We start from the raw sequence: 94845 nt of genomic DNA, 5'->3' as shown, positions 1-94845 counted from the left end.
GAAAAAGATGACCAGTGGTATTTGATTAAACTATTTGCACCAACCATCATTTCAATTGCGTTATATGTGGGTGCCATACTGACGTATGCTGCCAAGCTGTATTTACGTAGACACGGAAAGAAATCTTTTAATGATAAAAAAGCGATGGTTGTTGCAGTTGTTCAGGCACTTGGAGTGGTAGTTTTCTCGATGCTTTTCAAAGTTAATCCTAATAATTTTGGACTATTTGCCTTTAATATCTTGTTTATTTCGCTAAGTTTTACGGTGATTGCCCTGATTTTAAATCGGATGATGGGAACCAACGGTTTAATTTTAATGGTGATTTTATTAGCGGTACAAGCATTGATTTCAAATAATATTGTGCCAACGAGTGCACTTGGTATTTTCAATAAAATTGCATGGCTATTGCCACTTACCTATGCTGTCAATGCGCTTAATGACGCAATTAATGCAGTTTATTTTGGAGCTGGTCAGTTGTTATCCTTAATTGGCCTAGGGATTTATCCAGTTATTTTGGGAGTAACCATGCTATTGTTGGAATTTAAGAAAAAAAGGAATCAATTAGCGACTGATTAGTGCTGGTTGTCGTTGTAAACAACCAGATTAATACGGGAGGAAATAACCAATGGATATTAATCGAGTTGAAAAAGAAATCTTTAAACGAGCCATCAAAACTGCTTTGCCGGCCGCGGTCCGAGTTAAATATCAAATCATTAAGAGTGAAAAGCAAATTAAAATTAATGAAGCTAGCGCTGAACGCAGTGCCAGTATCAAGGACATGGAATCAGCATTACAGCTCAAGCTGCAGGGGAAAGCGGGTCGTGCTGCTGAAAAAGCGTGCGCTAAGCTACAAAAAGGTCACTTTACCAAGGGTGCCGATAGTTTATAATTCTGATCCAAAGTTTAAAATTAAGAGATTGTGATAAAATTAGCAAAAAGTCTTGTAGTTTTTTAGAATTCAGCTAAACTGACAGTAATCAAAAGTTGATAAGGGAGAAGACTATGCCAAACTTAGATCCTAATTTAACGGAGGTTTTTAATCAGCATTTAACGCAGATTAAACCGTCGCAAATTCGCTCGTTTTCAAAAGAGATTAAAGATATTCCTGGTCTGATTAGTTTGAATGTTGGAGAACCTGGATTTAATACTCCTGAGCACATTAAAAAAGCCGCTATGGCCAGCATTGCAGAAAACAAATCCCATTATTCGCCACAAAATGGGTGGCTTGAGTTGCGCCAAACGATCAGTGATTTTCTTCAGCAGCGACTTCATTTGACCTATGACCCTGAACAAGAAGTAATTGTGACGGATGGTGCTACCGAGGCACTTTCTAGTACTTTTTTAGCCACGGTTAATCCCGGAGATCAGGTTTTGGTACCCCAACCAGCTTATCCAGCTTATGGTGCAATGATTGAACTGGCTGGGGCAAGTGTAATCCCATTGGATACATCTCCAAACCAATTTAAAATTGATCCACAAACATTAGATGAGCAACTAACGGCTTATCCAGAAGTCAAAGAAATTATTTTAAATTATCCAAACAATCCAACGGGAGTGGAATACACAGCCACGGAACTAGAGGCATTGGCAGCAGTGATTCAACGCCACCATTTGTTGGTAATTGCGGATGAAATTTATTCCGAATTAACCTATAGTTTACCGCATACTTCGATTGCCAACATTATTCCAAATAGTACCATTTTAATTAATGGAGTTTCAAAATCACATGCGATGACGGGTTATCGATTGGGGTATGTTGCTGGACCAGCTGCGGTAGTTGCAAATATCAATAAGGTGCATGGTTATTTAGTGACGTCTCCATCTAATCCGGCCCAATATGCTGCAATTGAGGCCCTCCAGCATGGTCGCCACGATACTGAACCCATGCTGGTTGAATACCAGCAACGTCGTGATTTAGTAACCGAGACTTTGCGTCCGTTAGGATTTGAAATTATTAATCCAGACGGAGCGTTTTATATCTTTGCTAAAATACCTAGTTGTTATCATGAAAGCTCACGTGAATTTTGTCTCAGACTGGCACAAGAAGCTCATGTGGGGGTTACTCCTGGCAGTGCTTTTGGAACTAGCGGGGAAGGGTATTTTCGGATTTCCTATGCTGCAAATCTTGCTCAAATCAAACAGGCGCTTACAAATATTAAGCACTTTGTAGCAGAGATGGCTACTCCTAAATCAGTTTAATTAAAAAAAGCATCCTAATTATTTCATTAGGATGCTTTTTTATAAATTCATCTTTAAAAATTTCAATAGGTTTGTGAGGTAGTTGCGGCGCTGTTTTTGCCATTTACCGGTATAATCGGTAAAATTAAAGCAATCGGCACAAAAACTAACGAGGTGAGTAAAATGGATGTTGGAATTGATCGGATGGGTTTTTATACGCCGTCTTATAAGGTAGCAATGGCTGATTTAGCACAAGCACGAGGGGAAGATCCCGCTAAATATCTAATCGGGATTGGTCAGACTAGCCAAGCAGTAATCCCTCCTTCACAAGATGCTGTCACGATGGCTGCTAATGCGGCGCTGCAGGTATTAGATGAAGAAAATCGATCAAAAATTTCATTGATTATTTTTGGAACGGAAAGCGGTGTCGATAATTCGAAGTCGGGAGCAATTTATTTACAAAAATTACTACACTTAAACAGTGCGGCACGTGCTTTTGAGATTAAACAGGCTTGTTATGGGGCAACCGCTGGTCTGCAAATGGCTCAAGATTTTGTACGGGCGCATCCAGAGCAACAGGCTTTGGTTGTTGGTTCAGATGTGGCACGGTACGGGCTATATACACCTGGTGAAGTGACCCAAGGTGCAGGAGCAGTAGCCATGATAGTTAAGGCTAATCCAACTATTTTAGCACTCAGCACGTGCAGTAGTGTTTATTCAGAGGATGTGATGGATTTTTGGCGTCCTTTGAATCGAACCGAAGCAATGGTTGATGGGCATTATTCAAATGATGTCTATCAACAGTTTTTTGTAAAAACAGTCCATGAATATTTACGACAAACAGGTTTATCGCTAAATGAATTGCAGGCGCTAGTTTTTCATTTGCCATATACAAAGATGGGGTTGAAGGCGCTTAAAAGGTTACTACCTGAAGTTAGTGAAGCCCAACAACAAAAATGGCTAGCAGCTTTTAATGCTAGCAGTCTAGCCAGCCGTGAAGTTGGAAACTTGTATACGGGATCATTATATTTGAGCTTGTTGTCATTGCTTGATCACTCGGATAGCTTACAGCCAGGTGCTCAGATTGGCTTATTTAGTTATGGTTCGGGAGCACAAGGTGAGTTTTATACCGGGACGTTGCAACCAGGATTTAGGAATCAGATGCGGTCTCAGTTAATCGAACAGATGTTGGAGCAACGCACTCAGTTATCGGTGCACCAGTATGAAATTATGTTTTCGCAATGGCCATCGGCGGGAACTGAAAATTTAGTTGTCGATACTCAACATGACCAGTCTGATTTTGTGTTTACTGGGATAGTTGATTATAAACGTCAGTATGTACAGCAGAGTGTTAGTTGACACTCCTTTGGAAAACGGGTAAGTTTGTAATAATTAATCTTGAAGCACGTCCAGAGAGACAGCAAGATTTTAGTTGCGAATACGGATGTTTAGCCAGCTAAAAATCACTGTCTCTGGATAGTGATTTTTTATTAGGAGGAGCTCCGTGACAAAAGAAAATGAGATTGTTTTGGACGTTAATGATCGTCCTGGTTGGTTAAGCTGGATCGGTTTATCGTTGCAGCATATGTTTTCTATGTTTGGAAGTACGGTCATTGTTCCGTTGTTGGTCGGATTAAGTCCAAGCATTGCATTGTTTGCTTCTGGGATTGGAACTTTGCTGCATATTCTAATTACCCGCGGGAAGATTCCAGCTTATATGGGTTCCAGTTTTGCATTTGTAACCCCCATGCTTGCTTTGATGAAAACGACAGGAATTGCTGGGGTTCAGCAAGGAGTAATTGCAGTTGGGTTGATGTATTTGATTGTCGCGCTGTTAGTGTGGCTTTTAGGAACCGCTTGGATTGACCAGCTCTTGCCACCAGTAGTTGTTGGACCAATCGTCATCGTGATTGGACTATCCTTAGCTGGAAGTGCAGCAACTGATGCGATGATGAAGCATGGCAGTTATAATCTAACTTATTTTTTAATTGCCCTCGCAACCCTTTTTCTAGCGATTTTCTTTAACATGATATTAAAGGGATTTTTAGGGATGATTCCAGTGTTGTTGGCAATTGTTTGCGGATATTTACTTTCAATTGGCTGTGGCTTAGTTGATCTGCATGCCATTGCGGTAGCCCCCTGGTTTAAAGTTCCACAATTTTCGTTTTTGGGAACCGAAACCGGTTTTCATTTCGAATGGAATGCCATCCTAGTAATGGCTCCGATTGCATTTGTAACTATGACAGAACATATGGGACATCTCTTGGTATTAGGTGAGCTAACTCATCGTAATTTTTTTAAGCATCCTGGATTAAATCGAACGCTTGCTGGTGATGGGGCCGCTTCGATTGCAGCTGGGTTAGTTGGGGGTCCAGCAGTGACTAGTTACGGCGAAAACATCGGCGTTATGGCGATCACCAAAATTTATAGTGTGTATGTGATTGTAGGAGCAGCGTTATTTGCAATTGCTTTTGCATTTATTAATAAGTTGAACGTCTTGATTATGCAAATGCCGTTACCGGTCATCGGGGGAATAAGTTTTCTCCTTTTTGGAACGATTGCGACTAGTGGGATTAAAGTGATGGTTGATGATCGGCTTGATTTAAATGAAAAACGAAATCTTATGATTGCATCTGTTATTTTAGTAATTGGAGTCGGCAATGCTTACCTTCAAATTGGCGCTTTCCAGTTCACGGGAGTAGCATTAGCAACCGTTATCGGGGTTGTTTTAAACTTGATTTTGCCACCGGCCTCAACCACTAAATAAAGATTAACTGCGACCGACTAGCCTCTATTAGCTAGTCGGTTTTAGTTATATATTTTTAGAGAAGTTTAGTAATCCTTGGAAAAAAAGTAAGTAATTATGTATAATGAAAAAGTCAAATTTTTTAAGATGAGGGATGGATTAATTATGAAGAAAAAATGGTCATTGTTGGTAATGACAGGATTAACAATTTTGGGATTGACTGCCTGTGGTAAGACTCAGACGGCCGAAACTAAGACACCTAAGACACTTACAGTTGGTCTTGAAGGAACCTATGCGCCCTATTCCTATCGTAAAGACGGTAAGTTAACTGGTTTTGAAGTGGAATTGGCCCAAAAGACCGCTCAACGAATGGGATTAAAGACTAAATTTGTAACAACCGGTTGGGACTCGTTGATTGCTGGGCTGAATACCAATAATTATGATGTGATTTTTAACAATATGGCTGAAAATCCCCAGCGAAAAAAACAGTTTCGGTTTGCTAGTCCATATGCCTATTCTAAGTCAGTGATTATTACTAAAAAAGATTCTAAGATTAAAGCTCCACAGGACTTAAAGGGTCAAAAAGTTGCGGAAGGAACCGGAACTGATAACTGGAATAATGCTAAAAAAATGGGAGCACAACCAGTAGCATCTCCTGATTTTCAAACCTCGATGGACATGATTGACCAAGGACGAGTGGTGGCGGCTGTTAATTCACGGGAAGCCTTTGAATACTGGAAGAAGAGCCACAAATCTACTGATTTGGTTTATAAAGAAGTTCCTAATGACGTAATTAAGGCCGATGTGATTGCACCAATGATGAATAAAAAATCTAGTGAGCTCAATCAGAAGATGAACAAAGTGCTTGCTGCTGAACGTCGTGATGGGACATTGAAGCAACTGTCAATTAAATATTTTGGAACTGATATTACTAATAAATAGGGGTTAATTAACATGTGGGAAATCTGGAGTTCATCGTTACCCAGTTTATTCGGGGCAATGCTTAAATTTACCATTCCACTGTCATTATTATCATTTGCAATTGGGTTAGTAATTGCAGTCGTGGTGGCTTTGATAAAATTTTTACCAGTGCAAGGTAATCGATTCATTAAACTGTTGTGGCAGGGAATTCGGCTCTTGGTTAGTTTTTATGTTTGGGCCTTTCGCTCAACTCCACTGTTAGTGCAATTGTTTATTATTTTCTTTGGACTACCATCGATTGGAATCAAATTAGCACCGTTTACAGCGGCAGTCATTGGCTTTTCCCTCAATACAGGTGCTTATGGTTCAGAAACGATTCGCTCCGCACTTTTAGCTGTTAATCAAGATCAATGGGATGCAGCCTATACTTTGGGATTTAGTACACCACAAACTTTATGGAGAATTATTATGCCACAAGCTTTGCGGATCGTGTTGCCACCATTATCAAATGAATTTATTGGTTTAGTAAAAGATACTTCATTAGCAAGTACGATTACAATTGCAGAGATGTTTCAAGTTAGCCAGCAGATTGCTGCACAAAATTTTCAACCACTGACAATGTATATAGAAGTCGCCTTTTTATATGCGATCTTATGTACAATTTTGAGTACGCTACAACATTATTTGGAACGTCGTTCGTCAAAATTTGTACAGGAGGTCAGTCACTAATGTTACAAATTTCAAAATTAACTAAGCAATTTGGTAGCCAACAAGTACTAAAGGGAATTAGTGCTCGGTTCCCCGAAAAACAAACCACGGTAATCGTTGGTCCATCTGGTTCGGGGAAAACAACACTCTTACGTTCTTTAGATTTACTAGTGCGTCCCGATTCCGGCGAATTAACGTTTGATGATTTAAAGCTTGATTTCAGCCAACCAATTAGTTCCAAGCAGCGTAATAAATTACGCAATAAAACTAGTATGGTGTTTCAAAATTGGAACCTTTTTCCTAATTTGACCATTCTGCAAAATATTACGAGTGCTCCAATTCATGTTCACAAAGTTGCAGTTGACCAAGCAGAGCACCAGGCCCACAAGTTATTGCAAGAAGTTGGTCTAGATGAATATGCGACGGCATATCCACATGAGTTGTCTGGCGGGCAGCAACAAAGAATTTCTATCTGTCGGGCTCTTGCGGTGCAGCCCCAGTATATTTTGTTAGATGAACCGACTAGTGCGCTTGACCCGGAAAGGGAAAATCAAATTTTACGTATGCTTGAACGGCTTTCTAATGAGGGTAACTCGTTGATTATGGTTACCCATAATATGCAATTTGCCAAAAATGTTGCTGATAAGATTTTATTTTTAGAAGATGGCGAACTTCAATTCGATGGTGATAAAGAAGCATTTTTCAGTGCTAAAACTGATCGGATTCAACAATTTTTACAAGGAGTCACGCTCAATTAAAAAACGTAGCCTTAGGCTACGTTTTTTAATTGAAAATAATAAGACTTAAACAAAGATATAATAAAAATCCTAGTATCCAACTTTCTCGATTAGTAAAAATCTGAAAGCCATAGCTACCGAGCAGGATTGCAATGGCAACGACTCCTTTATAAATTGGATAGTTAGCAAGTAATAGTCCGGCAAGCAGAATGATGGCTATTAAATTTGCTCTAGTTTCAAGGTGGTTTGTAAAATGTAGATTAAACGATATAAAATAGAGGGTTGCTAAAATGGCAGCGTTAAGAATGGTGTGTTGATCGAGGTATTGGTTGTTGAGATAGTTTAGAGCGGTGATTGGTAAGACCGCATTGACTAAGCAAAAACAAATGAGACCGTAGTAGTTATGCAATTGAAATTTAGGCATTAAAACAGCAATATTAACAACTGCAATCAATAAAAATGAACAGTCTAAAACGATTGGAAAACCGGAACTAATTGCTAAAATGACTGGAATTGGATTAAAGATTAACGAGAGACGTCCATCCAATTTTCCTAACACGATCCAGCCAGCGATTGCCCAGCAGAGCTGATTTATTAACATGACATGACCAGTTACGTTAGTGCTAAGTGCCCAATTACTACCGGCTGCTAAATTCCAAATTAAAAGATTAGCACCAACAAAGCTAATTCCTAAAATCCAATTGCTGATTTTATTTATAAAAATTGTTTTCATAGTAACAACCTCGATTACTATTATATTAATGTAATTTATTAGCAACGGCAACTTAAATTATGGTAACATTAAATAGTTATAAGCATGTTCCCGATGGGATTCACGTTTTGTGAAGCTGCCTTGTAACCAATTTTTAAGGGGGAAAATAAATTGACAGAAAAGCATTTATTCAGTTCAGAGTCTGTTTCAGAAGGGCATCCTGATAAGATTGCAGACCAAATTAGTGATGCGGTTTTAGATGCAATTTTAAAACAAGATAAACAGGCTCGAGTTGCTTGTGAAACATCAGTTACAACCGGGTTAGTCTTGGTATTTGGGGAGATCTCGACGACTGCTGATGTAAATATTCGTGAAATTGTGAAAAAAACTTTACGGCGGATTGGATATGATAATCCTGCGTATGGGTTTGATGCGTCGAATGTGGCGATTTTAGTATCACTAGATGAACAGTCGCCGGACATTGCAGTGGGCGTTGATGAGTCGGAAGAGACCAGAAGCGGAGCTAGTGATCCAATGGATCAATTAGGTGCTGGTGATCAGGGGATTATGTTTGGCTATGCTACAGATGAGACTCCCGAACTAATGCCATTGCCGATTTCTTTAGCGCATCAGTTGATGAAGCGAACTGCTTTGGTGAGAAAAACCGAACAATTGCCATATCTTCGTCCCGATGCAAAAGCCGAAGTGACAGTTGAGTACGATTCAAATGGACAGCCATTCCGAGTTGATACGGTAGTTTTGAGTACGCAACATGATCCAGAAATTAGCCAGCCACAGCTGCACCAGGATGTCATCGAACAAATTATTAAAGCGACGATTCCAAAACAATATCTAGATGCAGAGACTAAATACCTAATTAATCCAACTGGTAAATTCGTGATTGGCGGTCCTAATGGAGATGCAGGGCTAACCGGACGAAAGATTATTGTTGATACCTATGGTGGTTCTGCCCATCACGGTGGAGGGGCATTTTCTGGAAAAGATGCAACTAAGGTTGATCGTTCTGCCAGTTATGCTGCTCGGTATATTGCTAAAAATATGGTGGCAGCCGGACTCGCTCGTCGAATTGAGCTTCAGTTAGCGTACGCCATTGGCGTGGCCGAACCAGTTTCCATTGAGGTTAATACCTTTGGTACATCTCAGTATTCGGATGACGAGTTAATTCGTGCAATTCGTGCAATTTTTGATTTACGTCCGGCTGGGATTATTAAAATGCTTGACTTACAAAGACCGATCTATGAACAGACAGCTAGTTACGGTCATTTTGGTCGTACTGATATCGAATTGCCATGGGAACAAACGGACCAAATTGAAAAATTGCAACATTTTTTTAATTAATTTTTAATCGACTCTTTGGGAGTCGATTTTAGTTTGAAGGGAAATTTTAATGCAAGCGCGAACAAACATCAAAATTACTACGATTGCTTTATTTATTGCAACCTTTATGACAGCAGTCGAGGGGACGATTGTTTCAACAGCGATGCCAACCATTGTTGGTGATCTGCATGGAGTCTCCCTGATGAATTGGGTTTTTTCCATTTTTCTATTGACCAATGCAATTACCACGCCAATTTATGGTAAATTAGCTGATCAGTTAGGGCGAAAAAAGATTTTTCTTGCCGGAGTTGTTGTGTTTATCATTGGCTCGCTTTTTTCTGGTCTATCTAATGGTATGGAAACGCTGATTTTTTGGCGGGCTCTTCAAGGAATCGGGGCGGGAGTGATCATGCCGGTTTCCTTTACTATCGTGGCTGATATGTATCCATTTGAGAAACGAGCCCAAGTGATTGGAATCCTTGGATCAGCATGGGGAATTGCTTCAATCATCGGGCCGCTCTTAGGGGGATTCATCGTTGACAGTTTATCATGGCACTGGATTTTCTTCATTAATGTTCCAATTGGCTTGCTGACAATTGTTTTGCTTGCTTGTTTTTTCTATGAGCAGCCCCATAAAAAGACGCAGCCGCTCGACGTGGCGGGAATTATATGGCTGGGCATCTTTTTATTAGCACTAATGGTGGGTTTTCAGCAACTAAGCAACCAACCTATAAATTATCTAGTGTTAGGTAGCTTTTTATGTGTGACAATTTTGAGTGGGTTCGCTTTTTACTTGCAGGAGCGACACGCTAGTGATCCAATTATTCCCATTGATTTATTTCATAATCGCACTTTCGTAATCCAAAATTGTATTGCTGCTTTGATTAGTGGGTTTATCTTTGGCTACGAAGTATATTTGTCTGATTGGACACAGGGAATTATGGGATTGAAGGCCACATTTGCTGGATTTGCAGTCACTCCAACATCGATTCTTTGGATGGTAGGATCATTTTGGTCAGGGAAATTACTATTAAAGTGGCGACCACAGTTGGTAACCGGGCTTAGTTTAATTTTTATTGGCTTTGGAGCAGTGTCATTAGCATTGCTACCAATTACAACCCCGCTTGTAATCTTTTGGGTTCTGTCAACGATTATGGGGATTGGCTTTGGTATGTGCATCACGACCTCATCTGTAACTTCTCAAAATGAGGTTAGCAATGAACGAATTGGGGTGGCTTCTTCGTTTAATACTTTGAGCCGAACTTTGGGGCAGACGTTGATGATCTCAGTTTTTGGGATCGTTTTAAATCAAGGAATGGCCAACGGAATTAAGCAGCATTCCCAAGCGAGCCTTAAGTTGATGGATCAATTGATTAATCCACGTACCGCAACTACGTTACCAGCAAGTGTTTTGCCGACGTTACGTCAGATTTTATATGGCGCTTTACACAATGTTTTTTTAGTAGCGTTGTTGTTGGTAATAGCTGCAGTAATCGTTAATTTTTTTGATCGTAAGCAGATTAACTAGCGCTTTTCGATCGCAATCAACATTGGTGGGTGGTTAATTTGATTAATAAATTGATACTGCATTACGTGAAAGTCGGTTTGGGGAAGGCGGGTTACAAAATTTAAAACGGCTTGTTGTTCTTGTTGGCTTCCGTGATGACCGACGTAAACCACTAGGAGCAAGACACCATGGCGGCGTAAGTTTGCTAGCAATTTTTGCATGGCAATTACCGTGGTCTGAGCGGTAGTTGCCAGCTGATGGTCGGCGCCTGGTAAATAGCCAAGATTAAAAATTGCGGCGGCAAGCGGTTCTTTAACGTAGTGATCGGCATTCTCGTGTCCAGTATTTATGAGGCTAACTGGTGTTTCGACGTGATGATTTTCTAACAATGCTCGAGTAGCCTGGATGGCTTTTTTCTGAATATCAAAGCTATAGACATGACCATGATGACCGACTAACTGAGCTAAAAAAAGGGTATCATGCCCATTCCCAGCCGTTGCATCGACAACGGTATCACCAGGATGGACACTTTTAGCTAAAAGATCATGACTGGTTTGCAGTGCTGATTTTAAGTACATGGCAGGTTCCTTTCAGACTAGATAAAAAGACGTTTGAAACTTGTTTTTTGGCAATTGATTTGCTATCATTAATTTAATTATAGTTTAACTTAAATTGTTGAGATGAATTATTACGTTGAAGGTATTGGTCAGCGACTAGGTGGATGGTGTGAACCTAGCTTACCCTCTGCGGAACTTATCATTGAGAGTTAGCCGAATCGAGTAGGTTAATCGTTGTCCGCGTTAAGGAAACCAAGGGTCCCGGTTTTGCGGGGAATTTAGGTGGTACCGCGGTTTTTCGTCCTATAGAATGAAATGTTCTATGGGGCTTTTTTTATCGAGACAGGAGATGGATAAAGATGGTTTATGATCACAATAAAATCGAGGCAAAATGGCAGCATTACTGGGAACAAAATCAAACTTTTCAAACGGAAAATAGTCCCAAACCTGAGCAAGAGAAGTATTATGTCTTAGACATGTTTCCCTATCCATCTGGACAGGGCTTACATGTGGGTCATCCAGAGGGTTATACTGCAACTGATATTATGGCACGATTTAAACGGATGCAGGGAAAGAATGTTCTACATCCCATGGGTTGGGATGCTTTCGGCCTTCCAGCAGAGCAGTATGCTCTAAAAACTAAACATAACCCAGGAAGCTTTACTCAACAGAATATTGCTAACTTTAAGCGTCAAATTAAATCACTTGGCTTTTCTTATGATTGGAGTCGAGAGGTTAATACGACTGATGCAAGTTACTATAAGTGGACTCAGTGGATTTTTGAAAAGCTCTATGAAAAGGGCTTGGCGTATGAAGATGAAATTGAAGTTAACTGGGCTCCTGATTTGATGGGAGGAACGGTGGTTGCCAATGAAGAGGTCGTTAATGGAAAAACTGAGCGAGGTGGTTATCCGGTCTATCGTAAGCCGATGAAACAATGGGTTTTGAAAATCACGGCGTATGCAGATCGCTTACTTGATGACCTCGAAGATCTCGATTGGCCAGAAAGTATCAAACAGATGCAACGAAATTGGATTGGTCGTTCAACTGGAGCGCGGATCACTTTTCCAGTGGTTGATTGTCAAGACACCATCGACGTCTTTTCTACTAGGGCGGACACGTTGTTTGGGGCAACTTATTTAGTTCTTGCACCTGAAAATGAACTAGTTGACCGCCTGACTAGTTCTGAACAACAAGCAGCCGTAGCCGATTATAGAAAACAAATTGCCTCAAAATCTGATTTAGAACGAACTGATCTTAATAAAGACAAGACTGGTGTTTTTATTGGATCATATGCTACCAACCCCGTAAATGGTAAGCATTTACCCATTTGGATTAGTGATTATGTACTATCATCTTATGGAACGGGAGCGGTTATGGCTGTTCCAGCTCATGATCAGCGCGACTATGATTTTGCTAAAAAGTTTGCGCTACCGATCATCCCAGTGATTGCCGGTGGAAACGTTGAAAAGGAAGCTTATACTGGTGACGGTCAGCACATTAATTCTGGTTTTTTGAATGGATTGGACCGCCAAACTGGTTTAGATAAGATGATGGAGTGGTTACAGGACCATCATGCTGGTAAATCTCAGGTGAATTACAAATTACGTGATTGGATTTTTTCACGGCAACGCTATTGGGGTGAACCTATTCCAGTAATTCATTGGGATGATGGCACGACTAGCTTGGTTCCAGAGACGGAACTACCACTAAGGTTGCCACAAACGGATGATTTAAAACCATCTGGAACCGGACAGAGCCCCCTTGCAAATCTGACTGATTGGGTAAATGTAACCGACTCACAGGGACGCCATGGGGTTCGTGATACCAATACCATGCCACAATGGGCGGGTAGTTCTTGGTATTACCTACGTTATATTGATCCTCATAATGATCAAATGATTGCGGATCCAGCAAAGCTAAAGTACTGGCTACCAGTTGATTTGTATGTCGGCGGTGCCGAACATGCAGTGCTCCATCTTTTGTATGCTCGCTTCTGGCATAAGTTTTTATATGATCTGGGGGTTGTCCCAACCAAAGAGCCATTTCAAAAACTAGTTAATCAAGGGATGATTTTGGGTACAAATCACGAAAAGATGTCTAAATCAAAAGGAAACGTGGTTAATCCTGATGAAATTGTAGCGGAGTACGGAGCTGATACGTTGCGCCTATATGAAATGTTCATGGGTCCGCTCGTGGAGTCAAAACCATGGAGTACCGAAGGACTTGCCGGGGCAAATCGCTGGATCAAACGTTTTTGGCGCCTCTTTATTGATGATGATAATCAAATGAGCGAATTTTTAACGACTGAGAATGATGGCAATTTGACTAAAATTTATCATCAGACTGTGCAGAAAGTCACTAATGATTTGGAAAAAATGCGGTTTAATACTGCTATTTCACAATTAATGGTTTTTGTTAATGCGGTTTATAAGGAACAAAAACTGCCAACTGAATATGCGACCGGACTCGTTAAACTACTGTCACCAATTACTCCCCATCTCTGTGAAGAACTTTGGCAACGTCTAGGAAATAAGAATTCGATTGCCTATGCTGACTGGCCTAGCTATGATGAACAGCAAACGGTTGCTGATCAAATTGAAATTGTAGTTCAAGTCAATGGCAAAGTGCGGGCTCATCTACAGGTTGAGCCGAACATAAAAAATAGTGAACTACAAGAATTAGCACTTGCTAATCAGCATGTGAAAACAGCGGTCACAGGGAAAAAGATTCATAAAATAGTGGTAGTTCCTAGCAAAATTGTTAATATTGTAGCTAGTTAATAATCTGATTGCTTAGAATGTTGAAGGCGGGTTTGATTTTGAATAATGATTTTGATGAAGACGCAGTTCTAGCTGCCAAACAGGCGACGGCTTCGGAACACGGTCGTGCTCAAATGTTGAAGGGTTCAGCCTGGATGACAATTGGGAGTATTCTTTCAAGGATTCTTGGTGCGCTATATATCATTCCATGGCGCTTGATTTTTGGCGCTTCATTATTTCCAATTGCGAATTCACTATATACGCAAGGATATAACATCTATAGTTTTGTATTGATTGTTGCAATTGCAGGGATTCCATCTGCGATTGCAAAACAAGTTGCGCATTACAATGCTTTAAATGAGTATCAAATTGGAGTTAAGCTGTATCAGCGTGGACTCATGTTAGCAGTTGGTATGGGGATTATTAGCGCTTTGATTCTATGGCTAGGAGCTCCATTTTTAACTAACGGAGATGCTAATGTAATTCCTGTAATTCGGTCACTAGCATGGGCAGTTCTGATTATTCCAACCATGAGTTTGACCCGTGGATTTTTTCAAGGATATGAAGACATGGCACCCTCAGCTCTGTCGCAGTTTGTGGAACAGCTGGCTCGGGTTATCTATATGTTATTGTCTGCTTTCGTTATTTTACGGGTGTTCAATGGCAGTTGGGTTACCGCAGTGGCACAATCAACCTTTGCTGCTTTTATTGGTGCTATCTTTGGCTTGCTAGTACTCGGTTGGTATTATTGGCGACGGCATGATTATTATCAGCAATTAATAGCGCAGAGTAGCAACAAACTAAGTGTACCAACGCGTCAATTGTATCGCGAAATTATTATGCAAGCAGCTCCGTTTGTGATTTTAGGAGCAGGTGTAACCATTTTTTCTTTGATTGATCAATTTACCTTCTTCCCGATTATGCAAGCTACCACCAAGATCTCAATGCAAGCTTTGCAGGTGAATTATGCAATCTTTGCGGGCAATGCCAATAAACTGACTATGATTGTGATTTCGCTTGCGTCTTCGATTGCAATTACGATGGTTCCGATGTTATCGGCAGCCTTTACCCGCAAAAATGGTCAAGAAGTTCGTTATCAGTTTTCAAATGCATTAATTTTATTTGAATTTGTGATGCTCCCGGCGGCGCTGGGGATGGCTGCAGTTGCGGGTCCTCTAAACAGAACCTTCTATGGTACTTCTAATATGAATTTTAGTAGCAATATTCTATCATTTTCTGCTCTGCAAGCGATTCCAGTGGGGCTGTTTGTGGTAGCGGCTGCCTTAATGCAGGGGGTTTCCCAAAACAAAAAGGCAGTAAAATTTTTTGTGATTGGAACGGTTGTGAAACTGTTGACGCAGTACCCATTGGTAGTCTGGATGGGAGCTTTTGGAACCTTACTATCAACGATCTTGGGTTTTTCGCTAGCTAACTATTTAATCTTGCGAGTGTTAAGTCGACAGTTCGGGATTGAAACTGGTCGAGTTGTTCAAAAAACCGCTGAAATTTTATTATTTTCTTTGGTGATGTATGTCGTATCCTTAGTGGGTGTTTATGCTCTGAACTTCTTGATTGGTTTGGTAGGAAATCCGTTTGGCTCGCTAGCAAGCTTTTTTGTGACAGTGGTTGTTGCTTGCATGGGGGGCATGGTGTATATCTATCTAACTTTAAAAACACATGTTGCTGATGAAGTATTGGGTCAAAAAGTGCAACGTCTCCGTGATGGACTGCACATTAAAAGCTAATTTAAGTAAAAAACAGGGCAGAGATCGTTCAACGGTCTCTGCCCTGTTTAGTTTGATTTTAAAGTGATAGTTTCTGTTCGTGCTGTTTCATAAAGGTAGGTAATGCGGCTGAAATTTGATGTGGCAGGACAACATATTGGGTGGTGGCCAGTTGTTCAGCAATGGCACTGTGGGTATAGACAGCGCTAAGTAAGGCATTTTGGACATCAGTAAACTGGGCAAGGAAACCCGTAATGATGCCAACCAGAGTATCTCCCATTCCTCCAGTTGCCTGGGCTGGGGTCCCAACGGTGTTTTCATAGCAATCGGTAGGGGTATAGACACAAGTTCGATGGGACTTTAAAACGAGATAGCCAGATTGTGACCCTAAAATTTGTTGAAAGGCAATCCGATTTTTCGTGGTAGTTTGTTGGGAGACCTGCAAACCAGAAAGTCGTTCCCATTCGATTTGATGTGGTGTCAGGACGATTGTAGCGGTTGGCAGTGCTAACTGATGGTTTGCGATTAAGGTTAGTGCTGATCCATCTAGGATGAGGATTTGATCAGCAGTAATCATGGCTAAAATTGCTTTCAAGATATGTAGTGCTTGATCTGAGACCCCTAGTCCTGGACCAATGGCCACTACTTTTGCCGTCTTTATAAGTTGCGATTGTTGTTGCTGATAATCAGCCGTCATGGCTTCTGGCACCCAATTATGCACACTTGCAAAATTGATGGGATCAGTTAGGGTGGTAGTTAATCCGGTTCCGGCATACACGGCACCCAGAGTGGCCATGATGATAGCTCCGCCAAATTGCTGATTACCGCCTACCAATACTGCTTTTCCATAGGTTCCCTTAAAACTAGTATTCGGCCGAATCCGAATTGTTTGTGGTAAGATTGCTGATGTAATCTTTTGCATAATAGTTCACCTCTTGTTTAGTATAGCACGAGCTCTTGCATAAGAAATTAACACAGAAAAGGATGATTAAAATGGATTGGAAAGCAGCTGCAGCCGCCCTACAACCTGAATATTTGGCTGACTTAAAAAAATTAGTAGCAATTGATAGTTCTCGTGACGTAGAACATCAGACGGATGAATTTCCGCTTGGTCCGGGTCCTGCCCATGCGTTACAACAATTCTTAGCATTTGGGGAACGAGATGGGTTTGTTACTAAAAATATTGATAACATCGTTGGTTATATTGAGTACGGTAGTGGTTCTGAATATTTTGCGGTGTTGGGACATGCAGATACGGTTCCCGCTGGAAAGGGTTGGACGACTGATCCATTTAAACTTGAAGTTAGTGGTGATAACCTGATTGGGCGAGGTACTTCAGATGACAAGGGTCCGGCCCTTGCCGCTTACTATGCTTTGCGAATCTTAAAAGCTAATGGGATCCACCCTATGCGTAAAATTAGATTAGTTATTGGAACTGACGAAGAAACCAACTGGACTGGGATGAAACGTTATTTTGAAACTCAACCAGCTCCTTGCGGTGGTTTTTCTCCAGATGCTGAATTTCCATTGATAAATGGAGAAAAAGGTAACACAAGTTTTGAAATTAAATTCCCTCAAACCCAAGATAGCGTTGTGCCCCAATTAAAATCTTTTCAAGCCGGGTTGAAAGAAAATATGGTTCCTCGGGATGCCACTGCGGTGTTGACTAGTGATGAACCGCAAACAGTGGTGAAGGCTTTTAATGATTTCTTACAAACAGTTCCGGTCACTGGAAGTAGCGAAACAGAATCTAATCTGATTCGGTTAGCAATTGTAGGAAAGGCAGCCCACGGAATGGAGCCTAAAAAAGGTTTGAATGCTGGAACATATTTAAGCTCGTTTTTGGCTTCGCAGTCATTAGATCCGGTCGGACAGAAGTTTGTTACTTTCATTGCCCAAAAGCTGCATGATGATTCTCGAGCGGTAAAATTAGGCTTGAATTTCACTGATGAAGTCATGGGGGATCTAACCATGAACGTTGGTCAGATGCAATATACAAATGATACTGGCGGTCTGATTAACACTAACTTTCGTTATCCGCAAGGGGTTGATCCAAATCGAATTGCACAGCAGCTTCAGGCAGCAACTGCTACAGCAACCGTACGACAAATCAGTAATATGCAACCTCATTTTGTAGCAATCGATGATCCGTTGGTTGAATCATTAATGGAAGTTTACCGAAAACAGACTGGTCGTTACCATGATCAACCAGAAGTAGTTGGTGGTGGAACTTATGCACGTCTAATGGAACATGGAGTTGCTTTTGGGGCATTGTTGCCAACGACAACTGATACGATGCATCAAGCAAATGAATTTCAGCCACAGTCGGACTTATTGCTAGCAATGTCAATTTACGCTGAAGCACTGGCAACAGTTACTGATAAATAATCATTGACAAATGATCGCGTTCAGATTATATTCATTGTCAAACGAATAAAGATAAACGGAACAGCAGAGTATAAAACAGGTTAATCTCAGAGAGTTTCTGGTTAGTGCGAAGAAATGATAACGGTTTTAGAAGATGGGCTGGGAGTTATTCTTACTAGTTATGGTAGGAACGGGATGGATGCCGATATTAAATCCGGTGAGATCCAGTTTGATGCTGGGAACTAAGGTGGTAACGCGAGAGCACTCGTCCTTTATGGATGGGTGTTTTTTCTTTTTAAACTTTTTAGGAGAATGAAGATGCGACTAAAAAAACATTGGATTTGGGGCGGAGTTTTGCTGATGATTTTTGTTTTGGGCTACTTTAGCTTTGGAAACAATCGTTCTCAGCAAAAAAATACCATTCGGGTTGGCATTATGGCAGGGTCACAATCTGAACAAGAAATTTGGAATACAGTAGCTGCGACAGCAAAAAAAAGGTATGGGTTAAATGTCCAGTTTCAGACCTTTACTGATTACAGTCAACCGAATGCAGCCTTGAGCAGCCATAATATTGATGTTAATGCATTTCAAAACTATCCGTTTTTAAAGCTTTGGAATCAAAAACACCACACCAACATTACAGCGGTTGGCGATACTATTATTGAACCAATGCGAATATATTCTTACCAAGCTAAGCGGCTTAATGATCTGCCAACGAAAGCTACAATTACGATACCTAATGATACCAATAATGAATCGCGGGCACTATTTTTATTGCAGAGTGCGGGATTAATAACACTGAAACCACACGTTAAAATCGCTACTTTACAATCAATTCAGTCTAATCTCAAGCAGCTCAAAATTAAGGAAGTTGATGCTAGTCAGACGGCCCGTTCATTATCTGATGTGTCAGCGGCAGTGGTTAATGGAAACTATGCCCAAACTGCCAACTTAAATCCGCAGCGAGCTATTTTTTCAGAACCATTGCAAAAAAATGCGCACCAATGGATTAATTTTATTGCGGCTAACCAGGCTGATCGTAACAACCCCAAAATTCAAAAATTAGTAAAGGCATACCAATCTGAGCCAACCGCTCGTAAGATCAAACAGGTTTCTGGAACTAATCAAATTCCCGCTTGGAAATTAAATTTAAAGGAGTAATTAGCGATGGAACGTGCACAAAAAATTCAAATTCTGCAAAATATTATTAAAATAAAATCAGTTAACGGTAATGAAAAAGCGGTGTTGCGTTACTTATCGTCCGAGTTACGTAATTTTGGCATTGAGAGTACGCTACTCCCATTTGCTAATGAACCGGAGCGAGCCAATTTATTGGTAGAAATTGGGCAAGGCAAAGATCCCCGAGTATTAGGTCTGACGGGTCATGCTGATACAGTGGCAGTTACCAATGATGATGATTGGAAATTTCCACCATTTTCCGCCACCATTTTGGATGACAAGCTGTATGGACGAGGTGCGGCAGACATGAAAAGTGGGTTGGCGGCTGAAGTGATTGCTTTGATTGAACTAGTTGAAAAGCAGCAAGAACCAGCAGGGATCGTGCGCTTATTGCTCACTGCAGGAGAAGAATTTGGAGCACCAGGAGCCTATCAATTTTTGCCAGAAAAAATCAAAGATTTATCGGCGCTGATAGTTGGGGAAGCAACTGATGGGAATGTTACATTTGCGCACTCCGGCAGTATTAACTATCGGATTACTAGTCAGGGGAAACCAGCGCATAGTTCAACCCCAGAGCTTGGAATTAATGCGATTACGGGACTTGCTAAGTTTTTAGCGGTAGAGGCACACTTGTTTGACAAAGCTCCTCACGACGAAGTTTTGGGTGAAGTTCAGCATAGTGTCACTGTAATCGAAGGAGGGAATCAGGTTAATACAATTCCAGCACGAGCCACCCTCTTAGGAAATGTACGACCAACTACTAGTTTTGATAATCAGGCAGTGATTAGCACGATTCAAGCAGCTCTAGATAGAATTAATCAAGAATCTAGCTACAAATTGAAGTTTGAACTATTACATGATTTTTATCCAATTGAAACGGAAGCAAACCATGCTTTTGTGCAACTAGCTTTGAAAATTAGTCAAATGAACTATCAAGATCGGAAACCAAAATTAATTGTTAATAATGGGGCGAGTGATGCCAGCGTATTTGTACAAACTAATCCAAAAATGCCAGTAATTCTGCTTGGGCCTGATAAAGATCAGTCATCTCATCAAATTGATGAACACACGACCATTTCAAGTTATCTAACCACGATTGCCATCTACGAACAGTTAATCACTGACTATTTTCGCGAATCATCGGCGGACTGATCTAGCTAATCTATTGTACGATTAAAGTCAGGTGTTGACGATAAAATTAAAAACAGCCGTGGGATATAACGAGATGCACGGCTGTTTTTAATAGACTTTTAGGGTTTTCAAACTGAGAATTTTTAATTAGATGGACGCTAGTTTTTGATCGATTTTTTTCAGGACAATTTCGGTATTTTTAGCATCACTTAAATCATATTTTTGTAGATTAAGCATCATTTTTGGACCAAGATCATATTCTTGATACCATGTTTGGTAAGCTAACCACATTTTGTAATAATATTTTTCTAATTCGGGATTTCCCTCAAACTGTTCATAGTCCCGCCCGCGTTTTTTGATACGGGCAAGAATAGTAGGAAAATCTGTTGCTGCATAAACTAGTAAGTCGGGATGCTTTTTTGGTAACTCGTTCAATTCTGACATCATGTTGTCGAGCAGTTTGAGATAAACGCTTAACTCAATGTCAGAAATATTGCCAGCTGCATTATTTTCACGAGTAAAAAGTGCATCTTCATAAATTGAACGGTCTAAGACATTATTATCATCGTTGAGCGCTTGTTTTATCATAGCAAAACGCTTGTTTAAAAAATATATTTGTAATAAAAATCCATATTGTTGTGGATTTTGATAGTACAATGGAAGCACCGGATTATCACCAACGGGCTCAAAAAAAGGTTTGGTTCCTAAGTGGTTTGCGATTAGACTAGTTAGTGTAGTTTTACCGACACCGATCATTCCTGCTGTAATTATCACCATAATAGCTCCTTTTTACTGATGATCTTAGTATAGCATGCTCTATTTTTGGCGGTAAATAGCTGTGAAATAAAGTTTACTAATATGATATTCTAGGAGTGATTAGTTTTGATCAAGATAGTGGTTGCACAAGTATTACAGAAATCTAATAGTTTTTTGCTATTTGGTCTTAGTAACAATGTCATTGGATTTTTTTCTGGTAAAAGCTGGAAGTTACTAATGCTACTTGTCATGATTGCAGTAGTAATTCGAATGGTTTTAACTCCGATAGTGATGCTGATTTTTCAAAAGCTGGATAAGCAGCGCTCCGATGACGTAGCCAATAAAAAGCAGGGGGAACAGGATGAAAAATAGATCACTACTCTGGCAGTATATAATGAGAACCCTGATTTTAGTAGTTTTAATTACAATGGTTTTATTTGTTTCTTCGCCAGTCATCTATCTAGCAAACCATTCGACTAGTATGGCAATACAAATTGTCACTGGAATTGTTTACATAGCCGGATTTTTGATTGCGATTGCGATAGCTTGGCAAGCTTATCAGTCAGTCTGGAAGCAGTCCACGCACCGCCTAACAATCACAGACGTTGGGTTAGTGATAAAAACTTGGATTTTATTTTATGTAATTGAAGTTTTGATGCAGATTTTAAATGAATTGGTTTTTCATCAAGTCGGAACTAAAAATGACCAAGCAATTTCTCATTTGTTACGATCAAATCCGACAGTTCTCTTGTTATTGAGTTTCTCCGTGATTTTTTTGTCTCCGGTTTTAGAAGAACTGGTGTTTCGGGGGTATTTAATTCGCGGTGTTTTTGATAGATTTCCAAAGTGGCTCTCATTAGTTGCCAGTGGCTTGATTTTTTCTAGCGGACATTTAAGTTCTAATATTATTAGTTTTTTTATCTATGCTTTTTTGGGAATGTTATTAGCTTATGTATATTTTAAATCTGAAAAGATCGAAGTAGCAATTATGGTTCATTTTCTAAATAATCTGTTGGCAACGATCCTAATGATTATCTCCTTATACAAAGTGAAAGGATGATTTGGAATGGATATTAGTGAATTTAACTACTATAACAATTTAAAAAATCGACTTGCAAAGGTTGCTTTAGAAATAAAAATCACAGAGCAAGAATATTTGCAAAATATGAAAAATCTCCCGCAGTTACTCAATGACAATGATGTAGCAACGGTTTCTGATCTAGCTCTGGTATATCATCAGGGGAACGATGATCAAGTTGCCGAGGAAATTAAGATGGCACTCGAACATCATGATCGCAACTACCTCTTGAAACACGTAACGTGGTTTTCGGATCCAACCGCAACAAACCTTGCTGCATTGACATCAGAGCAAAAACAGGTTGAAGCGGAGTTAGCTGATGCAGTTTCTTTTTACAAATCATTTGTGCTACCCATCATTCAGAAAATGAAAAAGAACCGCCTTATTCGGATTGATGAGATTAAATCAGACGGTGGTAGCTGTGATACAATCATAAAAATCGATTATTTTTCAACGATTGATGATTTTCGTGAAGACTTTCAGGGAGCTGATTTTGTCACTAGTGTGATTGAAGATTTGTTAGAACGCCATGCATCATTGCATATTCTAATCACTAATAATCAAAACCCGAACCCGTATGATGTAACCGTTACCCCAAAAACAGATGTCAGATAGGAGAAGACCATGGTTGATAAGCGAGACTATAAATATCCGGATACCCAAGCGTATAATTTTGTGATAAAAACTTTAAATGACAACGGGGTCACTGTTCGGGATATTGCCCAAGTGACCTATAATTTACAAAAATCCTATATAAAAATTCCAAGCATGGAGTATGTCGATAAGATCGTAATCGATGTTTTGCACAAACGTGAAGTTTTAAATAATGCGATGGTGGGTTTAGAAATTGACCGCTTAGCAACGCAACATAAATTAGAAGAGCCATTACAGAGTATTGTTGAACATGATTTGGGTGTTTTCGGAGTCGATGAAACCCTTGCGCTCGGCATAGCAAACATTTATGGCACCATCGGAATTACAAATTATTGTGGTCTAGATACAAATAAGCAGGGAATCGTAAAAAAGCTTGATCAAGCGCAAGATCGAGTAACTACTTTTATTGATGATTTGGTTGGTTCGGTGGCTGGAGCCGCCTCGGCTAAAATCGCTCACGAAAATTCATAGTTGCTTAATCAATCTGATCACGGTATAGACCGACCACTTTTCCAAGGATGGTACATTCAGTTAGGATGATGGGTGTCATGCTGTCATTTTCTGGTTGGAGTCGAAAATGGTCGCTTTCTTTATAAAACCGCTTACACGTAGCTTCACCTTCATCATTCATAGCAATTACAATCTCACCATTTTCTGCATTGGGAGTTCGCTCTACAATGACTTGGTCGCCGTCTAGGATGCCAACATTGATCATGCTTTCGCCGCTGATGGTAAGCATAAAGAGATCTTGATGCAGGTGTTTTAAGCTGTCGGGGATGGGAAAGTAGTCAGTCGCCTCTTGAACGGCCAAAATCGGGTTTCCGGCTGCAACGGTTCCAAGTAACGGAATTTTTGTAGCTGTAGTCGGTTGTTCGACTCCTAAAACATCAATCCCGCTCGGAGTAATTTCAATTGCTCGAGGTTTGGTGGGATTTTTAGTTAAAAGCCCTTTTTTTTGCAAACGAGCCAAATGACCGTGCACTGTTGAGGCAGAAGATAAGCCGACGCCGGCTCCAATTTCGCGAACGGTTGGTGGATAACCCTGTTTTTTTACCTCGTCATAGATAAATTGTAAAATTTGAATTTGTTTTGAATTAGATGACATGTGACACCTCAATGTTTTTTGGTATGTTAATAGTAGCATAATTGACCATGATTGCAAACGTTTGTTCGTGCTTGAGCATTGTCTTTTTGGGATCTTTCATGCTATGATAGGAATATATTTTAAAAGGGGAGTGTCGTGATGGCTGAGGACGAAGAACTAAAAAAAATCATCCCAAGAATTAATGAGTTAGCTCATAAAGCAAAATCCGAAGGTTTAACCACTGCAGAAACAGCAGAGCAAGAAAAATTGCGCCGTCAGTATTTAGAACGATTCAAGTCCAACTTTAGAAATCAGGTTGAGCTTACTCGTGTTTTTGATAAAAATGGAAATGAAATCACTTCGGAAAAAGTAAAGGAAGTTCAAAGAAATAAAGATTTACGTGACAACTAGGGAAGGGGAACTCGATAATGTCGACTTTCATTTGGATTTTATTAATTATTTTGGCAGCCGTTGCTGGAGCGGCTGTTGGCTTCTTTGCAGCCCGCAAGTACATGGAAAAGTATTTAAAGGATAATCCGCCAATCAACGAAGAACAGTTGCGAGCAATGATGTTACAGATGGGACAAAAGCCCTCCAAGAAAAAACTAAATCAAATGATGATTGCCATGAAGCGTAACGCGAAGGCATAACAAAAAAACAACCAACTCAATTATCTAGTTAATTGAGTTGGTTGTTTTTTAATGGGGCATTTTACTAACATCCTTATACACGTAATTTGGATTGATTTCATTGTCTAATTCTTTAAAAGCAGCGGTCATTTGGGTTTCAATCTTTTGCTGAGCCGCTTCGTTTAGTTTCAGCCCCTTTTCAATATAAATGGGGTTACCAAAGTTAATGAAAGCCTTATTTCTGCAAAAAGCTGCTTTCAAGGTCAGAGGCCCCTGATAAACGACTGGAATCATAGGCACTCCAGCAGCCTGGGCGATGAATGCAGCACCGCCCTTAAGTTTGCTGGAGTGACGGGTGCCAGAGGGGAACATCATTACGGATAAATCAGTTTTTCGTAAAGTTTTGATTGGTTTTTTAACCACCGAAATCCCTGGATTATCACGATCAACGGGCTCAACATGACATTTTTTCAGACACCAAGCAAAAATACGGTTTTTAAACAATTCTTTTTTAGCGAGAAAGTAAAATTGTTTGGGGAGAAGATTTACGGTGAAGAACAGCATATCAAACCAGGTGCGGTGGGGAGCAATTAACACATAGTTTCCTTGGGGAATTCGGTCTTTGTTAGTAACTTTAGTTTTTCCATTCAGAATCCAAATGATAAATTTAATGAGTGAGAATATAATCGAGTAAAACAAGCTTCTCATCCTTTCTTTTGAGAGGTACAATTGGCATTATATCATCTTTACGGGTTTAGAAATTGAAAGGATTTTTTGATGGATCACATTCAATTATTTCCTGGCGAACGAATTGATCAATTATACAGTCAGAAAATAAAAATTATTCAAAGTTCAGCTGTTTTTTCGTTTTCACTTGATGCCGTTCTTTTAGCTGATTTTGCCCAGGTACGCACTAGTTCAAAGGCTCAAATTGTTGATCTCTGTGCAGGAAATGGGGCAGTGGGGTTGTTTGTAAGTCAAAAGACACATGCTAAAATTACCGAAATCGAAATTCAGCCCGAGCTCTGTGATATGGCTAGGAGAAGTGTCACATTAAATCGTTTAGAAGAACAGATTACGGTTTGTCAAGCAGATCTCAGCGATAGTTTACAATTTTTTACTAAAGAATCCGTTGATAATGTATTGGTAAATCCCCCTTATTTTCCAGTAGCTGCCACTAGCCTAAAAAATCCAAACCAGCATTTGGCGCTAGCACGACACGAGATTGCTACCAATTTAGCCACGGTGGTGGCGATGAGCAGTAAGTTACTGAAAACCGGTGGTACGCTTTTTTTAGTGCATCGGCCAGAGCGACTAACCGAAATTTTAGCAACTTTAGTCCACGAGCGCTTGGTTCCAAAACAAATGCAATTGATCTATCCTCGTATGGGGCAAGCGGCCAATTTAGTATTAATCTCAGCAAAAAAAGACGGCAGACCTGGCGGGTTGAAAATTAAATCCCCAATTGTAACCTATGAAGGAGACAAGTATAGTCCATACTTGCAGCGGTTGTTGTATGCCAAATAAGAAATATTTTATGTATGTATTACTTTGTGGTGATGGCTCATTTTATGGCGGATTTACCACCGATGTTTTGCGACGCTTGCATCAGCATCAGCAGTGCTGTGGTGCTAAATATACCAAGAGCCGACAACCGGTTAGTCTATTGTATAGCTGTCAATTTGCAACTAAGCATGAAGCTTTACAAGCAGAATATCAGTTTAAGCATCAGAGTAGACGCAGTAAGGAAAAGTTTTTGCGGGATCACCAAATTCATTGGTAGTTTAAAGCAGTTACTGAACTTGCCACTTGTATTTTTAATCAAGTGTTTGTATAATTGGTATCGGTATTAATTTACTAATACGCACTCAGACGGTTTTATTCAATAGTGCTCAATGAGTTTTGAATATAAGTCTGGGGAGGTCTAACTATATTTTGGAGGTTTTATTATGGCTGTAGTATCAATGAAACAGTTGTTGGAAGCAGGGGTTCATTTTGGACACCAAACTCGTCGTTGGAATCCTAAGATGGCGAAATATATTTTTACCGAACGAAACGGGATTTACATCATTGATTTACAAAAGACGGTTAAGTTGCTTGGAGTCGCCTATGATTTCTTGAAAAAAGAAGCTGCAGATGATGCCGTTGTATTGTTTGTTGGAACTAAGAAGCAGGCACAGGACTCGATTGAAGAGGAAGCTAAGCGAGCTGGTTCTTTCTATGTTAATCATCGATGGTTAGGTGGAACTTTAACTAACTGGGATACGATCCAAAAACGAATTAAGTATTTAAAGCAGTTAAAGAAGATGGCCACTGATGGAACCTTTGATCGGTTGCCCAAAAAAGAAGCTTCCTTATTAGCAAAACAAACAGAAAAATTGGAACGCTTTCTTGGTGGTATCGAAGATATGCCTAAGCTTCCTGATGTGATGTTTATTGCTGATCCACACAAGGAACAGATTGCTTTGAAAGAAGCGCAAAAATTAAATATCCCTGTGATTGCAATGGTTGATACTAACACTGATCCTGATGGAATTGATTATGTGATTCCTTCTAATGACGATGCGATTCGAGCTATTCGACTGATTACTGCTACGATGGCAGATGCGATTATCGAAGGTCGTCAGGGTGAAGATGAAGTTAGTGAAGAAAGCTTTGAAAAAGCTGATTCAACTAGTGAATCTGAAGATAAATAAGCAGTTAATGGCTGACTTTGCTGAGACCAATGCGGCCTAGCAAGTTGGCTTTTTTAATCGATATATATATATATATAAAGGAGAGTTAGTTATGGCAAATATTACAGCAAAACAAGTTAAAGAATTACGTGACAAAACTAGTGCCGGCATGATGGATGCTAAAAAAGCACTGGTGGAGGCAGATGGTGATCAACAAAAAGCAATTGATATCTTACGTGAAAAGGGAGTTGCCAAAGCACAAAAAAAGAGTGGGAACACTGCTGCTGACGGATTAACTCGGGTTGCTATCCACGATGACCGCGCTGCAATTGTAGAAGTAAACTCCGAGACGGATTTTGTGGCTGCAAACGATGATTTTAAAGATTTAATTGATGCAATTACTGATCAAATTGCGTTAGAGCAACCGGCTAATTTAGAGGCTGCTAATGAGCTTCACCTTGAAGATGGGAAAGTTCAAGATGAAATTATTCACACTAGTCAAATTACAAATGAAAAGATCACTTTACGTCGGTTTGAAACAATGACAAAGACTAGCGATCAAAGTTTTGGAGCTTACCTCCACAATGGTGGACAAATTGGTGTGTTGGTTAAATTAGACGGAGCTAATTCTACGATTGCTAAGGATGTAGCAATGCATGTGGCTGCGGAAAACCCAGAATTTTTAACGAAAGATGACATCTCCAAAGAACGCCTTGAGCACGAAACCGAAGTTTTGAAAAAAGAGGCTCTGTCAGAAGGGAAACCTGCTAACATTGTTGAAAAAATGGTTGTTGGTCGTTTGAACAAGTTTTTGGCAGGGATTTGCCTGGCAGACCAACCATTTGTAAAAGATCCTGATCAAACCGTTGGCGAATATGTGAAAGCAAATGGTGGTAAATTAGCCGGCTTTGTTCGTTACCAGGTTGGTGAAGGAATTGAATCGGCTTCAGAAGCTGAAGACGAATAATTATGAGAGTTGGCGGGTTCGCCGACTCTTTTTTTGTGGCTAGAATGCATGCTGTTGTTCTAAAAATATTTATGCTAAAATTAAACCATCATGGAATATTTCAGGGGGAAAATTTTAATGTCTGAGTTAAAATATAAACGAATCATTTTAAAGCTAAGCGGGGAAGCGCTGGCTGGAGAAAAGGGATTTGGGATTAATCCTCCGGTAATTAAAAAAATTGCTAAAGAGATTCACGATGTTTATAACCAAGGAATTCAGATTGCAATTGTCGTTGGTGGTGGCAACATGTGGCGTGGCGAAGCTGGTGCTGAAATGGGCATGGAGCGTTCCCAAGCTGATTATATTGGGATGCTATCAACAATTATGAACGGTTTGGCATTACAAGATAACCTCGAATCTGAGGGAGTTCCAACAAGATTACAGACTTCAATTGAAATGCGACAGATTGCAGAACCATACATTCGGCGAAAAGCAATTCGTCATCTTGAAAAGGGACGAATTGTTATTTTTTCTGGTGGAACTGGAAACCCTTATTTTTCAACAGATACAACCGCAGTTTTGCGGGCGGCTGAAATCGACGCCGATGCAATTCTGATGGCAAAAAATGGAGTTGATGGCATCTATTCGGCTGATCCCAAAACCGATGCTTCGGCTATTAAGTATGATAAATTAACTCAACTTGATATTTTGAATAAAGGCTTGCAGGTAATGGATTCAACGGCAAGTTCCCTATCGATGGACAATAACATTCCATTGGTAGTTTTCAATTTAAACGAGCCGGGGAATATTAAACGAGTTGTTCATGGTCAAAATATTGGAACAATTGTGGAGGGGAAATAATTTATGGCAGGACAGCAACAGTTAGTTAAAGATGCACAAGATAAAATGAAAAAGAGTAATTCAGTATTAGCAACCGATTTAAGTCAGATGCGAACGGGACGAGCTAATGCCAACGTATTAAAACCGGTTCGCGTTGATTATTACGGTGCTAGTACGCCACTAAATCAAGTCGCATCGATTTCAATTCCGGAAGCACGGATCATCATGGTGACACCTTATGATAAGAATTCATTAGGAGACATTGAACGTGGGATTTTGGAAGCTGACTTGGGATTAAATCCGATGAATGATGGTGACAACATTCGAATTGAGATTCCCCAGTTAACTGAGGAACGGCGTCAAGAAATCGCTAAAAAAGCTAAGGCAGTTGGAGAACAGACCAAAGTAGCAATTCGTAACATTCGACGTGATAGTATGGATTTAGTTAAAAGACAAAATAAAAGTGATGAACTTAACGATGATGAGGCTCATGATTTAGAAAACCAGATTCAAACGGCAACGAATGATGCCATTAAAAAAGTTGATGAGATTGTAAAAGATAAGCAACAGTCAATCATGACTGATTAGCTTGGGATTGAAACTATGAACGAACAACCGCAAGAAATTTTGCCTGGAACGCCTGCTTTCGATAGGATGGTTTTTCGGTTAAAGAAAACACCAACTGCAGATAATATTGCAGTGTTTGATTTTTCTAGTCAGCGGCTAGTCCGATTGGAGCCGCAAGTGTATACAATGCCAGCTTGCCTGACCCATCAATTGCAGATCTTTTTTTTGGTTACTAAAACTGTTCCTGGTGATTGGGTAATGGCCTTCTCGCGGGCGACTATGGATGATCAAAATCAGGTGACTAATCTGTCAGCAGCACTACCAACGGGACAAGGCTTAAATCTGATTAGTGAGAACAACCCAGCAATAGCTAATCAGTTGCTACGGTATTTTCAAACATTAGCGGATGCAAATTATGGCGAATGGAAATTAATTGGTTAAAGGGTGAGATTTCTCATCCTTTATTTATGCTAATGATGGAGTAAATCATGGATCATGAATTAGATGAACACCGACTTCCAGCTCACGTTGCAATTATTATGGACGGAAATGGTCGCTGGGCACAGCAACGTCATTTGCCAAGAATTGCTGGACATAAACGGGGAATGAACGTCATTGAAGAAATTACAACAACTGCTAGTGATTTGGGAATCAAAGTTCTAACTGTCTATGCTTTTTCAACGGAAAATTGGAAAAGACCAGCGAAAGAAATAAAGTACATTATGAGTTTGCCAACGATTTTTTTTAAAAATTTTGTTCCTAAATTGATTAAAAACAACATCAAGGTAACAACAATCGGTGATGAATCAGCGCTACCACCAGCAACTCAAGCAGCAGTAACAGCTGCTAAGGAAGATACGAGTGAAAACACCGGGATGATTTTAAACTTTGCGATTAATTACGGCAGTCGTGATGAATTAGTTGAAGTAATGCAGAGGTTAGGTAGTTTTGTTCAGCAAGGAAAGTTACGTCCCGATCAGATTACAGCAGCAACCATTGCTTCCCAATTAGAAACAGCTCAATTTGGTGAAGCTGCTGATCCAGATGTAATTATTCGAACAAGTGGTGAGCAACGCTTGTCTAATTTTTTGTTATGGCAAGCTGCTTATAGTGAACTCGTATTCACGAATACGCTTTGGCCGGATTTCACCTCGGCAGATTTTATGGATTGCTTACTAGAGTTTCAAAACCGACATCGGCGCTTTGGTGGCGTAAAAAACAAATAGGAGAAGACCAATCATGAAGCAACGGACTATAACGGCAGTAATCGCTTTATTAATTTTTATTCCCATCATTATTTTAGGCGGAGTGTGGGTTAGCAGTGCGGCAGTCGGATTGGGCTTGCTAGCAATGGCAGAGATTTTCATCATGAAGAAGAAACTACTAATTTCTCCAGAGGCGTTAATTACGTTTGTTGGAGTGACTGCGATTATTATTCCCAAGGCTTTTTTAGGGTTTCTCCCCGCCGCATGGTCACCCTCCTTTTCATTTTATGTAGTAGTGATGTTATTATTACTAACAACGGTTTTTTCCAAAAATAAGTTTAACTTTGATGATGCCGGGGTATATACGTTAGCAATGCTATACATTGGAATGGGTTTTAATTATTTCATTACGGCTCGCCAGGAGGGACTGACAACCCTTTTGTATGCTTTGCTAATTGTTTGGTGTACGGACACAGGAGCTTACATGGTTGGAAAGTACTTTGGTAAGCATAAATTAGCTAAGCATATCTCTCCTAATAAAACTTGGGAAGGTTCCATCGGTGGAACAATTTTGGCTACGCTGATTGTTAGTATTTTTACCATAGTTTTTCCAATTGGAAATTTAACACTACTTCCTATGATTGCGACTACCATTTTATTATCTATTGGTGGTCAACTGGGTGATTTGGTTGAATCAGCGCTTAAACGTTACTATGGAGTTAAAGATTCCGGCAAAATCTTACCAGGTCATGGTGGGATTTTAGATCGTTTTGATAGTCTGTTATTTGTATTACCACTGCTACATTTATTTGGAATTATCTAGTTGAAAGGTATGTGAGGTTGTGTTAACTACCATTATCAGTTTTATTATTGTGTTTGGAATTTTGGTCTTTGTCCATGAGTTTGGTCATTTTATCGTTGCAAAACGAGCTGGCTTAATGGTGCGAGAGTTTTCAATTGGAATGGGGCCAAAACTGTTCTTTTATCACTATCATCAAACAACTTATACGTTGCGCCTTCTTCCGATCGGTGGGTACGTCTTATTAGCTGGCAATGATGACGATGAAGTTAATCAAATTAAGCCAGGGACAGATGTTCGGCTCCAACTAAATCAGGCGGGTATTGTAACTAAAATTGATTTGAGTCGCAATCAACAATTACTACAGGGAATTCCATTTCAGGTTGCCAAGGCCGATTTAGTTAATACCCTTGAGATTAGTGGATATGAAAATGGAGCTGAAGAAATAAAAAAGCAGTATCAAGTTGACCATGATGCGTTAATAGTTCAACCAAACGGAATCGCACTGCAGATTGCTCCCGTTGATGTCCAATTTCAAAATGCTCCGGTTTGGAAAAAGCTACTGGTTAACCTAGCTGGAATTGTTAATAATATTTTGTTGGCAATTGTTGCTTTTACAGTACTGGCTTTCTTGCAAGGTGGAGTTAGCAAAAATACCAATCAAATCCAGATTAGTAATGTAAAGCCCGCCATTGCAAAACAGGCTGGTTTACAAAATGGGGATCGCATAACAACAGTTAATGGACAGAAAACAGCTAATTTTACTGATCTTAGCCAGGCAATTAGCAAATTACCTGGAAAACGAGCTAAATTAACTGTCAAACGTGGCCAACAAGAGAAAGATGTAGTAGTAAAATTAGGTTCCAAAAAAGTTCAAAAACAACGAGTTGGCTATTTAGGGATTACCGCTGCAGTCGACCATAGCTTACGAGCAAAATTTCTAGCTGGATTTTCACGAACCTGGATGACAGCCAAACAGCTTTTTGGGGCACTGTGGTATATGGTTAGCGGTCATTTTTCACTAAATGATCTGGGTGGTCCGGTGGCGATTTTTGCCACCACCTCACAGGCAACTTCATATGGAATGGTTGGCGTTATTTCATTTTTAGCTTGGCTGTCAATTAACTTGGCGATCGTTAATCTGATTCCGATCCCCGCGCTTGATGGGGGCAAAATTCTTTTAAATGTCATTGAAATGTTACGTGGCAAGCCACTTTCAGAACGGTTTGAAACGTTGCTTACAATTGGGGGCTTCGTCTTTTTGATTGGGCTGATGCTCTTGGTAACGTGGAACGATATTATGCGGTATTTTATCCGTTAAATTAGAAGTGAGGAAAACTATGCGACAATCAAAAATATTAATTCCAACACAAAAGCAGGACCCAGCGGGAGCCGAAGCATTGAGTCATAAGTTGTTGTTGCGGGCAGGCTTTATTCGGCAAATCTCAGCGGGAAACTATGCGTACTTGCCACTAGCTTACCGGGTTTTAGCTCGAATTAAGACCATTATTAGAGAAGAGCTAGATCGCACGGATGCAACGGAAATGTTATTACCGACAATGATTCCAGCTGAATTTTGGAAAAAATCTGGTAGATATGCTGCTTACGGGCCCGAACTCTTTCGATTAAAGAATCGCCATGATACCGATTTTATTTTGGGACCAACGCATGAAGAAACAGTTACGGAACTGATTAAAGCAACAGTTAGTTCTTACAAAAAATTACCTTTAAATATTTATCAGATTCAATCTAAATATCGAGATGAGGATCGTCCTCGATATGGGTTACTCCGCAGTCGAGAATTTATGATGCTTGATTCTTACTCTTTTGCTGCTTCAGATGAAGACTTGGATCAGACCTATCGCGCTATGCGACAGGCTTTCACTAAAATTTTTGATCGAATCGGGTTAGACTATCAAAGCATTATTGGAGATAGCGGTAGCATGGGTGGCTCTGATTCAATGGAGTTTTCTGCACCAGCTGCTGTTGGTGAAGATACAATTGTGTACTCTGACAATAGTGAATATGCCGCTAATCTTGAAATGGCGACAAACTTAGTAATGAACAAAAAATCCCATGCTGAGCCCCAATCGCTTCAGGTGGTAGCAACTGCTAACTGTAAAAATGTAGCAGATGTTGCAGCGCTTTTAGAGGTTTCAACTGACCAAATTATCAAAAGTCTTTTGTATGATGTTGATGGGCAACTGGTCTTGGTTTTATTACGTGGATCACAAACAGTAAATGAAAATAAGCTGCAAAACTTTTTTAATGCCGATCGCCTTCAACTAGCAGATGCAATTGAAACAAAGGGGCAAGTGTTGCAAGATGGAACGCTTGCACTTCCTTCCAAAATGGTTGTCGTCGCTGATGAATACGTTCATGGGATGGTAAATGGTGTAATTGGGGCCCCAGCAATGGCAGTGATTGTTAACAGTCAGGGCGCTAAGTTGCCAAATGTAGACCTGACAACGGATCCTATTGGTAAACACTACACTGGTTTTAATCCCAGTCGTGATTTTCCTGACTTACAATATGGCGATTTTCGCATGGTTAATGAGGGGGATATTTCTCCTGATGGAAGCGGAGTATTGCATTTTACCAAGGGAATTGAGGTTGGACACATTTTTAAATTGGGTACTAGATATTCTACTAGTTTGGATGCTACGATCTTAGATGAAAATGGTCGTCAGCAGCCGGTTATTATGGGCTGTTATGGAATTGGCGTAAGCCGACTGCTATCAGCAGTTACTGAGCAACAAGCTGATGAAAACGGTCTAATTTGGCCACGGAGTATTGCTCCGTTTGATGTCCATGTGCTTCCAATTAACATTAAGGATGAGAAACAAAGAACTTTAGCTGAGCAAATTACCACTAATCTTGAAAATGATGGTTTGGAAGTACTTTTAGACGATCGGAAAGAACGCGCAGGAGTTAAATTTGCTGATGCAGATTTGATTGGAATCCCAATTCGGATAACTCTCGGCAAAAAAGTTGCAGAAGATATTGTTGAGGTTAAGATTCGTAAAACTGGTGAAACCATTGAGACGCGAGTTGATGATTTGAAAAATACAATTGATATTTTAGCTAAAAACATTTAAATGGCTAAGCCAGTTTTTACTGGCTTTTTTGCTTGCGAGGGAAGGAGAACGTTGTGCCTTTAGATCAAACTGAGACATTTAATAAACTACTTGATCAGTTGCAAATTCCAACTGAACAACGGTCAGTTTTCCAAGGTGGGAAGATTGAAGGGGTTATCGTCCACGAGAAATCGAAGTGTTGGGAATTTAATTTTTATTTCCCCGAAATTTTACCGTTTTCAGACTTTAACAATTTGGTTATGCAGTTAGAAACGGTTTTTACGCCGATTGCTCGAGTAGATTTTACTATCAAAACTACGCAATCCCAATTGGATGACCGTAAGCTCGGTGATTATTGGGATTGGGTGGTAACTCATGCTGACTTGCAGTCCAGCTTTGTTCAGGAGCTTTGTGATAAAAATGTCCCAAAATTAGATAACGATCACCGCGTAACTTTTTTAGCAGTCAATGAGATGGTTCAGCGTTTCTTAACTGAAAAGGGACTCGGTTCCATTGAACGTACCTATCAAAAAGTCGGTTTTCCTAAATTTAACATCCATACAATGGTTGATGACAGTGCCTCTCAAAAACAACTGGAGAATTTACAGACGCAAAAAAAGGCACGAGATGAGAAACTTGCTGCGCAAGCCCAGCAGGCAATGAATCAAACTACGGTTCAAAAAGAGGCCCACCAGCGGGGAAAAACAGCAGTAATTGGCAGAAAAATTGCTGACGGAAGTGAAACGACGCAGCTAGAACAAATTACTGATGAAGAACGGTCAGTAATAATTAATGGGTACGTTTTTGATCGTGAAGTCCGAAAGCTACGTTCTGGTCGTAAGCTACTCATCCTAAAGTTAACCGATTATTCATCGTCAATAACGGTTAAGAAATTTTCAAAGGATGACGAGGAAGCCCTTCAGTTTGATCAGCTACAAGTGGGGGACTGGTTGAAAATTCGAGGAACAATTCAAGAGGATAACTATGCACATGAGCTTGTTATGAATGCTTATGATATTAACCCAGTTGTTCATGAAAATCGTCAAGACCAAGCCGAACCCGCACAAAAACGGGTGGAGCTTCATCTGCACTCGAATATGAGTCAGATGGATGCGACCAATTCGATTACTGATTTTGTTAAGCAGGCGCATACCTGGGGACAACCAGCGCTTGCGATCACTGACCATGATAATGTTCAGGCATTTCCCGATGCTTTTCGTGCTGCAGAAAAATATCAAGTAAAGATGTTATACGGAATGGAAGCAAATGTAGTTGATGATGGTGAACCGATTGCTTACAATGATGCGCACCGATCATTAAAGGATGCAACTTATGTAATTTTTGACACTGAAACAACGGGATTATCGGCTGTTTATGATCGGGTAATTGAATTGTCAGCAGTTAAGATGCAAGGAAATCAGGTCATTGAAAAATTCGAAGAATTTATTGATCCCAAGTTTCATTTGTCAGAACAGACAACCAATTTGACATCGATCACTGACGAAATGGTGGCAGGTTCTAAAAGTGAGGCTGAGGTTTTTCGGCTTTTTCGGGAGTTTTGTGGTGACGCTATTATCGTTGGTCACAACGTTACGTTTGACATTGGATTTATGGATACTGGTTATCGTCGGCATGACATGGAAGAAATCAAAAATCCAATCATTGATACGCTCACACTCTCCCGCTTTTTATATCCTGATTTTAAAAGTTATCGATTAAATACACTAGCCAAAAAATTTGATGTAGCCTTGGAACATCATCACCGCGCGATTTATGATGCTGAAACGACGGGAAAATTAAATTATTTATTTTTAAAAGATGCTGAATCCGAATATCATATTGAGTTTCATGATCAATTAAATGAACATATGACAGAAAATGATGCTTATAAGCACGCTCGCCCCTTTCACGCCATTTTATTAGCGCAGACGCAAGCTGGATTAAAAAATCTGTTTAAGTTAGTTTCGCTTGCCCACATCAAATATTTTTACCGAGTTCCTAGAATCCCACGGAGTGTTTTAACAGAATATCGTGATGGAATTTTAGTGGGTTCTGCTTGCTCAAGTAATGAAGTTTTCACCGCCATGATGCAAAAAGGGGAAGCAGCAGCGTTAGCCAAAGCTGATTTTTATGATTATTTAGAGATTCAACCACCAGCTTCTTATCAACCATTACTTGATCAAAAATTGATAAGTGATCGGGGAAAGTTACAAGAAATCTTAAAGAAAATGGTTTCGGTCGCCCATAAAGTCCAAGTTCCAATTGTGGCAACGGGAGATGCGCATTATTTAGAACCACATGATGCCATTTATCGTAAGATTTTAATTAATTCTCAGGGTGGAGCTAATCCACTAAATCGAACGGAATTACCAGATCTCCATTTTCGGACAACGGATGAAATGTTACATGATTTTAGCTTTTTGGGAGAAGCAACTGCTAAACAGTTGGTTGTTACTAATCCTCAAAGCATTGTTGATCTAGTTGATGAAATCCACCCTTTGAAGGATAAACTATATACTCCCAAGATGGAGGGGGCGGAAACAGAAATCAAGGAGCGGAGCCTTGATCGTGCACACCAATTGTATGGTGATCATCTCCCTGAGATTGTCCAGCAACGACTTGATCGGGAACTTAAAAGTATTATCGGTAATGGATTTTCCGTGATTTACTTAATTTCTCAACGTTTGGTAGCTAAGAGTAATAAGGATGGTTACTTAGTTGGATCTCGAGGTTCGGTTGGGTCAAGTCTTGTTGCCACAATGACCGGGATTACGGAAGTTAACCCGCTTCCCCCGCACTATCGTTGTCCGCATTGTCATTACTCAAAGTTTTTTACAAAGGGTGAATATAGTTCTGGATTTGATTTACCAGCTGCCCAGTGTCCGGAGTGTAAAACAACCATGATTGGTGATGGTCATAATATTCCCTTTGAAACCTTTTTAGGTTTTAAAGGGAATAAAGTTCCTGATATTGATTTGAATTTTTCCGGTGATTATCAGGCAATTGCCCATAACTATACGAAGGTACTCTTCGGTGAAAATAATGTTTTCCGAGCAGGAACGATTGGAACGGTTGCTGATAAAACCGCCTATGGGTATGTGAAGGCTTATGAACGAGATACCGGGAAAAACTTTCGCAATGCTGAGATTGATCGGTTAGCAAAGGGAGCTACTGGAGTTAAACGAACTACTGGTCAACATCCAGCTGGGATCATTGTTGTTCCTGATTATATGGATATCTATGATTTCACTCCTATTCAATATCCAGCTGAAGACCAGCATGCTGCGTGGAAAACAACTCATTTTGATTTTCATTCAATTCATGATAATATTCTGAAGCTTGATATTTTAGGGCATGATGATCCGACCATGATTCGGATGCTTCAAGACTTATCTGGGATTGACCCCTATTCGATTCCTATGAATGATTCAGGAGTTATGTCATTGTTTAGTAGTCCTAAAATTCTCGGTGTTACGAGTGAAGCCATTTCCTCAAAAACGGGAACTTTAGGGATCCCAGAGTTTGGGACGCGCTTTGTTCGAGGGATGTTAGAAGCCACCCATCCACAGAACTTTTCCGATTTACTACAAATTTCTGGACTCTCGCATGGAACTGATGTTTGGTTAGGAAATGCTGAAGAATTAATTAAGGAAGGCATTGCTACCATTTCAGATGTGATTGGTTGCCGTGATAACATCATGACTGATTTGATTAATTGGGGAGTCGATACGGAAACTTCCTTTCAAGTTATGGAACAGGTGCGGCATGGTCGTGGAATCGATGATGAGAAGCAAGCGGTACTGAAACAAGCGAAGGTTCCAGACTGGTATATTGATTCGTGTCTTAAGATCAAATATATGTTTCCTAGAGCACATGCTACGGCGTATGTATTAATGGCGCTGCGAGTGGCTTATTTTAAAGTCTATTTCCCATTAGTATATTATGCAGCTTATTTTTCAGTTCGTGCTGATGATTTTGATGTGGTTGCAATGGCTCGTGGAACTAACGCTGTTCAGGATTTAATCCAACAGATTGAAGCTAAAGGATCAGAGGCCTCAACTAAGGAAAAAAACTTGTTGACGGTCATGCAGTTAGCTAATGAAATGTTAGCTCGTGGGTATCAATTTGAAATGGTTGATTTGGAGCGTTCAGATGCGGCGCAGTGGCTGATGGATGGTGACCGCTTGTTGGCTCCATTTAGTGCTATTCCTGGATTAGGGCTAAACGTTGCAAAACAGATCGTGGCAGCTCGTGCCGATAAACCGTTTATTTCTAAAGAAGACCTAGCTAAGCGAGGTGGGGTATCTAAGACCATCATTGAGTTTATGCGGCAACATCAGGTTTTGAACGACTTGCCCGATGAAAATCAACTTAGTCTCTTTGATCTATAGTGATTGTCATGACATGCAATTCGTGATACTATTAGAGTACGATTAATCAACTCTCTTGGAGTGAGCAGCGATGCTCACTCTTTTTATTGAAAGCATTTTGGAGGAAAATAGTTGAGTGAAGCAAACGAAATTATTAAGCAAGTTGCGGCAGTGGTGACGCCCATCCTGCAGGCTCATCAGTTTTATTTAGATCGGATTGAATTTGTTAAAGAAGCTGGAAACTGGTATCTAAGAGTTTTTATCGATAAGGATGAGGGGATTACTCTTGATGACTGTGTGTTAGTCAGCGATCAACTGGGGACTCGTTTGGACGAACTAGTACCAGATCCGTTTGTGGATCCCTATTTTTTGGAGGTTTCGTCCCCAGGGGCAGAACGCCCGTTATTAAACGAAACGGATTATCAGCATGCCCTCCATCGATTTATCCACGTTAGTTTGTACCAAAAATTGGAGCAGCAGAAGGAGTTTGAAGGAACGCTAATGGAGCTTGACGCAGACGAGCTTACTTTGTCGGTTAAGCAAAAAGGAGTTAGGCAAACGGTGGTAATTCCACGTCAACTGGTTGCCAAAGCTCGTCTAGCAATTGACTTTAGTCAGGAGGAATCACGATGAGTAAAGAATTAGTAAGTGCCCTTGATGATCTCGAACGAGAAAAAGGGATCAAAAAGGATGTGGTGATTGAAGCCCTAGAAGCAGCACTGGTTTCAGCTTATAAACGCAATTATGATCAAGCTCAAAATGTATCGGTAGTTTTTGATGAAGCCAAGGGAAACATGAATGTTTATGCAGTGAAAAAAGTGGTCTCTGATGTTAGTGATCCACGACTCGAGGTTAGTTTGGACGATGCGTTGAAAATTAATCGTGGCTATGAACTTGGAGATGAGATCAAATTCCAAGTCACGCCCAAAAATTTTGGGCGCATTGCTGCGCAGACCGCCAAACAGGTCATTATGCAAAGGGTGCGAGAAGCCGAACGGGCAACTGTTTATAATAAATACAGCAAATATCAAGATGAATTGGTAACTGCTGAAGTTGAACGGCAAGACAATCGGTTTGTATACTTGACCTTAGATGGGGTGGAAGCCGTCATGGCAGCTAAAGATCAAATGCCAAATGAACATTATCGTCCCCAAGATAAGCTTAAAGTTTATGTAACCAACGTCGATGATGCAGCTAAGGGTCCTCAAGTTTTTGTTAGCCGCACGGCCCCAGGGATGTTAAAGCGATTATTTGAACAAGAAGTTCCAGAAGTTTATGATGGGACGGTGGAGATTGTCTCAGTTGCACGAGAAGCAGGCGATCGTTCTAAAGTAGCGGTTCGGTCTAACCAGCCAAATATTGATCCAGTTGGAACGACTGTCGGTCCGCGCGGACAACGGGTGCAAGACATTTTGAATGAATTAGATGGAGAAAACATTGATATTGTTCAGTGGAATGATGACCCAGCTGAATTCATTGCAAACGCACTCAATCCCGCCGATGTTATTGATGTAATTTTCAAAGACGGTCAGGACAAAGCTTGCACAATTGTAGTGCCAGACGACCAGCTATCATTAGCTATTGGTAAACGTGGGCAAAATGCCCGATTAGCTGCTCGATTGACTGGATACCGGATTGATATCAAATCGGAATCTGAAATGAATGATTCTGAAGAGGAAGCACCGGAAGCAACAGAATAGGTAAAGGGGGTCGACTGATATGAAAAAAAGAAAGATTCCCATGCGAAAAGATGTGCTTTCGCAGGAAATGTTTCCCAAACGACAGTTAATTCGAATTGTGCGTGATCAGCAGCACCAAGTGACTCTCGACCCTACGGGGAAAAAATCAGGACGCGGGGCCTATGTTCGCATTGATGTAGCTGCGGTAAAAGAAGCTTATCAACAGCGCACTCTCGATCAGGTTTTTGAGATCCCACTTTCTGATCAGTTTTATGAGGAATTAATTGCTTACGTCGATCATTTGCAAGCACGTCAGGAATTAATTAAAAATGAAAAACTATGATAAAGTAGTAAATTTATTGGGAATTGCTCGTCGAGCTGGTAAAATAATCTCAGGTGAAGAAATTGTGTTAGCGGGAATTAAAAACGGTTCAGTGGCATTTTTGTTTTTAGCCAGTGATGCTGGTCTTGCTACCGCAAAAAAAATCCAAAATAAGTGTCAGTATTATCAGATTCCTAGCTGTACAGCGTTGTCAAAAGCAGCTTTAAGTACGGCGATAGGACAACAACGAACGATTGTAGCAGTTACAGATCAAGGGTTTGCGAGGAAAATAAATGAACTGATTAAAGAATAAAGGAGCGTGATTCCATGGCGAAAAAACGAATCTACGAATTAGCAAAAGAGCTTAAATTACCAAGCAAAAGGGTTTTAGATGCAGCTCAGGCACGTGAAATTGATGTAAAAAATCATATGGCAACCTTGGATGGTTCACAGGAGAAAACAGTGCGAGCATACTTACAACCACGCAAGGCAACTAATAATAAGCCAAAACCGGCTGCTAAACGAGCTACCACTCGTTCGCAAACGGACCAAGCAACGGCTTCTAAACCAGTGCGGTCAGCAAAAGCAAAGCCACAGGGAAAGACGGCTACTACTCAACATCAGCAGCCACATTCAACTACACAAAAACCAACAACTGGAAAGAATCACAGTTCCCAGGGACAGCATCAAACTAAGACCAAAACTACCGGCAACGGAACTGGCAAGTTTGGTGGAAGTCTAAAGCGAAGTAGTAATCCGAATGGAACTGCAAACAGTAACAAAAAGAAGCGTCGAAACCGGAAAAATCGGACTAATCGCTTTAATAGCATGTATTCTAAAAACCAGCGAATTCGTCAGAATCATAAGAAAAAGGCGCCAACAGTTCGAAAAAATCGGCCGTTACCAGAAGTGTTAGTTTATCAAGACGGAATGAATGCACAAGATTTGGGTAAGATTTTGCATCGTGAACCAGCAGAAATTATCAAAAAGTTATTCATGCTTGGGATGATGGTTAATCAGAACCAATCATTAGATAAAGATGCGATCGAAGTTTTAGCTGACGACTACGGGATTAAGTCCCAAGAGAAAGAAACGGTCAATGTTTCTGATATTGATAAGTTTTTTGAAGAAGAGGAACAAAACAAAGACTATCAGGCTCCACGTCCACCAGTAGTTACAATTATGGGGCACGTTGACCATGGGAAGACGACGTTATTAGATTACTTGCGCGACTCTCATATTACGGCTGGGGAAGCAGGGGGGATTACGCAGGCAATTGGTGCGTACCAGTTACATCATGATGGTAAAATTATTACCTTCTTAGACACGCCTGGACACGCTGCCTTCACAGAAATGCGAGCTCGTGGTGCTAACGTGACTGATATTACCGTTTTAGTGGTTGCTGCCGATGATGGAGTGATGCCACAAACCGTTGAAGCAATCGATCATGCTAAGGCAGCCCAAACACCAATTATTGTTGCCGTTAATAAAATCGATAAGGCCGGTGCTAACCCTAACCATGTCAAAGAACAATTGATGAATTATGGCTTAGTGCCAGAAGATTATGGTGGCGATACGATTTTTGTTGATATTTCCGCTAAGAATGGAACGAATGTTGACGAATTGCTCAACATGATTCTTTTACAGTCCGATGTGATGGAATTACAGGCTAATCCTAAACAAAATGGAGCTGGTTCAGTGATTGAGGCTCGACTTGATCGGGGAAAAGGTCCAGTTGCCACTTTGTTGGTTCAGCAGGGAACTTTACACACGGGTGATCCAATTGTGGTTGGCGATACTTTTGGTCGGGTTCGAACAATGGCAAATGAACTTGGTCAGGATATTACGACCGCTACTCCCGCCACTCCAGTAGAAATTACAGGTTTGAATGGGGTTCCAGAAGCCGGTGATCGGTTTGTAGTCTTTAACGATGAAAAAACGGCGCGAACTGCTGGAGAAGAACGGGCTAAAGAAGCTCAGTTGGAAGAGCGAAAACAAAATAATCGAGTCACGCTTGATAATCTGTTTGATTCCATGAAACAAGAGGATTTAAAACAAGTAAATGTGATTATTAAAGCTGATGTACAGGGATCTGTTGAAGCACTCGCTGATAGTCTTCGTAAAATCGATGTTTCTGGAGTTAATGTGAATGTCATTCATGCTTCGGTAGGAGCCGTCAATGAAAGTGATGTTGCGCTTGCCAAGGCTAGTAATGCAATTATCATCGGCTTTAATGTGCGTCCTACGCCTCAAGCAAAGAGCCAAGGAGAACTTGATAATGTTGACATTCGCTTATACCAGGTGATTTACAATGCCATTGATGATGTGACGGCCGCAATGAAAGGTAAACTTGATCCAACCTATGTTGAAGAAGTTACTGGGAATATTGAGGTACGTCAGCTTTATAAGGCTTCTTCTGTGGGTACGATTGCTGGTGGCATGGTTAGCGATGGTTTTGTTGCCAACGATAGCAAAGTTCATCTTATTCGAAATGGAGTCGTTAAGTATGATGGTGAACTTGGGAGCTTGAAACGGTTTAAAGACGATGTTAAGGAAGTTAAGCAGGGCCATGAATGTGGTTTAACCATTGAAAATTACAATGACATTAAAGTTGGCGATGTGATTGAAGCTTATCGAATGAAAGAAGTTGCACCGCAATAATTTTAAGAGGTGAGAAACATGGCACAGTATCGCGTTGGTCGGTTGCAACAAGAGATTCAAAAAGAAGTTGATGATATCTTGTTAAAGCGAGTACGAGACCCACGAGTACAAGGAGTTACCATTACTGGAGTAAAGGCAACTGGTGATCTTCAGCAGGCTACGATTTATTACAGTATTTTGTCCGATGACCAGCAAGAACAAGAAAAAGTGCAACAAGGACTGGATAAAGCTACTGGATTAATTAGAGGAGAACTTGGTCATCGCCTTAGTATTTATGTTACTCCAGAGATTCACTTTGAGTTAGATCAGTCGGTTCAATATGGAAATAAGATTGATCAACTAATTAACAAATTAAACCGTAACTAGCAAAAATGACTGAGATCAATCTCAGTCATTTTTACGTACATAAGGAGCGTGTGGAAATGATTAGTGGCATAATTCCGCTAAATAAACCGGTAGGAATGACTAGTTTTGATTGTGTTAGTCGGATTCGCCACCTTTATAACCAGAAGCGGGTGGGACACAGTGGCACCCTCGATCCGAATGTTAACGGTGTACTACCCATCTGCTTGGGATATGCAACCAAACTAGTTGATAATTTAATGGCTACGGGTAAAATCTACCAGGGAGCAATTACATTAGGATTTGCAACGACTACAGAAGATTTAGATGGAACGATTATTGCAACTGATTTTGACTTTAAGCCATTAACAGACCAGCAAATTAATAATGGGCTCCAACATTTTTTGGGGGATACGATCCAAATCCCACCAATGTATTCGGCAGTCAAAGTTAAGGGACGTCGTCTTTATGACTATGCTCGTCATGGGGAAACAGTTGAGCGTCCGAGACGACAGATTAAGATCACCAATTTTCAACAGCGATGCGCTAGTTGGATCGATCCTATTTCAAAAACTCAAACTATTTATTTCACGGTACATTGCAGTAAAGGAACCTATGTACGAACACTAGCGGTTGACTTTGGAAAGTATTTTGGAGTTCCAGCAGTAATGACGCAGTTAACTCGCATGATGAGCGGTGGGTTTACTCTAGCAGAGACAGTTACCTTGGAGGAATTGGAGCAGGCCGCCCAAACCGGGCAACTTGCAGAAAAAATCCAACCCCTCGGACGGGCTTTGCAGGGACTGCCAACCCGAGAGCTAACAGCATCTCAATTTGAGCGAGTTCAGCATGGTGGTTTTTTAGATGCACGTGAGTTGGCTAGTCAAAAACCAATTTTAGTCTTGCGCTATAATAATGAGGATCGTGCGACCTATCACTTAGATCAAAGCAAACAACAGTATCGTCCTGAAAAAATGTTTAGATTGAATTAGAGGAAATTATGAAAGTAGTTAAGATTGCATATCCACAACAACTCCCGGTTTTTGGTGGGCAGCCATTGGTTTTAGCAATGGGATTCTTTGATGGAGTCCATCGGGGGCACCAACAGGTTTTACAACAGGCTGCGGACCTTGCTCATCAGAAACAAGTACCGTTAGCAGTTTTGACCTATGATCATCATCCGGCCTTAGTTTACCAAAAGCTTGATGGTGATGCCGGGCGTTATTTAACCTTGTGGGAGCGAAAACAAGAATTATTAGCACAGCAGGGTGTCGATCAGATTTATCAAATTAATTATAACTTTGCGTTTCAAGCACAAACGCCACAGCAGTTCGTTGATCGGTTTTTGCTACCATTACATCCGATTGCAGTTGTAGCAGGTTTTGACCATACATATGGGACAAACCAGGCAGATATGGATCATCTAGAGTCCTATAGTCATCAGCAGTTTTCAGTAGTAAAGGTCGGGCAAGCCTCCCTTGGGGGTGCCAAAATTAGTTCGACTGACATTCGCCAATCCTTAGCAATGGGGAAGTTGACCTTGGTTAACCAGGCGCTTGGATACCAGTTTGAAACAACGGGGACGGTGATTCACGGCTTTGCTCGAGGGAGAAAATTAGGTTTTCCAACGGCAAATATTCAACATAGTGAATTGCAACGGTTACCAGCTGAGGGTGTTTATGTGGTTCAAATTGCGGTCAATGGTCGGTGGTATCAGGGAATGGCTTCAATCGGACGTAATACAACCTTTGGTGATCATAATCCAATTACGGTAGAAATCAATATTTTGGATTTTAATCAAAACATTTATGGAAATCAGGTTCAGATTCGCTGGTTACAAAAGTTGAGAGATAATGTTAAGTATCAGGGCGAAGCCGCTTTGATTGAGCAACTTAAGCTTGATAAAATTGCCACTATAAATTATTTTAAATAGTCAGCATTAATTTGACCTTATTTCTTGACGCCTGTGACATTCCTTGTTAAAGTATATTTGTACCTTAGCACTTGGAGTGCTAGAGTGCTAAAAAGAGGTGGTGAAGATGCTCACTGAAAGGCAGAGCTTGATCTTAAAGCAAATTGTTGACACTTATTCTGCGACTGGAGAACCAGTCGGATCGAAATCACTGGCACAGCGACTTCCAATTAGGGTTAGCTCAGCTACGATTCGCAATGACATGAGTATTTTAAGTGCAAACGATTACATTGAGAAGCTGCATACTTCATCAGGGAGAGTACCATCCGAACGGGGTTATCGGTATTATCTTGATCATCTTGCAGAACCAGCTCCACCAGATGCTCAGTACCAGCAATACATTCAAGAGTTGCTCGGTGGTTCATTTCAACAGCTTGATGATATTGTCAGGCAATCAGCAGAGGTTCTTTCGGAGTTGACTGAGTATCCGGCGATTACTATTAGTCCGGAATCACAAACTGGTGAAATTGTTCAACACCTTCAGGTTTTAAAATTAAATGGCCACCATCTTATGGCTGTCGTGATTATGAATACCGGTCAGGTTGAAAATCAGGCATTTGTGGTTCATGAGGATTGGAGCACGGCACAGCTTGAGAAAGCTACTAATATTCTCAATGAAACATATGCTGAGCAACCATTTTCATTAGTGGTTAAAGACTTAGCAACTAATCGCTTGCAATCCCTAGCAGCGGTAGTTCCAAATCTTGCAGTTCTTAGACATGTTTTCCAGTATGTTTTGCAAAAGTTCACTCGGGATCAATTTTTCTTGAGCGGACGTACTAAACTATTTCCTGTTGGAGTTGCCAATGCAGATGATTACGGACAGTCTAATTCGCTGGTAGATATTAATGATGATTTGTTATCAATTGTGGATGGGGTTATTAGCCCCCTATCAGTTCAACTAGGTTTTGAACTGCCCAATAATTCATTACGATCTTATAGCATTGTCAGCGGACTTTATGACGTTGGTGTTCATGGAATTGGTAGGATTGCAATTATTGGTCCAACGCGGATGGAATATCCGAAAGTAATGGGCTTAGTCGATGCGTTTCGAACTGAATTACAGAATCGTATCAGTGGTTATTACCATGGATATGAATAAAAGGGGAGGATTAAGATGTCAACAGAGCATGACAAGCAACAGAAATCTAAACAAGTTGATGAAACAGTTGCTAATAAAGCTAAAGCTAAAAAAGAAGCTCCTGTTAATGAAGCAACTGTTGATCCTGCCACAGAAAAAATCAAACAATTGCAGGCAAAGTTAGATCAAACTCAAAATGATTATTTGCGTGCTCAGGCAGAGATTCAAAACATTGAAAAAAGTAATCGAAAAGAACGAGAGGCGCTGGCTAAATACGGTGCACAGGATCTCGCCAAGGAAGTAGTACCAGTCCTTGATGACTTGGATCGAGCGCTTACTGTGAAAGTAAATGATGACAGCGGGAAACAGCTCAAAAATGGGATTGAGATCGTTCAGCAGCATTTAAAAAAAGCTCTGCAGGATAATCAAATCACTGAAATTAAGGCTGTCGGTGAACCGTTTGATCCAAATCAGCATCAAGCAATTCAAACAGTTGCTGTTAGTGAGGAACATCCTAAAAACACGGTCGTGCAGGTCTTGCAGACCGGGTATTTACTTGACGATCGGGTGTTACGACCAGCAATGGTAGTTGTTGCTCAGTAGTGGGATATAATAAAATAACAGAAAGAGGTTTTTAAAATGGCAAGTAATAAAATTATTGGAATTGATTTAGGAACAACCAACTCAGCTGTAGCAGTGATGGAAGGTGGCAAGCCCAAAATCATCACTAATCCCGATGGTTCTCGGACTACTCCTTCGGTAGTTGCTTTTAAAGATGGTGAAATTCAGGTTGGTGAAGTTGCTAAACGGCAAGAAATTACCAACCCAAATACGATTCGTTCTATCAAAAGTCATATGGGTGATGGTAGCTACAAAGTTGATGTTGAAGGGAAGCAATATACACCTCAGCAAATTTCAGCAATGATTTTACAATACATTAAGGGTTATGCTGAAGATTATCTTGGTGATAGTGTGTCGGAAGCTGTCATTACAGTTCCAGCTTACTTTAATGATGCCCAACGGCAAGCAACCAAGGATGCAGGTAAAATTGCCGGATTAGATGTAAAACGAATTATTAATGAACCAACGGCGGCTGCTTTGGCCTATGGTCTTGATAAACAGGATAAAGACGAAAAGGTTTTGGTTTATGATTTAGGGGGAGGAACCTTTGATGTTTCTGTCCTTGAATTAGGTGATGGTGTTTTCCAAGTTCTATCAACAAATGGTGATACACATCTTGGTGGTGATGACTTCGACCAACGGATTATTGATTGGTTGGTTGCTGATTTTAAGCAAGATCACGGAATTGATTTGTCCAAAGACAAGATGGCTTTACAACGGCTGAAAGATGCTGCGGAAAAGGCAAAGAAGGAATTGTCTGGGGTTCAGCAGACCGAGATTAGTTTACCGTTCATAACTTCGAATGATAGCGGTCCACTTCACCTGCAAACAACATTAACACGGGCTAAATTTAATGAATTAACTTCCGATTTGGTTGATAAAACGAAGGTTCCATTTGAGAATGCTTTAAAAGATGCTGATCTAACTACCGGTGATATCGATGAAGTTATCTTGAATGGTGGGTCAACTAGAATTCCAGCTGTACAAGAGGCTGTCCAGAACTGGACCGGTAAAAATCCAAATCACTCAATTAATCCAGACGAAGCAGTTGCCTTGGGAGCTGCGGTACAGGGTGGTGTACTAACAGGTGATGTTAAAGATGTCGTCTTGCTTGATGTTACCCCATTGTCGTTAGGGATCGAAACGATGGGTGGCGTCTTCACAAAATTAATTGAGAAAAACACGACGATTCCAACTTCTAAATCACAGACGTTCTCAACGGCTGCTGATAATCAAACGGCAGTTGATATTCATGTATTGCAAGGGGAACGTCCAATGGCAAATGATGATAAATCATTAGGACGGTTTCAATTAACTGATATTCCAGCTGCTCCCCGGGGAATTCCTCAAATTGAAGTTACTTTTGATATTGACAAAAATGGGATTGTAAATGTTTCTGCCAAGGATAAGGGAACTGGAAAAGAACAAAAAATTACCATTAAGGATTCAAATGGTCTTTCCGATGAAGAAATCGATAAGATGATGAAGGAAGCATCAGCCAACGAAGAAGCAGATAAAAAGAAGAAAGAAACGGTTGATTTAAATAATGAAGTTGACCAGCTGCTATTCCAAACTGATAAAACTTTGAAAGATGTTGAGGGCAAAGTTTCTGAAGATGAGATTAAAGAAGTTAAAGCTGCCCAAGAGGACTTGAAAAAGGCCAAAGAAGCCGGGGATCTTGACGATTTGAAAGCTAAGAAGGATGCTTTAAATGAGAAAGTTCAGGCTGTGGCAGTAAAATTATATCAACAGCAACAAGAAGCACAGGGTGACCAAGCTACTGGTACTACTGATGATCAGAAAAAAGATGATGGGGACACTGTTAACGGTGATTTTCATGAAGTTCATGATGACGACAATAAATAATCCGATTCAAGAGCTGTTATAACTGGTAAAAAGCCAAAGCCTCGTTGAATTGCTTTGGCTTTTTGTTGTAAGAAGCGGATTACGGCTTGGAGGCTAATGATGGCGGAGAAAAATTATTATGACGTATTAGGAGTTGCAAAAGATGCCTCTGAAAAGGATATCAATCATGCTTATCGTCATTTATCAAAAAAATATCATCCGGATCTGAATAAGGAACCCGGAGCTGAAGCAAAATTTAAAGAAATAACAGAGGCTTATGAGGTTCTAAGTGATCAACAAAAACGTGCTAATTATGATCAATATGGTTCTGCTGATGGTCCACAAGGATTTGGTGGAAATGGCGGAGCTGGTGCTGGTGGCTTTGGCGGAGGCGCTGGCTATAGTGACTTTTCAGATATTTTTAGTGATTTGTTTGGTGGCGGACGTCGTCAACAACAAGATCCCAGTGCTCCGAAAAGAGGTCGAGATCTACAATACGAATTAACTTTAACGTTTGAAGAAGCTATTTTCGGTAAAAAAACTAAGATTAGGTATCACCGAGCCGCACAATGTTCTGATTGTCATGGTACCGGGGCTAAACCGGGGACGACTCCGGAAACCTGTCCAGATTGTCATGGTAGTGGTGCAATTACACGAACGGTGAATACCCCGATGGGGCAAATGCAGACGCAAGCGAGCTGTCCTCGGTGTCAGGGAACCGGTAAAATCATTAAGGAAAAGTGTCCTAAATGTGGTGGAACTGGTCACTTAGAGGAACAGCATCAAGTTGAGGTTGATGTTCCTGCTGGAGTTGAAGAGGGACAACAAATGCGCTTGCAGTCACAAGGTGATGCTGGTGAGAATGGAGGACCATACGGCGATCTCTACATTGTCTTTCGAGTCCTTGCTAGTAAAGACTTCGAACGAGATGGTTCAACCATTTACTACAATAAAGCGATTGATTTTACCGATGCCGCTCTCGGCAATGAAATTGATGTTAAGACAGTCCATGGAAATGGAAAACTAACCATCCCAGCCGGTACCAACACTGGGACGGTGTTTAAATTAAAGGGTAAGGGGGCTCCCCGCCTGCATAGTAATGCAAAGGGGGATGAGTTGGTCAAGGTAACCATCAAGACCCCAAAGAAACTATCATCTGATCAAAAACTTGCTCTGCGTGCTTTTGCCGAAGCAAGTGGTGATCATTCAAGTGCAAATAAAGGTTTCTTTGAAAAATTAAAGGATAAATTAAAATAACAAATTCGGGGTAGATGAAAATCTACCCCGAATTTGTTTCCATCGGGGCAGCTTGCTATAATTGAAATAATCATTAAGAGTTGCAGCAGAAAGCAGGTACGAAACGTGAACTATGATGAAATGAACGTAAGACAAAAACGGATTCGGAATTTTGCGATTGTTGCTCATATTGATCATGGCAAATCAACCCTTGCCGATCGGATTCTAGAGTTAACAGAAACTGTTTCAAAACGAGAAATGAAAAACCAACTCCTAGATAATATGGATTTAGAGCGGGAACGCGGAATTACGATTAAGTTAAATGCAGTGGAATTAACTTATCATGGGCAGGATGGAGTTGATTACGTCTTTCATCTAATCGATACCCCCGGTCATGTGGATTTTTCCTACGAAGTTTCTCGGAGTTTGGCCGCTTGTGAGGGGGCAATTTTAGTTGTAGATGCGACACAGGGGATTCAAGCCCAAACCTTAGCAAATGTTTATTTGGCACTTGATGATGATTTGGAAATTTTGCCGGTAATCAATAAAGTAGATCTGCCCTCAGCTGAACCAGAAAAAGTTAAGCAGGAGATTAAAGATGTGATTGGAATTGATGCTAGTGAGGCCATTGAGATTAGTGCTAAAACTGGTTTACATGTCGATCAAGTTCTAGAAGCAATTGTAGCAAGGATTCCAGCACCAACTGGCCGCATTGAAGCTCCCTTAAAAGCATTAGTGTTTGATTCTATCTATGACGATTATCGAGGTGTGGTCTTGAGTGTTCGATTATTCGCTGGAACCGTACAGGCGGGGGATCGAATCTCATTAATGAATAGTAAAACAGAATATGAAGTGACGGAAGTGGGGGTTAATTCGCCCCATCCAATTGCTCGCGATTACCTTATGGCTGGGGATGTCGGGTACCTAACAGCTAGCATCAAAGATATTACTAAAACACGTGTCGGAGATACGGTTACTAAAGTAAACAATCCAACGGAACAAGCTTTGCCTGGTTATCGAGAGATGATTCCGATGGTTTATGCCGGTTTATATCCTACCGATAACGCAAAATTCGAAGATCTGCGCGAGGCCTTAGAAAAGCTTAAATTAAATGATGCTGCGCTTGAATTTGAACCAGAGGTATCAGAGGCTTTGGGGTTCGGTTTTCGCTGTGGCTTTTTAGGGTTGTTGCATATGGATGTAGTTCAGGAGCGATTAGAGCGAGAATTTTATGTTGATCTAATTACAACTGCCCCTTCAGTTACTTACCGAGTGGAACTAAATTCTGATGAAACAGTTGAAGTTGAAAATCCAGCTGAAATGCCAGATGCCTCACAAATCAGAGCTATTCTAGAACCCTATGTTAAAGCGACGGTGATGGTTCCAAATGAATATGTAGGGGCGGTAATGAAGCTTTGCCAGGCGCGCCGGGGTCAATTTGTAACTATGGATTACTTAGACAGCACTCGAGTTAATGTAATCTATCAGATGCCGCTATCAGAAATCATTTTTAATTTCTTCAATAAATTAAAAGCCAGTACCCGTGGATATGCGTCACTTGACTATGAAGTTAGTGAATATCAAAAAAGTGATTTAGTAAAAGTTGATATTTTATTAAATGGTGATCAAGTCGATGCCTTAAGTTTCATTTCCCATCACCAGTTTGCTGAGGAACGTAGTCGAGAAATTGTGAGAAAGCTAAAAGAAATTATTCCACGACAAAATTTTGAGATTCCAATTCAAGCCGCGATTGGTGCTAAGATTATTGCCCGAACTAATATTAAAGCGTATCGAAAAGATGTAACAGCTCGGATTCATACGGGTGATCCTGATCGAAGAGCAAAGCTTTTAGAAAAACAGAAACGTGGGAAAAAGCGAATGAAATCAGTTGGAAAGGTTGAAATTCCACAAGCTGCGTTTATGACAGTATTACAAACCGATGAAGAACAGGAAAACTAAGCTGATTATTTGACTACTGAATAATTATTTTGTGAAATATAGTATAATAATGGTTGTAAATAATTTGTTGGAGGATATCATTAATGAATAAAAAAGTAGCCTTGGTTACTGGAGCAGGTCAAGGAATCGGTGCTGCAATTGCTTGGCGTTTACATCAAGATGGTTTTGCCGTTGCTTTGTTTGGTCGGACATTGAGCAAAGTTGAACAAGTAGCGGAAAAAATTCAGGCTGATCATGGATCAGTACTGGCATTGGTTGGGGATGTCGCCGAACGAGATGAAGTTTTTGCGGCTGTTGAACGGACATCCCAGCAATTTGGTGATTTTAATGTCATTGTTAATAATGCTGGGGTTGCCCCAACCACTCCAATTGAGGATGTGACACCAGAAATTTTGGCTCAAACAGAACGAATCAACGTGGGTGGCACCATTTGGGGGATTCAGGCGGCAGCAAAACAGTTTCGTAAATTGCAACATGGTGGGAAAATCATAAATGCTTCTTCGCAAGCTGGAATGACTGGTAATCCGAATTTAACAGTCTATGGTTCGACTAAGTTTGCCATTCGTGGAATTACGGAAACAGCTGCCAAGGAACTCGCTGTTGATAATATTACTGTAAATGCGTACTGTCCAGGGATTGTAAAAACCCCGATGATGACTGATATTGCTCGCAATGTGGCAAAGGAAGCCGGCAAACCATTTGAATGGGGAATGCAACAATTTGCTAAAGATATTGCTTTAAAACGTTTGTCTGAACCAGAAGATGTAGCTGGCTGTGTTTCTTATTTAGCTAGCTCCGATGCTGATTACATGACCGGGCAATCTTTGTTGATTGACGGAGGCATGGTCTTTAACTAGACGGGCAGCAATTAAAATTTGAATATGGCAGTCAAACCATGCTTTACAAAAGAATCCATAGCGGGTTCTTTTTTTGCAAATAAATAAATAACTAGCTAGTACAATTAACTGTCAACAAGAACCAATGGAGAAGGGAGGGCTGCAACCAGTTATCACTAAGCAGCCCTCGGTTGGGAATTGTACTTTCGTGGTTTTATGCATTCATAAAAGGCACCTTAGGCTATTTGTTCAATCCTGACCATTTGGCAATTGTAGCAAGCTTACTAACTTAGCAGGTTTTTAACAACGTTGGGTGAGGTTGTTGCGATTATATCTATTAATTAATGACATAACTTTATTAATTAAGAAAAATGGGATATAATATAGTTGTTATTAATTTCACATGTGTGAAAAATAAAACTACTGGGAGAGATTATCATGGCATTTTCGAAAAATTTCACTGGCTTACAACACGTTGGAATTCCTTCTGGCGATTTAGATCAAACCATTGCTTTTTATGAAAAGCTTGGTTTTGAGAAAGTTGGTCAGTTTTTATATGAAGGGAATCGTTGTGCTTTCATGAAGTACGATACCTTAATGATTGAAACTTGGGAAGGTGACGCGATTGCTAATGCAGATGGTGCAATTAATCACATTTCTCTCAACACCAACGATGCTACCGCTGCGTTGCAGGATGCTAAAGATTTAGGGTTGGACGTTCAGGAAAATGAAATTCAAACTCGTCCATTTTGGGATAAGGGAATTCGTTTCTTTAATATTTACGGACCTAACCACGAAAAAATTGAATTCTGTGAGATTGTGAAATAATTCAAGTAATTTAGAGCAGCAGGCGTGTAGTTGGCGTCTGCTGTTTTGTTAATTTGTTATAATTTCGTACCTTGTTATTTACGATGAGCTCCAGTAGTATTAAAACCATAGTTAATCGACTCAAAAAGGGAAGGAGGATGTTGGCATGTTAGCTTCAACCAAACAATTCCTACGGGAAAATGGTTATCATTACAAAAAGGGATACATCCGTCCGCTTATGACTCCTGACAGCGTTTATATCTTTCGGTTTGGGAAGGATCAATTAAATAATCGAATTATTGTTCGTTATGGACATGGTTGGACGGGACGACAAAAAATAAAGGAAATTGATTTGCGTCTTCACAAGCAGCGCCATCCGAGAATTTTTAAGACTGAGCATAGTTTGTTGAAATATTTAACGGGTCACTTGGCGTCACATGAACAAAAACTAATTCGCTTGGGACTAGATAAATAACAGGATGCATCCATTCAGCGGATGCCTTTTTTATAATAATGGATAAGGATAATTTTATGGATTTGTATCAAATGACCATTAAAATGCCGGCGTTGGCCGCTCCCGCCGTTGAAAATCTATTGATGGAGGCTGATTTTGATGGGCTACAATGGCAAGATGATTATGCCACGAAGCAAGTTGCTGTGACAGTTTATGCCACAACGAAACAAACTTTACAAACAAAAAGCACTATTTTACAGCCACAAATTGACCGGTTGCTGGAGTTTGGAATTAACCCTCATCCGTTTAAAATTGAAATAAAACCGGTTAACGGTAAATGGAAAACAAATTGGGAAGCATCATATCAAGCGGAAAGGATCACTAAGTTTCTAACCATTGCGCCTACATGGAGTGATTATGAGCCGATGCCAAATAGTGATGAACGGGTAATTCGCCTTGATCCAGGAATGTCGTTTGGCACGGGAACCCATCCGACCACAAAGTTAGCACTCCAAGCATTGGAAACAGTTTTACGGGGTCAAGAAACGGTATTTGACGTTGGTTGTGGGTCAGGTGTTTTGAGTATCGCAGCTCGTTCCTTGGGAGCTTTGCAAATCGTTGCTGGAGATAATGATCCAATCGCGGTTGCTGCAACGCAAAGAAATTTTGCTAATAACCCTGTAATGAAGCTCAATCATCAGGTTAAACAGCAGAGCTTGCTCACTGAACAGGATCAGCTTGCTGATGTAATTGTGGCTAACATGCTGGCAGAAGTTTTATTGTTGTTAATTCCGCAAGTTAATGATCATTTAACTGCAACGGGTAAATTTATTTTAGCCGGAATTTATGTAGATCAGTTAGCCAAGGTTACGACTGCGCTTAATCAGCAACATCTGAAAATCGAGCAGACGTTGACCAGGGGAAAGTGGTACGCCCTAATTGCTAGTAAGGAGCAGCGGTAAGATGCAGCACTATTTTCTACAGCAACACCTTCAGCTTGGAATGGAGCTAGTTTTACCTTCTGAAATCAGGAAACACTGGATTCAAGTTTTGCGAGCAAAGTCTGGCTCCAGTGCCGAATTTGTTGATAATAATCAACAAGTTTATTTAGGTAAATTAATTAATCCGGTGACAGGTTTAATCGCAATTACCGCTAGTAAAAATTTTCAGGCAGAACTGCCAGTGCAGGTGACGATTGCCTGTGGGGTTCCTAAAAGCGGCAAGGCCGAATTTATTGTCCAAAAAGCAACCGAACTAGGAGCGACCAAGATCGTTTTTTTGCCGATGGAATGGTCGGTCGCTCGCTGGCAAGGAAAAAGTGAAAAAAAGCTGCTACGTTTGCAAAAGATTGCTCAAGGGGCAGCGGAACAATCGCACCGTAATGTAATACCAACTGTAATGTATACCAGTGGCTTACCAGCATTAAATAACTTGCAAGCTTGGGATGAAAAGCTGGTATCGTACGAAGAGGCAGCTAAGCAACACGAGCATCAACAACTAGCCAAGACCTTAGCTAGAACTCCGGTTCAGAGCAGGATTGTAGCCTTGTTTGGACCAGAGGGGGGAATTAGTCCTGCTGAAATAGCTCAGTTAGCAGCCCTCGACTTTTGGCCGATGGGACTTGGACCTAGAATTTTACGAGCAGAAACGGCTCCTTTGTATTTTTTAAGTGCTGTTTCTGCATTTTACGAACTAAAATGCTAAAATGGTTACATTATCGTCTATAAAACGAACTAAATTGATTTTTTGATTGGAGATGTTGGTAATGCCGAGCTTGAAAATTTGGCAGCCGCACGAAGTATTCGCGCAAGTTGCACAAAATAATTCGGATGAGCAGGTGCGTCAAATCAAGCGAGCCTACCAATTCGCTTCGATTGCCCACGGAAATCAGCAACGTCAGTCGGGTGAACTATACATTGTACACGCAACTCAGGTAGCAGGGATCCTAGCTGGGTTAAAGATGGATGCAGTGACGATTACAGCTGGTTTTTTACATGACATTGTCGAAGATAGCGGTGTTGAGCTGGGTGATGTGCGAGAATTATTTGGCCCAGATGTAGCTTTAATTGTTGATGGTGTCACTAAGATCAGTAAAATTAAATATAACTCTACGCGTGAAGCTTTTGCTGAGAATTATCGAAAATTATTGCTGGTAATGTGCAAAGATATTCGTGTGATGATCGTCAAGCTGGCTGATCGAATGCACAATATGGATACTTTGGAGCATTTGCCAGAGGATGTACAACAACAATATGCTCGTGAAACATTAGATGTATATGCTCCAATCGCAGATCGGCTGGGGATGGGAACCACTAAGTGGGAGCTGCAGGATATGTCCTTACGTTACCTAAATCCCACTGCTTACTATGAAATTGCTCATGCAATGAAGTCAAAGCGAAATGAGCGAGAATCTTATATTGCCAATGCTATTCAAGAAGTGCAAGCCTCGATTGCTGACTTTAACATTGATGCCGAAATTTATGGTCGTCCAAAGCATATTTATTCAATTTACAAAAAAATGGTAGACAAGCATAAAAAATTTGCTGAAATTTATGATCTGTCTGCGATTAGAATTATTGTGGACACGGTCAAAGATTGTTATGCGATTTTAGGAGCTGTCCATGCTAAATGGCGGCCGATGCCAGGGCGGTTTAAAGATTATATTGCGATGCCTAAAGCCAACCTTTACCAGTCACTCCACACTACGGTCGTTGGTCCAGAAGGGAAACCCCTTGAAATCCAGATCCGAACGAGAGAGATGCATCGGATTGCTGAGTATGGGGTTGCAGCGCACTGGGCTTATAAACAGGGAGAGACCGATGAAGTGACTTCAGATGAGAATAATCTGCAGTTAAACTGGTTTAAAAGAATCATTGAAATTCAAGAAGAGACGGATTCAGCAGCTGATTTTATGGATCAGGTTCAAGGAGATCTTTTTTCTGACAAGGTTTATGCCTTCACACCGAATGGTGATGTGTTAGAGCTTCCTAAAGGGGCTGGTCCGCTGGATATGGCGTATGCAATTCACACTGAAGTTGGCAATAAAACAACCGGTGCCCAGGTTAATGGTAAGATGGTGTCTTTGGATTACCAAATTAAAAATGGAGATATTGTTGAGATTATTACCTCAACTAATTCAACTGGACCAGGTAAAAACTGGTTAGATTTAGTTCATACCAATAGCGCTAAGCATAAAATTAATCAATTTTTCAAAAAACAACATCGTGGAAATGATGTAAAGGTGGGCGTTGAGTTGTTGAACGATCAGTTGGAAACCGATGGTTTTGAGCCTAGCGCGGTGTTAACAGCTGATAATTGGAATCGAGTCATCGCAGAAATGCATTATCGGACACGGGATGATTTACTGGCAGCACTCGGTTTTGGTGATATTCACGCAGTCGGGGTTGCCAACCGCTTTACCAGTGAATTGAGAGAGGCACAATCACGCTTAGATGCTAAACAAGCTACGCATGACTTGCTAGATCAGCACCAATCGCTTTCAACTAAGTCAACGCAACCGCTAAGTGGCAATGATCCTGCTGATAACGTTGTTATTGAAGGAACTGATAATGTTTTGGTTCACATGAGCCATTGTTGTTTACCGGTTCCAGGCGATCGCATTATTGGTTATATTACAAAGGGACATGGTATTACCATCCACCAAATAACTTGTCATAATGTCTCAAATCAGCTTCCAGATCGCTTGATTGCAGCACATTGGCAAACGATTTCTACCAATCAGATTAAATATCCAACGAAGTTAAAAATTTTTGCTGATAACCGAAACGATATTTTAAATGATGTCGTTAAACGATTCAATAACAGTCCCGTGACGCTAACGTCAATTGATGGGAAAGTTCATGATGACACTGAACTAACGATTCGAACCGTGGTCAATGTAAAGAATAAGGATCAACTAGATCAAGTAATTGCAAATCTCAAAGCGGTACCCGGAGTTGCAACGGTTTACCGGGATTTAGGATAAAGAAGGGTTAGTATGAAATTAGTAATTCAACGTGTGAAAAGCGCTCAAGTCACAGTTTCCGGACAGCTGGTTAATAAAATTGGGGCTGGAAGCTTGATTTTTGTTGGGGTGGCCGCGCATGACCAACTGACTTCAGCTGTTCAGTTGGCTGCTAAGGTATGTAAATTAAGGATGTTTTCGGATCCAGCTGGTAAGATGAATTTAAATTTATTTCAAGTTGGAGGACAAATCCTTTCGATATCACAATTCACCCTGTTAGCAGATTTACGTCGTGGAAATCGCCCTTCATTTCAAGATGCAGGGGACCCAGAGCATGCTCAAGCACTCTATCATGAATTTAATCAACAACTTATTTCACACGGAGCAGATGTTAAGACCGGGATTTTTGGGGCTGACATGCTAATCAGCTTAGAAAATGATGGTCCGGTAACCTTTGAAATGGAAGCTTAGGAGCATACGCATGCATAATTTGATTTGGGATTTTGACGGCACGCTTTTCGATACTTATCCAACTATGGTAACGGCTTTTGCGAAAGCATTAGCTCAAAATGGAATTGATGAAATCGAAATTGATGCGGAACAAATTTATCAACAACTACGGGTGCATTCATTAGCAGCAGCGTTACAGCGTTTTAGTGCTGAATTTAAATTATCAATTACTGAGCTCTCGGCAAGCTATCATAAATGGGAACAACTGGAAATTAAACTTGCCAAACCAATGCCACATAGTCACGAAGTTCTTAAATTAGTTACCAGTGAAGGTGGCGAAAATGAACTTGAAACGCATCGAGATCAGCAGAGTATCGAACTACTAACGACTGCAAAAATGATTTCTGAATTTTCTGGAGTGGTGACCAGCCAACAGGGTTTTGCTCGAAAACCAAGCCCAGCAGGGATTTTATACTTGTTGCAACACTCAAAATTGCAACGGGAGAACACGGCGATGATTGGGGATCGAAAACTAGATATCCTTGCCGGGCAACGAGCTGGATTGCAGACAATCCTTTTTGATAAGGATTATCTGATCACTGATGATGGGCACCCTGATGTTATTATTAGAGATTTGAGCGAGTTAAAACCGTTATTAGCATGTCATTAAGATTTATTAAAAAATCATCTGGTTTTCCAAAGTAAATAACCGATGAGATCGACTAATATCAACCGAACTAAGAGTAATAGCTTCTTTTCATGGTTCCCCAAAAAAATTTTGAAATCATAAATCTCCATTGATCAATTGGAGGTAATTACTGGTTATTAACAGAGGTTTGTTAGAATTATTCGATTCGGCAAGGATTTTACCAAACGATTTTTATTTATATTTTTGGGTGTAGGTTTTAATTCCGGCTGCAACAGCTGTTGCTACCTGATTTTGATAGGCGACGCTGTTGATTTGCTGGAAATCCTGATTGCTGTTAATGTAGCCCATTTCAAGTAAGACCGAGGGAACGGTGACGTCCCTAATTACTAAAAAATCCCCGAATTGGACCCCTTTATTTTCAAGGGGAAGCACGTTTAACTTATGATTAATGCGTTCGGCTAGTTGGTGAGAGTTACCACGATGGTAGTAATAGCTAGTAAAACCACTTCCGCTATTTTCGGTCTCAGAGGAATCAAAGTGAAAACTAATAAAAATATTCGCGTGGTTTTTAGTAGCTATTTTCGGTCTTTTTTTTAGGGATACGCTTTGATCATGTTGCCGAGTGAGAATAACGTTGCTTCCTTGCGTTTCTAGGATTTTTTTAGTTTTTTGAGCAACCTTTAGTGTATATTTTTTTTCTTGTTGACCATTGGCTGCAAGTGCTCCGGAGTCATTGCCACCGTGACCTGGATCTAAGACAATCGTTGCCTCTGATAAGGGAGTGGCCTTTTTGAGATGGTGGTTGGTTAAAAGCCAGTTTGGAACCCAGCCCACGTGTTGATGGTGATAAACAACTTTGACCCAGTCGTGGTCTCGGCTTAAAATTTGCACCCGTTCACCACGTTGCAAACGACCTACCGTTCGATTGGTTAGGTTGGGACCACTCTTAACGAGTAGGTTATTACTGGGAACAGTGAGATTATTTCTTATTAACAAAAAGCCTAGTAGTAAGATCGTAGAACTACTAACTAAAATGGTGAATAAAAGTCCCCGATGATTATTAGCATTTTTTTTCATAATAAATTCCTCGTTAGTGGATACGTTAGTTGGCTGTTATTATCATATAACTTTTCTAGTAGTTGCAACATCTTTGGTTTAGAGCAAGCTTGACTTTTACTAAAATTTTGCATACGCTAGGTATGCAAAATTGTTGATGATGGTTCCAAGTAACTAGTTACTGATTTTTAGCGAGCGTTTGGGAGTGGGAAAACGTAATTAAGGACTAGTGAAGACAAACCTAGATATTTAAATAATCTGATAGTTATAAATAAAGGTGGTACCGTGCTAATGCGCCCTTGACGCAGTTTTGGCATGGTTTTTTTGAAAGGACGAAATTTTAATGCAGCGAACAACCTATGCAGGAAAAGTTAACGAGCAATATTTAGATCAGCAAGTGTGTCTAGATGGCTGGGTTGCCAAAAAAAGAGATTTAGGGAGCCTAATGTTTATTGACTTGCGCGATCGGGCCGGCATTGTGCAACTAGTTATTAGTGAGCAGGAAGCCCCGGCTGCTTTCCAGGCAGCTCAGGATTTAAAACCGGAATACGTTGTTCAAATTAAGGGACGGGTGAATGCTCGATCCGAAAAAGAAATTAATCCTGATTTATTTACCGGTAAGGTTGAGGTGGCCGTAAATGAGATCGAGATTCTTAGTATCTCAAAACCAGTTCCTTTTGCGTTAACTGACAATACCAACGCAACTGATGAATTACGTCTTAAATATCGTTACTTGGATTTGAGACGGCCGGTAATGCAGCAAGGGTTATTAATTCGGAGCCGCATTATTCAGGCCACCCATCAGTTCTTAGAGCAGCAGGGCTTTTTGAATATTGAGACGCCTGATTTAACCGCTTCGACTCCTGAAGGTGCTAGGGACTATCTTGTTCCATCACGCCTTTATCCTGGTTCCTTTTATGCCCTGCCACAATCCCCACAACAATTCAAACAAATGTTGATGGGGGCTGGCTTTGACCGCTATTATCAGATTGCTCGGTGTTTTCGGGATGAAGATTTACGTGGTGATCGACAACCAGAATTTACCCAAATTGATTTGGAAACATCGTTCATGAATTCAGATGAAATCCAAACTTTGACAGAAAAGCTAATCCGCTTTGTTGTTAAAAGAGCGCTTGATCTTGATATTAAAACTCCATTTACAAGGATTAGTTGGCAAGAAGCAATGGATCGATTTGGAACTGATCAGCCTGATACTAGGTTTGGAATGGAACTTAAAGATGTATCTGAAGTCGTTGCTAATAGTGACTTTAAAGTGTTTTCGCAGGCGGTTGCTCAGCATGGGAAAGTAAAAGCTATTGCTGTTCCTGATGGGGCACAGCGCTACTCGCGAAAAGAAATTGATCGCTATACAGAGTATGTAAAAAGATTCGGTGCTAAGGGTCTGGCTTGGCTAAAAGTGACTAATGATGGATTGACCGGTCCGATTGCTAAATTCTTTCAAGACGAGACCTTACAGCAACAATTATTAGCAAGGACGGGAGCACAGCCGGGTGATTTGTTGTTATTCGCTGCTGATCGTGCCAAAGTTGTAGCTGATACGTTGGGTTATCTACGAACGGCCATTGCAGCTGAGTTGAATTTGATTCCGGACAATCAATTTAACTTTTTATGGGTTGTAGACTGGCCACTCTTTGAATATGATGAGGGAGCAGAACGCTGGACAGCAGCACATCATCCCTTTACGATGCCTAGATCTGGAGATGAGCATTATCTAAATTCCGGAGAGAATCCACATTTAGCTCATGCCCAGAGTTATGACATCATTTTGAATGGTTTAGAACTGGGTGGTGGTTCAATCCGAATTCATACTCGTGAACTTCAAGAAAAGATGTTTGCAGCGCTTGGTTTTACTAAAGAAAGTGCTGAGGCACAGTTTGGCTATTTCTTACGGGCACTTGACTATGGCTTCCCGCCTCATGGGGGATTGGCAATTGGACTAGATCGATTTACTAGATTACTAGCACAACGTCCCAATATTCGTGATGTAATCGCCTTTCCTAAAAATTCTAAGGCCATTGATCCGCTCACAAATGCGCCTACGCCAGTTGCTAACCATCAACTTGCTGATTTAGGGATTAAAATTGATGCGAAGCGAAGTGACTAAACTTCAGTTGGGAGAAGAAGGTTGCAGAAATTGCAACTTTCTTTTTTGAGTTAGTGAAATGTTATAATGAAGATGTTACCTAGTAATTTTTAGAGGGTCCAATTGATGAGTGATGTACAGCGAATTATTAAGCGCCATCAGGTTTTAAAGAAGGCATCTGTTTCGTTTACGTATGCGGTGTTAGTGTCAATTGCAATTAATTTTTTCTGGACACCTGGGCATATCTATTCTTCTGGGGTCACGGGATTTGCTCAATTGCTGACAACTCTCTCGCAACGTTATTTTTCTTTTACCATTTCAACGGCTTTGGGACTATTTCTACTAAACGTACCATTACTCTTTTTGGCCTGGAAACAAATTGGTCATCAGTTTGCTTTTTTTACGTTTTTATCGGTTTTATTGGCTAGTTTGATGATTAAAATTCTTCACCCGGTTGCACTAACTCATGACCCTTTGGTTTGTGCCCTTTTTGGAGGAGCAGTTAATGGATTTGGAACAGGGTTAGCGCTTAAAAATCAAATTTCAACTGGTGGCCTTGATATCTTGGGAATTGTGATTCAAAGAAAAACCGGACATTCAATTGGACGAATTAATATTTTGTTTAACTCTCTAATCATTGTCTCTGCTGGTTTTTTATATGGCTGGCCGTATGCGTTTTATTCTGCAATTGGTTTGTTAGTAAATGCTCGTGTAATGGATATGACATATACACGACAGCAACAGATGCAAATCATGATTGTTACGAATGTACCCAAGACAGTTATCGATAGTGTACAAAATCATTTACGTCGCGGGATTACGTTGGTACACAATGCCGAGGGGGCCTACCGTCACGATAAAAAGACAATTTTGTTTACGGTAATTTCTCGCTATGAGCGGAGTGAACTTGAAGAAGCACTCGAAGAAGCAGATCCGAATGCTTTTGCAGTAGCAGTTGATGTTGACGAAGTTTTTGGTCGTTTTTATGAAAGTAAACCAAAGTAGTTTATTTAAAGAAACAAAGTTCGCGAGGTAAAAATGAAAGTTATTTATACTTGGTTGATCAGATTAGTTTCTAGTTTGTGTTATTTTCGCAAGAAAAAAAACGTTTACTATCTAATGAGTTATAGTAACAATCTCCACTTGATTAAACGGATCGCTGCAACATTACCTAATGATCAAAAGCTAGTTGTCTGGTATAATCCGCGTGTTTTGGTTGCTGCTTATGACTTAAAGGCTTTTGGGATTGAAACAATTCCATTGCACAAAAATTGGTGGTTTATTCTGAGGCAAATTCCTCGCCTGATGACGGCACGGGTGCTGTTTTGCGATAATTACTACTCGTTGTTAGCCGGACTGGTACGTCCTAAGACCAAAATGAAAATTGTCCAACTCTGGCATGCAGATGGTAGTATCAAGCGATTTGGCTGGAAAAACCCACGAAACCTCCAAAAATCATTCTTGCAGCGTTGCCGTCATCAACAAGTTTACAATCAATTTGATGAGTTCTTGTTATCGTCACCTCAGATGGGCTCGATTTTCAAAGAAAGCTTTGCTTTAAAGCGAGCAAAGTTACTTCCGATGGGCTCACCTCGGTCTGATCGATTGTTTAGCAATAAATGGCTGACGCAAGTTCAAAAACGAGTTTATTTAGCTGCTCCAGAATTAAAAAACAAACGCGTAATTTTATATGCGCCTACTTTTCGGCGAACCGGTCAGATTAATCCACCGCTGGGAACAATTGCCGCCTTAACGGCAGATCCAGACGCAATAGTAGCTATTAAACTGTATCAAGAAGTTGATCGGAGTCAATTACACTTGGATCAACTGCACCAGGAGCGGGTTAAAATTTATGATGAATTTAGTACCACTGATTTAATGACCGTTGCTGATACCTTTGTTACCGATTATTCCTCATATGCTTTTGACTATAGTTTGATGGGGGGACAACGCCAGGCAATTTTTTATATGTATGATTTGGACGATTTTAAGAAGGTTCCGGGCATTCAGCCCGACTTTCAAGCTTGGCTCCCCACAGCTCCCATCACTACTCCGCAAGAATTAGCCGTAGCAATTTGTCAACAACAATCTACAGATTTTACCACCTTTAATCAAATGTGGAATACTTATAATGACGGACATGTGTATCAGCGTGTTTTAGACCGCTACGTATTGGCAACTAATCATAAGGGAGCTTAGCTAATGGACGAAAAATTTTTGATTGGATCACACGTAAGCATGAAAGCTCCTAAGATGTTCTTAGGATCCGCTGAAGAAGCGACTAATAATCAGGAAACAACTTTTATGATTTATACTGGTGCTCCCCAAAACACTAAAAGGAAGCCGCTTGATGAACTAAAAATTGATGAGGGTCGTAATTTTATGGCAACACACGACTTACAGTCGGTGGTGGTTCATGCTCCCTACATTATTAATTTAGGGAATCCCAAAAAACCGCAAAGTTTTCACTTTGCGATTGATTTTTTACAACAAGAAATTAAGCGGGCAACTGCCCTTGGGGCAACTCAGATTGTTTTGCATCCAGGAGCCCACGTTGGAGCCGGTGAAAAAGCTGGTATCCAACAAATTATCAAGGGCCTGAATGAGGTGATCACTAAGGATCAGACGATTCAAATTGCCCTTGAAACGATGGCTGGAAAAGGGACCGAGCTGGGAACGACCTTTGAACAGCTCGCTACAATTATTGCTGGAGTGACTGAAAATGATAAGTTATCGGTTACGTTTGATACTTGTCATACTTATGACGCCGGTTACGATGTTAGAAACGATTTTGATGGGGTAATGCAGCATTTTGATGATACGATTGGACTTGATCGACTCAAAGTGGTTCATTTAAATGATGATAAGAATCCCTTTGCAAGTCATAAAGATCGTCATGAAAATATTGGGATGGGAACGATTGGTTTTGCAGCACTTAATTACATTGCTCACTATCAGGCACTAGCTGTGGTTCCTAAAATTATGGAAACTCCGGCTATTAAGGTTGATGATACGAATAAAATTGATCCGCATGGGATTGAAGTTGCTATGTTAAAACAACAGCGCTTCGATGAGACAGCTTTTGCAAAGCTGAAAAACGTTAATTAGGTTAATCTAATTTTTCTGTGATAATTGTGGCCGTTTCTTCAATTGATTTGTCAGCCACATTAATGCAGAAGCAACCGATTTTTTGATACAGTAGTTGGGCATATTCTAATTCTTGTTTGATGCCTTGCGCACTAGAATACTTAGTATCATTTTCAATGCCATATTCTTTCAACCGTTCTTTGCGAATTTTTTGCAAACTAGCAATCGAATTTGTCAGACCAAAAATTCGGTTCGGTTGAACTTTCCAAATTTGTTCTGGAAGCTTCAATTCCGGTCCAATGGGTAAGTTAGCAACACGAAAACTTTGATTTGCTAGGTAGAGTGAGAGCGGGGTTTTCGATGTGCGAGAAACGCCTAAAATTACGATATCAGCATGTAAAAGATTGTCAGGGTTACGACCGTCATCATTGGCAACGGTAAATTCGATGGCATCAATTCGTTTAAAGTAGGCAGCATTAAGATTATGCACTAAGCCGGGCACTTCGGCAGATGAGCGCTGGAGCCGGTGGGAAATTAGCTTGATGGGAGTTTGAATTCCATCAAAACTTTCTAGTCGCTGATCTTGTGCAAATTGGGTAACCATTTCACTTAGCTCTGGATCAACTAATGTATGAAAAATAATGGCCTGTTGTTCGCTGGCTAATTTTAGAATTCCCGTTAGAATTGATTTGGTACGAATAAATGGATATTGTTTTAGATGAGCATGTGCGTTTGGAAATTGAGCAATTGCGGTTTTAGCAATATTTGTGCCGGTTTGTCCACTAGAATCGGAAATAATAAAGATGTTATAGTTAGTTTCCATGAAATATAGCTCCCTGTGATGATGTTTACTAAAGAGTATAGCTCATTTTGGTGATGATTATGTTAGTTTAAGAAAGCTGTTATAATCATTGACGAGTGATTGGGGATACGTTATAATTAAATACGTTGAGTTTTATTTACTTGGCACATTAAAGCACGGAGGGAGGGATTTTTAAATGTCAAAAACAGTTGTTCGTAAGAACGAATCACTTGATGATGCTCTTCGTCGCTTTAAACGTACCGTTTCTAAGAGTGGTACTCTCCAGGAATTTCGAAAACGCGAATTTTACGAAAAGCCTAGTGTGAAACGAAAATTAAAATCTGAAGCAGCTCGGAAACGTAACAATAAAAAGAAAAAGCGGCGTAATAATTTTTAAAAAGCAATCTTTTGATTGCTTTTTTTATTTGAAAACAGGATCATAACCAGTGACATCACATCCAAGTTGTTATCGATAAAATTATTATGCTAAAATCAAAAGAAAATAGGATGGGAGCGACAACTGATTGGACGAAAAATTTGAATTTAGTAAAGTAATGGCACTTGAAAATCCCAACGATCAGATTGTATTATTTGGAAATCAAGATCAGTTTATTAAAATACTTGAAAATGAATTAGCGATCTCAATTAGGTATGTGAATGGAAACGTTAAAATCGAGGGGCATCAAGAAAAGCCCGTGCAAAGTGGGCACGACATTCTTTTAAATCTGCTAAAGCTGGTTCATAGTGGAGTTAAACTAAATGAGAGTGATGTAGTTGCTGCCCTTCAGTTAGCAAGGACGAATCGGATTACAGAGCTCTCTGACTTGTATAATCAGGTATTAGTTAAAGACCAACACGGGCAGGCCGTGCGAGTTAAAAATTTTGGTCAGCGAGCGTATGTTCAAGCGATTAATTCGCATGACATCACTTTCGGGATTGGCCCAGCAGGAACTGGAAAAACTTATTTAGCAGTGGTGATGGCTGCAGCTGCCTTAAAAAAGGGACAAGTTGATAAAATCATTTTAACCCGACCGGCCGTTGAAGCTGGTGAAAGCCTAGGGTTTTTACCTGGAGATTTGAAAGAAAAAGTAGATCCGTATCTGCGACCATTATACGATTCTTTAGATGCAATTTTTGGCAGTAGTCATACTGAACGATTGCTTGAGCGGGGCATCATTGAAGTCGCTCCGTTAGCTTACATGCGAGGTCGAAGTTTAAATAATGCCTTTGTGATTTTAGATGAAGCACAAAATACAACTAATCAACAAATGAAAATGTTTTTAACTCGGCTTGGATTTGGGTCAAAAATGATTGTAAACGGAGACATTCAGCAAATTGATTTAAAAGGGAATACCCCTAGTGGCTTGGTCACAGCTCCCAAACTTTTTGCGGGACTCAAGGAAATTGCGATTGTCCGACTGTCGGCAGCTGATGTAGTTCGTAATCCGGTAGTGGCACAAATTATCAAAGCCTATGAGGAACAAGAAACCATTCAGCAAGGGAGAAGTTAATGGATCTAGAAATTTATGATGAAACTAATGGTGCAATAACGGATGCCCAGTTAACTTTAAGCAAAGATTTATTGGATTTTGCTGCAAAACAATTGCAACTGAAAGAAAATACGGAAATGTCGGTTACTTTTGTTAAGAATGAACGGATTAGAGCAATTAATCGTGAATATCGGCAGGTTGACCGAGCAACTGATGTGATTAGTTTTGCCTTGGAAGATCAGAGTGAAGATGACTTTCCAGTTTTGATGGATGACGAACTTCAAGCAGAAATTCCAGAAAACCTTGGTGATCTATTTGTTAGTATTGATAAAGTTAAAGAGCAGGCGGATTTTTTAGGTCATTCTGAAGATCGGGAACTTGGATTTTTATTAGTCCATGGTTTTTTACATTTAAACGGTTACGATCATATGGAACCAGCTGACGAACAAGTGATGTTTGCTTTACAAAGAAAGATTTTAGATGCCTATGGACTCACAAAATAAGTATCAAACGGGGAAAAATAAAAGCTTTTGTCAATCTTTACAGCATGCGTTGCAGGGACTACAGGCTGTTTTTTTGGGAGAACGTAATTTTCGCTTTCATTTGGTTGCGACAGTCGTTGTTTTAATATTGGCGGAGCTATTGCATGTTGGGCTGGAGCACCTCTTATGGTTGGTTTTGGCTTGCTTTTTGGTGTTACTTGCAGAAGTTTTTAATTCAACGGTTGAGGCGCTGGTGGATCTGATTGTTGCTAAACATTATCATCCCCTAGCCAAACGAGTTAAAGATATGTCTGCTGGCTTCGTCTTGCTAGCAGCGGTGTTAGCATTGATTGTGGGATTAATCGTGTTAGGACCACCGCTTAGTCATTTTTGGTTTTGAAAATCAGCTAATTGAGGTAAATAATGACACAAACTAAACAATATAAATCTGGATTTGTAGCCATCATTGGTCGTCCCAATGTTGGAAAATCAACATTTTTAAACCGTGTAATTGGTCAAAAAATTGCGATTATGAGTTCGAAAGCGCAAACTACACGAAATAAAATCCAGGGAGTATATACAACCAAGCAGGCTCAGATTGTTTTCTTAGATACTCCGGGGGTGCACAAACCACATACGAAACTGGATGAATATATGGATGATGCGGCTTTGTCATCACTACAAGAAGTCGATGCCATCATCCTCATGGTTAGTGCCACAGAGACTAGGGGAGCTGGTGACAATTATTTAATCAAACAGCTACAAAATACCAAGGCACCTGTCTATTTGGTCATTAACAAAATTGATCAAGTTCATCCAGATCAATTATTACCAATCCTAGCAACCTACCAGAAAGCTTACGATTGGAAAGCAGTTTTTCTGATCTCGGCTCTTCAAGGAAATAATGTGAATGAATTATTGCAAGACTTAGTTTTGAATCTGCCAGCTGGACCTCAATATTACCCGGAAGATCAGATAACCGATCATCCAGAACGGTTTATTGTTCAAGAAATTATTCGAGAAAAAATTTTAGAGAACACCAGTCAGGAGTTGCCCCATTCAGTGGCAGTTTATGTTGATCGGATGAAACCGAATGAAAATGGTAAATTGCAGATTGAGGCTTCAATTATGGTCGAACGGGAAGGACAACGTCGAATTATTATTGGTGATGGCGGAGCCAAGATTAAATACATCCGAATCGGAGCCCGGCGGGAAATTGAACAGGTATTAGGTAGCAAAGCTAACCTAAAACTGTGGATTCATATTCAACCAAATTGGCGGGATCAGTCCCAAATACTGCAAAACCTAGGTTACAGTCGTAAGAACGATTACTAAGCGGGTGGTGAAATGGTTAACACGAAGAGTCGGCAATTTCGTGGGATTTTGTTATATCGGCTAAAATATCGGGAATCTGATATGTTAGTAAAGTTTATGACAGCAACCGCTGGGAAAAAAATGTTTCTAGTTCGCAGAGCGACTAAGACACATGCACCACTAGCAAGTGTGATTTTACCGTTTAGCTATGGAACCTACGAAGGGGTGTTAAAAACTAACGGTTTATCCTACTTGGACAGTGGCAACCAAGTTCATAACTTTGAACAAATTAGTAATGATATTATCCTAAACGCCTATGCAACTTATATCATGGGTTTGCTTGATCAGGCGTTGCCAGATAGCGTTGCTGACCAGCATTGGTTTAAGAATCTCTACTATGCCCTGACATTTATCAATAATGGTTTTGATCCAGAAATTATTACTAACATTGTAGAAATCCAGTTGCTTCCGCTTTTTGGAGTGGCCCCAGAATGGCATCACTGTGCGGCTTGTGGTTTGGATAAATCAGTTTATGATTACTCGGAAAAATATGGTGGTTTATTGTGTGCGGCTGATTTTGCTTTAGACTCACATCGGATGCACTTGGATCAACGAACAATTTATTATTTACGGCAATTCTCAGCCATTGATATGAAAAAGATTACACACATTCAAGTTAATCGTGAGACGAAAAAAAAGTTGCGGCAAGTGCTTGATAAGATTTATGACAGTTCGGTTGGAATTAATCTCAAAAGTAAACACTTCTTGGATCAAATGGATCGTTGGAAATTAGACTGAGACGTAGCAGAATCGTTGACGCAACTTTTTTTAGAGCGTATTATAAGACTAATATAATAACTGATAATGACAGAAGAAGACCTGCATACGATAATGTACAGCGAGACCATGGTAGTGGGAGTTGGTTCAGGATAAATTCAGGTTGGCGCTTTTGGAATCGGAGATAATCAAGCTGCTGATTAGATCAGAAGTAGGGTGGAACCGCGATGAAGTCGTCCCTATGCAAAAATTGTTTTTATTTTTGCATAGGTTTTTTTAGTTGTTACGATAAAGGAGTAGCAGAATGCCAAAAAAAATGCCGTTACAAACAATTGCAAGTCAGTTAAAACAATTTTGGAGTCAGCAAGGTTGTATGATTATGGATGCTTATGATACGGAAAAGGGAGCTGGTACGATGAGTCCCTTTACTTTTTTGCGAGCAATTGGTCCAGAGCCTTGGAACGTCTGCTACGTTGAGCCTTCCAGACGACCAGCTGATGGTCGTTATGGTAAGAATCCCAACCGGCTTTACCAACACCATCAATTTCAAGTTTTGATGAAGCCTTCGCCCGATAATATTCAGGAGCTTTATCTGACTTCATTGAAAGAACTTGGAATTAATCCTTTAGAACATGATATTCGCTTTGTTGAGGATAATTGGGAAAATCCTTCAATGGGGTGTGCTGGAGTTGGCTGGGAAGTTTGGTTGGATGGAATGGAAGTAACCCAATTCACTTATTTTCAAGTGGTTGGGGGACTTTCGATGAGTCCTGTTGCTGTCGAAATTACCTATGGAATGGAGCGGCTGGCCTCATATATCCAAGATGTTAATAATGTTTTTGATTTAGAATGGGCTGATGGTGTTCGATACGGAGACATCTTTAAAGAGCCAGAATATGAACATTCCAAATATAGTTTTGAAATTAGTAATCAAGCAATGTTACAACAATTATTTACGGCTTATGAACATGAAGCTCAGCGCTTGATTAAATTAGGACTGGTTCATCCAGCTTATGACTATGTTTTAAAGTGCAGTCACACTTTTAACTTGCTTGACGCTCGCGGGGCAGTTTCTGTAACCGAACGAGCTGGTTACTTAGCTCGAATTCGAAAAATGGCCCACGGTTTGGCTCAGGCCTTTGTTTTAGCACGACGCAAGTTGGGCTTCCCGTTAATTCAAGATGAGGATCAACGACATGCTGCCCAGGAAAAATATGATGCTCAGCATCCGCACTCTGTAAAACAGACTTCGGGAGGTAAAAACTAATGACACACGATTTTTTATTAGAGATGGGTCTTGAAGAATTACCAGCAAATGTGGTAACCGCTAGTGTGGATCAGTTAGCCCAAAAAGTCACGAACTACCTGAAAGCAGAGCGGCTGACGTTCACCGGGTTAAAGAAATTTTCAACACCACGTCGGTTGGCACTGCAAATTAGTGGTTTAGCTGATCGGCAGCCTGATAGTGATACAGAGGTCAAGGGTCCTTCTGAAAAAATAGCACGAACTGATAATGGTTGGAGTAAGGCCGCTTTAGGTTTTGCTCATAGTCAGGGAATTCAGCCAGATGACTTAGTGATTAAAGAGGTTAAAGGGGTGGCGTATGTATTTGCTAATAAGCATGTTACGGGTCAACCAGCCGTTACAATTTTATCGCAGTTACCAAATGTAATCGCCTCACTTAATTTTCCCACGATGATGAGATGGGGGACTCACCAATTTCAGTTTGTCCGACCCATTAAATGGTTAGTGGCTCTATTGGATACGGAAATCGTTCCAATGCAACTGGTTGATATTCAGGCGGGTCGAACGACCCAAGGACATCGTTTCTTGGGGCATCCGGTAGAACTAAAGCAGGCACAAGATTACCAAGCAGCGTTAGAAGAGGTCTTTGTCCTTGCCGATGCTCAGCAAAGAAAGCAACGAATCAAGGATCAGATCATGGCAATTGCTCGCGAACAAGGATGGCAAGTTAATCTTGATGCGCAGCTGTTAGAAGAAGTGAACAATTTGGTTGAATGGCCAACTAGTTTTTACGGTCAATTTGACCGTCACTTTTTAACCATCCCGCGGGAGGTTTTAATTACCTCAATGCGTAATCACCAGCGTTTCTTTTATGTTGAAGATGAAAAAAATCAACTATTACCTTATTTCATTTCGGTGCGTAATGGTAATCGAGATCATTTGGAAAACGTAATCCAAGGAAACGAAAAGGTATTAGCTGCTCGCTTATATGATGCGGCATTTTTCTATGAAGAAGATCAAAAGCATTCGATTGCCGATTTTGTTACTAAATTAAAAGAAGTTAGTTTTCATGACCAAATTTCAACAATGTATGAAAAAATGGAGCGGGTTCAGGTCATTACCGCTTTAATTGGTAAGCAGGTGGGTCTGAGCCAACCAGAATTAGCTGAATTACAGCGGGCCGCTTCCATCTACAAGTTTGATCTTGTTACCGAAATGGTTGGGGAGTTCTCGGAGCTACAAGGAATAATGGGAGAAAAATATGCATTATTACAGGGGGAAAGCCCTGCAGTGGCAACTGCAATCCGTGAACATTATTTGCCGAATGTTGCGGGGGGAGCGTTACCCGCTACCAAGATTGGAGCAGTCTTAGCCGTTGCAGATAAATTAGATAGTATTCTAACTTTTTTTGCAGCTAAAATGGTGCCTAGTGGTTCTAATGATCCCTATGCGTTACGGCGCCAGGCCGCCGGTATCGTCAGCATTGTTTATCAGCAACAATGGCAGTTGCCACTGGATGTGCTGTTAAATGAAGTTGTCCAAACTGAAGCTCGCAAGCAATTCAGTCCCAAGGTGGAACAAGCGCCAGTGATTCCTCAAGTAATTTCATTTATAAAGGAACGGATTAAACGATTTCTAAAGGATACGGAAGTGCGCTATGACCTTGTTAACGCTGCAACTGCATCGACGAGTACCGATATTTGTTTTATGATTTCCAGTGCTAACGAGTTACAAAAGCAACAAAACAAAGCTGATTTCAAAGCAAACATTGAAGCTTTGAGTCGGGTGACCAGGATTGCTAGTAAGCAAGCAGGATCATTTGCAACAATTGATCCATTGTTGTTTGAAAACGAGGCTGAAGTGGCATTACATGGGGCAGTTGACCAGCTTCAAAATGATTTCTCGCAAAAATCGGCAGCAAGTGACTATCAACAACTGGCTAATTTACGGCCAGTAATTAATGACTATTTTGAAAAAACCATGATTATGGCCGAAAATCAGAATTTAAAAGCGAACCGTCTGGCAGAAATGAATCGGTTAGCAAAGATTATTAATGAATTCGCTAGCGTTGACCATATAATGACCAAATAATCTGAAAAGTGGTGAATTTGATGGTGAAAATTCCAGAAGAGACGATTGAAAAAATTAGAAGTAGCGTCAATATTTTGGATATTGTTGGACAACATGTGCAATTGAAAAAGGCTGGAAAGAATTTTTTTGGGTTATGTCCCTTTCATGAAGAACGCACACCATCATTTTCAGTTAATGAAGAAAAACAAATTTTTCATTGCTTTAGTTGTGGCCGTGGGGGAAATGTTTTTACTTTTCTAATGGAATTAGAGGGACTTTCTTTCACTGAGGCCGTTCAAGCAGTTGGTAAGGCTGGTGGTATGCAGCTGCCAGATGAACTGGTTCAAGCGCAGCAACCATCGGCTCGTGAACAGCAACTTCGACCGCTGTTCTCGGTTCATGAAGCAGCAACTCGTTTTTATCATCATATTCTAGTAAATACTAAGGCTGGTGCTCCTGCACGAGAATATTTAAAAAAACGGCAGATTAGCGCTGAAATGATTGAAACTTTTCAGCTAGGATTTGCTCCATCAGAAAGGGTTCTCCAGCCCTTTTTTAAAGAACAACAGACTGACTATCAAACTTTACGGAAGACCGGGCTATTCATTGAAAATCAAGCTGGAGAATTAACTGATCGATTTGTTAATCGGCTGATGTTTCCAATTCGTAATCCGCAGGGGGCACCGATTGGTTTTTCCGGAAGATTATTGCAACAAAATGAACAGCAACCAAAATATTTAAATAGTCCTGAGACAGAACTTTTTAACAAGCGGAAGGTCATCTATAATCTTGATTTAGCTAAACCTGCTGTACGTAAAACCCAACGATTAATCCTGTTTGAGGGGTTTATGGATGTGATTTCTGCATATCAAGCTGAGGTATTCAACGGAGTTGCTTCGATGGGAACCAGTTTAACCGAGGAACAGATTTATGAGTTTAAAAAAGTTACTAGTCAAATCTGTGTTTGTTACGATGGGGATCAACCCGGTCAAAAAGCAACTAATCGTGCAATTGATTTATTAACTCAACAGGATAGCTTTGAAGTCAATGTCATTCAAATGCCCAATGGAGTAGACCCAGATGAATTTCGGCGAACAGCAGGACCAAAACGTTTTCGTGAGGTAATTTCAAAAGCACAAGAACCGGCTTTGAAATTCAAACTCAATTTTTTAAAAACCCAGTTTAATTTAAATAATGACGTTGACAAACTTAATTATGTAAATCAAGTGTTGCAACAAATTGCCAATACCAAACCGGGGGTTACGCAAGATGTTTATCTCAAAGAATTATCTGCTGATGTAGACTTGCCGTTTGATTCATTACGCAAACAACTAGGAAACTTACCTGATCAGTCTCGCAAAAACCATTCGAGTAAGTTGCATAATCAACATTCGCAGCAAGCTCCCCAGCTTGCTGAACGGCATTATTCTAGAATAGAAAATGCTGAACGGCATTTGCTAATGGCAATGTTTTATAATTCTAGTGTTTGGGATCAAGTAGTAGCAAACCCGAATTTTAACTTTATTCATGATCAATATCAGCAATTATACCTATTTGCTCAGGAATATTTTCGAACGCATGCCCGCTATCAATCGGCTGAATTTAGCGACTTTGTACAGGAACCCAAGTTACAGGCAGTTTTGGCGGAATTAGAAATTGATAACGATGAGCAACTAGATAACGAAGAAGCGGCGACGGACTGTGTTAAAATGATAACTGAAAGTGCACCATTAGTTAGCAAAATTAACCAGCTGAGGCAAGAATTTGATAGTGCGGGTCAAATCGGCGATGAACTGCAACAACTTAAACTTGCAAGTGAATTAATTCGCTTGCATCGCCAATTAGATCAGTTGCGGACATCTAACGATTAGAGGAGGATTATCGATGGCAGAACAAGAGGCAAAGAAAACACAAACGCTTAAAAAAAAGGCTGTTGCTCCTAAGAAAAAAACGCGGGCTAAAAAGTCCGAGACAACCAAAGCTTTAAAGAAAGATTTCGATAAAACTAATTATCGAAAGGTATATAATGCGCTAATAAAAAAATATAAAAAAATTGGTCATGTTAGTTATGCCGTGTTAGAAACGGAATTTCAGGATCCATTTACTTTGAAAAAGAAGCAAATGGATGAATTAATGGAAAAGATTGAAGACGATGGGATTAGTATTGTTGATGAAAATGGAGAACCTGATCCTAGAGCACTGAAAGCTGCAAAGAAAGTTACGCAAAAAGAGTTAAAAAATGCCTCTAGTTCTAAAGGGGTTAAAATCAATGATCCAGTTCGCATGTATCTCAAAGAAATTGGACGAGTTCCACTGCTAACAGCAGATGAAGAAGTGCAATTGGCACTACGCATTGAACAGGGAGACGAAGATGCTAAGCAAGAATTAGCGGAGGCTAATTTACGATTGGTTGTCTCGATTGCAAAACGGTACGTTGGTCGTGGCATGCAGTTTTTAGATTTAATCCAAGAAGGCAATATGGGATTAATGAAAGCTGTCGAAAAATTTGATTACCGCAAGGGTTTTAAATTTTCGACGTATGCTACTTGGTGGATTCGTCAAGCAATTACTCGAGCAATTGCTGATCAAGCGCGGACGATTCGTATTCCAGTGCATATGGTTGAAACTATTAACAAACTAATTCGAGTTCAACGCCAACTGCTCCAGGATCTTGGCAGAGAGCCACTCCCAATTGAAATTGGGGCAGAAATGGATATGCCAACCGCAAAAGTTCGTAATATCATGAAAATTTCGCAAGAGCCAGTTTCACTAGAAACTCCAATTGGTGAAGAGGACGATTCCCATCTAGGTGATTTTATTGAGGACAAAGAGGCCACTAGTCCTGAGGATCATGCTTCCTATGAATTACTCAAGGAACAACTAGAAAGTGTATTGGACACGTTGACTGATCGTGAAGAAAACGTTTTACGGTTACGGTTTGGGCTTGACGATGGGCGAACGAGAACTTTAGAAGAAGTCGGAAAAGTCTTTGGTGTGACGCGCGAACGGATTCGCCAGATTGAGGCCAAGGCGCTTCGAAAGCTTCGGCATCCTTCACGCAGCAAACAATTAAAAGATTTCTTAGATTAAAATTTTTAAAGCAGCGGCCAGTTTTCGGTGCGCTGCTTTTTCACATATAGGAGTGAATCCCATGGATGCGAAGCATCTTTCTAAACGATTACAAGCAGTTGCTGATGTGGTTGAACCAGCTACTTTATTAGCAGATATTGGTTCCGATCATGCCTATTTACCAGCCTTTCTGGTACAAACCGGACGAGTTCAACGGGCAGTTGCCGGAGAACTTCGCAGTGGCCCCTTACACAATGCGCAAACTGAAATTGACCGGTTGCAGTTACAAGCTCGTATGCAAGCGCGGTTAGGAGATGGGCTAACGGTGCTCAAGTCCTCTGATCATTGTCAAACAATTACCATCGCTGGGATGGGAGGGGCACTAATTGCTGATATTTTACAGCGTGGACAGTCTCATTTGCAGGATCATCCGCAGTTGGTGTTACAACCAAATATTGATGAAGATTTAGTGCGTACTTGGCTAGCCGCACATCACTATCGAATTAAGCAAGAGCAAATTATTTTTGACGGCGGTCATTATTATGAAGTAATTGCAGCTAGTTATACGTCATTTCCAGTTAATTATGACCGAAAAGATTTGTTATTTGGTCCTTTGTTACGCCGAGCTCACAATGAAATTTTCACGAAAAAATGGGAAAAGCGCATAGTTAAACTTGATTTGATCATTGATCAATTAGCCGCAGGAGAAAATCAAGCCAGAGTTCAAGCGATTAGGCGTCGTCGTAGAGAAATTCAGGAGGTATTATCATGACTACGGTTCAAACCATAGTTGATCAGTTTGAAAAATTTGCTCCGCTCGTCTATAAAGAAGAGGGTGATCCAACTGGATTTCAGCTGGGAAATCGAGAGGCGGTTGTGCATAAATTATTGACCACGTTAGATGTCCGCCCAGCAGTAGTACAAGAAGCCATTGATTCAGATTGTGACTTCATTGTTGCCCATCATCCGCTGATTTTTTTCCCAGCTAGTAATTTAGACGAGGCTGATCCACAAACGAAAATGTATGCAAACTTGCTTAGACATCATATTAATGTTTATTCCGCACATACTAATTTAGATAAGGCTCCAGGCGGAATGAACGATTGGTTAGCAGCAGCGCTACAATTACAGCAAGTCTCAGGATTGGTGCCTGATGCCGCTCCGGTGCAAGGTGAAATGTTGTCGTTGGGGCGAGTTGGGTATTTAAACCAACCAGTTACAGTAGCTGAACTAGTTGAACTTTGTAAGCAACGGTTGGGTGTGGATCATTTGCGCTATGCAACCGCCACTTTGCAAAAAAAAGTTCAAAAGATTGCAGTATTAGGGGGAACTGGTGGTAAGTTTTATCCCGCAGCGCTGGAAGCAGGCGCAGATGCTTATCTAACTGGCGATCTATCATATCATATTACCCAAGAGATGGTGGCAAAGGGACTAACCGTCCTTGATCCGGGGCATCATATCGAAAGTATCTGTAAGGAACAGCTAAAAACGATGTTTTCCAATTGGAATAAAAAGTTCAAATGGGAAATTGAAGTGCAAGCTTCTGAAATTAGAACTGATCCTTTTTACTTTAATTAAAAAAGGACCCAACAAGCACAGTTAGTCAGCTCATTGGGTTCTTTTTAATTTCCAAATCATTATGGTTTTATAACTAATTTTAATAGATTAATTCCAATTAGGGCGATTAAACCACCGACGATAGCAACGTTAATGGCAATTGTTTTAGTAAAGGTTGATTGCACCAGGGCGGAACCAATGTAGCCAATGATTTCGCCATAAACAATTCCCCAAAAAAGTGTGGTTAAATTTGCAGCAATTGTCTTCATCTTCACCCCTCCTTACATGCGCTAAGTTTAGCACTATTTTTTAAAATTGCAACGAACGACCTAGCCATCAATCATAAAAGTTCTTTGCTATAATGATTATAAAGAATTAATGATGAAGGAGATTAATTAATGGCGTATGCAGCATTACAAAATTTAAGTTCCTATAGCTTATTACAAAGTACGACCACTATTCCCCAGCTAATTAGTAATGCTAAGCAAAAAGGGTATCAGACACTCGCACTAACTGATCAAAATGTTTTGTATGGAGCGGTGGCTTTTTACCAGACGGCCATAAAAGAAGGATTACATCCAATTATTGGACTGGAGCTAACGGTCGCAGGTAGCGTTTCTGTTGAACATCATTATCAGCTGTTATTATTAGCGAGAAATCAAAATGGTTATCAGCATCTATTGCAACTTTCTACGCTAAAAATGACTCAGTCGGCCCCACTTGCTTGGCAGCAGTTAACACGTGAATTATTACAGGGACTATTTATTCTCTTACCAGAGACTAGTGAGGTTAATAGTCTAATTTCTTATCAACGAGTAGATCAAGCTCAAGCAGCCCTACAACAACTCTTAGCGGTGGCGGCACCTGAAACTATTAAGCTAGGAGTCACTCCCACCATTTCAAACGAGGAGTTGCAACTTCGAACTAAGCTGACTGCCGATAACCACCTAGAATTAATTGCTTTACAAGAAACTCAGTATCTGCAAGCGGAAGATGCATTTTATACTCACGTACTCCAGTCAATTGCAACTGGGTCAACCATGTCGGATATCAATCAGACTCCCTCCCCTGGATCCAATTGGCTACCCCCCGTAGAATTAATTGAACAAAAGTATCAAAACAGAGGATTAGTTGCTGCATTAGAAGTAAATGCGCAAGTAGCTGCTGCATGTCAGGTTGAAATTATAAAGCAAGCTCCTCAATTGCCAACTTACCAAACTCCTAATGCTCAGCCCGCAGTTGCTTATTTAAGGAGACTCTGTCAAGCTGGTCTGCAAAAGCGCCTTAGTAACCAGCAAGCTGATAATTCTAAATACCAACAACGTCTGGACCATGAATTAGATGTGATTGAACGAATGGGATTTAGTGATTATTTTTTGATTGTTTGGGATGTAATTAACTTTGCTCATCAGCACCACATTCTTACCGGGCCGGGTCGAGGTTCTGCTGCGGGCTCGTTGGTTTCGTATTGTTTAAAAATTACCGATGTTGATCCAATTAAGTACGATCTGCTGTTTGAACGGTTTTTAAATGAAGAACGGGCCCAGATGCCTGATATTGACTTAGATATTCCAGATGAACAACGAGAAATTATTTTACAATATGTTCATGATAAATATGGAAATGATCGGGTTGCACAGATTATTACATTTGGTACTTTGGGAGCCAAGCAAGCCTTGCGGGACACGGGGCGCGTGTTTGGATTACCAGTTACGACTATGAATCGTTGGAGTGCTGCGATTCCCAAACAACTACATGAAACTCTCACACAGGCAGAAAAGGAATCTCAAAAACTCCGAAATTTATTAGCCGATTCAGACACCAATCGGAAGCTCTTTGAAACGGCTCAAAAAATTGAGGGACTCCCGCGACACTATTCGACGCATGCTGCGGGGCTAATTTTGAGTGATGAACCAATTGTTAAGAAAGCTCCATTACAAAATGGTAATGAGGGGCTTTTGATGACCCAGTACTCAAAATATTATGTAGAAGATGTTGGGTTATTAAAAATTGACTTTTTGGGTTTGCGAAACTTATCAATCATGAACCATATCCTAACGTTGGTTCATCAGCAGTTTGATGCAGAATTTGATGTGACTAAGATTAGCTTAGAAGACGAACGGACTTTACAATTATTTCAAGCTGGTAAAACAAATGGGGTATTTCAATTTGAATCGGCTGGCATTAAAAATGTTTTGCGACGTATGCATCCTGATTCCTTTGAATTAATTGCAGCGGTGAATGCCTTGTATCGTCCCGGTCCGATGGAAAATATTGATACCTTTATTGCGCGAAAAGATGGCTTGGAAGCAGTTGATTATCCAAACCAAACAATTAAAGAAATTTTAAGCTCAACCTACGGCATTATTGTTTATCAAGAGCAAGTGATGCAATTGGCAGCAGCAATGGCTGGTTTTTCACTGGCACAAGCTGACGTTTTGCGTCGAGCAATGAGCAAGAAGCACCATCAAGAGATGGAGTCCATGCGCCAACGTTTTATGCAGGGGGCGCTTGCAAAAAAATACAGTGAGCAGACGGCCACCACGACTTTTGATTATATTGAGCGCTTCGCCAGCTATGGTTTTAATAAATCTCATGCAGTTGCTTATAGTAAGATGGCATTTGAATTAGCCTATTTAAAGGTCCATTTTCCTGGTCCATTTTTTGTAGCGCTATTGAATTCGGTGGTTGGAAACTTTGCTAAAATCAAGACCTATATTCAAGAGGCAAAGGACAATGACCTATCAGTACTAAATCCCAGTTTAAACCATAGTAACGCTGATTTTACCTATCAGCAGGGAAGCATTCGGTTTGGATTTCAGGCGATTAAGGGCTTGCGATCCGATTTTATTAAAGAAATTCTGGCCTTGCGCAAGGAGCAAGGCAACTTTACAAGTTTAGTTCAATTTGTCCAACAGTTGCCACCAAAGTTTCAAAAGGAAGACCAGTTACAGGCCTTGGCTTATACGGGGGCACTAGATGAATTTGGTTATAATCGGCATGAGGTAGTTGCCGCATTGCCTAAAATTCTTAGTTCGGCTGAATTTTCTGGTTCATTGCTGGCAGATTTGCCGGGAATGGAAGTTGAAATTAGTCATAAACCAGATTTTCAAGATTGGGAAAAAACTAATTTTGAAAATGAGTATCTTGGCACTTACTTATCGGGGCATCCGGTGGAACGCTATGAAGAATTAAGAAAAAAATCACATGCAATTCGTACGTCAGATTTACAACCAACGACCAAAATGGTAAAACTGATTTTACTAATATCTCACATCAAGACAGTTCGGACGAAACGGGGACAGTTAATGGCCTTTATCAATGCTGGAGATCAGTTTACGACCATCGACCTAACGATTTTTCCGCAACTTTATCGAGAAATCAGTAGTTGGTTAAAGCCTAATATCGTAGTTCTTGTCCAGGGAACTGTAGAAGAGCGGCGCGGGTTACAATTAATTGTTAATCAGATTGAACCAGCTGCGAACGCCAGTCGGGTTAGCGGTCCAGTGCAGCAAAAATTATTTATTCGATTAAACGAGGCAAACGATCAACCGGCTCAACTGCAGCAATTACAGCAATACTTAGTAAGCCATCAAGGTGATTGTCCGGTCGTTTTGTATCGTGTTAAAACTGACCAGAAACAGTTATTGCCTTCTAAGTATCGAGTTAATGCAACTGACGCTGTCTTGCAGCATCTTCAAGGTTTGTTTGGAGCAGCTAATGTTGTCTTACAGTGATTTTTAATGAATCAAGACAAGCCTGGGTAAACGTGATACAATACAAATGGATTCTAAAGCAGTAGCCTAGTGATTTATGGGCTGCAAAAAAGGAGAGGCTTTTATGAAGAGAACTAAAATCGTTAGCACGCTTGGACCTGCTTCCAATGATTTGAATACGATTGTAGATTTATTGAATGCAGGAGCAAATGTTTTTCGTTTCAACTTTTCTCACGGGGATCATGAGGAACATTTATCCCGAATGAATTTGGTTAGAGAAGCTGAAAAGAAAACCGGTAAGATTGCCGGTGTTTTGCTAGATACCAAGGGCGCCGAAATTCGAACAACTGTCGAACAAGGTGGCAAGCTTGATTTTAAAATTGGGGAAAAGTTTCGGATTTCAATGGACGATAGTCTTGAAGGAACTAAAGAAAAGATTGCAGTAACTTATCCTGGTCTCTATGATGATGTTAAGATTGGTGGGCACGTCTTGTTTGATGACGGCTTGTTAGATACTAAAATCTTAGAAAAAGATGACCAAAATCGTGAATTAATTGTTGAAGTCATTAATGACGGGGTCTTAGGATCACGTAAGGGAGTTAATGCTCCGGGAGTTTCAATTAATTTACCGGGAATTACTGAAAAAGATTCTGATGATATTCGCTTTGGTTGTGAGCATGGGATTAACTACATTGCTGCTTCCTTTGTTAGAAAGCCACAGGACATCCTCGATATTCGAGCTCTCCTCGAAGAAAAAGATATGCAGGATGTTCAAATCTTTCCAAAGATTGAGTCCCAAGAAGGGATTGACAACTTTAATGAAATCATCAAGGTTTCTGATGGTCTGATGATTGCCCGTGGTGACATGGGAGTGGAGATTCCACCAGAAAACGTCCCAGTTGTTCAGAAACGACTAATTAAGATTTGTAATGAAGCTGGCAAACCAGTGATTACTGCTACGCAAATGTTGGATTCCATGCAAGAAGAACCTCGACCAACACGTGCAGAAGTTTCTGACGTTGCAAATGCTGTTTATGATGGAACTGACGCTACCATGCTTTCTGGTGAGAGTGCCAACGGTGACTATCCAGTGGCTTCCGTTGCGATGATGAGTCGAATTGATAAAAAATCTGACGATCATTTCAAGGAATTCGGTACACCACGTCCAGTTTTCCATAATAGCGATGTGACCGAAGCATTGGGCGAATCAGTAGCACGGATTGCTAAAGACATGGACATTCATACGATTGTAGCTGCGACCGGTTCTGGTTACACAGCTCGGATGATTTCTAAGTATCATCCTGACGCAAACATCCTGGCCCTAACTTTTGATGATCGAGTTCGTCGTGGTTTAACAGTTAATTACGCTGTTAAACCAGTGCTAGTTGACAAGCCAGAATCATTAGAAGCCATGATTAACCTTGCCACTGCTAAAGCCGTTGAAACCGGCCTAGCTAAAGAGGGTGAAGAAATCATTGTGACCACCGGAGTACCTTTAGGGGACGAAGGGACTACTAATACGATTCGGGTTCAATTAATTGGAACTAAGTTAGCACAAGGTCAAAGTGTTGGTGATGAAACGGTAATTGGAAAGGCCGTTGTTGCCAAAGATGCTAAAGATGCCGTTGCTAAAACAGCAGATGGCAGTGTCTTAGTAGTTAAGGATACGAATAAAGACTATTTGCCAGCAATGAAAAAAGCTAGTGCAATTGTAGTTGAAACTGGTGGCTTAACTTCATATGCGGCGGTTGTTGGGATCTCACTTGATATTCCAGTAATCGTAGCTGCTAATGATGCTACTAATAGCATTAGTGATGGCGAGTTAGTTACAGTTGATGCACGACGCGGTATTGTGTATCAAGGTAATCAAGCTAAAAATGACTAATTAATCCAGTTATGTATCATAAGAGGAGGGTCTAAGTCTGCTTAGACCCTCCTTTTTATGTTTGGTTTAAATTAATTTTAAGAAAAACTTTAGATAAATACGATTTTGTTTGTTATAATAAAAATGACAAACTGGTGCATTGGAGCAAGGTATGAATGAAGATTTAGGACTCATCAAGACAGGAATTATTACTGATGAAAATGAACAAAATTATTTTATTCAAATTCACGGTAGAACTTACGCACTTAGCAAAACAGAGCCCGTTGAACAATTTTCACTAGGAGCTTCGTTACGGGGCTTTTGCTATGAGAATAAACATCGCCAATTAAAAATAACGGAGGCAATTCCAGATATTAAACCGGGGTACTATGGTTGGGGAACAGTTGTTGGAGTAAAGCACGATTTGGGAGTTTTTCTTGATATTGGGCTGGTTGACAAAGATTTAGCTGTTTCTCTTGATGAATTGCCTGCTATGAAATCACTTTGGCCGGATACTGGGGATCGGTTGCTCGTTACGATGCAGTTTGATGCAAAACATCGTCTGTGGGGCCACCTTGCTGATGATCAAATTTATAAAGCAATTTCTCAGCCAGCTAGTAAAGAGAAAGATCAAAATCAAAACGTGGTAGCTACCGTTATTAATCCTAAAAAAATGGGAACTAAGGTTTTAACTAAAAACTATCAACTAGGCTTTATTGATCGTTCTGAACTAGAACAAGAACCACGGTTGGGTCAACAATTGCAAGCGCGTGTGATCGGAGTTCGTCCCAATAAAACACTATATCTTTCGCTTCGACCACGGGCGTACGAAGCAATTAGTGACGATGCAACAATGCTGCTGCGCATGCTAGAAATGAGTGCTACCCATCAGTTACCATATGGTGATAAAAGTGATGCAGAGCAAATCAAGGCAAACTTGGGCATTAGTAAGGGTCAATTTAAACGCGCTGTCGGGAACTTATTAAAAAAGCGTTTGATTGAAATTGAGCCTAATATGCTGATTTTGAAGCAGCAGGATGACAATGATGCAGGATCAAATTGACGATTATTTACATTTTTTATTAATCGAACGGGGATTATCCCATAACACCATCATTAGTTATCGAGAAGATTTACACCAATTCGCAAGTTACCTAGCCAAACATCACTTTTCGTCATTTGTAGAGGTTGATCAATATCAAATCCTTGATTTTTTAACTTGGGAACAAAAGCAAGGGAAGGCTAGAAATTCAATTATCCGTCTCATTTCAACCCTCCGTAAATTTTTTCAGTATTTGATCAGAATGAAAGTGATTAATAACAATCCTATGACCAAAATAAAACCACCCAAGCAGGGACTTCATTTACCAGCCGTGTTGTCTGAACGTGAAATGAATCAAATTTTAGCACTTCCAGATTTGAACAAACCACTTGGAATTCGCGATCGAGCGATGCTGGAGGTGCTATATGCCACTGGATTACGGGTTTCTGAGTTAGTTAATCTAAAATTGCAAGATCTTCATTTAGAGGTTCAGTTGATTCAAACAATTGGAAAGGGCGATAAAGAACGACTAGTGCCAATTGATTCGGTGGCACAATCGTGGTTAAATCGTTACCTCGCTGAGGTTAGACCTAAGCTAGTAAAAAAAGCAAATAGTTTTATTTTTTTAAACGCTCACGGGGGGCAACTAACCCGGCAAGCTCTGTGGCAAAAGATTAAATGGTATGTCCAACAAACTGGTATCAAAAAAATTGTTACACCACACACTTTTCGCCATAGTTTTGCAACTCATTTATTGGAAAATGGCGCTGATCTACGGACAGTGCAAGAATTGCTCGGACACGCAGATATCTCAACCACCCAAATTTATACGCATGTCTCACATGAGCATCTTACAAAAGCCTATAAGCGATTTCATCCCCGGGCATAGCTTGGAAAGAGGGTTCATTAATGTTATATAAATATCAAGATGATAATAAACGGATTGCAATGGGGATCCTATCTTTGGCCAAAGTTCGCGATCGAGCGGATTATTTGGAACAGGAACTTCATTGGTACAATGATAGTAAGCAACGTAATTTGTATTTATGGCGCGATCAATTTAATAATTGGGCGGGAGTAATCGGAACTGAATCTTTTTCTAGCTGTCTGGTTGTTCGTCGCATCACTCTCACTCCAGATGTTAATACGGTCTTTAACATTTTTAATGTTCTAGATGATTTGAAACAACTGTATCCAGATATTCCGCTGCAGGGAACGTTAGCGACACAAAATTATTTAAATACTTGGGAGCAAAATAATGAGCGAAAAAATGCTTGAACTTCATTTAGATAGTTTTGATGGACCATTGGCCTTATTGCTACATTTAATTCGACAGTCAAAGATGGATATTTATGACATTAACATCACTGCCATTACGGAGCAGTACATTGCTTATTTGCAGCAACTAAAACACGTGCATATTCAAATAGCTGGCGAATTTTTAGTAATGGCAGCGAATTTAATGCGGATTAAATCGAAAGTGCTCTTAGCTGAAGAGTTAGCAATTGATGAGCCGGAAGATCCAAGACAACCACTAGTTGACCAGTTATTAGAATACAAAAAATATCAAGAAGCAGCTAAGCAGTTGCGAAAAAAAGCAGCTAAGCAACAACTTTGGCACTCAATTACTCCAGGGGCAGTTCAGAAACAAACCACAATCCAGCCAAATGATTTATCGGTAGAACTACTACGACAGGCTTGGCAACGGTTGCAAAGTCGGCGGCAACTTAACCAACAGCCGATTTCGAATGAACAAATTCAAGAATGGAAATTTGAGATTCCTACTCAGATCAAAATATTGGAAAACGCTTTAGATGAGCATCCAGCTGGGCTCTTTTTTTCGCAACTGCTAAACCCCATGATGTCAAAAGAAGAGTTAGTAACAGATTTTTTAGCATTACTAACCATGGTGCGCTCGCAATTAGTGGAGGTCACGCAACAGAATTATCATGCTGATATTTGGATTAGGAGGCGAGTGCATGAACTTGTTAGCACAAATTGAAGCTCTCGTCTACATTTCTGCTAATCAGGGGATTACGATCCAAAAGCTTGCAGAACTTACAAACGTTCCTGTAGCAGCAATTCGGGAAAATGTAAAAAAATTACAATCCACTTATGAAAAGCGGAACGGTGCATTGGTGATTGTGCGCCATGGCGAGCTAATTCAAATTGCGACCAAACCGGAATTTGACAAGTTACTACAATCTTTTACGGAAACAAATGAACCATTACTATCAAAACCAGCATTAGAAGTTTTAACGATTGTCGCGTATCGTCAACCAATTACTAGAATCCAGCTTGATCAGTTACGCGGGGTCAATAGTGCTGTTTCGCTACGTAATTTACAAAGTTATAGTCTGATAACCGTCAGTGGTCATGCTGATGAGCCTGGAAATCCGGCTCAGTATGCGACGACTGATCAGTTTTTACAGGCCTTTGGTCTCCAGTCACTTGCAGATTTGCCAGCGATTCGTGCCAAGCCACAACCAGTTAGCGGTGATTTGTTTCACCCTAAGCAACTTAATAAAGGAGCAAAGACCAGTGAGTGATCGTTTACAAAAAGTCCTTGCACATGCAGGAGTAGCGTCTCGTCGTGCGAGTGAAAAACTAATTTTAACCGGCCATGTTCGAGTTAATGGCAAAATAATTACAACATTAGGGGCAAAAGTTGAACCAACTGATCGAATTGAGGTTGATCATCACCCAATCAAATTAGAAGATCCTGTCTATTTTGTGTTAAATAAGCCACGTGGTGTGATTACATCCGCAACGGATGAAAAAGATCGAAAGACCGTCCTAGATTATTTCAAACATAAGGTATCTGAAAGAATCTATCCGGTCGGGAGGCTGGACTATGATACCAGTGGGGTACTGTTATTAACTAATGATGGTCAATTAGATTTCCAACTAACGCACCCTAAGCACCATGTTCCGAAAACTTACCTTGCAAAGGTCGAAGGAATTCCTGACGAAAACGCCCTGGAGCAGTTGCGGACTGGAGTCAGATTACCTGATCATCAGCGAAGTGCTCCAGCGGAAGTTCGCCAATTAGCTAACGTTGGTCAACACGAGGCTCGAGGACTGCTCGAACTAACCATTTTTGAAGGTCACAATCATGAAGTTAAGAATATGCTTCAAGCAGTTGGTCATCCAGTGGAGCGCCTGAAACGAACTGCATTTGCTGGAATTGATCTTGGTGGGTTAGAGCCTGGCCAATGGCGCCCGCTACGAAAAAGAGAAGTAAGAAATCTATTGGAAATTAGTGAAGCGAAGGAGTAACTACCAATGAAAAATAATCAACAGTTGAAGCGTCAAGTTTTTGTGGCTGTATTAGCAGCAATTGCATACTTATTAATGTTTATTTCCTTTCCCGTATTACCATATGTACCTTTCTTAAAATTAGATTTTGCTGATATTCCGATTTTAATTGGACTTTTTATGTTGGGACCCAGTGCGGCTGTTGAAACGACCGTTTTAAAATTGTTTCTTTATTGGATGACAATGGGCTTTTCAGTCATTGAATTGATTGGCTTAAGCAGTTCTTTAGTGGTTTCCTTAGTGTTCATTACTATTTTTTGGCTAGGGAAAAAATATGTCCTAAAATCAGGCTATCGTTCAATCTTAGTGGTTATCACGGTTGCTTTATTGCTGACCGTGATCATGAGTATTCTTAACTATCTCGTTTTTATGCCACTGTACATCAATGTAGTCGGCTTTCACTTAGGGATTCCGCTAGCCAAACTAATTTTGATTGGAATTGCGCCATTTAACCTCTTGAAGGGTTTAATTGTGGGAACAGTCTTTACAGTAATTATTAATGTCTTGCCTGGTCGTTATGTCAAATGAAATCACGGCAAGTGATGCTTTATTGTTAGAACTACTATCAGACCATCAGCCCCGTCGACCGCGCTTATTAGTGAATCTTCTGGCTGGGAAAAAGACCGTGGCGACTCGGTATTGGGGGCTTCGCTATGGATTGTTAGGTTTTGCTGGATTGCAACGCTACTGGGGTTCCTTGAAGTTAGATTTTTCTGGTACTCAAGGACAAGGACTGGTGACGACCACTTCCAAAAATGAGTTGAAGCTGACCAAACAAGGGATTGCACAGCAACGACGGCTTCAATTTTTGGAACCCTGGCAGGGTTGGCAAGCAAGCTTTCAGGCGTTAGACTTACTCCATTTTAAGCAACGTTTATTGTTGTTGATTCAAGTTATGTCCGAACGGGCTCATGGTAATCGACAATATCATCCATTACTAGTAGCAGGATCGGATCGTCAATTTATTAAGACTTACTATACTAGATTGGTTAGTCCATTGGAGACTGCGCAGCAACTCAAAGAAGATTTGCAAAAGATGTTGGGTTCACTAACAACAACAGCGGCGACCGTAGTGGCAGAACAGTTGGTTGGCTTTGAAAATAATGGAGCCACTTTGACACAAATTGCTTTCAATCATCAATGGACTGACTGGGAAGTTATCCAGGCGGATTTGTTTGGAATCGCTCAACTTGCGCAGCAAGCACTACAAGATACCTCCTTAACACTAAGTCCGTTACTTCAGGGATTGCAAAAACCGATCATTGATCCAAGCGTAGCAACGACTCTACAGCTCTATCAACGTTTTCATAGTTTGAAGGTTGTTCAAAATAAACGGCAAATGCGTCCATCAACGATTACAGAACACCTCTTGCTAGCAGCGATTGACCTGCCACTGGCAAAATTTCCATATCATGATTTTGTTAGTGATTTACAAATTAGGGAAATTCAAAAAGAACTTGGTCAGCAACTAGATCATTGGCGCTACGAAGAGCTTTCTGATCGTTTTCGCAGCACCTGTGATTTTTGGCAGTTTCGGCTTGGAGCCATTAAACTAACCAAAGAAGGGCAGAAAGTTCAAAATTATGGCAGTGATTGATCAACTTTTGCAACAAAAATTCCACTACAAAGCTTTTCGTCCGGGGCAACGAGCCACGTTAACAATGTTACAACAGGGACAAAATGTGTTAGCAATTTTACCAACGGGAGCAGGCAAAACTTTAATTTATCAGATCTATGGTGAGTTAACTCACCGTCCGATCCTGATTATTTCGCCTCTCTTAGCACTAATGAATGATCAAGTAGAACGAATGCGTTATTCAGGAGAGCGGCGGGTGGTTGCTTTGAATTCAACGCTAGACTGGTCAGAACGACAAGATGTCCTAACGCATTTAAACCGCTATCGCTATCTCTTTGTTTCACCAGAAATGTTGGCGAACCACCAGATTTTAAAAAAATTTCAAAAATTATCAATCGGCTTGTTTGTAATCGATGAAGCCCATTGTATCTCTCAATGGGCAATTGATTTTCGTCCAGATTATTTAAACTTAGCGCATGTTTTAAAAAAATTAGGTCAACCACAGACGCTGTTATTAACTGCAACCGCAAGTCAGCAAGTTCGTGCCGATTTGCAACATAAATTACGGTTACCGTCCCTGCAAACGGTGGTTGAGAGTATTAATCGGCCTAACATTTATTTAGCGGTTCATCACTTTAATAATGAGACGGCTAAACAGAACTATCTTTTGCAGTTGTTGCAGAAATTGACACCTTCTTCTGGAATCATCTATTTTTCTAGTAAAAAAATGGCCAATGTCATGGCAACTGCGATTAATCGTGCAACCAACCTTGCTACGGCAGCCTATCATGCCGATTTGAGTAATCCAGATCGGTATAAAATTCAGCAACAATTTATGAATAATCAGCTACAAGTTATTTGTGCTACCACAGCATTTGGAATGGGGATTAATAAACCAGATGTTCGCTTTGTAATTCATTATCACTTGCCTCAGGATTTACCAAGTTACCAACAAGAAATTGGCCGCGGGGGGCGTGATGGATTACCGAGTCTGGCATTATTGTTGTATACAGATCAAGATGCTAACCTGGCTCGCCAATTAAATAGCTTAGATCAGTTAACATCGGTCGATTTAAAAGCATACCAAACCAAACAGCTTACTCAAGTTGCACCGCAAAAACAACAATTGTTGCGTTTTTATCACCACCACCGGGTTACTATGGAAAAATTACGCATCATTTTTGCACAACGTGCGCAACAAAAACAACAGGCTTTCCAAGCCCTGCTAGAGTATATTAATCAACCTGGTTGTCGGAGGAAGAAGTTACTTGCCAGCTGTTCTGAGAGTTTCGATCAGCATGACGATGATTGTTGCGACAATGGGATTGAAACTGAAATTAATGCTGATTTATACAGTTCTACCAGTCAACCAGCTACTAACAAACCAATAATCGACTGGCGAGAAATCATTACCAAGTTATTTTAACCGTGGCAATTCATGGTATAATCAAAAGCAAATATTGATTTTGGGGGATTAATTTTGAAACAAACTGATAAACATAAATCAGAACCATGGGCTGAATCATTTTCTGATGATCGTGACAATAAGGGAAACCTTTCCCGAATTGAATTGAGAAAAAGCAAGAGTAATTTTCGCATCATCTTGCTAGTGTTAATTTCGGTCGTTATTATCATTGCAATTTTTTCATTAGCATTTGGAATGTCACAGCAGCGCTCGCTTCAACAATCCGCAGAGCCTAATAAATCAAGTAAACAGCGGACTTCGAAGAGCCAAACAAAGCATCGACAAGCCAAGCCGAAGAAGCAACCACAATCTTCCGCCAAAAATGAGTCTCAGAAAACCTCAGAAAAGGAAAATTCACCAGCTGACGAGCATTCGACAAATGCTCCTTCAGATCAAGCGCAGTCGGTCACTAATACGACTAAGCAAACAGAAAAATCTGTGCAATCAGAACCAAATTCACCCACTAATCGTGATCAAAATCAAGAACCACAGTATGTCACCGTTAACCAAAGCGAAGGTATGTATCGCGTAGCTAAAAATGCCGGAATTACAGTGCAGCAGTTGCAACAGTTAAACGGATTGACACCACAGAGTACGCTGACACCTGGGCAAAAACTGCGGGTTCATTAATAATATAAAATAGGGATTGAATAAAATGGGCAAAGACGGATTACAAGTAGCAATTGATGGACCAGCTTCCGCTGGGAAGAGTACCGTAGCTAAAATTGTGGCGCACAAGTTTAACTACATATATGTTGATACTGGGGCCATGTATCGTGCCTTAACCTTAGCAGCGCTCGATCAGCGGCTAGAATTAACTAATGAAGATCAACTTATTGAACTTTTACGACAAATCACAATTAGTTTTCAGCCAGCATCGGCGGGGCAACGGGTATTTATCAATGAAACCGAAGTAACTGATGAGATTCGCTCTGAAATAGTCACTAATAACGTGTCCACGGTTGCGGCTCTACCAGCGATTCGTAGGGCACTGGTTGCTCGGCAACAAGAATTAGCACTTGCAGGTGGCATTGTGATGGATGGTCGTGATATTGGAACGACCGTTTTACCTCGGGCAGATTTGAAAATTTTTTTGGTTGCTAGTGTTGCTCAACGGGCTAAATGGCGGTATTTGGAAAATCAGCAAAAGGGAATTACGACTAGTCTCAAAACTTTACAAGCAGAAATCGCAGAGCGGGATTATAAAGATTCCCATCGAGCTACTTCTCCACTAAGAAAGGCTCCAGATGCGATTGAAATTGACACGACGTCACTCACAATCGAGCAGGTTTGTGAACAAATCACTCGTTTAATGATCCAAAAAGCTAATGAATTTAGAAAATAGTCGAATGTTAGATATTATTTGCTGGAAAAATAAAACTAATTAAGATACAATAAAGTTAGAGTAGTTTCGAGGAGGAATCGTTTAGATGAGTGATAATGAAAACAAGCAATTATTGGACGCTCTTGATAATATCAAAGAGGTAAAAATTGGTGATGTTGTTAATGGTGAAGTTTTGGCTGTTGACAATGACCAACAATTAATTGTTGGAATTGAAGGCGCCGGTGTAGAAGGGGTTGTCCCTAGCAAAGAAGTTTCTGCTGATCCTGATGAAAATCCATCTGATAAATATTCAGTTGGTGATCAAATCAAAGTGGTCGTTGTTTCTAAGATTGGTGACGACAAAGAAAATGGTAGTTACTTGCTATCTGTTCGGCGACTTGAAGCATTAAAAATCTGGGATGAGATTAAAGACAAAGAATCCAAGGATGAAAACATCACTGTTAAAGTTACCCGTCCGGTTAAGGGTGGTTTAGTGGTTAATGCAGACGGAGTTCGTGGTTTCATTCCTGCTTCGATGATTACTGATCACTTTGTAAGTGATTTAAATCAATACAAGGGTCAAGAACTAGAAGTTAAGATTATTGAGGTTGTTCCAGAGGAAAATCGGTTAATCTTATCTCATCGGGCAATTGCTGAAAAGAACCGGAAGCAAGCTCGAGAAGAAATCATGAACAACTTAGCTGCTGGCGATGTTGTTGAAGGAACCGTTGCGCGGCTAACTAACTTCGGTGCTTTCATCGACTTGGGTGGTATTGACGGGCTGGTTCATATTTCAGAAATCTCTTATGATCATGTTAACAAAGCCGCTGATGTATTGAGTGTCGGTGAAAAAGTTAAAGTTAAGGTACTTTCGGTTGAACCAGAACGTGATCGGATTTCACTTTCAATTAAGCAATTACAGCCGGGACCATGGGATGACATCGAGGAAAAAGCACCGGTTGGAAGTGTACTAGATGGAACCGTTAAACGCTTAGTTGATTTTGGAGCCTTTGTTGAAGTCTTTGCTGGAGTGGAAGGTTTAGTTCATATTTCACAAATCTCTCACGAACACATTGACAAGCCTAGTGATGTCCTTAAATCTGGTCAGAAGATTCAGGTTAAAGTACTTTCGATTGATCCAGAGGAACATCGTTTGGCGCTATCGATTAAAGCACTTGAAGAGCCAGAGGAACAGGCTGCTGCTAAGGACGAACCCAAGCAAAACGTCGATGATCATGCAACTAATGCTGCTCCAGAAGAAGAGAGTGGATTTACTTTAGGTGACATCTTGGGTCATGAACTTGATAATGATGACCGTGAATAAAAATAATTCATTAAAAAATCCTTCAAGCTTGAAGGATT

Annotated in this window: 93 protein-coding genes, 1 riboswitch and 2 other annotated features; of the genes, 84 read left to right on the top strand and 9 right to left on the bottom strand. The window is 40.4% G+C overall.

Going from position 1 to position 94845, the window contains the following annotated elements:
- The 8 genes from B808_RS06590 to B808_RS01085 form a co-directional block, all read left to right on the top strand.
- A partial coding sequence (locus B808_RS06590; RefSeq protein ID WP_035421412.1) for an ABC-2 transporter permease occupies window positions 1–576 on the top strand: 576 nt, incomplete at its 5' end.
- A 49-nt stretch (window positions 577–625) separates the two neighbouring features.
- The gene (locus tag B808_RS01115) at window positions 626–889 is read left to right on the top strand and encodes a hypothetical protein (protein ID WP_009167282.1); all 264 of its coding nucleotides are present in this window, start codon (window positions 626–628) and stop codon (window positions 887–889) included.
- A gap of 113 nt (window positions 890–1002) precedes the next feature.
- Window positions 1003–2199 (top strand): aminotransferase class I/II-fold pyridoxal phosphate-dependent enzyme, encoded by a 1197-nt coding sequence (locus B808_RS01110; RefSeq protein ID WP_009167281.1) that lies wholly within the window; start codon window positions 1003–1005, stop codon window positions 2197–2199.
- A 162-nt stretch (window positions 2200–2361) separates the two neighbouring features.
- Window positions 2362–3537 carry a hydroxymethylglutaryl-CoA synthase gene (locus tag B808_RS01105; protein WP_009167279.1) on the top strand — a complete coding sequence of 392 codons (1176 nt, stop codon included), beginning with the start codon at window positions 2362–2364 and terminating at the stop codon, window positions 3535–3537.
- Window positions 3538–3682: 145 nt separating this feature from the next.
- The gene (locus B808_RS01100) at window positions 3683–4945 is read left to right on the top strand and encodes a solute carrier family 23 protein (RefSeq protein WP_009167278.1); all 1263 of its coding nucleotides are present in this window, start codon (window positions 3683–3685) and stop codon (window positions 4943–4945) included.
- A 144-nt stretch (window positions 4946–5089) separates the two neighbouring features.
- Window positions 5090–5866: a transporter substrate-binding domain-containing protein gene (locus B808_RS01095; RefSeq protein ID WP_051393775.1), complete on the top strand. Its 777-nt coding sequence runs from the start codon at window positions 5090–5092 to the stop codon at window positions 5864–5866.
- A gap of 12 nt (window positions 5867–5878) precedes the next feature.
- Window positions 5879–6574 carry an amino acid ABC transporter permease gene (locus tag B808_RS01090; protein ID WP_009167276.1) on the top strand — a complete coding sequence of 232 codons (696 nt, stop codon included), beginning with the start codon at window positions 5879–5881 and terminating at the stop codon, window positions 6572–6574.
- The gene (locus B808_RS01085) at window positions 6574–7311 is read left to right on the top strand and encodes an amino acid ABC transporter ATP-binding protein (RefSeq protein ID WP_035421409.1); all 738 of its coding nucleotides are present in this window, start codon (window positions 6574–6576) and stop codon (window positions 7309–7311) included. Before B808_RS01090 ends, B808_RS01085 begins: the two co-directional genes overlap by 1 nt.
- Window positions 7312–7336: 25 nt before the next feature.
- Here the strand turns inward: B808_RS01085 and B808_RS01080 are convergent, their stop codons facing one another.
- The gene (locus tag B808_RS01080) at window positions 7337–8023 is read right to left on the bottom strand and encodes a hypothetical protein (RefSeq protein ID WP_009167274.1); all 687 of its coding nucleotides are present in this window, start codon (window positions 8021–8023) and stop codon (window positions 7337–7339) included.
- 71 nt (window positions 8024–8094) lie between these two features.
- Window positions 8095–8176: riboswitch (SMK box riboswitch) on the top strand.
- On the opposite strand from B808_RS01080, the gene metK reads away from it, so the two are divergent.
- Both metK and B808_RS01070 read left to right on the top strand, forming a co-directional pair.
- Window positions 8174–9361, top strand: coding sequence for a methionine adenosyltransferase (metK, locus tag B808_RS01075; protein ID WP_035421407.1), 1188 nt, complete (start codon window positions 8174–8176; stop codon window positions 9359–9361). Its footprint overlaps the riboswitch before it by 3 nt.
- 49 nt (window positions 9362–9410) lie before the next feature.
- Window positions 9411–10868, top strand: a complete 1458-nt coding sequence (locus B808_RS01070; protein WP_035421405.1) for an MDR family MFS transporter — start codon at window positions 9411–9413, stop codon at window positions 10866–10868.
- On the opposite strand, the gene B808_RS01065 is transcribed toward B808_RS01070, so the two are convergent.
- The gene (locus B808_RS01065) at window positions 10865–11425 is read right to left on the bottom strand and encodes a class I SAM-dependent methyltransferase (protein WP_009167271.1); all 561 of its coding nucleotides are present in this window, start codon (window positions 11423–11425) and stop codon (window positions 10865–10867) included. The genes B808_RS01070 and B808_RS01065 overlap by 4 nt on opposite strands.
- 88 nt (window positions 11426–11513) lie before the next feature.
- Window positions 11514–11713, top strand: a binding site (T-box leader).
- A 50-nt stretch (window positions 11714–11763) separates the two neighbouring features.
- Here B808_RS01065 and leuS point away from each other — a divergent pair.
- Both leuS and B808_RS01055 read left to right on the top strand, forming a co-directional pair.
- Window positions 11764–14187 (top strand): leucine--tRNA ligase, encoded by a 2424-nt coding sequence (leuS, locus tag B808_RS01060; protein WP_009167270.1) that lies wholly within the window; start codon window positions 11764–11766, stop codon window positions 14185–14187.
- 17 nt (window positions 14188–14204) lie between these two features.
- On the top strand, window positions 14205–15911 hold the full coding sequence (locus B808_RS01055; protein ID WP_009167269.1) for a putative polysaccharide biosynthesis protein: 1707 nt from the start codon (window positions 14205–14207) through the stop codon (window positions 15909–15911).
- Window positions 15912–15969: 58 nt separating this feature from the next.
- Here the strand turns inward: B808_RS01055 and B808_RS01050 are convergent, their stop codons facing one another.
- Window positions 15970–16812, bottom strand: coding sequence for an NAD(P)H-hydrate dehydratase (locus B808_RS01050; RefSeq protein ID WP_009167268.1), 843 nt, complete (start codon window positions 16810–16812; stop codon window positions 15970–15972).
- Between the two features lie 65 nt (window positions 16813–16877).
- Here B808_RS01050 and pepV point away from each other — a divergent pair, with 65 nt between their 5' ends.
- The 3 genes from pepV to B808_RS01035 all read left to right on the top strand — a co-directional run bounded on the left by pepV (window position 16878) and on the right by B808_RS01035 (window position 20588).
- On the top strand, window positions 16878–18278 hold the full coding sequence (pepV, locus tag B808_RS01045; protein WP_035421425.1) for a dipeptidase PepV: 1401 nt from the start codon (window positions 16878–16880) through the stop codon (window positions 18276–18278).
- 49 nt (window positions 18279–18327) lie between these two features.
- Window positions 18328–18533, top strand: a binding site (T-box leader).
- Window positions 18534–18575: 42 nt separating this feature from the next.
- Window positions 18576–19418, top strand: a complete 843-nt coding sequence (locus tag B808_RS01040; protein WP_155830443.1) for a MetQ/NlpA family ABC transporter substrate-binding protein — start codon at window positions 18576–18578, stop codon at window positions 19416–19418.
- A 6-nt stretch (window positions 19419–19424) separates the two neighbouring features.
- Window positions 19425–20588 carry an ArgE/DapE family deacylase gene (locus tag B808_RS01035; RefSeq protein WP_035421400.1) on the top strand — a complete coding sequence of 388 codons (1164 nt, stop codon included), beginning with the start codon at window positions 19425–19427 and terminating at the stop codon, window positions 20586–20588.
- Between the two features lie 126 nt (window positions 20589–20714).
- Here the strand turns inward: B808_RS01035 and B808_RS01030 are convergent, their stop codons facing one another.
- On the bottom strand, window positions 20715–21344 hold the full coding sequence (locus tag B808_RS01030; protein WP_009167264.1) for a deoxynucleoside kinase: 630 nt from the start codon (window positions 21342–21344) through the stop codon (window positions 20715–20717).
- A gap of 105 nt (window positions 21345–21449) precedes the next feature.
- Between B808_RS01030 and B808_RS01025 the strand changes: the two genes are divergently transcribed.
- The 4 genes from B808_RS01025 to B808_RS01010 are packed head-to-tail and all read left to right on the top strand — an operon-like array spanning window position 21450 to window position 23526.
- Window positions 21450–21695, top strand: a complete 246-nt coding sequence (locus tag B808_RS01025; RefSeq protein WP_035421397.1) for a hypothetical protein — start codon at window positions 21450–21452, stop codon at window positions 21693–21695.
- Entirely contained in the window at window positions 21685–22383 is a 699-nt protein-coding gene (locus B808_RS01020) for a CPBP family intramembrane glutamic endopeptidase (protein ID WP_035421395.1), read from the top strand. Before B808_RS01025 ends, B808_RS01020 begins: the two co-directional genes overlap by 11 nt.
- A 6-nt stretch (window positions 22384–22389) precedes the next feature.
- Complete coding sequence (locus B808_RS01015) at window positions 22390–23016, top strand: hypothetical protein (protein ID WP_035421393.1); 627 nt, start codon at window positions 22390–22392, stop codon at window positions 23014–23016.
- 9 nt (window positions 23017–23025) lie between these two features.
- The gene (locus B808_RS01010; protein WP_009167260.1) at window positions 23026–23526 is read left to right on the top strand and encodes a phosphatidylglycerophosphatase A family protein; all 501 of its coding nucleotides are present in this window, start codon (window positions 23026–23028) and stop codon (window positions 23524–23526) included.
- Between the two features lie 4 nt (window positions 23527–23530).
- On the opposite strand, the gene lexA is transcribed toward B808_RS01010, so the two are convergent.
- Window positions 23531–24160 (bottom strand): transcriptional repressor LexA, encoded by a 630-nt coding sequence (gene lexA, locus B808_RS01005; protein ID WP_035421392.1) that lies wholly within the window; start codon window positions 24158–24160, stop codon window positions 23531–23533.
- 138 nt (window positions 24161–24298) lie between these two features.
- On the opposite strand from lexA, the gene B808_RS01000 reads away from it, so the two are divergent.
- A complete protein-coding gene (locus B808_RS01000) occupies window positions 24299–24550 on the top strand; it encodes a DUF896 domain-containing protein (protein WP_009167258.1) in 252 nt (83 codons plus the stop codon).
- A 17-nt stretch (window positions 24551–24567) separates the two neighbouring features.
- On the top strand, window positions 24568–24789 hold the full coding sequence (locus B808_RS00995; RefSeq protein WP_009167257.1) for a YneF family protein: 222 nt from the start codon (window positions 24568–24570) through the stop codon (window positions 24787–24789).
- A 48-nt stretch (window positions 24790–24837) separates the two neighbouring features.
- Here the strand turns inward: B808_RS00995 and B808_RS00990 are convergent, their stop codons facing one another.
- A complete protein-coding gene (locus B808_RS00990) occupies window positions 24838–25467 on the bottom strand; it encodes a lysophospholipid acyltransferase family protein (protein ID WP_035421388.1) in 630 nt (209 codons plus the stop codon).
- Between the two features lie 78 nt (window positions 25468–25545).
- Between B808_RS00990 and B808_RS00985 the strand changes: the two genes are divergently transcribed.
- The 33 genes from B808_RS00985 (at window position 25546) to B808_RS00825 (ending at window position 60146) form a co-directional block, all read left to right on the top strand.
- Entirely contained in the window at window positions 25546–26295 is a 750-nt protein-coding gene (locus B808_RS00985; protein WP_009167255.1) for a tRNA1(Val) (adenine(37)-N6)-methyltransferase, read from the top strand.
- Window positions 26285–26551, top strand: a complete 267-nt coding sequence (locus B808_RS00980) for a GIY-YIG nuclease family protein (RefSeq protein WP_035421385.1) — start codon at window positions 26285–26287, stop codon at window positions 26549–26551. Before B808_RS00985 ends, B808_RS00980 begins: the two co-directional genes overlap by 11 nt.
- Window positions 26552–26717: 166 nt before the next feature.
- Window positions 26718–27464 carry a 30S ribosomal protein S2 gene (gene rpsB, locus B808_RS00975; RefSeq protein WP_009167253.1) on the top strand — a complete coding sequence of 249 codons (747 nt, stop codon included), beginning with the start codon at window positions 26718–26720 and terminating at the stop codon, window positions 27462–27464.
- A gap of 91 nt (window positions 27465–27555) precedes the next feature.
- Window positions 27556–28410: a translation elongation factor Ts gene (tsf, locus tag B808_RS00970; RefSeq protein WP_009167252.1), complete on the top strand. Its 855-nt coding sequence runs from the start codon at window positions 27556–27558 to the stop codon at window positions 28408–28410.
- Between the two features lie 117 nt (window positions 28411–28527).
- Window positions 28528–29250: a UMP kinase gene (gene pyrH / locus B808_RS00965; RefSeq protein ID WP_009167251.1), complete on the top strand. Its 723-nt coding sequence runs from the start codon at window positions 28528–28530 to the stop codon at window positions 29248–29250.
- 3 nt (window positions 29251–29253) lie between these two features.
- Window positions 29254–29817: a ribosome recycling factor gene (gene frr / locus B808_RS00960; RefSeq protein ID WP_009167250.1), complete on the top strand. Its 564-nt coding sequence runs from the start codon at window positions 29254–29256 to the stop codon at window positions 29815–29817.
- Window positions 29818–29832: 15 nt separating this feature from the next.
- The gene (locus B808_RS00955; protein WP_035421383.1) at window positions 29833–30237 is read left to right on the top strand and encodes a hypothetical protein; all 405 of its coding nucleotides are present in this window, start codon (window positions 29833–29835) and stop codon (window positions 30235–30237) included.
- Between the two features lie 47 nt (window positions 30238–30284).
- The gene (locus B808_RS00950) at window positions 30285–31022 is read left to right on the top strand and encodes an isoprenyl transferase (protein WP_035421380.1); all 738 of its coding nucleotides are present in this window, start codon (window positions 30285–30287) and stop codon (window positions 31020–31022) included.
- 13 nt (window positions 31023–31035) lie between these two features.
- Window positions 31036–31824 (top strand): phosphatidate cytidylyltransferase, encoded by a 789-nt coding sequence (locus B808_RS00945; RefSeq protein ID WP_035421379.1) that lies wholly within the window; start codon window positions 31036–31038, stop codon window positions 31822–31824.
- Between the two features lie 19 nt (window positions 31825–31843).
- Window positions 31844–33121 carry an RIP metalloprotease RseP gene (rseP, locus tag B808_RS00940; RefSeq protein ID WP_009167248.1) on the top strand — a complete coding sequence of 426 codons (1278 nt, stop codon included), beginning with the start codon at window positions 31844–31846 and terminating at the stop codon, window positions 33119–33121.
- Between the two features lie 19 nt (window positions 33122–33140).
- Window positions 33141–34898 (top strand): proline--tRNA ligase, encoded by a 1758-nt coding sequence (locus B808_RS00935; RefSeq protein WP_009167247.1) that lies wholly within the window; start codon window positions 33141–33143, stop codon window positions 34896–34898.
- 53 nt (window positions 34899–34951) lie between these two features.
- Entirely contained in the window at window positions 34952–39268 is a 4317-nt protein-coding gene (locus B808_RS00930) for a PolC-type DNA polymerase III (protein WP_035421378.1), read from the top strand.
- Between the two features lie 111 nt (window positions 39269–39379).
- Complete coding sequence (gene rimP, locus B808_RS00925) at window positions 39380–39880, top strand: ribosome maturation factor RimP (protein ID WP_009167245.1); 501 nt, start codon at window positions 39380–39382, stop codon at window positions 39878–39880.
- Window positions 39877–40947, top strand: a complete 1071-nt coding sequence (gene nusA / locus B808_RS00920; protein WP_051393774.1) for a transcription termination factor NusA — start codon at window positions 39877–39879, stop codon at window positions 40945–40947. The genes rimP and nusA overlap by 4 nt, the downstream gene beginning before the upstream one ends.
- Before the next feature lie 19 nt (window positions 40948–40966).
- Entirely contained in the window at window positions 40967–41269 is a 303-nt protein-coding gene (gene rnpM / locus B808_RS00915) for an RNase P modulator RnpM (RefSeq protein ID WP_035421377.1), read from the top strand.
- Window positions 41256–41561, top strand: coding sequence for a YlxQ-related RNA-binding protein (locus B808_RS00910; protein ID WP_009167244.1), 306 nt, complete (start codon window positions 41256–41258; stop codon window positions 41559–41561). The genes rnpM and B808_RS00910 overlap by 14 nt, the downstream gene beginning before the upstream one ends.
- Before the next feature lie 14 nt (window positions 41562–41575).
- Window positions 41576–43909, top strand: a complete 2334-nt coding sequence (infB, locus tag B808_RS00905) for a translation initiation factor IF-2 (RefSeq protein WP_035421375.1) — start codon at window positions 41576–41578, stop codon at window positions 43907–43909.
- Window positions 43910–43927: 18 nt separating this feature from the next.
- On the top strand, window positions 43928–44275 hold the full coding sequence (rbfA, locus tag B808_RS00900) for a 30S ribosome-binding factor RbfA (protein ID WP_009167242.1): 348 nt from the start codon (window positions 43928–43930) through the stop codon (window positions 44273–44275).
- Window positions 44276–44331: 56 nt separating this feature from the next.
- Complete coding sequence (truB, locus tag B808_RS00895; protein WP_155830442.1) at window positions 44332–45243, top strand: tRNA pseudouridine(55) synthase TruB; 912 nt, start codon at window positions 44332–44334, stop codon at window positions 45241–45243.
- Window positions 45244–45251: 8 nt separating this feature from the next.
- The gene (gene ribF, locus B808_RS00890; protein WP_035421373.1) at window positions 45252–46184 is read left to right on the top strand and encodes a riboflavin biosynthesis protein RibF; all 933 of its coding nucleotides are present in this window, start codon (window positions 45252–45254) and stop codon (window positions 46182–46184) included.
- A 106-nt stretch (window positions 46185–46290) separates the two neighbouring features.
- Window positions 46291–47325, top strand: a complete 1035-nt coding sequence (gene hrcA / locus B808_RS00885; protein ID WP_035421370.1) for a heat-inducible transcriptional repressor HrcA — start codon at window positions 46291–46293, stop codon at window positions 47323–47325.
- Between the two features lie 15 nt (window positions 47326–47340).
- A complete protein-coding gene (gene grpE, locus B808_RS00880) occupies window positions 47341–47907 on the top strand; it encodes a nucleotide exchange factor GrpE (RefSeq protein WP_035421367.1) in 567 nt (188 codons plus the stop codon).
- 36 nt (window positions 47908–47943) lie between these two features.
- Complete coding sequence (gene dnaK / locus B808_RS00875; RefSeq protein ID WP_035421365.1) at window positions 47944–49791, top strand: molecular chaperone DnaK; 1848 nt, start codon at window positions 47944–47946, stop codon at window positions 49789–49791.
- A gap of 99 nt (window positions 49792–49890) precedes the next feature.
- Entirely contained in the window at window positions 49891–51027 is a 1137-nt protein-coding gene (gene dnaJ, locus B808_RS00870; protein WP_035421363.1) for a molecular chaperone DnaJ, read from the top strand.
- A gap of 120 nt (window positions 51028–51147) precedes the next feature.
- Window positions 51148–52965, top strand: a complete 1818-nt coding sequence (gene lepA / locus B808_RS00865) for a translation elongation factor 4 (RefSeq protein ID WP_318238879.1) — start codon at window positions 51148–51150, stop codon at window positions 52963–52965.
- A gap of 83 nt (window positions 52966–53048) precedes the next feature.
- Window positions 53049–53822, top strand: coding sequence for a (S)-acetoin forming diacetyl reductase (locus B808_RS00860; RefSeq protein WP_009167234.1), 774 nt, complete (start codon window positions 53049–53051; stop codon window positions 53820–53822).
- A gap of 417 nt (window positions 53823–54239) precedes the next feature.
- Window positions 54240–54629, top strand: a complete 390-nt coding sequence (locus tag B808_RS00855) for a VOC family protein (protein WP_035421357.1) — start codon at window positions 54240–54242, stop codon at window positions 54627–54629.
- A 145-nt stretch (window positions 54630–54774) separates the two neighbouring features.
- Window positions 54775–55083 carry a hypothetical protein gene (locus tag B808_RS00850; protein ID WP_009167232.1) on the top strand — a complete coding sequence of 103 codons (309 nt, stop codon included), beginning with the start codon at window positions 54775–54777 and terminating at the stop codon, window positions 55081–55083.
- A 56-nt stretch (window positions 55084–55139) separates the two neighbouring features.
- On the top strand, window positions 55140–56024 hold the full coding sequence (gene prmA / locus B808_RS00845; RefSeq protein ID WP_035421355.1) for a 50S ribosomal protein L11 methyltransferase: 885 nt from the start codon (window positions 55140–55142) through the stop codon (window positions 56022–56024).
- A 1-nt stretch (window position 56025) separates the two neighbouring features.
- On the top strand, window positions 56026–56766 hold the full coding sequence (locus tag B808_RS00840) for an RsmE family RNA methyltransferase (protein ID WP_035421352.1): 741 nt from the start codon (window positions 56026–56028) through the stop codon (window positions 56764–56766).
- A gap of 61 nt (window positions 56767–56827) precedes the next feature.
- On the top strand, window positions 56828–59047 hold the full coding sequence (locus B808_RS00835; protein WP_035421350.1) for a RelA/SpoT family protein: 2220 nt from the start codon (window positions 56828–56830) through the stop codon (window positions 59045–59047).
- A gap of 12 nt (window positions 59048–59059) precedes the next feature.
- Window positions 59060–59497: a D-aminoacyl-tRNA deacylase gene (gene dtd / locus B808_RS00830; protein WP_035421347.1), complete on the top strand. Its 438-nt coding sequence runs from the start codon at window positions 59060–59062 to the stop codon at window positions 59495–59497.
- Window positions 59498–59507: 10 nt separating this feature from the next.
- Complete coding sequence (locus B808_RS00825) at window positions 59508–60146, top strand: HAD-IA family hydrolase (protein ID WP_035421345.1); 639 nt, start codon at window positions 59508–59510, stop codon at window positions 60144–60146.
- 210 nt (window positions 60147–60356) lie between these two features.
- Here B808_RS00825 and B808_RS00820 read toward each other — a convergent pair whose 3' ends face one another.
- Window positions 60357–61202: an N-acetylmuramoyl-L-alanine amidase gene (locus B808_RS00820; RefSeq protein ID WP_035421343.1), complete on the bottom strand. Its 846-nt coding sequence runs from the start codon at window positions 61200–61202 to the stop codon at window positions 60357–60359.
- A 322-nt stretch (window positions 61203–61524) separates the two neighbouring features.
- Between B808_RS00820 and aspS the strand changes: the two genes are divergently transcribed.
- The 4 genes from aspS to B808_RS00800 all read left to right on the top strand — a co-directional run bounded on the left by aspS (window position 61525) and on the right by B808_RS00800 (window position 66393).
- Window positions 61525–63306, top strand: a complete 1782-nt coding sequence (aspS, locus tag B808_RS00815) for an aspartate--tRNA ligase (protein WP_035421342.1) — start codon at window positions 61525–61527, stop codon at window positions 63304–63306.
- A gap of 105 nt (window positions 63307–63411) precedes the next feature.
- The gene (locus B808_RS00810; RefSeq protein WP_009167223.1) at window positions 63412–64290 is read left to right on the top strand and encodes a YitT family protein; all 879 of its coding nucleotides are present in this window, start codon (window positions 63412–63414) and stop codon (window positions 64288–64290) included.
- A 33-nt stretch (window positions 64291–64323) separates the two neighbouring features.
- Window positions 64324–65484, top strand: coding sequence for a CDP-glycerol glycerophosphotransferase family protein (locus B808_RS00805; RefSeq protein ID WP_035421340.1), 1161 nt, complete (start codon window positions 64324–64326; stop codon window positions 65482–65484).
- A 3-nt stretch (window positions 65485–65487) separates the two neighbouring features.
- Window positions 65488–66393 (top strand): deoxyribonuclease IV, encoded by a 906-nt coding sequence (locus B808_RS00800; RefSeq protein ID WP_035421337.1) that lies wholly within the window; start codon window positions 65488–65490, stop codon window positions 66391–66393.
- Between the two features lies 1 nt (window position 66394).
- Here B808_RS00800 and B808_RS00795 read toward each other — a convergent pair whose 3' ends face one another.
- Window positions 66395–67195 carry a pyruvate, water dikinase regulatory protein gene (locus B808_RS00795; protein ID WP_035421335.1) on the bottom strand — a complete coding sequence of 267 codons (801 nt, stop codon included), beginning with the start codon at window positions 67193–67195 and terminating at the stop codon, window positions 66395–66397.
- 175 nt (window positions 67196–67370) lie between these two features.
- Between B808_RS00795 and rpsU the strand changes: the two genes are divergently transcribed.
- The 12 genes from rpsU to B808_RS00735 all read left to right on the top strand — a co-directional run bounded on the left by rpsU (window position 67371) and on the right by B808_RS00735 (window position 79199).
- Window positions 67371–67571 (top strand): 30S ribosomal protein S21, encoded by a 201-nt coding sequence (rpsU, locus tag B808_RS00790; protein WP_035421333.1) that lies wholly within the window; start codon window positions 67371–67373, stop codon window positions 67569–67571.
- A 127-nt stretch (window positions 67572–67698) separates the two neighbouring features.
- Window positions 67699–68685, top strand: coding sequence for a PhoH family protein (locus B808_RS00785; protein ID WP_035421332.1), 987 nt, complete (start codon window positions 67699–67701; stop codon window positions 68683–68685).
- The gene (gene ybeY / locus B808_RS00780) at window positions 68685–69167 is read left to right on the top strand and encodes an rRNA maturation RNase YbeY (protein ID WP_035421330.1); all 483 of its coding nucleotides are present in this window, start codon (window positions 68685–68687) and stop codon (window positions 69165–69167) included. Before B808_RS00785 ends, ybeY begins: the two co-directional genes overlap by 1 nt.
- Entirely contained in the window at window positions 69145–69546 is a 402-nt protein-coding gene (locus B808_RS00775; protein ID WP_035421328.1) for a diacylglycerol kinase family protein, read from the top strand. Before ybeY ends, B808_RS00775 begins: the two co-directional genes overlap by 23 nt.
- Before the next feature lie 23 nt (window positions 69547–69569).
- Window positions 69570–70481: a GTPase Era gene (gene era / locus B808_RS00770; RefSeq protein WP_035421326.1), complete on the top strand. Its 912-nt coding sequence runs from the start codon at window positions 69570–69572 to the stop codon at window positions 70479–70481.
- Between the two features lie 12 nt (window positions 70482–70493).
- Window positions 70494–71258: a DNA repair protein RecO gene (recO, locus tag B808_RS00765; protein WP_035421324.1), complete on the top strand. Its 765-nt coding sequence runs from the start codon at window positions 70494–70496 to the stop codon at window positions 71256–71258.
- A 283-nt stretch (window positions 71259–71541) separates the two neighbouring features.
- Window positions 71542–72504, top strand: a complete 963-nt coding sequence (glyQ, locus tag B808_RS00760) for a glycine--tRNA ligase subunit alpha (protein WP_009167214.1) — start codon at window positions 71542–71544, stop codon at window positions 72502–72504.
- Complete coding sequence (glyS, locus tag B808_RS00755; RefSeq protein WP_009167213.1) at window positions 72504–74573, top strand: glycine--tRNA ligase subunit beta; 2070 nt, start codon at window positions 72504–72506, stop codon at window positions 74571–74573. Before glyQ ends, glyS begins: the two co-directional genes overlap by 1 nt.
- 20 nt (window positions 74574–74593) lie before the next feature.
- Complete coding sequence (dnaG, locus tag B808_RS00750) at window positions 74594–76423, top strand: DNA primase (RefSeq protein ID WP_035421322.1); 1830 nt, start codon at window positions 74594–74596, stop codon at window positions 76421–76423.
- A 13-nt stretch (window positions 76424–76436) separates the two neighbouring features.
- The gene (gene rpoD / locus B808_RS00745) at window positions 76437–77642 is read left to right on the top strand and encodes an RNA polymerase sigma factor RpoD (RefSeq protein ID WP_009167211.1); all 1206 of its coding nucleotides are present in this window, start codon (window positions 76437–76439) and stop codon (window positions 77640–77642) included.
- Between the two features lie 61 nt (window positions 77643–77703).
- Window positions 77704–78393 (top strand): tRNA (adenine(22)-N(1))-methyltransferase, encoded by a 690-nt coding sequence (locus B808_RS00740; protein WP_009167210.1) that lies wholly within the window; start codon window positions 77704–77706, stop codon window positions 78391–78393.
- Window positions 78390–79199: a Nif3-like dinuclear metal center hexameric protein gene (locus B808_RS00735; protein ID WP_035421320.1), complete on the top strand. Its 810-nt coding sequence runs from the start codon at window positions 78390–78392 to the stop codon at window positions 79197–79199. Before B808_RS00740 ends, B808_RS00735 begins: the two co-directional genes overlap by 4 nt.
- Before the next feature lie 59 nt (window positions 79200–79258).
- On the opposite strand, the gene B808_RS00730 is transcribed toward B808_RS00735, so the two are convergent.
- Complete coding sequence (locus tag B808_RS00730; RefSeq protein WP_009167208.1) at window positions 79259–79447, bottom strand: DUF2929 family protein; 189 nt, start codon at window positions 79445–79447, stop codon at window positions 79259–79261.
- Window positions 79448–79576: 129 nt separating this feature from the next.
- Here B808_RS00730 and dnaE point away from each other — a divergent pair, with 129 nt between their 5' ends.
- The 14 genes from dnaE (at window position 79577) to rpsA (ending at window position 94807) form a co-directional block, all read left to right on the top strand.
- Window positions 79577–82915, top strand: coding sequence for a DNA polymerase III subunit alpha (dnaE, locus tag B808_RS00725; RefSeq protein WP_035421317.1), 3339 nt, complete (start codon window positions 79577–79579; stop codon window positions 82913–82915).
- 103 nt (window positions 82916–83018) lie between these two features.
- The gene (gene pyk, locus B808_RS00720) at window positions 83019–84779 is read left to right on the top strand and encodes a pyruvate kinase (RefSeq protein ID WP_009167206.1); all 1761 of its coding nucleotides are present in this window, start codon (window positions 83019–83021) and stop codon (window positions 84777–84779) included.
- A 151-nt stretch (window positions 84780–84930) separates the two neighbouring features.
- Window positions 84931–85821, top strand: coding sequence for a CvfB family protein (locus tag B808_RS00715; RefSeq protein WP_009167205.1), 891 nt, complete (start codon window positions 84931–84933; stop codon window positions 85819–85821).
- Window positions 85805–86689, top strand: a complete 885-nt coding sequence (gene xerD / locus B808_RS00710; RefSeq protein WP_009167204.1) for a site-specific tyrosine recombinase XerD — start codon at window positions 85805–85807, stop codon at window positions 86687–86689. Before B808_RS00715 ends, xerD begins: the two co-directional genes overlap by 17 nt.
- A 20-nt stretch (window positions 86690–86709) precedes the next feature.
- The gene (locus tag B808_RS00705; protein WP_009167203.1) at window positions 86710–87078 is read left to right on the top strand and encodes a hypothetical protein; all 369 of its coding nucleotides are present in this window, start codon (window positions 86710–86712) and stop codon (window positions 87076–87078) included.
- Window positions 87059–87802, top strand: coding sequence for a segregation and condensation protein A (locus tag B808_RS00700; RefSeq protein ID WP_009167202.1), 744 nt, complete (start codon window positions 87059–87061; stop codon window positions 87800–87802). The genes B808_RS00705 and B808_RS00700 overlap by 20 nt, the downstream gene beginning before the upstream one ends.
- Window positions 87780–88349 (top strand): SMC-Scp complex subunit ScpB, encoded by a 570-nt coding sequence (scpB, locus tag B808_RS00695; RefSeq protein ID WP_009167201.1) that lies wholly within the window; start codon window positions 87780–87782, stop codon window positions 88347–88349. The genes B808_RS00700 and scpB overlap by 23 nt, the downstream gene beginning before the upstream one ends.
- Entirely contained in the window at window positions 88342–89079 is a 738-nt protein-coding gene (locus B808_RS00690; RefSeq protein ID WP_009167200.1) for a pseudouridine synthase, read from the top strand. The genes scpB and B808_RS00690 overlap by 8 nt, the downstream gene beginning before the upstream one ends.
- A gap of 6 nt (window positions 89080–89085) precedes the next feature.
- The gene (locus tag B808_RS00685) at window positions 89086–89646 is read left to right on the top strand and encodes an ECF transporter S component (RefSeq protein ID WP_009167199.1); all 561 of its coding nucleotides are present in this window, start codon (window positions 89086–89088) and stop codon (window positions 89644–89646) included.
- Window positions 89636–90715 carry a helix-turn-helix domain-containing protein gene (locus B808_RS00680; RefSeq protein WP_009167198.1) on the top strand — a complete coding sequence of 360 codons (1080 nt, stop codon included), beginning with the start codon at window positions 89636–89638 and terminating at the stop codon, window positions 90713–90715. The genes B808_RS00685 and B808_RS00680 overlap by 11 nt, the downstream gene beginning before the upstream one ends.
- On the top strand, window positions 90702–92120 hold the full coding sequence (locus tag B808_RS00675) for a RecQ family ATP-dependent DNA helicase (protein ID WP_009167197.1): 1419 nt from the start codon (window positions 90702–90704) through the stop codon (window positions 92118–92120). The genes B808_RS00680 and B808_RS00675 overlap by 14 nt, the downstream gene beginning before the upstream one ends.
- A 54-nt stretch (window positions 92121–92174) precedes the next feature.
- Complete coding sequence (locus B808_RS00670) at window positions 92175–92789, top strand: LysM peptidoglycan-binding domain-containing protein (RefSeq protein ID WP_009167196.1); 615 nt, start codon at window positions 92175–92177, stop codon at window positions 92787–92789.
- Between the two features lie 25 nt (window positions 92790–92814).
- Entirely contained in the window at window positions 92815–93504 is a 690-nt protein-coding gene (cmk, locus tag B808_RS00665; RefSeq protein ID WP_009167195.1) for a (d)CMP kinase, read from the top strand.
- A gap of 85 nt (window positions 93505–93589) precedes the next feature.
- Window positions 93590–94807, top strand: coding sequence for a 30S ribosomal protein S1 (rpsA, locus tag B808_RS00660; protein ID WP_009167194.1), 1218 nt, complete (start codon window positions 93590–93592; stop codon window positions 94805–94807).
- Window positions 94808–94845 lie beyond the last annotated feature (38 nt).

It is taken from the genome of Fructilactobacillus florum 8D, from assembly GCF_000512295.1.
Taxonomy (GTDB): Bacteria; Bacillota; Bacilli; order Lactobacillales; family Lactobacillaceae; genus Fructilactobacillus; species Fructilactobacillus florum.
This window is presented reverse-complemented; position numbering and strand designations above follow the sequence as displayed.

What these genes read in the sequence shown, in the direction of transcription:
- B808_RS01030 (WP_009167264.1), bottom strand. Translation starts at nt 21,344, where the DNA reads ATGGTGATAATTACAGCAGGAATGATCGGTGTCGGTAAAACTACACTA.
- rnpM (WP_035421377.1), top strand. Translation starts at nt 40,967, where the DNA reads ATGAAAAAAAGAAAGATTCCCATGCGAAAAGATGTGCTTTCGCAGGAA.
- B808_RS01095 (WP_051393775.1), top strand. Translation starts at nt 5,090, where the DNA reads ATGAAGAAAAAATGGTCATTGTTGGTAATGACAGGATTAACAATTTTG.
- B808_RS01055 (WP_009167269.1), top strand. Translation starts at nt 14,205, where the DNA reads ATGTTGAAGGCGGGTTTGATTTTGAATAATGATTTTGATGAAGACGCA.
- B808_RS00795 (WP_035421335.1), bottom strand. Translation starts at nt 67,195, where the DNA reads ATGGAAACTAACTATAACATCTTTATTATTTCCGATTCTAGTGGACAA.
- B808_RS00985 (WP_009167255.1), top strand. Translation starts at nt 25,546, where the DNA reads ATGGATCACATTCAATTATTTCCTGGCGAACGAATTGATCAATTATAC.
- B808_RS01035 (WP_035421400.1), top strand. Translation starts at nt 19,425, where the DNA reads ATGGAACGTGCACAAAAAATTCAAATTCTGCAAAATATTATTAAAATA.
- B808_RS00835 (WP_035421350.1), top strand. Translation starts at nt 56,828, where the DNA reads ATGCCGAGCTTGAAAATTTGGCAGCCGCACGAAGTATTCGCGCAAGTT.
- rpsB (WP_009167253.1), top strand. Translation starts at nt 26,718, where the DNA reads ATGGCTGTAGTATCAATGAAACAGTTGTTGGAAGCAGGGGTTCATTTT.
- B808_RS01065 (WP_009167271.1), bottom strand. Translation starts at nt 11,425, where the DNA reads ATGTACTTAAAATCAGCACTGCAAACCAGTCATGATCTTTTAGCTAAA.
- B808_RS01105 (WP_009167279.1), top strand. Translation starts at nt 2,362, where the DNA reads ATGGATGTTGGAATTGATCGGATGGGTTTTTATACGCCGTCTTATAAG.
- B808_RS01070 (WP_035421405.1), top strand. Translation starts at nt 9,411, where the DNA reads ATGCAAGCGCGAACAAACATCAAAATTACTACGATTGCTTTATTTATT.
- dnaG (WP_035421322.1), top strand. Translation starts at nt 74,594, where the DNA reads ATGGTGAAAATTCCAGAAGAGACGATTGAAAAAATTAGAAGTAGCGTC.
- dnaK (WP_035421365.1), top strand. Translation starts at nt 47,944, where the DNA reads ATGGCAAGTAATAAAATTATTGGAATTGATTTAGGAACAACCAACTCA.
- nusA (WP_051393774.1), top strand. Translation starts at nt 39,877, where the DNA reads ATGAGTAAAGAATTAGTAAGTGCCCTTGATGATCTCGAACGAGAAAAA.
- pyk (WP_009167206.1), top strand. Translation starts at nt 83,019, where the DNA reads ATGAAGAGAACTAAAATCGTTAGCACGCTTGGACCTGCTTCCAATGAT.
- tsf (WP_009167252.1), top strand. Translation starts at nt 27,556, where the DNA reads ATGGCAAATATTACAGCAAAACAAGTTAAAGAATTACGTGACAAAACT.
- xerD (WP_009167204.1), top strand. Translation starts at nt 85,805, where the DNA reads ATGCAGGATCAAATTGACGATTATTTACATTTTTTATTAATCGAACGG.
- dnaJ (WP_035421363.1), top strand. Translation starts at nt 49,891, where the DNA reads ATGGCGGAGAAAAATTATTATGACGTATTAGGAGTTGCAAAAGATGCC.
- B808_RS00945 (WP_035421379.1), top strand. Translation starts at nt 31,036, where the DNA reads ATGAAGCAACGGACTATAACGGCAGTAATCGCTTTATTAATTTTTATT.
- ybeY (WP_035421330.1), top strand. Translation starts at nt 68,685, where the DNA reads ATGGATCTAGAAATTTATGATGAAACTAATGGTGCAATAACGGATGCC.
- B808_RS01015 (WP_035421393.1), top strand. Translation starts at nt 22,390, where the DNA reads ATGGATATTAGTGAATTTAACTACTATAACAATTTAAAAAATCGACTT.
- B808_RS00705 (WP_009167203.1), top strand. Translation starts at nt 86,710, where the DNA reads ATGTTATATAAATATCAAGATGATAATAAACGGATTGCAATGGGGATC.
- B808_RS01080 (WP_009167274.1), bottom strand. Translation starts at nt 8,023, where the DNA reads ATGAAAACAATTTTTATAAATAAAATCAGCAATTGGATTTTAGGAATT.
- lepA (WP_318238879.1), top strand. Translation starts at nt 51,148, where the DNA reads ATGAACGTAAGACAAAAACGGATTCGGAATTTTGCGATTGTTGCTCAT.
- B808_RS01050 (WP_009167268.1), bottom strand. Translation starts at nt 16,812, where the DNA reads ATGCAAAAGATTACATCAGCAATCTTACCACAAACAATTCGGATTCGG.
- B808_RS00740 (WP_009167210.1), top strand. Translation starts at nt 77,704, where the DNA reads ATGGATGCGAAGCATCTTTCTAAACGATTACAAGCAGTTGCTGATGTG.
- grpE (WP_035421367.1), top strand. Translation starts at nt 47,341, where the DNA reads ATGTCAACAGAGCATGACAAGCAACAGAAATCTAAACAAGTTGATGAA.
- B808_RS00935 (WP_009167247.1), top strand. Translation starts at nt 33,141, where the DNA reads ATGCGACAATCAAAAATATTAATTCCAACACAAAAGCAGGACCCAGCG.
- B808_RS01085 (WP_035421409.1), top strand. Translation starts at nt 6,574, where the DNA reads ATGTTACAAATTTCAAAATTAACTAAGCAATTTGGTAGCCAACAAGTA.
- pyrH (WP_009167251.1), top strand. Translation starts at nt 28,528, where the DNA reads ATGTCTGAGTTAAAATATAAACGAATCATTTTAAAGCTAAGCGGGGAA.
- B808_RS01000 (WP_009167258.1), top strand. Translation starts at nt 24,299, where the DNA reads ATGGCTGAGGACGAAGAACTAAAAAAAATCATCCCAAGAATTAATGAG.
- B808_RS00910 (WP_009167244.1), top strand. Translation starts at nt 41,256, where the DNA reads ATGAAAAACTATGATAAAGTAGTAAATTTATTGGGAATTGCTCGTCGA.
- rpoD (WP_009167211.1), top strand. Translation starts at nt 76,437, where the DNA reads ATGGCAGAACAAGAGGCAAAGAAAACACAAACGCTTAAAAAAAAGGCT.
- rpsA (WP_009167194.1), top strand. Translation starts at nt 93,590, where the DNA reads ATGAGTGATAATGAAAACAAGCAATTATTGGACGCTCTTGATAATATC.
- hrcA (WP_035421370.1), top strand. Translation starts at nt 46,291, where the DNA reads ATGCTCACTGAAAGGCAGAGCTTGATCTTAAAGCAAATTGTTGACACT.
- rbfA (WP_009167242.1), top strand. Translation starts at nt 43,928, where the DNA reads ATGGCACAGTATCGCGTTGGTCGGTTGCAACAAGAGATTCAAAAAGAA.
- dnaE (WP_035421317.1), top strand. Translation starts at nt 79,577, where the DNA reads ATGGCGTATGCAGCATTACAAAATTTAAGTTCCTATAGCTTATTACAA.
- B808_RS01010 (WP_009167260.1), top strand. Translation starts at nt 23,026, where the DNA reads ATGGTTGATAAGCGAGACTATAAATATCCGGATACCCAAGCGTATAAT.
- cmk (WP_009167195.1), top strand. Translation starts at nt 92,815, where the DNA reads ATGGGCAAAGACGGATTACAAGTAGCAATTGATGGACCAGCTTCCGCT.
- B808_RS00820 (WP_035421343.1), bottom strand. Translation starts at nt 61,202, where the DNA reads ATGAAAAAAAATGCTAATAATCATCGGGGACTTTTATTCACCATTTTA.
- B808_RS00840 (WP_035421352.1), top strand. Translation starts at nt 56,026, where the DNA reads ATGCAGCACTATTTTCTACAGCAACACCTTCAGCTTGGAATGGAGCTA.
- B808_RS00680 (WP_009167198.1), top strand. Translation starts at nt 89,636, where the DNA reads ATGTCAAATGAAATCACGGCAAGTGATGCTTTATTGTTAGAACTACTA.
- era (WP_035421326.1), top strand. Translation starts at nt 69,570, where the DNA reads ATGACACAAACTAAACAATATAAATCTGGATTTGTAGCCATCATTGGT.
- ribF (WP_035421373.1), top strand. Translation starts at nt 45,252, where the DNA reads ATGAAAGTAGTTAAGATTGCATATCCACAACAACTCCCGGTTTTTGGT.
- B808_RS01040 (WP_155830443.1), top strand. Translation starts at nt 18,576, where the DNA reads ATGCGACTAAAAAAACATTGGATTTGGGGCGGAGTTTTGCTGATGATT.
- B808_RS00730 (WP_009167208.1), bottom strand. Translation starts at nt 79,447, where the DNA reads ATGAAGACAATTGCTGCAAATTTAACCACACTTTTTTGGGGAATTGTT.
- infB (WP_035421375.1), top strand. Translation starts at nt 41,576, where the DNA reads ATGGCGAAAAAACGAATCTACGAATTAGCAAAAGAGCTTAAATTACCA.
- dtd (WP_035421347.1), top strand. Translation starts at nt 59,060, where the DNA reads ATGAAATTAGTAATTCAACGTGTGAAAAGCGCTCAAGTCACAGTTTCC.
- B808_RS00805 (WP_035421340.1), top strand. Translation starts at nt 64,324, where the DNA reads ATGAAAGTTATTTATACTTGGTTGATCAGATTAGTTTCTAGTTTGTGT.
- B808_RS00810 (WP_009167223.1), top strand. Translation starts at nt 63,412, where the DNA reads ATGAGTGATGTACAGCGAATTATTAAGCGCCATCAGGTTTTAAAGAAG.
- B808_RS00735 (WP_035421320.1), top strand. Translation starts at nt 78,390, where the DNA reads ATGACTACGGTTCAAACCATAGTTGATCAGTTTGAAAAATTTGCTCCG.
- B808_RS00950 (WP_035421380.1), top strand. Translation starts at nt 30,285, where the DNA reads ATGGATCATGAATTAGATGAACACCGACTTCCAGCTCACGTTGCAATT.
- B808_RS01110 (WP_009167281.1), top strand. Translation starts at nt 1,003, where the DNA reads ATGCCAAACTTAGATCCTAATTTAACGGAGGTTTTTAATCAGCATTTA.
- B808_RS00825 (WP_035421345.1), top strand. Translation starts at nt 59,508, where the DNA reads ATGCATAATTTGATTTGGGATTTTGACGGCACGCTTTTCGATACTTAT.
- recO (WP_035421324.1), top strand. Translation starts at nt 70,494, where the DNA reads ATGGTTAACACGAAGAGTCGGCAATTTCGTGGGATTTTGTTATATCGG.
- truB (WP_155830442.1), top strand. Translation starts at nt 44,332, where the DNA reads ATGATTAGTGGCATAATTCCGCTAAATAAACCGGTAGGAATGACTAGT.
- B808_RS00955 (WP_035421383.1), top strand. Translation starts at nt 29,833, where the DNA reads ATGAACGAACAACCGCAAGAAATTTTGCCTGGAACGCCTGCTTTCGAT.
- B808_RS00775 (WP_035421328.1), top strand. Translation starts at nt 69,145, where the DNA reads ATGCCTATGGACTCACAAAATAAGTATCAAACGGGGAAAAATAAAAGC.
- aspS (WP_035421342.1), top strand. Translation starts at nt 61,525, where the DNA reads ATGCAGCGAACAACCTATGCAGGAAAAGTTAACGAGCAATATTTAGAT.
- B808_RS00715 (WP_009167205.1), top strand. Translation starts at nt 84,931, where the DNA reads ATGAATGAAGATTTAGGACTCATCAAGACAGGAATTATTACTGATGAA.
- B808_RS00850 (WP_009167232.1), top strand. Translation starts at nt 54,775, where the DNA reads ATGTTAGCTTCAACCAAACAATTCCTACGGGAAAATGGTTATCATTAC.
- B808_RS01020 (WP_035421395.1), top strand. Translation starts at nt 21,685, where the DNA reads ATGAAAAATAGATCACTACTCTGGCAGTATATAATGAGAACCCTGATT.
- B808_RS00800 (WP_035421337.1), top strand. Translation starts at nt 65,488, where the DNA reads ATGGACGAAAAATTTTTGATTGGATCACACGTAAGCATGAAAGCTCCT.
- B808_RS01090 (WP_009167276.1), top strand. Translation starts at nt 5,879, where the DNA reads ATGTGGGAAATCTGGAGTTCATCGTTACCCAGTTTATTCGGGGCAATG.
- frr (WP_009167250.1), top strand. Translation starts at nt 29,254, where the DNA reads ATGGCAGGACAGCAACAGTTAGTTAAAGATGCACAAGATAAAATGAAA.
- B808_RS00860 (WP_009167234.1), top strand. Translation starts at nt 53,049, where the DNA reads ATGAATAAAAAAGTAGCCTTGGTTACTGGAGCAGGTCAAGGAATCGGT.
- glyQ (WP_009167214.1), top strand. Translation starts at nt 71,542, where the DNA reads ATGCCAAAAAAAATGCCGTTACAAACAATTGCAAGTCAGTTAAAACAA.
- B808_RS00700 (WP_009167202.1), top strand. Translation starts at nt 87,059, where the DNA reads ATGAGCGAAAAAATGCTTGAACTTCATTTAGATAGTTTTGATGGACCA.
- B808_RS00980 (WP_035421385.1), top strand. Translation starts at nt 26,285, where the DNA reads ATGCCAAATAAGAAATATTTTATGTATGTATTACTTTGTGGTGATGGC.
- lexA (WP_035421392.1), bottom strand. Translation starts at nt 24,160, where the DNA reads ATGTCATCTAATTCAAAACAAATTCAAATTTTACAATTTATCTATGAC.
- B808_RS00675 (WP_009167197.1), top strand. Translation starts at nt 90,702, where the DNA reads ATGGCAGTGATTGATCAACTTTTGCAACAAAAATTCCACTACAAAGCT.
- leuS (WP_009167270.1), top strand. Translation starts at nt 11,764, where the DNA reads ATGGTTTATGATCACAATAAAATCGAGGCAAAATGGCAGCATTACTGG.
- scpB (WP_009167201.1), top strand. Translation starts at nt 87,780, where the DNA reads ATGAACTTGTTAGCACAAATTGAAGCTCTCGTCTACATTTCTGCTAAT.
- B808_RS00685 (WP_009167199.1), top strand. Translation starts at nt 89,086, where the DNA reads ATGAAAAATAATCAACAGTTGAAGCGTCAAGTTTTTGTGGCTGTATTA.
- B808_RS00855 (WP_035421357.1), top strand. Translation starts at nt 54,240, where the DNA reads ATGGCATTTTCGAAAAATTTCACTGGCTTACAACACGTTGGAATTCCT.
- B808_RS01115 (WP_009167282.1), top strand. Translation starts at nt 626, where the DNA reads ATGGATATTAATCGAGTTGAAAAAGAAATCTTTAAACGAGCCATCAAA.
- prmA (WP_035421355.1), top strand. Translation starts at nt 55,140, where the DNA reads ATGGATTTGTATCAAATGACCATTAAAATGCCGGCGTTGGCCGCTCCC.
- rpsU (WP_035421333.1), top strand. Translation starts at nt 67,371, where the DNA reads ATGTCAAAAACAGTTGTTCGTAAGAACGAATCACTTGATGATGCTCTT.
- B808_RS00995 (WP_009167257.1), top strand. Translation starts at nt 24,568, where the DNA reads ATGTCGACTTTCATTTGGATTTTATTAATTATTTTGGCAGCCGTTGCT.
- glyS (WP_009167213.1), top strand. Translation starts at nt 72,504, where the DNA reads ATGACACACGATTTTTTATTAGAGATGGGTCTTGAAGAATTACCAGCA.